Annotated in this window: 100 protein-coding genes (1 of these 100 running past the window's edge); 49 read left to right on the top strand and 51 right to left on the bottom strand. The window is 68.9% G+C overall.

The window, feature by feature from the left end; translation table 11 throughout:
* Positions 1-109: 109 nt before the first annotated feature.
* A complete protein-coding gene (locus JMJ56_RS16790) occupies positions 110-1,336 on the top strand; it encodes an aminotransferase class III-fold pyridoxal phosphate-dependent enzyme (protein WP_202832910.1) in 1,227 nt (408 codons plus the stop codon).
* Positions 1,337-1,429: 93 nt separating this feature from the next.
* On the opposite strand, the gene JMJ56_RS16785 is transcribed toward JMJ56_RS16790, so the two are convergent.
* Positions 1,430-1,897 carry a hypothetical protein gene (locus tag JMJ56_RS16785; protein WP_236037826.1) on the bottom strand — a complete coding sequence of 156 codons (468 nt, stop codon included), beginning with the start codon at positions 1,895-1,897 and terminating at the stop codon, positions 1,430-1,432.
* 1 nt (position 1,898) lies between these two features.
* Complete coding sequence (locus tag JMJ56_RS16780) at positions 1,899-2,096, bottom strand: TOBE domain-containing protein (protein WP_202832908.1); 198 nt, start codon at positions 2,094-2,096, stop codon at positions 1,899-1,901.
* Positions 2,097-2,215: 119 nt separating this feature from the next.
* On the opposite strand from JMJ56_RS16780, the gene JMJ56_RS16775 reads away from it, so the two are divergent.
* Positions 2,216-3,772, top strand: a complete 1,557-nt coding sequence (locus JMJ56_RS16775; protein WP_202832907.1) for an ABC transporter substrate-binding protein — start codon at positions 2,216-2,218, stop codon at positions 3,770-3,772.
* Between the two features lie 27 nt (positions 3,773-3,799).
* Here the strand turns inward: JMJ56_RS16775 and JMJ56_RS16770 are convergent, their stop codons facing one another.
* The 3 genes from JMJ56_RS16770 to JMJ56_RS16760 are packed head-to-tail and all read right to left on the bottom strand — an operon-like array spanning position 3,800 to position 8,403.
* A complete protein-coding gene (locus JMJ56_RS16770; RefSeq protein ID WP_202832906.1) occupies positions 3,800-5,422 on the bottom strand; it encodes a hydantoinase B/oxoprolinase family protein in 1,623 nt (540 codons plus the stop codon).
* A complete protein-coding gene (locus JMJ56_RS16765) occupies positions 5,419-7,446 on the bottom strand; it encodes a hydantoinase/oxoprolinase family protein (RefSeq protein WP_202832905.1) in 2,028 nt (675 codons plus the stop codon). The genes JMJ56_RS16770 and JMJ56_RS16765 overlap by 4 nt, the downstream gene beginning before the upstream one ends.
* 3 nt (positions 7,447-7,449) lie before the next feature.
* On the bottom strand, positions 7,450-8,403 hold the full coding sequence (locus JMJ56_RS16760; RefSeq protein ID WP_202832904.1) for a Bug family tripartite tricarboxylate transporter substrate binding protein: 954 nt from the start codon (positions 8,401-8,403) through the stop codon (positions 7,450-7,452).
* Positions 8,404-8,595: 192 nt separating this feature from the next.
* Here JMJ56_RS16760 and JMJ56_RS16755 point away from each other — a divergent pair, with 192 nt between their 5' ends.
* Together JMJ56_RS16755 and JMJ56_RS16750 are read left to right on the top strand one after the other, a co-directional pair.
* A complete protein-coding gene (locus tag JMJ56_RS16755) occupies positions 8,596-10,194 on the top strand; it encodes an ABC transporter substrate-binding protein (protein ID WP_202832903.1) in 1,599 nt (532 codons plus the stop codon).
* Between the two features lie 4 nt (positions 10,195-10,198).
* The gene (locus JMJ56_RS16750; RefSeq protein ID WP_202832902.1) at positions 10,199-11,884 is read left to right on the top strand and encodes a N,N-dimethylformamidase beta subunit family domain-containing protein; all 1,686 of its coding nucleotides are present in this window, start codon (positions 10,199-10,201) and stop codon (positions 11,882-11,884) included.
* A gap of 89 nt (positions 11,885-11,973) precedes the next feature.
* Here JMJ56_RS16750 and JMJ56_RS16745 read toward each other — a convergent pair whose 3' ends face one another.
* Positions 11,974-14,142: a TonB-dependent siderophore receptor gene (locus JMJ56_RS16745; protein ID WP_202832901.1), complete on the bottom strand. Its 2,169-nt coding sequence runs from the start codon at positions 14,140-14,142 to the stop codon at positions 11,974-11,976.
* Between the two features lie 209 nt (positions 14,143-14,351).
* Between JMJ56_RS16745 and JMJ56_RS16740 the strand changes: the two genes are divergently transcribed.
* The 6 genes from JMJ56_RS16740 (at position 14,352) to JMJ56_RS16715 (ending at position 18,783) form a co-directional block, all read left to right on the top strand.
* Positions 14,352-14,774, top strand: a complete 423-nt coding sequence (locus JMJ56_RS16740) for an RbsD/FucU family protein (protein WP_202832900.1) — start codon at positions 14,352-14,354, stop codon at positions 14,772-14,774.
* A complete protein-coding gene (locus JMJ56_RS16735) occupies positions 14,771-15,751 on the top strand; it encodes an aldo/keto reductase (RefSeq protein ID WP_202832899.1) in 981 nt (326 codons plus the stop codon). The genes JMJ56_RS16740 and JMJ56_RS16735 overlap by 4 nt, the downstream gene beginning before the upstream one ends.
* Positions 15,748-16,557 carry an amidohydrolase family protein gene (locus JMJ56_RS16730; RefSeq protein ID WP_202832898.1) on the top strand — a complete coding sequence of 270 codons (810 nt, stop codon included), beginning with the start codon at positions 15,748-15,750 and terminating at the stop codon, positions 16,555-16,557. Before JMJ56_RS16735 ends, JMJ56_RS16730 begins: the two co-directional genes overlap by 4 nt.
* Positions 16,558-16,627: 70 nt before the next feature.
* Positions 16,628-17,515, top strand: coding sequence for a TauD/TfdA dioxygenase family protein (locus JMJ56_RS16725; protein ID WP_202832897.1), 888 nt, complete (start codon positions 16,628-16,630; stop codon positions 17,513-17,515).
* Positions 17,512-18,348: an AraC family transcriptional regulator gene (locus tag JMJ56_RS16720; RefSeq protein ID WP_202832930.1), complete on the top strand. Its 837-nt coding sequence runs from the start codon at positions 17,512-17,514 to the stop codon at positions 18,346-18,348. Before JMJ56_RS16725 ends, JMJ56_RS16720 begins: the two co-directional genes overlap by 4 nt.
* Positions 18,349-18,372: 24 nt before the next feature.
* Entirely contained in the window at positions 18,373-18,783 is a 411-nt protein-coding gene (locus JMJ56_RS16715; RefSeq protein ID WP_202832896.1) for a DUF2000 family protein, read from the top strand.
* Between the two features lie 6 nt (positions 18,784-18,789).
* Here JMJ56_RS16715 and JMJ56_RS16710 read toward each other — a convergent pair whose 3' ends face one another.
* Complete coding sequence (locus JMJ56_RS16710; protein ID WP_202832895.1) at positions 18,790-19,308, bottom strand: hypothetical protein; 519 nt, start codon at positions 19,306-19,308, stop codon at positions 18,790-18,792.
* A 147-nt stretch (positions 19,309-19,455) separates the two neighbouring features.
* Positions 19,456-20,121, bottom strand: a complete 666-nt coding sequence (locus JMJ56_RS16705; RefSeq protein WP_202832894.1) for a cytochrome b/b6 domain-containing protein — start codon at positions 20,119-20,121, stop codon at positions 19,456-19,458.
* Positions 20,122-20,186: 65 nt separating this feature from the next.
* Between JMJ56_RS16705 and JMJ56_RS16700 the strand changes: the two genes are divergently transcribed.
* Positions 20,187-20,963, top strand: a complete 777-nt coding sequence (locus JMJ56_RS16700) for a hypothetical protein (RefSeq protein WP_202832893.1) — start codon at positions 20,187-20,189, stop codon at positions 20,961-20,963.
* 45 nt (positions 20,964-21,008) lie between these two features.
* Positions 21,009-22,040: a LysM peptidoglycan-binding domain-containing protein gene (locus tag JMJ56_RS16695; RefSeq protein WP_202832892.1), complete on the top strand. Its 1,032-nt coding sequence runs from the start codon at positions 21,009-21,011 to the stop codon at positions 22,038-22,040.
* On the opposite strand, the gene JMJ56_RS16690 is transcribed toward JMJ56_RS16695, so the two are convergent.
* Entirely contained in the window at positions 21,983-22,408 is a 426-nt protein-coding gene (locus JMJ56_RS16690; RefSeq protein WP_144404404.1) for a hypothetical protein, read from the bottom strand. The genes JMJ56_RS16695 and JMJ56_RS16690 overlap by 58 nt on opposite strands.
* 46 nt (positions 22,409-22,454) lie before the next feature.
* On the opposite strand from JMJ56_RS16690, the gene JMJ56_RS16685 reads away from it, so the two are divergent.
* From JMJ56_RS16685 to JMJ56_RS16660, 6 genes are all read left to right on the top strand, one after another.
* The gene (locus tag JMJ56_RS16685) at positions 22,455-23,144 is read left to right on the top strand and encodes a phosphatidylserine decarboxylase (protein ID WP_202832891.1); all 690 of its coding nucleotides are present in this window, start codon (positions 22,455-22,457) and stop codon (positions 23,142-23,144) included.
* Entirely contained in the window at positions 23,141-24,025 is an 885-nt protein-coding gene (locus JMJ56_RS16680; protein WP_328702406.1) for a CDP-alcohol phosphatidyltransferase family protein, read from the top strand. Before JMJ56_RS16685 ends, JMJ56_RS16680 begins: the two co-directional genes overlap by 4 nt.
* A 110-nt stretch (positions 24,026-24,135) precedes the next feature.
* The gene (locus tag JMJ56_RS16675; protein ID WP_202832890.1) at positions 24,136-25,401 is read left to right on the top strand and encodes an LLM class flavin-dependent oxidoreductase; all 1,266 of its coding nucleotides are present in this window, start codon (positions 24,136-24,138) and stop codon (positions 25,399-25,401) included.
* Between the two features lie 10 nt (positions 25,402-25,411).
* Positions 25,412-26,194: an alpha/beta fold hydrolase gene (locus tag JMJ56_RS16670; RefSeq protein ID WP_202832889.1), complete on the top strand. Its 783-nt coding sequence runs from the start codon at positions 25,412-25,414 to the stop codon at positions 26,192-26,194.
* A 5-nt stretch (positions 26,195-26,199) separates the two neighbouring features.
* Complete coding sequence (locus JMJ56_RS16665) at positions 26,200-27,156, top strand: alpha/beta hydrolase (protein ID WP_202832888.1); 957 nt, start codon at positions 26,200-26,202, stop codon at positions 27,154-27,156.
* Positions 27,153-27,929, top strand: coding sequence for an SDR family NAD(P)-dependent oxidoreductase (locus JMJ56_RS16660; protein WP_328702405.1), 777 nt, complete (start codon positions 27,153-27,155; stop codon positions 27,927-27,929). The genes JMJ56_RS16665 and JMJ56_RS16660 overlap by 4 nt, the downstream gene beginning before the upstream one ends.
* On the opposite strand, the gene JMJ56_RS16655 is transcribed toward JMJ56_RS16660, so the two are convergent.
* Both JMJ56_RS16655 and JMJ56_RS16650 read right to left on the bottom strand, forming a co-directional pair.
* Positions 27,914-28,429 carry a TVP38/TMEM64 family protein gene (locus tag JMJ56_RS16655; RefSeq protein WP_202832887.1) on the bottom strand — a complete coding sequence of 172 codons (516 nt, stop codon included), beginning with the start codon at positions 28,427-28,429 and terminating at the stop codon, positions 27,914-27,916. The two genes, JMJ56_RS16660 and JMJ56_RS16655, sit on opposite strands and share 16 nt — an antisense overlap.
* A gap of 192 nt (positions 28,430-28,621) precedes the next feature.
* A complete protein-coding gene (locus JMJ56_RS16650; protein WP_202832886.1) occupies positions 28,622-28,759 on the bottom strand; it encodes a hypothetical protein in 138 nt (45 codons plus the stop codon).
* A gap of 384 nt (positions 28,760-29,143) precedes the next feature.
* Here JMJ56_RS16650 and JMJ56_RS16645 point away from each other — a divergent pair, with 384 nt between their 5' ends.
* From JMJ56_RS16645 to JMJ56_RS16630, 4 genes are read left to right on the top strand one after another with little or no spacing between them, the layout of a single operon-like run.
* Positions 29,144-29,518 carry a hypothetical protein gene (locus tag JMJ56_RS16645; RefSeq protein ID WP_202832885.1) on the top strand — a complete coding sequence of 125 codons (375 nt, stop codon included), beginning with the start codon at positions 29,144-29,146 and terminating at the stop codon, positions 29,516-29,518.
* A gap of 15 nt (positions 29,519-29,533) precedes the next feature.
* Positions 29,534-30,361, top strand: coding sequence for a cellulose synthase operon protein YhjQ/BcsQ (locus JMJ56_RS16640; protein WP_202832884.1), 828 nt, complete (start codon positions 29,534-29,536; stop codon positions 30,359-30,361).
* Entirely contained in the window at positions 30,358-34,833 is a 4,476-nt protein-coding gene (gene bcsA, locus JMJ56_RS16635; RefSeq protein WP_202832883.1) for a UDP-forming cellulose synthase catalytic subunit, read from the top strand. Before JMJ56_RS16640 ends, bcsA begins: the two co-directional genes overlap by 4 nt.
* Position 34,834: 1 nt before the next feature.
* Entirely contained in the window at positions 34,835-38,581 is a 3,747-nt protein-coding gene (locus JMJ56_RS16630) for a cellulose biosynthesis protein BcsC (RefSeq protein WP_202832882.1), read from the top strand.
* Positions 38,582-38,619: 38 nt separating this feature from the next.
* Here the strand turns inward: JMJ56_RS16630 and JMJ56_RS16625 are convergent, their stop codons facing one another.
* Together JMJ56_RS16625 and JMJ56_RS16620 are read right to left on the bottom strand one after the other, a co-directional pair.
* Positions 38,620-39,093, bottom strand: a complete 474-nt coding sequence (locus JMJ56_RS16625) for an SRPBCC family protein (RefSeq protein ID WP_202832881.1) — start codon at positions 39,091-39,093, stop codon at positions 38,620-38,622.
* A gap of 42 nt (positions 39,094-39,135) precedes the next feature.
* Positions 39,136-40,005, bottom strand: coding sequence for an SDR family oxidoreductase (locus JMJ56_RS16620; protein WP_202832880.1), 870 nt, complete (start codon positions 40,003-40,005; stop codon positions 39,136-39,138).
* A gap of 106 nt (positions 40,006-40,111) precedes the next feature.
* Here JMJ56_RS16620 and JMJ56_RS16615 point away from each other — a divergent pair, with 106 nt between their 5' ends.
* On the top strand, positions 40,112-41,002 hold the full coding sequence (locus JMJ56_RS16615; protein ID WP_202832879.1) for a LysR family transcriptional regulator: 891 nt from the start codon (positions 40,112-40,114) through the stop codon (positions 41,000-41,002).
* A 36-nt stretch (positions 41,003-41,038) separates the two neighbouring features.
* Here JMJ56_RS16615 and JMJ56_RS16610 read toward each other — a convergent pair whose 3' ends face one another.
* Entirely contained in the window at positions 41,039-42,136 is a 1,098-nt protein-coding gene (locus tag JMJ56_RS16610; protein WP_202832878.1) for a TRAP transporter substrate-binding protein, read from the bottom strand.
* A 320-nt stretch (positions 42,137-42,456) separates the two neighbouring features.
* Here JMJ56_RS16610 and JMJ56_RS16605 point away from each other — a divergent pair, with 320 nt between their 5' ends.
* From JMJ56_RS16605 to JMJ56_RS16565, 9 genes are all read left to right on the top strand, one after another.
* Entirely contained in the window at positions 42,457-42,663 is a 207-nt protein-coding gene (locus JMJ56_RS16605; protein ID WP_202832877.1) for a hypothetical protein, read from the top strand.
* Positions 42,664-43,290: 627 nt separating this feature from the next.
* A complete protein-coding gene (locus JMJ56_RS16600) occupies positions 43,291-44,739 on the top strand; it encodes a CoA transferase (RefSeq protein ID WP_202832876.1) in 1,449 nt (482 codons plus the stop codon).
* A gap of 142 nt (positions 44,740-44,881) precedes the next feature.
* On the top strand, positions 44,882-45,349 hold the full coding sequence (locus JMJ56_RS16595; RefSeq protein ID WP_202832875.1) for a hypothetical protein: 468 nt from the start codon (positions 44,882-44,884) through the stop codon (positions 45,347-45,349).
* A gap of 281 nt (positions 45,350-45,630) precedes the next feature.
* Positions 45,631-46,326 (top strand): hypothetical protein, encoded by a 696-nt coding sequence (locus tag JMJ56_RS16590; RefSeq protein ID WP_202832874.1) that lies wholly within the window; start codon positions 45,631-45,633, stop codon positions 46,324-46,326.
* A 189-nt stretch (positions 46,327-46,515) separates the two neighbouring features.
* Positions 46,516-47,157, top strand: coding sequence for a transposase (locus JMJ56_RS16585; RefSeq protein ID WP_202832873.1), 642 nt, complete (start codon positions 46,516-46,518; stop codon positions 47,155-47,157).
* A 36-nt stretch (positions 47,158-47,193) separates the two neighbouring features.
* Positions 47,194-47,598, top strand: a complete 405-nt coding sequence (locus JMJ56_RS16580) for an HU family DNA-binding protein (protein ID WP_328702404.1) — start codon at positions 47,194-47,196, stop codon at positions 47,596-47,598.
* A 958-nt stretch (positions 47,599-48,556) separates the two neighbouring features.
* Positions 48,557-49,825, top strand: a complete 1,269-nt coding sequence (gene ald / locus JMJ56_RS16575; RefSeq protein WP_456318794.1) for an alanine dehydrogenase — start codon at positions 48,557-48,559, stop codon at positions 49,823-49,825.
* A 174-nt stretch (positions 49,826-49,999) separates the two neighbouring features.
* Complete coding sequence (locus JMJ56_RS16570; RefSeq protein ID WP_202832872.1) at positions 50,000-51,592, top strand: GMC family oxidoreductase; 1,593 nt, start codon at positions 50,000-50,002, stop codon at positions 51,590-51,592.
* A 309-nt stretch (positions 51,593-51,901) separates the two neighbouring features.
* A complete protein-coding gene (locus tag JMJ56_RS16565; RefSeq protein WP_202832871.1) occupies positions 51,902-52,711 on the top strand; it encodes a hypothetical protein in 810 nt (269 codons plus the stop codon).
* Positions 52,712-52,765: 54 nt separating this feature from the next.
* Here the strand turns inward: JMJ56_RS16565 and JMJ56_RS16560 are convergent, their stop codons facing one another.
* Complete coding sequence (locus JMJ56_RS16560; protein WP_328702403.1) at positions 52,766-53,326, bottom strand: DUF1810 domain-containing protein; 561 nt, start codon at positions 53,324-53,326, stop codon at positions 52,766-52,768.
* 81 nt (positions 53,327-53,407) lie between these two features.
* Here JMJ56_RS16560 and JMJ56_RS16555 point away from each other — a divergent pair, with 81 nt between their 5' ends.
* Positions 53,408-55,537, top strand: a complete 2,130-nt coding sequence (locus tag JMJ56_RS16555; RefSeq protein ID WP_202832870.1) for a molybdopterin-containing oxidoreductase family protein — start codon at positions 53,408-53,410, stop codon at positions 55,535-55,537.
* Between the two features lie 311 nt (positions 55,538-55,848).
* On the opposite strand, the gene JMJ56_RS16550 is transcribed toward JMJ56_RS16555, so the two are convergent.
* Complete coding sequence (locus JMJ56_RS16550; protein WP_202832869.1) at positions 55,849-57,339, bottom strand: family 43 glycosylhydrolase; 1,491 nt, start codon at positions 57,337-57,339, stop codon at positions 55,849-55,851.
* A 498-nt stretch (positions 57,340-57,837) separates the two neighbouring features.
* On the opposite strand from JMJ56_RS16550, the gene JMJ56_RS16545 reads away from it, so the two are divergent.
* From JMJ56_RS16545 to JMJ56_RS16535, 3 genes are read left to right on the top strand one after another with little or no spacing between them, the layout of a single operon-like run.
* On the top strand, positions 57,838-58,524 hold the full coding sequence (locus JMJ56_RS16545; RefSeq protein ID WP_202832868.1) for a MarR family winged helix-turn-helix transcriptional regulator: 687 nt from the start codon (positions 57,838-57,840) through the stop codon (positions 58,522-58,524).
* A gap of 14 nt (positions 58,525-58,538) precedes the next feature.
* The gene (locus tag JMJ56_RS16540; RefSeq protein ID WP_202832867.1) at positions 58,539-59,297 is read left to right on the top strand and encodes a hypothetical protein; all 759 of its coding nucleotides are present in this window, start codon (positions 58,539-58,541) and stop codon (positions 59,295-59,297) included.
* A 60-nt stretch (positions 59,298-59,357) separates the two neighbouring features.
* Positions 59,358-59,927, top strand: coding sequence for a peroxiredoxin family protein (locus JMJ56_RS16535; protein WP_202832866.1), 570 nt, complete (start codon positions 59,358-59,360; stop codon positions 59,925-59,927).
* A 102-nt stretch (positions 59,928-60,029) separates the two neighbouring features.
* Here the strand turns inward: JMJ56_RS16535 and JMJ56_RS16530 are convergent, their stop codons facing one another.
* From JMJ56_RS16530 to JMJ56_RS16465, 14 genes are read right to left on the bottom strand one after another with little or no spacing between them, the layout of a single operon-like run.
* Positions 60,030-60,740: an ABC transporter ATP-binding protein gene (locus tag JMJ56_RS16530; RefSeq protein WP_202832865.1), complete on the bottom strand. Its 711-nt coding sequence runs from the start codon at positions 60,738-60,740 to the stop codon at positions 60,030-60,032.
* The gene (locus tag JMJ56_RS16525; RefSeq protein ID WP_202832864.1) at positions 60,733-61,467 is read right to left on the bottom strand and encodes an ABC transporter ATP-binding protein; all 735 of its coding nucleotides are present in this window, start codon (positions 61,465-61,467) and stop codon (positions 60,733-60,735) included. Before JMJ56_RS16525 ends, JMJ56_RS16530 begins: the two co-directional genes overlap by 8 nt.
* Complete coding sequence (locus tag JMJ56_RS16520) at positions 61,467-62,501, bottom strand: branched-chain amino acid ABC transporter permease (protein WP_202832863.1); 1,035 nt, start codon at positions 62,499-62,501, stop codon at positions 61,467-61,469. Before JMJ56_RS16520 ends, JMJ56_RS16525 begins: the two co-directional genes overlap by 1 nt.
* A 4-nt stretch (positions 62,502-62,505) precedes the next feature.
* Positions 62,506-63,726 carry a substrate-binding protein gene (locus tag JMJ56_RS16515; RefSeq protein ID WP_202832862.1) on the bottom strand — a complete coding sequence of 407 codons (1,221 nt, stop codon included), beginning with the start codon at positions 63,724-63,726 and terminating at the stop codon, positions 62,506-62,508.
* 19 nt (positions 63,727-63,745) lie between these two features.
* Positions 63,746-64,603 (bottom strand): branched-chain amino acid ABC transporter permease, encoded by an 858-nt coding sequence (locus tag JMJ56_RS16510; RefSeq protein ID WP_202832861.1) that lies wholly within the window; start codon positions 64,601-64,603, stop codon positions 63,746-63,748.
* The gene (locus JMJ56_RS16505) at positions 64,603-66,135 is read right to left on the bottom strand and encodes an amidase (protein WP_202832860.1); all 1,533 of its coding nucleotides are present in this window, start codon (positions 66,133-66,135) and stop codon (positions 64,603-64,605) included. The genes JMJ56_RS16510 and JMJ56_RS16505 overlap by 1 nt, the downstream gene beginning before the upstream one ends.
* Before the next feature lie 23 nt (positions 66,136-66,158).
* A complete protein-coding gene (locus tag JMJ56_RS16500; protein WP_202832859.1) occupies positions 66,159-67,097 on the bottom strand; it encodes an acetamidase/formamidase family protein in 939 nt (312 codons plus the stop codon).
* Positions 67,098-67,125: 28 nt separating this feature from the next.
* Positions 67,126-67,836, bottom strand: a complete 711-nt coding sequence (locus JMJ56_RS16495; RefSeq protein ID WP_236037824.1) for an ABC transporter ATP-binding protein — start codon at positions 67,834-67,836, stop codon at positions 67,126-67,128.
* Entirely contained in the window at positions 67,826-68,548 is a 723-nt protein-coding gene (locus JMJ56_RS16490) for an ABC transporter ATP-binding protein (RefSeq protein WP_202832923.1), read from the bottom strand. The genes JMJ56_RS16495 and JMJ56_RS16490 overlap by 11 nt, the downstream gene beginning before the upstream one ends.
* A 1-nt stretch (position 68,549) precedes the next feature.
* Positions 68,550-69,614 carry an ABC transporter permease subunit gene (locus JMJ56_RS16485; RefSeq protein WP_202832858.1) on the bottom strand — a complete coding sequence of 355 codons (1,065 nt, stop codon included), beginning with the start codon at positions 69,612-69,614 and terminating at the stop codon, positions 68,550-68,552.
* A 12-nt stretch (positions 69,615-69,626) separates the two neighbouring features.
* Positions 69,627-70,493 (bottom strand): ABC transporter permease subunit, encoded by an 867-nt coding sequence (locus tag JMJ56_RS16480; protein ID WP_043360052.1) that lies wholly within the window; start codon positions 70,491-70,493, stop codon positions 69,627-69,629.
* A 21-nt stretch (positions 70,494-70,514) separates the two neighbouring features.
* Entirely contained in the window at positions 70,515-71,747 is a 1,233-nt protein-coding gene (locus JMJ56_RS16475) for an urea ABC transporter substrate-binding protein (protein ID WP_202832857.1), read from the bottom strand.
* Positions 71,748-71,781: 34 nt separating this feature from the next.
* Positions 71,782-73,185, bottom strand: coding sequence for an amidase (locus tag JMJ56_RS16470; RefSeq protein ID WP_202832856.1), 1,404 nt, complete (start codon positions 73,183-73,185; stop codon positions 71,782-71,784).
* An 11-nt stretch (positions 73,186-73,196) separates the two neighbouring features.
* Positions 73,197-74,714 carry an amidase gene (locus JMJ56_RS16465; protein WP_202832855.1) on the bottom strand — a complete coding sequence of 506 codons (1,518 nt, stop codon included), beginning with the start codon at positions 74,712-74,714 and terminating at the stop codon, positions 73,197-73,199.
* A gap of 298 nt (positions 74,715-75,012) precedes the next feature.
* Here JMJ56_RS16465 and JMJ56_RS16460 point away from each other — a divergent pair, with 298 nt between their 5' ends.
* From JMJ56_RS16460 to JMJ56_RS16450, 3 genes are all read left to right on the top strand, one after another.
* A complete protein-coding gene (locus JMJ56_RS16460; RefSeq protein ID WP_202832854.1) occupies positions 75,013-76,206 on the top strand; it encodes a transporter substrate-binding domain-containing protein in 1,194 nt (397 codons plus the stop codon).
* A complete protein-coding gene (locus tag JMJ56_RS35285) occupies positions 76,203-76,808 on the top strand; it encodes an ANTAR domain-containing response regulator (protein ID WP_202832853.1) in 606 nt (201 codons plus the stop codon). Before JMJ56_RS16460 ends, JMJ56_RS35285 begins: the two co-directional genes overlap by 4 nt.
* A gap of 251 nt (positions 76,809-77,059) precedes the next feature.
* Positions 77,060-77,479 carry a VOC family protein gene (locus tag JMJ56_RS16450; protein WP_202832852.1) on the top strand — a complete coding sequence of 140 codons (420 nt, stop codon included), beginning with the start codon at positions 77,060-77,062 and terminating at the stop codon, positions 77,477-77,479.
* 171 nt (positions 77,480-77,650) lie between these two features.
* Here JMJ56_RS16450 and JMJ56_RS16445 read toward each other — a convergent pair whose 3' ends face one another.
* From JMJ56_RS16445 to JMJ56_RS16435, 3 genes are all read right to left on the bottom strand, one after another.
* A complete protein-coding gene (locus tag JMJ56_RS16445; protein ID WP_202832851.1) occupies positions 77,651-78,586 on the bottom strand; it encodes a Bug family tripartite tricarboxylate transporter substrate binding protein in 936 nt (311 codons plus the stop codon).
* Positions 78,587-78,791: 205 nt separating this feature from the next.
* The gene (locus JMJ56_RS16440) at positions 78,792-79,880 is read right to left on the bottom strand and encodes a TRAP transporter substrate-binding protein (protein WP_202832850.1); all 1,089 of its coding nucleotides are present in this window, start codon (positions 79,878-79,880) and stop codon (positions 78,792-78,794) included.
* A 779-nt stretch (positions 79,881-80,659) separates the two neighbouring features.
* On the bottom strand, positions 80,660-81,676 hold the full coding sequence (locus JMJ56_RS16435) for a Bug family tripartite tricarboxylate transporter substrate binding protein (RefSeq protein WP_202832849.1): 1,017 nt from the start codon (positions 81,674-81,676) through the stop codon (positions 80,660-80,662).
* Between the two features lie 271 nt (positions 81,677-81,947).
* Here JMJ56_RS16435 and JMJ56_RS16430 point away from each other — a divergent pair, with 271 nt between their 5' ends.
* Entirely contained in the window at positions 81,948-83,282 is a 1,335-nt protein-coding gene (locus JMJ56_RS16430) for an NAD(P)/FAD-dependent oxidoreductase (protein ID WP_202832848.1), read from the top strand.
* Entirely contained in the window at positions 83,269-84,489 is a 1,221-nt protein-coding gene (wecB, locus tag JMJ56_RS16425) for a non-hydrolyzing UDP-N-acetylglucosamine 2-epimerase (protein ID WP_202832847.1), read from the top strand. Before JMJ56_RS16430 ends, wecB begins: the two co-directional genes overlap by 14 nt.
* Here wecB and JMJ56_RS16420 read toward each other — a convergent pair.
* Together JMJ56_RS16420 and JMJ56_RS16415 are read right to left on the bottom strand one after the other, a co-directional pair.
* Positions 84,435-85,562, bottom strand: coding sequence for a hypothetical protein (locus tag JMJ56_RS16420; protein WP_202832846.1), 1,128 nt, complete (start codon positions 85,560-85,562; stop codon positions 84,435-84,437). The two genes, wecB and JMJ56_RS16420, sit on opposite strands and share 55 nt — an antisense overlap.
* A 27-nt stretch (positions 85,563-85,589) precedes the next feature.
* Positions 85,590-86,774 carry a glycoside hydrolase family 5 protein gene (locus tag JMJ56_RS16415; protein WP_202832845.1) on the bottom strand — a complete coding sequence of 395 codons (1,185 nt, stop codon included), beginning with the start codon at positions 86,772-86,774 and terminating at the stop codon, positions 85,590-85,592.
* 212 nt (positions 86,775-86,986) lie between these two features.
* Here JMJ56_RS16415 and JMJ56_RS16410 point away from each other — a divergent pair, with 212 nt between their 5' ends.
* A complete protein-coding gene (locus JMJ56_RS16410) occupies positions 86,987-87,718 on the top strand; it encodes a WecB/TagA/CpsF family glycosyltransferase (RefSeq protein ID WP_202832844.1) in 732 nt (243 codons plus the stop codon).
* 11 nt (positions 87,719-87,729) lie between these two features.
* On the opposite strand, the gene JMJ56_RS16405 is transcribed toward JMJ56_RS16410, so the two are convergent.
* Positions 87,730-88,689 carry a cellulase family glycosylhydrolase gene (locus JMJ56_RS16405; RefSeq protein ID WP_202832843.1) on the bottom strand — a complete coding sequence of 320 codons (960 nt, stop codon included), beginning with the start codon at positions 88,687-88,689 and terminating at the stop codon, positions 87,730-87,732.
* Between the two features lie 291 nt (positions 88,690-88,980).
* Between JMJ56_RS16405 and JMJ56_RS16400 the strand changes: the two genes are divergently transcribed.
* On the top strand, positions 88,981-89,322 hold the full coding sequence (locus tag JMJ56_RS16400) for a hypothetical protein (RefSeq protein WP_202832842.1): 342 nt from the start codon (positions 88,981-88,983) through the stop codon (positions 89,320-89,322).
* On the opposite strand, the gene JMJ56_RS16395 is transcribed toward JMJ56_RS16400, so the two are convergent.
* The 3 genes from JMJ56_RS16395 to JMJ56_RS16390 form a co-directional block, all read right to left on the bottom strand.
* A complete protein-coding gene (locus JMJ56_RS16395; protein ID WP_202832841.1) occupies positions 89,319-90,071 on the bottom strand; it encodes an alpha/beta fold hydrolase in 753 nt (250 codons plus the stop codon). The genes JMJ56_RS16400 and JMJ56_RS16395 overlap by 4 nt on opposite strands.
* A gap of 395 nt (positions 90,072-90,466) precedes the next feature.
* Positions 90,467-90,592: a hypothetical protein gene (locus JMJ56_RS34870; RefSeq protein ID WP_268885018.1), complete on the bottom strand. Its 126-nt coding sequence runs from the start codon at positions 90,590-90,592 to the stop codon at positions 90,467-90,469.
* A 128-nt stretch (positions 90,593-90,720) separates the two neighbouring features.
* Positions 90,721-91,113 (bottom strand): carboxymuconolactone decarboxylase family protein, encoded by a 393-nt coding sequence (locus JMJ56_RS16390; protein ID WP_202832840.1) that lies wholly within the window; start codon positions 91,111-91,113, stop codon positions 90,721-90,723.
* A 516-nt stretch (positions 91,114-91,629) separates the two neighbouring features.
* On the opposite strand from JMJ56_RS16390, the gene ligD reads away from it, so the two are divergent.
* A complete protein-coding gene (ligD, locus tag JMJ56_RS16385; RefSeq protein ID WP_202832839.1) occupies positions 91,630-94,224 on the top strand; it encodes a DNA ligase D in 2,595 nt (864 codons plus the stop codon).
* The gene (gene ku, locus JMJ56_RS16380; protein ID WP_202832838.1) at positions 94,224-95,114 is read left to right on the top strand and encodes a non-homologous end joining protein Ku; all 891 of its coding nucleotides are present in this window, start codon (positions 94,224-94,226) and stop codon (positions 95,112-95,114) included. Before ligD ends, ku begins: the two co-directional genes overlap by 1 nt.
* 64 nt (positions 95,115-95,178) lie before the next feature.
* Here the strand turns inward: ku and dinB are convergent, their stop codons facing one another.
* Positions 95,179-96,249 (bottom strand): DNA polymerase IV, encoded by a 1,071-nt coding sequence (gene dinB / locus JMJ56_RS16375; protein WP_328702407.1) that lies wholly within the window; start codon positions 96,247-96,249, stop codon positions 95,179-95,181.
* 83 nt (positions 96,250-96,332) lie between these two features.
* Positions 96,333-96,467 (bottom strand): hypothetical protein, encoded by a 135-nt coding sequence (locus JMJ56_RS34865; RefSeq protein ID WP_268885017.1) that lies wholly within the window; start codon positions 96,465-96,467, stop codon positions 96,333-96,335.
* A gap of 267 nt (positions 96,468-96,734) precedes the next feature.
* Between JMJ56_RS34865 and JMJ56_RS16370 the strand changes: the two genes are divergently transcribed.
* Positions 96,735-98,201 (top strand): deoxyribodipyrimidine photo-lyase, encoded by a 1,467-nt coding sequence (locus JMJ56_RS16370; RefSeq protein ID WP_202832836.1) that lies wholly within the window; start codon positions 96,735-96,737, stop codon positions 98,199-98,201.
* 8 nt (positions 98,202-98,209) lie between these two features.
* Here the strand turns inward: JMJ56_RS16370 and JMJ56_RS16365 are convergent, their stop codons facing one another.
* The 4 genes from JMJ56_RS16365 to JMJ56_RS16350 form a co-directional block, all read right to left on the bottom strand.
* Positions 98,210-98,497, bottom strand: coding sequence for a hypothetical protein (locus JMJ56_RS16365; protein WP_328702402.1), 288 nt, complete (start codon positions 98,495-98,497; stop codon positions 98,210-98,212).
* A 141-nt stretch (positions 98,498-98,638) separates the two neighbouring features.
* Positions 98,639-98,974 (bottom strand): hypothetical protein, encoded by a 336-nt coding sequence (locus tag JMJ56_RS16360; protein WP_202832834.1) that lies wholly within the window; start codon positions 98,972-98,974, stop codon positions 98,639-98,641.
* Positions 98,975-99,247: 273 nt separating this feature from the next.
* Positions 99,248-100,939, bottom strand: coding sequence for a dihydroxyacetone kinase family protein (locus JMJ56_RS16355; protein WP_202832833.1), 1,692 nt, complete (start codon positions 100,937-100,939; stop codon positions 99,248-99,250).
* Between the two features lie 372 nt (positions 100,940-101,311).
* Complete coding sequence (locus JMJ56_RS16350) at positions 101,312-102,745, bottom strand: FAD-dependent oxidoreductase (RefSeq protein ID WP_202832832.1); 1,434 nt, start codon at positions 102,743-102,745, stop codon at positions 101,312-101,314.
* A gap of 46 nt (positions 102,746-102,791) precedes the next feature.
* On the opposite strand from JMJ56_RS16350, the gene JMJ56_RS16345 reads away from it, so the two are divergent.
* Positions 102,792-103,574: a DUF2272 domain-containing protein gene (locus tag JMJ56_RS16345; protein WP_202832831.1), complete on the top strand. Its 783-nt coding sequence runs from the start codon at positions 102,792-102,794 to the stop codon at positions 103,572-103,574.
* Positions 103,571-104,686 carry an NADH:flavin oxidoreductase/NADH oxidase gene (locus tag JMJ56_RS16340; protein WP_202832830.1) on the top strand — a complete coding sequence of 372 codons (1,116 nt, stop codon included), beginning with the start codon at positions 103,571-103,573 and terminating at the stop codon, positions 104,684-104,686. Before JMJ56_RS16345 ends, JMJ56_RS16340 begins: the two co-directional genes overlap by 4 nt.
* Positions 104,687-104,703: 17 nt before the next feature.
* Here JMJ56_RS16340 and JMJ56_RS16335 read toward each other — a convergent pair whose 3' ends face one another.
* On the bottom strand, positions 104,704-105,687 hold the full coding sequence (locus JMJ56_RS16335) for a Bug family tripartite tricarboxylate transporter substrate binding protein (protein ID WP_202832829.1): 984 nt from the start codon (positions 105,685-105,687) through the stop codon (positions 104,704-104,706).
* A 134-nt stretch (positions 105,688-105,821) separates the two neighbouring features.
* On the opposite strand from JMJ56_RS16335, the gene JMJ56_RS16330 reads away from it, so the two are divergent.
* Complete coding sequence (locus tag JMJ56_RS16330) at positions 105,822-106,712, top strand: LysR substrate-binding domain-containing protein (protein ID WP_407927922.1); 891 nt, start codon at positions 105,822-105,824, stop codon at positions 106,710-106,712.
* A 1-nt stretch (position 106,713) separates the two neighbouring features.
* Here the strand turns inward: JMJ56_RS16330 and JMJ56_RS16325 are convergent, their stop codons facing one another.
* The 5 genes from JMJ56_RS16325 to truB all read right to left on the bottom strand — a co-directional run.
* Entirely contained in the window at positions 106,714-107,811 is a 1,098-nt protein-coding gene (locus JMJ56_RS16325) for a YeiH family protein (protein WP_202832828.1), read from the bottom strand.
* 154 nt (positions 107,812-107,965) lie between these two features.
* Positions 107,966-109,366 (bottom strand): NAD(P)H-dependent flavin oxidoreductase, encoded by a 1,401-nt coding sequence (locus JMJ56_RS16320; protein ID WP_202832827.1) that lies wholly within the window; start codon positions 109,364-109,366, stop codon positions 107,966-107,968.
* 93 nt (positions 109,367-109,459) lie between these two features.
* The gene (gene pnp / locus JMJ56_RS16315; protein WP_202832826.1) at positions 109,460-111,664 is read right to left on the bottom strand and encodes a polyribonucleotide nucleotidyltransferase; all 2,205 of its coding nucleotides are present in this window, start codon (positions 111,662-111,664) and stop codon (positions 109,460-109,462) included.
* Between the two features lie 374 nt (positions 111,665-112,038).
* The gene (rpsO, locus tag JMJ56_RS16310; RefSeq protein ID WP_202832825.1) at positions 112,039-112,311 is read right to left on the bottom strand and encodes a 30S ribosomal protein S15; all 273 of its coding nucleotides are present in this window, start codon (positions 112,309-112,311) and stop codon (positions 112,039-112,041) included.
* 46 nt (positions 112,312-112,357) lie between these two features.
* Positions 112,358-113,052, bottom strand: the 3' portion of a protein-coding gene (gene truB, locus JMJ56_RS16305) for a tRNA pseudouridine(55) synthase TruB (protein WP_202832824.1). It continues 283 nt past the right edge of the window; 695 of the gene's 978 nt are visible here — the last part of the coding sequence; its start codon lies beyond the right edge, outside the window; it ends in the stop codon at positions 112,358-112,360.

The raw sequence follows: 113,052 nt of genomic DNA, 5'->3' as shown, positions 1-113,052 counted from the left end.
CTCACTGCGTCGGCCATGGCCGGGCTGGCGGGCAGCATCGGGGCAAGGATCTGGCGTCGCATGGCTCTTCCTCCCGGGGTTATCATGCGGGGAGTTGTGGAGGTGCGCCATGGACGACCGGCCGAATTCGATCGACACCGCATTGCGCCGGCGCGCCGCCCAGGTCATTCCCGGCGGCCTCTGGGGCCATCTCGACGCCGCCCGCCTGCCGGCCGGCTACCCGCAATTCTTCCGCAGCGGCGAGGGCTGCCGGCTGACCGATGTGGACGGCCATACGGTCATCGACTTCATGTGCAGCTGGGGCCCCATCGTGCTCGGCCATCGCCACCCGGCGGTGGAGGAGGCCGTCGCGCGGCAGGCGGCGCTCGGCGATGCGATGAACGGTCCCGGCGAGGTGCTGGTGGAACTGGCCGAGGCGCTGGTCGGGCTGATCCCGGCGGCGGACTGGTGCCTCCTCCAGAAAAACGGCACCGATGCCACCACCGCCTGCGTCACCATCGCCCGTGCCGGGACGGGACGCCGGAAGATCCTTGCCGCCCGCGGCAGCTACCATGGCGCCGCACCCTGGTGCTCGCCCTCCCTGGTCGGCGTCACCGCGGAGGACCGGGCGCACATCCTCCACTACGAGTACAATGACATCGCCTCGCTGGAGAATGCGGTGGACCGGGCGGAGGGCGACCTGGCCGGCATCCTGGTCGCCGCCTTCCGCCACGACCTCGGCCGCGACCAGGAAATGCCGACCCCGGCCTTCGCCCGACGTCTGCGCGAACTGGCCGATGCGGCCGGCGCCGCGCTCATCCTCGACGAGGTCCGCGCCGGCTTCCGCCTCGACCTCGGCGGCTCCTGGGAGGCGCTGGGCGTGCGGCCCGACCTCTCCGCCTGGAGCAAGGCCATCGCCAATGGCCATGCTCTGGCGGCGGTGACGGGGGCGGAGCGCTTCCGCGAAGCCGCCTCCGCCATCTTCACCACGGGCTCCTTCTGGTGTGCCGCGGTACCCATGGCGGCGGCGCTGGCGACGCTGGCGGTGTTGCAGCGATGCGATGGCCCTGCCCATATGCAAGCGATGGGCGGGCGGCTGCGCGCTGGCCTCGAAGCCGGCGCTGCCCGGCACGGCCTCGTCATCCGGCAGTCCGGCCCGCCGCAGATGCCGCTGGTGCTGTTAGAGGGCGATGCCGACTTCGCCCGCGGCAATGCTTTCTGCGCCGCGGCGCTGCGGGCGGGCGCCTATTTCCACCCGAAGCACAACATGTTCCTCAGCTGCGCCCATGGCCCGACCGAGATCGACGAGGCGCTGGAGGCGGCGGAGGCCGGCTTCGCCGCCGCCGCGCGGCTGTAGGAACTCCCCGCAAACCGCTACGCGGCTTTGCGGGGGGTCAGCCCCTATGGCCTCGCACGGCCTTCCGCGGCAAAGCCGCGAAGGACACCCGGCTCAGCGCAGGGTGGCGACGCTCAACCCCTCCAATTCCCGCACCGTGCGGCCGCCGCGCTTCTCTCCCGGCAGTACCAGCCGCCATTGCGTCGGCGCCAAGGCCATGCCGTCCTGGCGAAGGGCGATGATCGCCGGGCGGCCGGCGAATTCCGGCGAAACCTCGCCCATCGCCAGCACCACGACATAGCCGTCCCGCCCCGTCGCCAGCACGGCCTGCCGCACCTGGTCGTGCGGCCGGTCGGCGACGCCGGCAGCCTCCAGCACCGCCCAGAGCGATGGCCCCTCATAGGCTCGCTCGGCGCCGCCATGCTCGGCCGGGGCGCTGACGCGCTGGGCCGGCAGCGCCGCCAGCACGGCTTCCGGCAGCACCCGCGCCGCGCCCCCCTCCCGCCCGACCGCGAGGCCCGGCTCATCCGGCCCAGCGGCTGCCAGCAGCAGGGCGGCCGCGAACAACCCGCGCCGCCGCATCCTAGTTGGTCCCGACCATGACGTCGGATGCCTCGATGACGGCAACCGCGTCCCCGCCGAACTCGTCGATGGCTGCATGGGTCATGGAGGCGCTGATGACGATGCCTCCGTCGCCATCGATCCGCACATGGCCGGAGGTCTGGCCCTTCTCGATGCCGACCACCTTGCCCTTGATCTGGTTCCGCGCGCTCAGCCTCATCCTGGCCTCCTGGATCGAGGCGGCAGGATAGCGGTTATGCCGGCCCTGACGAATGAAGCGCGGGTGACGGCATCCGCATGCCATGCCTAAGCTGGCCGCAGGGAAACAGGGAGCGGTCCATGCAGCCTTCCACCAGGCGCAACCTCCTGCTAGCGGGCGGCGCCGCCACCTTGGTCCGCCCTCGCCCGGCGCGCGCCGCCACCACGCTCAACGTGGTGCTGGAATCCGAGGCGGTGATTCTCGATCCGCATTTCACCACCGCCGCCATCAGCCGCACTTTTGGCTACCACGTCTTCGACACGCTCTTCGCCATGGACGACAGCGGCGCGATCCGGCCGCAGATGGTGGACCGCCACGAGGCCTCGGCCGATGGCCTGACCTGGCGCTTCACCCTGCGCGACGGTCTCCGCTTCCATGACGGCGCACCGGTCACCGCGCGTGACTGCGCCCTCTCGCTCGGGCGCTGGGCGCCGCGCGATGCCATGGGCCGGCTGCTGCTCGCCGCCGGGGCGCAATTCGAGGCCGCCGACGCATCGACGCTGGTGCTGACGCTGCGCGAGCCCTTCCCTCTGGTGCTCGAGGTGCTGGGCAAACCGAACGCGCCGGTGCCCTTCATCCTGCCGGAGCGGCTGGCGCGCATCCCGGGCGATACCCGCATCACCGAGATCGTCGGCAGCGGCCCCTTCACCTTCCGGGCTGATCTCTGGCGGCCCGGCAGCAGCATGGTGCTGGAGCGCTTCGACGGCTACCGGCCGCGCCCGGAGCCCGCCGATTTCCTCGCCGGCGGCAAGGCGGTGAGGATCGACCAGTTGGCGCTGCTGGTCATGCCAGACCAGGCGACGGCGGCGACGGCGCTGATGGCCGGCGAGATCGACTACCAGCAATACCTGCCCTTCGACCTGCTGCCGCGGCTGGAGCGCGCCCGCGGCATCACGCTGATGGGCCTCGGTGGGCTGCACATGTTCCAGGGCAATTTCCGCCTGAATCACGCGGCACCGCCCTTCGACGACCCGGAGATCCGCCGCGTGCTCTGGAACCTGGTGGACCAGCCCGCGGTACTGCAGGCGATCGGAGTGCCGCAGCGCTTCGCCGTTCAGCGCTGCGGCAGCGTCTTCATGTGCGATAGCCCCTATGAGAGCCGCGCCGGGGCCGAAGCGCTCGACTTCTCGCTCGAGAAGGCGAAGGCCGCCCTGGCCCGCACCCGCTATGCCGGGCAGCCGGTGGTGATGCTGGAGGTGCAGTCGAGCATCAGCCAGACCGCCTCCATGGTGCTGGCGCAGAACCTGCGCGCCGCGGGCTTCACCGTGGAGCAGCAGGTGATGGACTGGGGCACGGTGCTGGCCCGGCGGGTGCGGAAGGAGGGATGGAACCTCTTCTCCGTCTATGCCAACGGCATCGACATGATCTCGCCGCTGACGCATTTCTACATCGCCAGCACCTGCGCCGACTATACGGGCTGGAGCTGCGACGCCCGCATCCCGCCCCTGCTGCAGGCCTTCGCCCGCGCCCCCGACCTCGCCGCCCGCCGCAAGCTGGCCGACGAGATCCAGTCCGTCGCCTATGCGCTGACCCCGGCAGTGAGCTGGGGCCAGTTCACCATCCCGGCCGGCTACCGCAACCGGCTGCGGAACCTGCCGCAATCGAGCTTCCCGATGTTCTGGAAGGTCGAGGTATAGGGAGGCGGCGAAGGGGCTTCCGCCCGGCTATCCGGCCGCCGGGGGCTTGGCGACAAGCCCCGCTTCGACGTCCCGCTCCGCCGCTGCCGAACTCCGCTCCTCCGGCGGCCCATAGCCGCCGCCGCCCGGCATCTCCACCACCAGCCGCCCGCCGGCCGGGATCACCTGGAAGCCCTTGCCCTTCAGCACGGTGCCATCGGCCAGCGACAGCCGCCCCGCCGCGCCCGGCTCCCCGCCCTCGCGCCCGCGTGCCGGGAAGTGCACCCGCTCGAATGTGGCGAAGATGCCGAAGGGCGCGCCATGCCGATGCTCCACCTCCATCACCTGGCCGAGCCCGCCGCGCTGCCGCCCGGCGCCGCCGCTGTCCGGCCGCAGCTCCTTGGTCCAGACCACCACCGGCGCGATGGTCTCGGTGATCTCCACCGGCACGTTGCGGACGCCGGAGGGGAAGGGCGTGGCCGAGAGCCCGTCCTGCCGCGGCCGCGCGCCCGCGCCGCCGGAATGGAAGGTCGTCACCATGAAGGGCTGCCCGGTCGGGCCGGTGATGCCATGCCCGGCGCCGAGCTTGAGGTTCCACAGGTTGCTCGTTCCCTCCGCCGGCACCCGGCCGGGGATGCACTGGTGCAGCGCGCCATAAACCACGTCGGGCAGCATGTGGCCGATGGTGGAGCGCGCATTCACCGCTGCCGGATGCAGCGCGTTGACGATTGTCCCCTCCGGCGCCGTTACCCGCACCGCGTCCAGCGTCCCGGCATTGTTGGGAATGGTGGGCGCGACGATGCACTTCACCCCGAAGGCGGTGTAGGCCTCGGTGTAGCAGATCGGGCAGTTGATGCCGTAGGCCGAGGCGCCGGAGGTGCCGGCATAGTCGACCGTCACATGGTCGCCCGCGATGGTGACGCGGGCGCGCAGGTCGATCGGCGCGTCATAGCCGTCGATGCGCATGTGCCCGTCCCAGCTGCCCTGCGGCAGGGCGCGGATCGCCGCCTCCATCCCAGCCCGCGACCGCTCGATGATATGCGCGCCCAGCTCGTCGAGATCGGCGATGCCGTGCTCGGCCATCATGGCGGAGAGTCGTCGCTCGCCGATCAGGTTGCAGGCGACGAGGGCATGGATGTCGCCCTCCACCTGCACCGCCTCGCGGACATTGGCGCGGACCATGCGCAAGAGGCTCTCGTCCCACACGCCCTGACGCACCAGCGGCAGCAGCGGGATGAACAGCCCCTCGTGATAGACCTGCCGCCCGTCCGGCGACTGCCCGAGCCCGCCGATATCGACCACATGCGTGGTGCAGGAGAAGAGCGCGACCAGCCTACCGTTATGGAAGGCGGGCGAGGTGATGACGATGTCGTAGAGGTGGCCGGTGCCCTTCCACGGGTCGTTGGTGATGAAATGGTCGCCCGGCCTCATCGTCTCGACGGGGAATTCGCGGAGGAAGTGGACGACGCTGCGGGCCATGGAGTTCACATGGCCGGGCGTGCCGGTGACGGCCTGGGCGAGCATCCGCCCCTCCAGGTCGAAGACGCCGGCCGAGATGTCGCCCGCCTCCCGCGCGCTGGTCGAGAAGGCGGTGCGCACCAGGGCACGGGCCTGCTCCTCGACGACCGAGAGCAGGCGGTTCCACATCACCTGGAGGCGGATGTCCTTCATGGCGCGATCTCCAGCACGAGCTGCCCGAGGGCGTTGACGCGGGCGGTGACGCCGCGCGGCACCACGGTGGTGGTGGCATCCTCGACGACCAGCGCCGGGCCGTCGATCGCCATGCCGGGCGAGAGCGCCGCCCGCTCATGCAGCGCCGCCTCCTCCCGCAGCCCCGTCGCCGGGTCGAGCACCATCCGCCAGGCGGCGGGCGCCGGGGCCGCGCGCGGCCCCGGGTCGGCGGCGGGCGAGGGCAGGGGGCGGCGGGTGGCCAGCGCCAGGGTCCAGGTCAGCGCCTCCACCTCCAGCCGGGGGATGGTGCGGCCGAAGAGCGCGGCGTATGCGGCATCGAACCCCGCCCGCAGCGCCGCGGCGTCGAGCGTGTCGATGGGCACCGCGATCTCGTGCCCCTGGCCGCGGTAGCGCATGAAGCCGGTGCGCGTCTCGACCAGCGCCTCCGCCGGCGCGCCGAGGCGCACCACCGCCTCCGCCTCGTCCCGCATGGCGGCGAACAGCGCCTCCAGCGCCGCGGCATCCAGCGCGTCGAGACGCATGTGCCGGGTGCGCACCACTTCATAGGCGATCGGCGCGCGGAGGAAGCCATGGGCCGAGCCGACGCCGGCGCCGACCGGCACCACGACCCGCGCCATGCCGAGCTTCCGCGCCAGCCGCGCCGCATGCAGCGGCGCCGCGCCGCCGAAGGCGATCAGCGTGCGCTCGGCGGTATCCTTGCCGTTCTCCACCGCATGGACGCGGGCGGCGCTCGCCATGGTCTCGTCGACGATCTCGGCGACGCCGGCGGCGGCATTCTCGCCGAGCCCGGCGAGCGTCGCCGCGGCGCGGTCGAGATGCAGCGGGATGCTGCCGCCGGCGAAGCGCGCCGGATCGAGGCGGCCGAGCGCCGCATCGGCATCCGTCACCGTCGGCTCCGTGCCGCCATTGCCGTAGCAGGCGGGGCCGGGGACGCTGCCGGCGCTGTCGGGCCCGACCTGGATGCGGCCCAGTGCATCGCGCCGCGCGATGGAGCCGCCGCCGGCGCCGATCTCCACCAACTCGATTACCGGGATGCGCACCGGGATGCCGCTGCCCTGCACGAAGCGATAGGCCCGCGCCACCTCGAACTGGCGGGAGCGCTGCAGCTCCAGCCCATCGAGCAGCGTCAGCTTCGCCGTGGTGCCTCCCATGTCGAAGGCGACTGCGCGGTCGAGCCCGCACTCTGCTGCGACGGCCTGAGCCAGGATGGCGCCGCCGGCCGGCCCGCTCTCGACCAGCCGCACGGGGTAGCGCCGCGCCGTCTCGACGGTGGTGACTCCGCCCGAGGACATCATCAGCAGCAGCGGCGCCGCGACGTCCGCCTCGCGCAACCCGCTCTCCAGCCGGCCGAGATAGCCGGCCATCAGCGGCTGCACATAGGCATTGGCGATGGTGGTGGAGGCGCGCTCGTATTCCCGGATCTCGGGCGCCACCTCGCAGGAAAGCGAAAGGGCGACGCCCGGCAGCGCTTCCGCCAGGATCCCGCCGGCGCGGCGCTCATGCGCCTCATGCGTGAAGCTGTGCAGGAAGCAGACGGCGACGGCCTCGATGCCGTCGCGGCGGAAATCGGCGGCGATGGCGCGCAGCGCCGCCTCGTCGAGCGGCTTCAGCACGGCGCCGTCGGCCGCGACGCGCTCCGGCACGCCGCGCCGCCAGGGCCGCGGCACCAGCGGCTCCGGCCGTTCCATGTGGATGTCGTACTGCTCGAAGCGGTGCTCCCAGGCGATTTCGATGGAATCGCGGAAGCCTTCGGTCGTCACCAGAGCCGTACGGGCGCCCTTGCGCTCGATCAGCGCATTGGTGGCGAGCGTCGTGCCGTGCACGACGAGGCCGAGCTGCGTCGGCTGCCGCCCGGCCAGCGCCAGGATGCGCCGCGTGCCCTCCAGCACCGCCTGCTCGGGCGCGGCGGGGGTGGTGAGCAGCTTGGCGGACCAGTTCCGCCCATCCTCCTCCAGCACCAGGTCGGTGAAGGTGCCGCCGATATCGACCGCCAGTCTGAGCATGGGCTAATCGCCATCCACGCGGATATTGCCGGCCTTGACGACGCGGCCCCAGGTTTCGGTGTCGCGCGCCAGGAAGGCGCGGTACTCGGCGATGGGAAGCGGCGCCGGATGCAGCCCTGCCGCGTCGAATTTGGCGGCGGTTGCCGGGTCGGCCAGCACCTTGCGGATCGCTGCCGAGAGCGTGTCGAGCACCGCCTGCGGCGTGCCGGGCGGCGCGGCCAGGCCGTACCAATTCTCCGCCTCGTAGCCCGGCACCGCCTCGGCCGCGGCCGGCGTCTCCGGCAGCAGCGGCCAGCGCTCGGGCGAGGTGACGGCCATCGCCCGTGCCTGGCCGCCCCTGACAAGCGTCAGCGTGGCCGGATCGCCGAAATAGGCATCGACGATCCCGGCGGCGAGGTCGTTCAGCGCCGGGCCGGTGCCGCGATAGGGGATGTGCACCATGGCGAGGCCGGACATCTGCTTGAACAGCTCCCCGGCCAGATGCTGGCTGGTGCCGATGCCGCCCGAGGCCCAGCGGATCTCGCCGCGGCGGCCGAGCGCCATGAACTCGGCGAGCGTCCTGGCCGGCAGGCTGTTGCGCACGGCGAGGATGAAGGGCATGCGCACCAGCCGCGTGACGTGTGCGAGGCCCATCGCGTCATAGGGCAGGGCGCGGAGGTGCGGCCCCGCCGTCGTCGTGCCCGCGCCGGTGAGGGAGAGGGTATAGCCATCGGCCGGCGCGCGCGACATCGCATCCACGCCGATGACGCCGCCGGCGCCGCCGCGGTTCTCGATGACGATCGTCTCGCCGAGCTCGCGCTGCAGCGGCTCCGCCAGCAGGCGCGCAGTGAGGTCGACGCCGCCGCCGGGCGGGAAGGGGACGATCAGGCGGATCGGCCGCGAGGGATAGCTCTCCGCCCGGGCGGGCCATGCAAGGCCTGCCGCGATGATGGCCCTGCGCCGAACCCCCTGCCGCATCGCGTGCTCCGTCGCTGCCAGACGAAGGCTAGCACAACCCGCGCCGGCGCAAAGCCCGGGGCGTCTGCCCAGGCGATGGGCAATGCGCGTGGACATTGCCGGGCGAATGGGCTGGTGCAATTCAATCACTGGGCCAGCTTGGCCAAGCCGCGATTTATGCCCCACACTCGCCGCGCAAGGCGGAGGTGCATCATGAAGCGTCGCGATCTCATGGCCCTGGCGGCCGGTGCGTCGTCCCTGGCATTGGCGCGGCCTGGCGTGCTGCGCGCGCAGGGGACGCCGGGGGCGACCTCCGTGGTGCGCTTCGTGCCGCAGTCGGACCTGACGCTGCTCGACCCGGTGTTCAACACGGCGCTGGTAACGCGCAACCACGGCATGATGGTCTATGACCAGCTCTACGGCCTCGACGCCAACTACGTCGCACAGCCGCAGCTGGTCGAGGGCCATGTCATCGAGGATGGCGGGCACACCTGGCGCATCACCCTGCGCGAGGGGCCGACCTTCCATGACGGCACGCCGATCCTGGCGCGCGACGCCGTCGCCAGCATCGACCGCTGGACGAAGGCGGACGTGCTCGGCCAGAACATCCGCGCCATCACCGACGAGATGGTGGTCGTCTCCGACCGCGTCTTCCTGGTGAAGCTGAAGAAGCCATTCCCGCTGCTGGCGACCGCGCTGGCCAAGCCCTCCTCCTACTGCCCGGTGATGCAGGAGCGCTTCGCCAAGAACCCGACCTCGACGCAGGTGACGGAGATCGTCGGCAGCGGCCCGTTCCGCTGGGTGGCGAATGAGCGCATGGCCGGCTCGCGCGCGGTCTACGAGCGGTTCGAGGGCTACAAGCCGCGCAACGAGCCGGTGAGCTTCCTCGCCGGCGGCAAGGTCGCCCGGGTCGATCGCGTGGAGTGGCAGACCATCCCCGACGCCGCAACCGCCGGCGCCGCCCTGCAGCGGGGCGAGGTCGACTGGTGGGAGCAGCCGACGGCCGACCTTCTGTCGCTGCTGAGGCGTGCCCGCGGCGTGACCGTCGCAGTGAAGGACAAGGCCGGGCTGATGGGGATGATCCGCCTCAACCACCTGCAGCCGCCCTTCGACAACCCGGCGATCCGCCGCGCTTTCCTGCCTGCCATCAACCAGACCGACTACATGACGGCGGTGATGGGCGACGACCGCTCGCTCTGGAACGACCGCTGCGGCTTTTTCCTGCCGGGGACGCAGCTGGCGACGGAGGCGGGGCTGGACGCGATGGCCGGCGCGCCCGACTACGAGAAGGTCAAGCGCAACCTCCAGGCCGCGGGCTACAAGGGTGAGAAGGTGGTGCTGGCGGTGCCGACCGACCTCGTCGCGCTGAACTCGATGAGCGAGATCGCCGGCGACATGTTCCGCCGCGTCGGCTTCAACCTCGACTACCAGGCCTCGGACTGGGGCTCGGTCGCCTCGCGGGTGATGAACAACCGCGACGGGCTCGACAAGGGCGGCTGGAGCGCCTGGTGCAACTACATCCCCGGCATCATCGCGCTGAACCCGGCGACGCAGTCCTATGTCCGCGGGCCGGGGCGTGCCGGCACCTCCGGCTGGCCCGACCTGCCGAAGATCGAGGCGTTGCGCGAGCAGTTCCTCGCAGCCGACAGCCTGGCCGACCAGAAGCGCCTCACCGAGCAGATCCAGCTCCAGGCCTTCGAGGACGTCCCCTATCTGCCGACCGGCGCCTACACGCCACCCACCGCCTTCCGCAGCAACGTCACCGGCCTGATCGAAGGCTTCCCGCTCTTCTACAACTTGCAGAAGTCCTGACCCGATGCCTCTCTACGACGACCCCACCGCCCGGCCCGACAGCACCGTCAATGTCGGGCCGAAGAAAATCTATCCCACCTCGGGCGACCACCACTGGCAGGAGATGCGGCCCTATGAGGCGCCGCGCAACGACCCGGACTGGCACGAGGTCTACGTCTACACCGACGCCATCTCCTACGCGCCGGGCGAGACCGTGCGGTTCCACGGCAGCACCAATGCCGTGGAGTGGCGGATCGAGGTGGTGCGCGACGGGCTGCACCCCGCCACCGTGCACCGCGAGGACGGGCTGCCGGGCCGGGCGACGCCGATGCCGGAGGGGGCCTATGAGAAGGGCTGCGACTGGCCGGTGCTGCACAGCTGGACGCTGCCCGCCGACCTGCCTTCGGGCTTCTACCTCGTCGAGTCCAGCGTCGCCCGGCATCAGGGCGGCCGCTTCGTGCAGCACCACTTCTTCGTCGTGCGGCCTGCGGTCGGCGCGCATCCGGGGCGGGTGCTGCATCTGCTGCCGACCTGCACCTACACCGCCTACAACGACTGGGGCGGTGCCAACCACTATGGCGGCAGCCACGGCCCGGAGCGCAACGCGATGTCGCCGCTGCTGAGCCTGCAGCGGCCCTGGACCCGCGGCATGGTGAAGCTGCCGGAGAACGCGCCGCGCATCTGCGCGACCACGCCCGAGCCGATGATGCCGCTGCGCTACGACTTCAAGGAATGGTCCTACGCCAACGGCTTCAGCTACTACTACGCGGCGACCGGCTGGGCGCAATACGACCGCCACTTCGCCGGCTGGGCCGAGCGCGAGGGCTATGCGCTCGACACCATCACCCAGACCGACCTGCACCTCCGCCCGGAGCTGCTGGACGGCTATGCCTGCGTCGTCGTCGTCGGCCATGACGAATACTGGACGCGAGAGATGCGCCTCGCGATCGAGAGCTATGTGGACAGGGGCGGCCATTTCGCCCGGTTCGGTGCGAATTTCACCTGGCAGGTCCGGCTGGAGGAGGGGCGGCGCCAGGTCTGCTACAAGAGCAATGCTCACAAGGCGGACCCCATTCGCGCCACCGGCGACGATGCGCGGCTCACCAGCGCCTGGGAGGACCGGCACGTCCGCTGGCCCGGCGCCACCACGGTGGGGGTGAATGGTCTGGGCGGCACCTATGCGAATTGGGGCCGCTTTACCCCACGCGGCAGCCGGGGCTTCACCGTCTACCGGCCGGAGCACTGGGCCTTCGCCGGGACCGATCTCAGCTATGGCGACATCTTCGGCGCCGAGGCGCGTATCTTTGGCTACGAGGTGGATGGGGTCGACTACACCTTCCGCGACGGCCTGCCCTATCCGACGGGGAAGGACGGCACGCCGGACAGCGTTGAGATCCTCGCCATGACACCCGCGGTGATGGGCGAGGCGCCGCTCGAGAGCTACACGCTCCGCGCCTATGTCGGCGCGCATGACTGGTACGAGAAGGCGGAGATGATCCACGGCGTCGCCAATGAGGAGACGCTGGCGAAATCCTATCACGGCTCCGGCATGATGGTGTCCATGCGGCGCGGCAGGGGCGAGGTGCTGACTGCTGCGAGCTGCGAGTGGGTCATGGGGCTCAAGCGGGGCTGCGCCTATACGCAGCAGGTCACCCGCAACGTCCTCGACCGGTTCAGGGCGGCGACGCTGCCGGGCGGGAAGGGAGCATAGACGGGGGCAGCGCATCGCCCCAGGCGGGGCAGGCCAGGCAGTGGCGCCGCGAGCAGGGCATCGACAGCGCCACAGGTGCCGCGGCGCGCTTACCAACGGTAGCTCAGCGTGGCGTAGACCGCGCGGCCCGCACCGTAGCTGCAGGAGTTGTAAGTATAGCAGGCACTGACGGGGTTCTCGTCGGTGAGGTTGACGGCGTTGACCGCCAGCCGCCATTGCCGCCAATCCGCTCGTGCCACCGCATCGAACAGGGTGAAGCTCGGGACGTGGAATTGCGGCGAGCTGGCCGCAGGGGCGCCGTTGCCGAGCGTGTTGCCGATGTAGCGCATGCCGCCGCCGAGGGTGATGCGCAGCTCCTCCGTGATGCCGAAGCTGTAATCCGCCCAGAGCGCGCCGGTATGGGCCGGGATCGCGGCCGGGCGCATGCCGAGATTGCCGGTGGTGGTCTTTGTCACTTCCGGGTCCTGCGCGGTCCAGGCGGCAAGGATGTTGAGCGCCGGGGTCAGGGCGAGGCGCGCCTCCAGCTCCAACCCCCGCACCCGCACCTCGCCTGTCTGGATCGAGAAAGTCGTGTTCGCCGGATCGGCGGTCAGCACGTTCTGCTGCGTCAGCTGGAACAGCGTGGCGGAGTAGAGGCTCGACCGGCCGGGCGGCTGGTATTTGATGCCGGCTTCGAACTGCTCGCCGGTGGTGGGCGCGAAGGTGCCGCTGCCACGGGCCGGCGAGAGCGTGCCGATATTGGGCAGGAAGGAGGTGGCATAGCTGAAATAGGGCGAGAGGCCGAAGTCGAAGGCGTAGAGCAGCGCGGCGCGGCCGGTGAAATGCGCATCCCGCTGGCTGGTATTGGTGCTGGTGCGGTTGTTGCGCGTGGCGGTGTCGGCGAAGTCCTGCCGCCCGGTCAGGGTCAGGTACCAGCGGTCCAGCCGTACCTGATCCTGGAGGTAAAGGCCGGTCTGCTGGATGGTCTGGTTGTTGGAGGCAGTGAGCGGCAGCACCCCCGGCCGGTAGCCGTAGCGCGGGGCGAAGACGTCGAGCGCGCCGGCCGCCGCCGAGTAGGTGCGCGCATGCAGCCCCTGCACGCGGTAGTCCAGGCCGAAGAGCAGCGTGTGTTCCAGCGGGCCGGTGACCACGCGGCCCTCGGCCTGGTTGTCGATGGCGAAGGTTCGGTAGGTCGGGTTCTGGTAGGAGGCGACGCGGGCGATGCTGCGCTGCTGGTTCGCCGGGCTGAAGCCGTTGCCGTAGATGGAGGCGTAATCCAGCTCGTGATAGGTGCCGCGAAGGTTGGAGCGCAGCGTCCAGTCCTGGTTCAGCCTGTGCTCGATCCGCGCCCCGAGGCCGTATTGCGAGCGGTGGTAGCGGTCCCAGCCGGGCTCGCCGGTGGCGCGGTCGCGCGGGATGGTGCCGTTGCGGTTGTACAGCGCGGTGCCGAAGGCGGGCAGCCATTGGCCGGTGATGCCGGCATCGTCCCGCATATAGCTGGCGAGGAGGGTGACGGTGGTGTCGCCCGTCGGCCGCCAGGTCAGGGACGGGGCGAGGTAGATGCGGTTGTCGCGGCCGCCCTCCACATAGGTGTCGGCATCGCGGACCAGGCCGTTGAAGCGCCAGAGCAGGGAGTTGCTCTCGCCGATGGCGCCGCCGACATCGAACATCCCCTGGATGCGGCCGAAGCTGCCGCCCTGGATGGCCATCTGGTTGACCTGGCCGAGATAGGGAGCCTTGCTGACGCTGTTGATGATGCCGCCGAGGTTGCCCTGCCCGTAGAGGCCCGAGTTGGCGCCCCGCAGCAACTCCACGCGCTCCATCCCCCAGGGCTCGATGCGGAAGCTGTGCGCCGTGACCGGCACCGGCACGCGGAGCCCGTCGAGGTAGATATCGGGCGTGAAGCCACGGACCGTGCCGTACTCACCGCGGAAGTCGGAGAGGATGCCCTGGCCGCTCGCGGTGTAGCCCAGCACGTCGCCCAGGTTGCGCGAGTTCTGCAGGTCGATCTGCTCGCGGGTGACGACGGTGACGTTCTGCGGCGTCAGAATCAGCGGCGTGTCGGTTTTGGTGGCGCTGGCACTGCGTTCGGCGGAGATGCCCTGGACGGGCCCCGTCGCGGTCTCCCTCGTGCCCTCGATGCGCAATTCGGGCATGGCCACCACGCCGTCCGGCGCCGGCTGGGGAGTCTGGGCCCGGGCCGCGGGAGCGGCGAGGGCGAGGCTGGTCGCCAGGAGGGAGACCAGCCTGGTGCGGTCAGGCAGGGGGGTAGCGGTCATGGCGGTTCCGACGAAGGCACTCCGAGCAACCCCCGGCGGGCGCCCTGTCTTCGCAATTGCAATTGATTCGCAATATCAGCAAGCCCCTCCATGCGCAGCGATCCGGCTGGCGGAAGCGGCACGCACGCGCGCGTGAGCCGTGGCGTCGGGCCTTGCCGTGACCCCGACCCAGCGGCAGGCTCGCCCACCACGACCAGGGCTGCGCCGCTATGTTGCTGGGCCTCGATCCCTTGCTCACCCCCGACCTGCTGCATGCGCTGGCGAGCGCCGGGCACGGCGACCGCATCGCCATCGTCGATGCCAATTTCCCGGCCGCCGCAAATGCCCGGCGGCTGATCCGCCTGCCTGGTGCCGATGCTGCGGCCGGGCTTCGCGCCATCCTCTCCGTCCTGCCGATCGATGATTTCGAGCCGGACCCGGCCCTGGTGATGGAGGTGGTCGGCGATCCCGCCGCCACGCCGGAGGCCGTCACCGACTTCAGTCGCCTGCTGCGCGGCGCAGGAGCCGTGCCGCCGAGGGCCGTGCCGCGGCACGATTTCTATGCCCTGGCCCGCGAGGCCTTTGCCGTGGTGGCGACGGGGGAGCGGCGGCTCTACGGCAACATCCTCCTCACCAAAGGGGTGGTGCGATGAGCCGCTGGCGGCCGCGGGGCCCGCTCGGCCTGGGCGGGGCGCCGCTCGGCAACCTCTTCGCGCCGATCGCGGAGGAAGTGGCGGAGGCGGCGATCGAGGCGGCCTGGGACGGGGGCATCCGTCTCTACGATACGGCGCCGCTCTATGGGCTGGGACTGTCCGAGCATCGCATGGGGCGGGTGCTGCGGCGGAAGGTGCGGGACGAGTTCACCCTCTGCACCAAGGTCGGGCGATTGCTGGAGGCAGATCCGGCGGCGCCCTACGAGCAGCACGGCTTCTTCGGCGGCCTGCCCTTCCGCGTGCGCTACGACTATTCGGCGGAGGCCACGCTGCGCTCCATCGAGCACAGCCTGGCGCGGCTCGGCCTCGCCCGCCTCGACATGGTGCTGATCCACGACGCGGCGGAGGATCCGCACGGCCCGGCCTGGCCGGAGCGCTTCGCCGAGGCCATGGCCGGCGCCGCGCCGGCGCTGACCCGGCTGCGCGAGCAGGGGGTGATCCGCGCTTGGGGCCTCGGCGTGAACAATGTCGAGCCCTGCCTGCTGGCGCTGGAACATGCCGACCCGGACCTCTTCCTCATCGCCGGCCGCTATACGCTGCTCGACCATGGCGCGCTGGAGCGGCTGATCCCGGCCTGTGCGGCGCGGGGGGCCAGCCTCGTCATCGGCGGTCCCTATAACTCCGGGCTGCTCGCAGGCGGGAATACCTTCAACTACGCCCCCGCCCCGGCGGAGCTGCTGGCGCGGCGGGACAGGCTCGCCGAATTCTGCACGAGGCAGGGCGTGCCGCTGAAGGCCGCCGCGCTGCAATTCTGCGCTGCGCCCAAGGTGGTGGCGGCCGTCATCCCCGGCGGCCGGACGCCTGCGGAGGTAGAGGAGAATGCGCGGCTGATGGCGCACCCGATCCCGCCCGGCTTCTGGGGGGCGCTGCGCGAGGCCGGGTTGATCCCGCCCGGGGCACCGGTACCCGGCGGATGAGGGTCGACGCCCATCACCATGTCTGGCGCGTTGCCCGCGGCGATTATGGCTGGCTGCGGCCGGAGAGCCCGATCTGCCGCGACTACAGCCTCGGCGACCTCCGCCCGCTGCTCGGCGACATCGATGCGACCGTTCTGGTCCAGGCGGCGCCGACCGAGGCGGAGACGCGCTTCATGCTCGACGCCGCACGGGGGTCGGCGGGGATGGTGCGCGGCGTGGTCGGCTGGGTGCCGCTTGAGGAGCCAGAGCGCGTCGCCGCTCTGGCGGCGGAGCCGTTGCTGCGTGGCCTCCGCCCCATGCTGCACGACCTGCCGGAGCCGGACTGGATCCTTCGCCCCGGACTCGGCCCGGCGCTGGAGGAGATGGCGGCGCGCGGCCTCGTCTTCGACGCGCTGGTTCGCCCGGTGCACCTGTCCTCGATCCGGGCGCTGGCGGCGCGGCACCCGCGCCTACGCATCGTGCTCGACCATGGCGGCAAGCCGGAGATCGCGGTGCGGCGGATGGAGCCCTGGGCCGGGGAGGTCGCCGCCCTGGCGCGCTGCCCCAACGTCACCTGCAAGCTATCCGGCTTGGTGACCGAGGCGGCGCCGGGCTGGCAGGCCGTGGACCTGCGCCCCTATGTGGCGCATTTGCTGCGTGCCTTCGGCGCCGGGCGGCTGATGTGGGGCAGCGACTGGCCGGTGGTGGACCTCGCCGGCGGGTATGCGGCTTGGCGCGAGGCGAGCCTCACCCTGCTGGAAGGGCTGACGGAGACGGACCGGGCGCGCATCCTCGGCGGCACGGCGGCGGAGGTCTACCGGCTGTAGCCCTGCGCGACGGGCGGTGTTCACAGCCTCGCCCGGATGGGCCTAACCTGCCGGGAGGGAGGATCAGCCAATGACCGTGCAGCTCACGCCGCTCCATCCGCTCTTCGCCGCCGAGGTCTCGGGCATCGACCTGCGGCAGACTCCGGGGCCCGCGCTCTGCGACGAAATCCACCGGGCGATGGACCGCTACGCCGTCCTCGTCTTCCGCGACCAGCAGCTCGATGACGACCAGCAGATGGCCTTCGGCGAGGCCCTCGGCCCGCTGGAGCAGACGCGGGGCGTGGTCGATGTCCACAAGCAGCGGCTCAAGCACCAGCAGATGGCCGACATCTCGAATATCGATCTCGACGGCAAGCTGCTCGCCGCCGATGACCGGCGGCGGATGTTCAACCTCGGCAACCAGCTCTGGCACAGCGACAGCAGCTTCAAGGCAACGCCGGCCAAGTATTCCATGCTGCACGCCCGCAGCGTCCCGCCCGAGGGCGGCGACACCGAATTCGCCGACATGCGCGCCGCCTGGGACGCACTTCCCGCGAAGATGCAGGCGAAGATCCGCGACATGGTGACGGAGCACAGCCTGATCTTCTCGCGCGGGCAGCTCGGCTTCACCGACTATACCGAGCAGGAGCGGCGCGACTTCGCCCCGGTGCCGCAGCGGCTGGTGCGCTGGCATCCGGGCTCTCAGCGGCACTCGATCTACCTCTCCTCGCATATCGGCCGGATCGTCGGCTGGCCTGTGCCGGAGGCGATGGCACTGATCCGCCAGCTCCTCGAGCATGCGACGCAGCGGCAGTTCGTCTACGCGCATCATTGGCGGCAATGGGACCTGGTGGTCTGGGACAACCGCAGCACCATGCACCGCGCGCGGCCCTACGAGGACCACACCTATCCGCGCGACATGCGCCGCGTCACGCTGACGGATGTCGCGCCGACGCTCGAGCAGCAGATGGCGGCTTGAGCGACCGCATCTCGCTGCGGCACGACGCGGCGACCGGGATCGAGGCGATCGAGGCCCGCTTCGCCGCCCATGCCTACGACCTGCACCGGCATGACGAATGGCTGGTCGGCGTCACCGAGCATGGGGTGCAGGACTTCCATTGCCGCGGGCGGCGGCAGCGGAGCACCTTCGGCCGCGTCATCCTGATCGAGCCGGAGGAGGCCCATGACGGACAGGCGGGGGCGGCGGGCGGCTTCGCCTACCGCATGCTCTACCTGCCCCGGCCCTGGCTGCGGGCGGCCCTCGGCGAACCGGCGGGCAGCGAGCCGGGCTTGGCGGCGACCTTGCAGGACGACCCGCTGCTGGGCGGCGCCATCCGGGCGGCCTGCATCGCCCTCTCCCGCCCGGGCGAGCGGTTGCTGCGGGACGCAGCGCTGGACTCGGTGGTGCGGCGGCTGCGGCCGCATCTCGGCCGGCCGGAGCGGGCGGCACCGGCACGGCGGGACGACCGCCTGGCCCGGCGCGCGCGGGACCGGCTGCGGGACGACCCGGCGGTCGATCCCGGCGCCGATGCCCTGGCGCGGGAGGCGGGGGCGGCGGACCGGTTCCAGCTCGCCCGCGCCTTCCGCGCCGCCTTCGGCACCTCGCCCCATGCCTATCTGATCCAGATCCGGCTGTTGCGGGCGCGGCGGCTGCTGGCCGCGGGGATGCCGCCGGCGCTGGCGGCGGCGGAATGCGGCTTCGCCGACCAGAGCCATCTCGGCCGCCGCTTCCGCCGGGCCTATGGGCTGACGCCCGCCGCCTACCGCACCCTCTGCACGGATGTTCCAGACGCGTGCCGCCGCCCCGGCTGAGATGCCGCCGCTGAGGAGAGCGGCATGGTGTTCGATACGAAGGTGGCCATCCTGGTGCTGGACGGGCTGGCGGTCTGGCAGAAGCTCAACGTCACGGCCTTCCTGGCGACCGGCATCGCCGGCGCGGCGCCCGAAGCGATGGGGGAGCCCTATGAGGATGCGGCGGGGCGCCGGCATGCCCGACTGCTCGGCCAGCCGATGCTAGTTTTCGCGGCCACGCCCGAGATGCTGCAAAGGGCCTGGCGGCAGGGCATCGAGCGGGGACTGACGCGGGCAGCCTATGTGCGGGCGATGTTCTCGACCGGGCATGACGCGGCGAACCGCGAGGCCTTCCGCGCCGAGCCGGCCGATGCCCCCGACCTGGTCGGCCTCGCGCTCCGTGGGCCGAAGCGGGATGTGGACAAGGCGACGAAGGGCGCGACGTTGCACCCCTGAGGCGTGTCAGCGTCGCCGTTCGAGCCGGTCGAATTCCGAGGCGACCATGCCGGCCGCCTCGGCAGTGCGGGGCAGGCGGGGCATGGTGGACAGACGCTGCAAGGTGCCGCCGGGCCTGGCGGTGAAGGCGGCGGTGGCCAGCGCGGCCTCGGCGCTGGCGCGGCTGCCCCCGCGCAGCGCCTCGCTGGCGCGGCGCAGGGCGGCGATGACCACGCCAGGATCGGCATTGGGTGCGATGCCGAGATAGCCGCGCATCTCCCCTCGCGCCGTCTGCAGGCTTTGCAGCACGGCGGGGTTGATCTCCGGCGCGTAGCGCGGGTTGGTGGCGAGCTCGTTGGTGAGGAATTCCAGCTGCTCCGCCGCCACCGCCGCCTCGGCCGGCCGGCCGGCCCAGCGGCCCGTATCGCCGAGGTTGCGCGGGGCATAAAGCGCCGCGCCGCGCACCGGGTCGCCGAAGCCGCCGAGATAATTGGCGCTCGGGTCCTCGGCGCAGCCGGCAAGCGCCAGCAGCAGCGTGAGCATCACGAGGCGCGGAGCCTGCGAAGCGCCACGGCGATGCAAGCGTTCCGGTACCGTTGAAACGCTACGGAGTGCAACCATGCGCGGCATCCTGCTTTGGCTTCTCGGAATTCCCATCCCCATCCTCATCCTGCTCTACCTCTTCAACATCCTCTAGCCGAAGCGGCTGATGCCGAAGACGAGGAGGGCCGCCGCGCCGAGGAGGGCGGCGGCCAGCAGCGGTGAGCCAAGGCGGGGCGGCACCGCATCCGCCGGCAAGGTCTTGTGCCCGGTGACCATCGGCCGCACCAGGTCGTGGCCCTTCAGCAGGGCATAGGCGCCGACCGCCAGCACATGCAGAGAGGCGGCGATGAGGATCAGGTTGAAGATTCGGTGGTGCAGCCCGGTCAGCCAGTCGCTCGTCTTCGAGGCAACGGATTTGGCGAGCGGCCCGTAATCGCCATAGCCGCTGTCGGCGAAGAGGCCTGTCACCGGCTGCGCCAGCAGCAGCGCCAGCAGCACCAGCACCATCCAGCCGCCGGCGGCGTTGTGGCCGATCTCCCGGTCCGGCTCCGGCTTCGGGAATTCGCGCAGGTGGTGGAAGGCGGCAAGGGGCGACTTCAGGAAGCGGAAGAACCGCGCCGTGTCCGAGCCGACGAACCCCCAGGCGAGGCGGAACAGTACCAGCGTCAGCACGGCATAGCCGGACCAGTAATGGGTCTTCATCCAGCCGTTCTGGATGCTGGCGTAGGACAGGCCGATCAGCAGGACGATCGACCAATGGACGAGCCTGATCCAGCCGTCCCAGACCTTGACCTGCCGCATCGGCACTCCGCTCATCCGGCCTCTCCGCCCTGACCGCGGCATCCTAGCAGCGGAAGCGGCGCTCGGGCAGGATGGGCCGGATGAGCATCGAACTTCTTCTCCCCTGGCGAGGCGTCGCGGCGGCGCTGGTGGTGGCCCTGGCCTGGGCCGGGCTGTTCCGGCTGCTGCGGCGGGGCGACCTGGCCGGGCTCGGGGCAGGGATTGGGCTGGCGGTGGGCTGGGCGGTGGCGCTCGGCCTCGTCACCGGCACGCCGCGGCAGTTGCCGGAGCGGTTGCCGGCCCTGGTCATCGGCGGGGCGCTGGTGGGGTTGGTGCTGGCGCTGGCCGGACGGCGTGGCGTGGCGACGGCGCTGCTGGCGGTGCTCGGCCTTGCCGGTGCCGCCTGGTGGCTGGCTGGCGGGCCGCTGACCATGCCCGATCTGCACCGGACGATGGTCGTGCTGCTGGCGCTGGCGGCGCTGGGCGCGGCGGGGCTGCTGGCGCTACGCGGCCCGGTGGGCGCGGCGGCGGCCATGGCGCTGTTGGCGGCCGGGCTCTGGCTCTTCGGCCCGCCGGGGCCCTGGGTGCTGCTGGCGCTGGCCGGCCTGGCGGCGGCACTCGGCGCCCTGCCGGTCGGCGGATGGGGCGTGGCGGCCGCCCTGCCGGTGGCGATCGGCCTTGCTGCCTTGGCGGCCGGGCCGGTGCTGGCGCGCGGCGGTACGGCCGACTGGCTGGTGGCGGCGGCGCCCTTCGCCGCGCTCTGGCTTGGCCCGGCGCTCGGCGGGCGGATCGGTGGCCGGGCGGGCGAGCCGATCGGGTGGGCGCTGGCCGGCCTGCTCCCGCTAATGTTCGTTTGGCTACTGCATCGCAGCCACTGACCCCGTGTGCCCATTGAGTTTATGGTAGTATCCGATGGGCGGATAATGACCGATGCGACCATGGCGCAGGGCATGAAGTGGCTGGGTCTGATCGGGCTGGCGCTGGCTGCGCTGGTGGGTGGCATCCTGTTGCTGCCCGAGGCGCCGCTGCCGGCCGCCCGGCCTGTTGCCCAGGCCCTGCCGGCTCCTGCTGCACTGGCCCCGACCGCGCCGGCACCGCCCGCCACACCGGCACCGGTCCGGCCGAGCTTCGACGTCGCCCGCATCGGCGCCCGCGGCATGCTGGTTTCCGCCGGGCGCGCCATGCCGGGGGCGGAGGTGGTGCTGTCCGATGCCGGGCGGGAGCTTGGCCGCGCCCGGGCCGATGGCCGTGGCGAATGGGTGATCCTGCCGGTCGAGGCGCTGCCGCCGGGCATGCGGGAGCTCTCCCTGACGGCCCGGCTGGCCGGAGGCGAGCCACTCACCTCGGAGGACTCGCTCCTGCTGCTGGTGCCCGAGCCGGCCCAGCCGCAGGCCGCCATGGCGGTGCTGCTGCCGCCGACCAGCGGCAGCGCCGCCTTGCCTCGCCTGTTGCAGGCCCCGGCCGAGGTGGCGCCGGAACGCCAGCGCCTCGGCCTCGATATCGTCGATTACGACGAGCAGGGCGGCATGCGCTTCGCCGGCAGCGCCCCGCCGGGGGCGAAGCTGCGGGTCTATGTCGGCCGCGACCACGCCGGGGATGCGGTGGCGGATGGGGCCGGACGCTGGAGCCTGACGCCGGACCAGCAGCCTGCGGTCGGCCGGCACATGCTGCGGGTGGACCAGCTGGCCGCCGCCGGCTCCGTCGCTGCCCGGATCGAGCTGCCCTTCCAGCGCGAGCTTATCCCAGATGACATGCTGCGTGACGGCAGGCTGATCGTCCAGCCCGGCTACAGCCTCTGGCGCATTGCCCGCCGGGTCTATGGCCGCGGGCCGCGCTACACGGTGATCTACGCCGCCAACCGCGACCAGATCCGCGACCCGCACCGGATCTACCCCGGTCAGTTGTTCGCAGTGCCGGAGAGCGGCACGAGCGCGGAATCCAGTCGGTCCAGATAGGGGTCGAGCTCAAGCGCGAAACGGACCATGGCGGCGACCAGCTCCGTTGCGGTCGGCGGCTCCGACAGTGGCGCCGAAGCTTCCAGCATCACCCGGTGATCCGGCAACAGCCGCGCCTTCCAGCCCGGCGGCAGGCTCCCGGGGAGGGAGGCGATGGCTTCGAAGGCACCGGGCCGGCCCGCCCGCGCCTCGGCGGTGGAGGGCACCCGGGCGGCAAAGGCGGCGAGGTGCACCTCCTCCCGTGTCAGGGCCGCCTCGCAGCGCCGGCCGCGCCAGGCGAAGCGCATGGCAGGGCGCAACCCGGGCGCCCGGGGTTGCAGCGTGCCGTCCCGTTCGACAGCGAAAGGACCGAGGGTGAGGTTTGGCATCCACACAGCTTGCCGGGCGAAGGTGAACGCACCATAAACCCGCACCATGGCGCTCGGACAAAGTTTGCGGCTCGTGCTGGCCCCGCCCCATAGGGCCGGCACCCCCTTCATCGCGATTGGCCTTGCCGTCGCTGTCGTCGGTGGGCTGCTGCTCGGCAGCTGGCTGTTCTGGCTGGGGCTGATCTTCACCCTTTTCTGCCTCTATTTCTTCCGCGACCCGCGCCGCGTGCCGCCGGACCGCGAGGGGCTGGCCATCGCCCCGGCGGACGGGCATGTGGTGAGCGTGATGCCGGCCGTGCCGCCGGCGGAACTCGGCCTCGGCCCGGCGCCGCGCTGGCGGGTGGCGATCTTCCTCTCGGTGATGGATGTGCATGTGAACCGCTCGCCGGTGGCGGGCCGCGTGACGCGCATCGCCTACCGCCCTGGCAAATTCGTCAGCGCCAACCTCGACAAGGCGAGCGAGGACAATGAGCGCAATGCCATCGCGCTGCGCCTGCCGGACGGGCGGGACGTCGCCGTGGTGCAGATCGCCGGGCTGGTGGCGCGGCGCATCCTTTGCGACGTCCGCGAGGGCGAAAGCCTCGACGCCGGCGAGCGCTTCGGCATCATCCGCTTCGGCAGCCGGACGGATCTCTACCTGCCGGAGGGCGTGCGGCCCTTGGTCTCGGTCGGCCAGACGATGATCGGCGGCGAGACGGTGATCGCCGACCTCGTCCCGACGAGGCTGCCGCTGTGAGCGGGACGCGCCTGCGAGGGCGGCTGCGGCGCTTCCGGCCCCGCACCAGGCCGCGCTACAAGGGCCCCTCCTTCAACCGGCTGATTCCGAACATCATGACGATGCTCGGCCTCTGCGCAGGGCTGACCGCCATCCGCTTCGCCTTCGACGCACAGTGGGAGAAGGCGGCGGCGCTGATCGTCGTCTGCGCCGCGATCGACGCGCTGGACGGGCGCCTCGCCCGGCTGCTGAAGGCGACGAGCCGGTTCGGCGCCGAGTTCGACAGCCTCTCCGACTTCCTTTGCTTCGGGGTGGCGCCGGCGCTGATCCTCTTCCTCTGGACGCTGCATGATGCGCGGGGGATCGGCTTCACCCCATGCCTGCTCTTCGCCGTCTGCTCGGCGCTCAGGCTGGCGCGGTTCAATGCCTCTATCGTCGAGGCGCCGGCACTGCCGCTGGCCGGGCCGCCGCCGAAGCCTGCCTATTCGCAGAATTTCTTCACCGGCGTGCCGGCGCCGGCCGGGGCGGGACTGGCGCTCTTCCCGCTCTTCGCCGCGCTGCTCTTCCAGGATTGGGGCTGGGCTGGGCTGGCGGCGGCGGTGCGGCACCCGGCCCTCTCCGGCCTGCTGCTGGTGGTGGTCGGCGGGCTGATGGTTTCGACCCTGCCGACCTGGAGCTTCAAGAATTTCAAGGTGCCGGCGGACTACGTGCTGCCGCTACTGCTCGGCATCGGTGCCTATGTGGCGGTACTGCTGACAGAGCCCTGGGCGGCGCTGGCCACCGGCGGACTGATCTATGGCGGCATGCTGCCCTTTTCCGCCCGCAGCTACCGCCGGCTGAAGCGCGAGGCGGAAGCGATGCTGGAGCCGGTGGTGGTGAGCGGAGGCGAGGAGCGGGCCTGACCGTTTCGCCCGTGTTGCAGCTTCCGGACTTCCCACCCTCTCCGGTAGCAGGCTAGGCTTTTCGGCGAAGAAGGCGGCTCGATCCGCCCGGCGCCTGGAGGAGGCCTGCCATGAAGCTCATGTGGTTCCACCTGATGCCCTATACCGAGCTGCCGGAGGATTTCCGGGAAGCGCACCCCTCGGTCTGGGTCGACATCCACTCCTCGCTCTTCGATCCGAAGCGCGCCCACCGCATGTACAACGACTTCATGGACGAATTGGAGTATGCCGCCGATTGCGGCTACGACGCGATCTGCGTCAACGAGCACCACTCGAACGGCTACGGGCTGATGCCGAGCCCCAACCTCATCGCCTCGGCGCTGGCGCGGCGCACCAGCCAGGTGCCGATCTGCGTGATGGGCAACAGCCTCGCCCTCTACAATCCGCCGACCCGCGTGGCCGAGGAATTCGCCATGCTGGACGTGATCTCGGGCGGGCGGCTGATCGCCGGCTTTCCCGTCGGCACGCCGATGGACACCTGCTTCGCCTATGGCCAGAACCCGTCCATGCTGCGGGAGCGCTACCTTGAGGCGCATGACCTGGTCATTAAGGCCTGGACGGAGCGCGACACCTTCGCCTTCAACGGCCGCTTCAACCAGCAGCGCTACGTGAACATCTGGCCGCGCCCGGTGCAGCAGCCGCATCCGCCGATCTGGATCCCGGGCGGCGGCTCGGTCGAGACTTGGCAGTGGTGCGCCGAGATGGACTACGTCTACTGCTACCTGTCCTACTACGGCTACAAGGCCGGCAAGGCGACGATGGACGGGTTCTGGGCGGAGATGGACCGCCTCGGCAAGGACCGGAACCCCTATCGCGCCGGCTTCGCCCAGGTTGTCGCCGTGGCCGAGAGCCGGCAGCAGGCGATCGACCTCTACACCGAGCCGGCCGAGTATTTCTTCAATCGCTGCCTCCATGTCGACCCGCGCTTCGCCTCGCCCGCCGGCTACAGCACGGAGGCAACGCAGCGCGCCGGGCTCGAGAGCATGGTGAAGAAGGCGGCGAATGCGCAGACGCTGATTACCGGCGACAAGACCAACCGCGGCATGACCATGGCCGACTTCGTCGACCGTGGCTATGTCGTCATCGGCTCGCCCGACGAGGTGGTGGAGCAGCTCAACGCGCTGGCCGATGACCTCAATGTCGGCCACCTGATGCTGCTGATGCAGTTCGGCAGCATGGGCAAGGAGCTGACGCAGTACAACACGAAGCTCTTCGCCGAGAAGGTCATGCCGCGGATGCGGCCGCGCTTCGCCGAATGGGAAGACCGCTGGTGGCCGAAGCCGATGGCCGAGGACGAGCGTGCGACCATCCCTGCCTTCCGCCAGGCGGCCGAGTAGGGGCGTGGGGATGAGCGGGCCCGAGCTCTCCACCGTCGACATCAACGGCTTCCCGACGCGCATCTGGCGGAAGGGAAGCGGCGCGCCGCTCGGCTTCCTCGCCGGCTTCGGCGGGCTGCCGCGCTGGGTTCCCTTCCTCGACCGGCTGGCCGAGCACCGCACCGTCATCGTCCCCTCGCTGCCCGGTTTTCCGGGCGGCGATCGCGGGCATAGCGTGCTCGACAGCCATCTCGACTGGGTGCTGGCGGTGCGGCAGACGCTGCTCGCCGCCGGGCTGGAGGGGGCGGACCTCGCCGGCAGCTCGGTCGGCGCCTCCTTCGCGGCGGAGATGGCGGCGATCTGGCCGGGCTCCGTCCGCCGGCTGGCGCTCTCCGCACCCTTCGGCTTGTTCGACGAGAGCGACCCGCCGACCGACGCCTGGGCGCAGCGCGCCGACCGAGTCGCCGGGTTGATGTGCGCCGACCCGGAAAAATGGACCGCGCTGAAGGCGATGCCGGAGGGCGCCAATTCGGTCGAGTGGCCGATCGAGCAGACCCGCGCCACGGAGGCCGCGGCACGCATCTTTTGGCCGCTCGGCAATACGCGGCTGGAGCGGCGCCTATCGCTGATCACGGCGCCGACGCTCATCCTTTGGGGCGAGCAGGACCGCATCATGCCGTCGCGCTATGCCGGGCGCATCGCGGCCCGGCTTGCAGACCCCAAGGAGATCCGCATGATCCCCGGCGCGGGACATCTCGCCGAACTCGACCAGCCGGACGAGGTCGCTTCCGCAATCCTTTCCTGGACAGGCTGAACCCCATGCCCATCGACCCCGGCGCACAGCGCGTCCTCGACCTGATCCGCGAGATGGGCCGACCGCCCATCCACACGCTGAACCCGGAGGAGGCCCGCGTCGCCTCGGCCAAGTCCCGCAGCGTGCTGCAGCCGGAGCCGGAGGCGGTGGCGGAGGTCGAGGACCTCAACTGCCCCGGCCCAGCCGGCCCGATCAAGCTGCGCCGCTACCGCGCGGCGGGGATCGCAGCCGAGGAGGTTCTTCCCTGCCTGCTCTTCCTCCACGGCGGCGGCTGGGTGATCGGCGACCTCGACAGCCATGACCAGCCCTGCCGCCTGCTGGCCAATGCGGCGCGCTGCTGCGTTATCGCCGTCGATTACCGGATGGGGCCGGAGCACCCCTACCCGGCGGCGGTGGAGGACAGCGCGGCGGCGCTGCGCTGGGTGGTGGAGAATGCCGCGACGCTCCGCATCGACTCGGCCCGGATGGCGGTCGGCGGCGACAGCGCCGGCGGCAACCTCGCCGCCGTGCTGGCGATCATGGGACGCGACGGCACGGTGCCGGCGGTCGGCTATCAGCTGCTGCTCTACCCGGCGACCGACATGGCGGCGCATCGTCCGGCTTATGAGCGCTTCACCGAGGGGTTGATCCTTACCAGCGAGACCATGCGCTGGTTCATCGGCCATTACGTGCCGGAGCCGGAGCGGCGTTTCGAGTGGCAGGCCTCGCCGCTGCGCGCCAACAGCCTGGCCGGCACGCCGCCCGCCTTCGTCATGACGGCCGGCTACGATCCGCTGGTCGATGAGGGCGCGGCCTATGCGCGGCGGCTGGAGGAGGATGGCGTGCGCGTCACCTACCTGCACGTCGCCGACCAGATTCATGCCTTCCTCACCATGGGCAAGTTCATCCCCGCCTCGGCGCTGGTGCTGCGGCAGGCTGCGCTGTCGCTGGCGCATCACTGGGCCGAGGAGACAGCGCTGTGAGCGGGACGAAGGGAATGCTCGACGGCAAGTCGGCGCTGGTGACGGGCGCCGGCTCCGGCATCGGCCGGGCGACGGCGCTGGCCTTCGCCCGTGAGGGTGCCTGGGTGGCCGCCGCCGACCAGACGCTGGAGGCGGCGCAGAAGACCGTCGCCGCCATCGAGGCGCAAGGCGGCCAGGCGGTTGCCATCGCCTGCGACGTGACCGACGAGGAGCAGGTGCAGGCGATGGTCGCCGCGGCCGTCGCCGCCTTCGGTGGACTCGACTGTGCCTTCAACAATGCCGGCATCGCGCCGCACCAGGTGAATGCGACCGGCGTGCTTGCCGCCGATCTGGCCGAGGCCTCCTGGCAGCGGCTGCTGGATGTAAACCTCACCGGCGTCTGGCGCTGCCTCCGCCATGAGGTGGCGCAGATGCGCAAGCAGGGCGGCGGCGCCATCGTCAACACCGCCTCCGTCGCCGGGCTGCGCGGCTTGCCGGGGGCGGCGGGCTATGTCGTCGGCAAGCATGGCGTGGTGGGGCTGACCAAGGCGGCGGCCGTCGACCATGCGGCGGAGAACATCCGCATCAACGCCGTCTGCCCCGGCTATATCGAGACGCCGATGACCGAGGAGTCGAAGCGCCGACGCGGCGATGCGATCATCGCACGCACCGCGCTCGGCCGCTTCGGCATGCCGGAGGAGATCGCCGAGGCGGTGGTCTGGCTCTGCTCGGAGCGGGCGAGCTTCGTCACCGGCTCCAACTGGACGGTGGACGGGGGCTACTCCGCCCTCTGAAACCGGTTCTTCAGCGGGATGGCGGCCAGCGACAGCGCCGCCAGCCCGCATAAGGCGCCGAGCACCTGCGGCGTCAGGATCGAGCGCAGCTCGAGCGGCCCGCCGCTATCCAGCACCGAGCCGAGCCCCGCACCCGACAGCGCGAAGACCGCCGTCGCCGGCAGAATGCCGAGGCAGGTTGTCACCGCGTAGACCGGCAGCCGCACCCCGACAAAGGCGGGCACCAGGTTGACGAGGAAGAAGGGGAAAAGCGGCACCAGCCGCAGCACCAGCAGGTAGGACCAGGCATTGCGGCGGATGCCCTCGGCCAGCCGCCGCCCCCGCTCGCCGAAGCGGTCGAGCGCCCCCTTGCCGAAGATCGCCCGGGCAAAGAGGAAGACCAGCACCGCCCCCGCTGTCGCCCCTGCGACCGCCAGGAGCGTTCCCGCCACGGCGCCGAAGAGGAAGCCGCCCGCCAGCGTCAGGATGACAGCGCCCGGGATGGAGAAGGCGACCGCCACGGTATACAGCCCGATATAGGCCAGCGCCGCGCCGAGTTGATGCCCGGCGACCCAGCCGGTGAGTTCCGCCCTGTGGCTGCGCAGCGTCTCGAGCGAGAGCAGCCCGCCAAGCCCGGAGAAGCGCAGCCCGAGAATGAGCGCGACCGCCGCCAGCGCCAGCCAGAGCCTGCGGTCGCGCAGCCAGCCGATGGCCTAGAGTTCCAGCCCGGCGAGGAGGAAGAGGCCGAACAGCACCGCGATCACCGTCAGGCTGCCGAGGGTATAGCGCAGCGCGCTGGTCTTGCTGGTCTCGCCGTAGCGGCTGGTGGTGTGGACAGGCTCGATGATCATCGGCGGAACCCTCGGTGAATGCGGAGGTGGGCCGGAACCGGCCAGCGGCCACCCTGGCTAGTGAACGCTGCCTCCTATATTACTCATGGCTGCAAAGAGCCATAAATTTTCCCGCATTCAGTTCAGCGTTCCGACCGGAAATTCAGCGCATCTTTGCTAAGAAGGTGTAAAGGCCGTTCGACGTAAGGTTGCGGTAGCAGATTCGGCCATACATCATGTCGGTGGTTCGCAGAGGGCAATTCGACCGTGGAGCGTGAAGTCGCCAAGGTAGCTGCTGCCTGCGATCTGAGGGCGTTCCGCTACATTCCTTTTCCGGCAGTCGAGTTCGATCCGATTCCGATCCTTCAGGAGGTGGAACCCGAGCCAGAGCCGGAGCCCGTAGTCGTGCAGGCCGAGCCGGTGCCGCCCGCCATCCCGGCGCCGGTGCCCGAGCCGGTCCTGGCCGCCACCGCACCACCCCTTCCGCCGCCGGTCGTGCGGATGCCCGAGCCCGTGGCCATCGCCCTGCGGCCGCCGCCGGCCGAGCGCGCGCCCGAGCCGCCTGCCGCCCCGGAAGGGCGGCGCTACCGCATGCTGGAGGAACTTGCCCCCGCACCGGAGCCCGAGCCCGTCCCGCCGACGCTCCATCCCGCCGGCCGGCTGACGCCGCGCCCCGCCATGCCGGCGCTGCCCGGCGGCGCGGCCGCGCGCCCACCCTCGCCTCCCCCGCATTCACCCAGGCCGCGCGGCACCACGCCGCGGCGCGCCTGGCCTGGCTGAAGGCTGCCTATCGCCATGCCGCTCATCGCATTCGCCTCGCCCAAGGGGGGAGTCGGGAAGACGACCCTCGCCGCCCATGTCGCGGCGTTGCTCGCTCAGCGCGGGCATCGCGTGCTGGCCCTCGACCTCGATCCGCAGAACGCGTTGCGCCTGCAATTCGGCCTGCCGATGCGGGACGAGGCGGGCTTCCTCGGCGAGATCGAGCATCGCCCGCTTTGGCGCCAGGCCGCGGTCGAGAGCGGCTACGGCGTCCGCGTCCTACCCTATGGCATGGTCGACCCGCTGACCGCGCTCGAGACCACCCAGGCGCTGCATGCCGAGCCGGAACTGCTGGCCGGCCCGGTGCGGGAGATGCTGGCCGACCCGGACCAAGTCATCATCGTGGATAGCCCGCCCGGCCCAACCCCGGCCATGGGCGCCATCCTGCCGCTCGTCGACCTGCTGGTCGTCGTGCTGCTGGCCGATGCGGCAAGCGCGGCGCAGATCCCGGTGGTCGCCTCCAACCGCTGGCTCGGCCGCGGCCGGCTGGCGGCGCGGGCCGGAGACAAGGCCGTGGTGGTGCTGAACCAGGTCGATCTCGACGCGCCGCTCGGCAGCGCGGTCTTCGACGGCGCGGCGGAGGCGCTCGGCACCCGGCTGGTCGGCGCCGTCTGCCGCGACGAAGCGGTGGCCGAGGCGCTGGCCGACAAGCGCATGCTGCTCGACCCGCGCGACGGGCCGGCGGCGGAGGATCTGCGCGCGGTCGCCGATGCAATCGCCGCCCGGTTGCGGCTGGCGCCGCCCGGAAGCCAGGCCAAGCGACGCGGAAGCTTCTCCGCCCTCAGCGACTGGGGCCTGCGATGAGCGCCGCCGCCTTCCCCGCCCCGCCGAAGCTGCAACACCGGGTGCTGCGCGCGGCGCTCGTCGCGCTCGGCTTGCTCGGCTGCTTCGTCTACATCACCCTGCCGATGGAGGCGGAGCAGCAGGCGGTGCTGACCACCGGCGGCATCATCGCCTTCCTTATCCTTAACCGCTTCTCCTCGCGCCGCATCGGCCTGGTGCTGGTGGTGATGTCGATCACCATCACCTTCCGCTACCTCTACTGGCGGGCGACGGACACGCTGGAATTCGAGACCTGGCCACAGATCGTCCTCGGCGTGCTGCTCTTCCTGGCGGAGCTCTATGCCGGGCTGCTGATGGCGCTCTCCTACCTGCAGACATCCTGGCCGCTCGACCGCAAGCCGGTGCCGCTGCCGGCCGACCCGGCCCTCTGGCCGAGCATCGATGTCTATGTCCCCTCCTACAACGAGTCGCTCGACCTCGTGCGGCCGACCGTGCTGGCGGCGATGAACATGGACTGGCCGCGGGACAAGCTGAACGTCTACATCCTGGATGACGGGCGACGGCCGGAGTTCCGCAAATTCGCCGAGGAGTGCGGCTGCGGCTACGTCATCCGCCCGGACAACAAGGGCGCCAAGGCCGGCAACATCAACCACGCGCTGCGCCACACCAAAGGCGAGTTCATCGCCATTTTCGACTGCGACCACGCGCCGACCCGCTCCTTCCTCCAGCTCACCGTGGGCTGGCTGGTGCGGGATGCGCGGATCGCCATGGTGCAGACGCCGCACTACTTCTACTCGCCCGATCCCTTCGAGCGGAACCTCGCCCGCAAGCGGCCGGTGCCGAACGAGGGGCTGCTCTTCTACGGCGCCATCCAGCCGGGCAACGACCTGTGGAATGCCGCCTTCTTCTGCGGCTCCTGCGCCGTCATCCGCCGCACCGCGCTCGAGGAGGTGGGCGGCGTGCCGCATATCACCGTCACCGAGGACTGCCACTGCTCCCTGTTGATGCAGAAGCGCGGCTGGCACACCGCCTATATCCGCCTGCCGCTCGCCTCAGGCCTGGCGACGGAGCGGCTGTCGCTGCATGTCGGGCAGCGGATGCGCTGGGCGCGCGGAATGATGCAGATCATGCGGCTCGAGAAGACCATCATCGCCGAGGGGCTCGGCTGGTGGCAGCGGCTCTGCTACTTCATGGGCGGCTTCGGCTTCCTCTTCGCCATCCCGCGCCTGATCTTCCTCACCTCGCCGCTCGCCTTCCTCTTCTTCGGCGAGAGCGTGATCGCGGCGAGCCCCCTCGGCATCATCGCCTATGCCGGGTCGCACATGTTCCACGCGGTTGCCACCACGGCGCGGCTGAACGGCAAGCACCGCCACTCCTTCTGGTCAGAGATCTACGAGGCTTCGCTCGCCTGGCAGCTCATCCCCGTGACCTTCAAGACACTGTGGGACCCGACCAAGGGCAAGTTCAACGTGACCGACAAGGGCGGCATGGTGGAGGAGGGCTATCTCGACCTGCCGACGGTGATGGCTATGGTGATCCTGACCGGGCTGCTGCTGGTCGGCCTCGTCATCGGCATCGTCGGCATCATCATCACCGACAGCTCGACCCTGCAGTTCCGCGCCTATCTGCTCAACACCATTTGGGCGGCGCTCTGCATCATCCCTGCCTCGGCGGCGGTGGCGGTCGGGCGCGAGCGCGAGCAGATGCGCGTCCGGGCTCGTACCGACGCCGTAGTGCCGGCCGTGCTCACCCTGCCAAACGGCGAGACCATCCGGGCCCAGACTTCCAACATCTCCCTCTCCGGCGCCCGCATCACCCTCGCCCGCCCGCTCGGCACCATGGATGGCGACCGCGCCAGCATCGCCTTCGAGACCTGCGGCGAGACCATCTCGGTCCAGGCTGAGGTGCTGCGCTGGGTGGAGGACGAGGTCTTCCTCCGCTTCATCGTGGAGACGCTCGCCGACGAGGCGGCCGTCGCCCGCGTCTTCTTTGGCCGGCCGGATGCCTGGCTGCATTGGGATGACTGGCCTGTGGACAAGCCGCTGCGTTCGCTCTCCAACGTCGTGCTGGCGACGGCCGATGCGGTGTTCCGCAAGTACCGGATCGCCTTCCCGAAGGTGGTGCAGAAGCCGGCTCCGACCGGAGCGGCGGCGCCGGCCGCGCCCGTCCGCGTCTCGGACGTGGTGGAGCCGCGGCGGCGCCAGCAGGTGGCGGCGGCCGTCACCGGCGCGCTGCTCGGCTTGCTGGCTCTCTCGTCCGGTGCTTCGGCGCAGCCGCTGCCGGCCCTCGCCCCGGCGCCCGCCGCCCCGGCGGCGCGCGTCGCCACCCCCGAGGCGGGGGAGGGTGTCCGTCAGGTCAACCCGACGCTGCGCGAGCTCGGCCTTGGCGGGCCGATGCAGCTCCGCGGCATCTCCGACCTTCAGGGCGTGCAGTTCGGCCTGCGCGCCGACGAGGTGGTGACGGAAGCGAAGCTCTCCGTCTCGGGCGGCGTCTCGCCCCAGCTCATTCCCTCGCTGTCGCAGATCGCCATCACGCTGAACGAGCAGTTCGTCGGCACCATCCCGGTCGATCCGGCGCGGCAGAATTTCGGCCCGCTGGAATTCCCGCTCGACCCGCTCTTCTTCAGCGACATCAACCGGCTGAATTTTCGCTTCTCCGGCCGCTATGCGGTGGAGTGCAACGACCCGCTCTCCGGCCTGCTCTGGGCCACCGTCTCCGACCTTTCGACCGTCTCCATGCGGATCGAGCGCCTGCCGCCGACGCGCGACCTGGCCCGCCTGCCGGAGCCGCTCTTCGACCGGCGCGTGCTGCGTGGGGCGCTGACCCTGCCGGTGGTGATCGCCGAGAATGCCGGGCCGAACACGCTGCGCGCCGCCGCTATCGCCACCTCCTGGTTCGCGGTGCAGGCCGATTACCGCGGCGCGACCTTCCCGGTGGGGCGCACCCCACCTCCCAAGGGTGATGCGGTGGTCTTCGCCCTTGGCACTGATGCCGTCCCGGGCCTTGCCCTGCCGCGCTTCGACGGCCCGACCATCGCCCTTGTCGCCAACCCTTCCGACAGCTTCGGCACGCTGCTCGTCATCGGCGGTCGGACGGAGGCGGAGGTGGCCGCCGCGGCCTCGGTGCTCGCTGTTGGCAAGGCGGCGCTCTCGGGCGAGATGGCGCGCGTCGCGCCGCCTTCCATCTCGCCGCGCCGGCCCTATGATTCGCCGCGCTGGGTGGCGACCGACCGGCCGGTCGCCCTCGGCAGCCTGGTCGAGAAGGCCGATCTCCAGGGTGCAGGCTACGCGCCGGCGCCGATCCGCGTGCCGCTGCGCACTGCGCCCGACATCCTGACCTGGCGCAACCGCGGCTTCCCGGTCGACCTGCGCTTCCGCGCGCCGCCCGGGCCGGTGATCGACATCTCCGCCTCGCGCCTCGATGTCTCGGTCTCGGAGACCTATCTGCGCTCGCTGCCGCTCAACCCGGGCGAGCTCTGGTGGCCGCTCGAATCCGCCTGGCGCCGGATTTTCGGCAGCCCGGAGATCCGCGAGGGCCGGGCCAGCGTGCCGCCCTACCTGCTGCTCGGGCGGGACGAATTGCAGCTCCGCTTCGACATGCGGCCGCTGGCGCGCGGCGAATGCGTGGCGACGCCCTCCGACCTGCGCGCCTCTGTGGAGCCGGAGAGCACCATCGACCTCAGCCGCATCCATCGCTACGCGCGGATGCCCAATCTCGGCTTCTTCGCCTCGGCCGGCTTTCCCTTCACCCGGATGGCCGACCTCTCCGGCACCGCGGTGGTGCTGCCGGAGCGGCCGACCGCGGTGGAGACGCAGGTCTTTCTCGAGCTGATCGGCCAGCTCTCGGTGATCGTGGGCCTGCCGGCGACGGGGGTGCAGGTGGTGCATGCCAATGGCCTCGCCGCCGTCGCCGGGCGCGACCTGCTGGCGATCGGGCCGCTCGGGCGCATGCCCGCCTTCGCCTCCCTGCTGAAGGAGACGCCGGTGCGGCTGGAGGGCGACCGTCTTGTGCTCGCCCTGCCGGATGTCCTGCAGGACGTGCGCGCCGTTTTCCTCGGTGAGGCAGGCCGGGGCGAGCGCAACCGCGCCGCCGCCGCCTTCGCCGATGCCGGGGAAGGGCTCGGCGCCATCATCGGCGCGGAGAGCCCCCTTCAGGCGGGCCAGTCCATCGTCGCCATCACCGGCGCAACGCAGGCTTCGGTCGCCGCGATGGCCGGCGCGCTGCGCGACCCAGTGCAGTCCCGCCGCATCCAGGGCGATGTGGTGGTGATGGCGGGCGGCCCGGTCGCCGCCTATCGCGCCATGCCGCGCTACGAGACCGGCGATCCGGGCTGGTGGCTCTGGCCGCAGATCTGGTTCGGCAACCACCCGGAGCGGGCTTTGCTGCTACTGGTGACAGCGGCGCTCGCCATGGGCGGCTGCTTCTACTGGATGCTGCGGCGCCGGGCAGCGATCCGCCTGCGCGCGCGCACCCCCGTCGAGAAGGCGCATTGAGATGCGGACCCGGCTTGTGCCTCTTGGGGCCCTGGCGCTGCTGGCGCCCTGCGCCGGCCTCGCCCAGCCGGCGGCGGAAGCCCCGGCCGCCGCGCAGGCAAGCCTCGCCCCCGCCCCTGGCAGCAGCCGCGCCGGCATCGATCTGCTGGTCCGCCAGGCGGAGCGCTGGCTGAGCCAGGACCGCGCAGACCTCGCCGCCTCCTCCATCGAGCGGGCGCTCCAGGCCGACCCGAACAACACCAGCGCCCTCGCCGTCGCGGCGCGGATCGAGGCGGCGCGGGACAACCGTGCGGCGGCGGCGGCCTATCTGGCCCGGCTGCGCGCGGCGGGCGGGACGGAGGAGCAGCGGGCGCAGGTCGACAACGTGGTGCGCGGCGCCACCATCGACCGCAACGCGTTGGAAACGGCGCGGCAATTGGCCCGCGACGGCAAGGCGGCCGAGGCGGTGGCGCGCTACCGGGCATTGTTCGGCCAGGCCGGGCCGCCGGAGCAGTTCGCCCTCGAATACTACCAGACGCTCGCCGGCGCTCCCGCCGGGGCGGAGGACGGGCGGCGCGGCCTTGCAGCGCTCGCCGAGCGGGCGAATGCCGAGCCGCGCGCGCGCCTCGCCTATGCCCAGACGCTGACCTATCAGCCCGGGACGCGGGCGCAGGGGATCGAGCGGCTGGCCGGGCTGGTCGATCAGCCGGGCATCGGCACGGAGGCGCGCCGCACTTGGCGGCAGGCGCTGATCTGGGGCATCGGCGACCCGGCCGCGGCGCCGCAGCAGGAGGCCTATCTCCGCCGCTTCCCCGACGACGAGGATTTGCGCCGCCGCATCGAGCAGGCACGGGCCGCGGCGCCACCGCCCGACCCCGGTGCGACGGCCCGGCAGGAAGGCTTCGCCCGGCTCGAGGGCGGCGGGCTGCGCGACGCAACCCGGCAGTTCGAGGCCGCCATCGCCACCAACCCGAACGACGCGGATGCGCTCGGCGGCCTCGGCATCGTCCGGCTGCGCGAGGGCAGGACGGCCGAGGCGCGTACCCTCCTGGAGCGCGCCGTCGCCGCCGACCCGGCCCGCGCGACGCAATGGCAGCGGGCGCTGGACGGCGCCAGCTACGGTGCAGAGCTAGCCGAGGGCCGCGCCCTGTTGCGCGCCGGCAAGCTGGACGAGGCGGATACGGTGCTGCGCCGCGCCGTCCGCCGCGAGGCCGAGGACAAGACCGATGCCGAAGTCGCCCTCGGCGACCTTGCGCTCAGGCGCAACGACGCGGCAGCGGCGGAGCAGCGCTTCCGCACCGCCCTGACCCGCCGGCCGGGCTTCGTGCCGGCGCAGCTCGGGCTGAACCAGGCGCTGCGGGCGCTCGGGCGGACCTCCGAGATGGTGGCGGTGGCGACGCCGCGGCCGGCGCTGTCGCCGAACGAGGTCCAGGCGGCGCAATACCGCGAGGAAGCGGCAAGGTCGGGCGACACGGCGGCGGCCTCCGCCCTGTTGCGCAACGCCCTGGCGCTGGTGCCGAACGACCCCTGGGTGCGGCTCGACCTCGCCCGCGCGCTGCGGCGCGAGGGGCGGGCCGGCGAGGGCCGGGCGCTGGTGGAGGAGCTGGCGGCGCGCGGCGCGGGCAACGAGGCCGTCATGGCTGCCGCCCTTTATGCCGATGAGGAGGGCCGCACCGCCGATGTGGAGGCGCTGGTCAACCGCATCCCGCCCGGCCGGCGCAGCGCCGACATGGCGCGGCTGGCGCAGCGGGCGCGGGCGACGGCCGAGGTGGACCGGGCGGCGCAGATGCTGCGCGCCGGCAATATCGAGGGGCGGCAGCGGCTGCTGATGCTGGCGGCGCGGCCCGACCCCTCCGGTGTGACGGCGGCGGCCGTCATTCGCACCTTTGCCTCGGCCAATGACCGCTTCGGCGCCGCCGAGGCGGGGCGGATCGGCCAGACGGCGAACCGGGCGGGTGGGGCGCGGGCGCAGCTTGCCATCGCCAGCGCATTGCTGGGCGCCGGGCTGGAGGCGGAGGCAGGGGCGCTGGCCGATGCCGCCGACGGGGCAAACCTGCCGGCGGAGCAGCGGCGCGACCTCGCCACGCTGCGCACCGGCATCGCCATCCGCGCCGCCGACCGGCTGAACGAGAGCGGCGACCAAGCGGGCGCCTTCGAGCGGCTGCGCCCCGCGCTCGCCGCCAATCCGGAGAGCCCGGAGCTGCGCCTTGCCCTTGCCCGGCTGTACCAGGGCGCGCGGCGGCCGGCGGAGGCGATGCGGCTGGCCGAGCAGGTGCTGGCGCGCGACCCGCGCGACCTCGATGCGCGGCGGAGCGCGGTGGATGCCGCTGTCGCCGCGGGCGACCGGGCGCGGGCCGAGGCGCTGGTCGCCGAAGGCCGGGCCCTGGCGCCGCAGGATGCGCGGGCGACGCTGATGGAGGCCCGCGTGGCACGCGCCTTCGGCCAGGACAGCCGGGCGCGGCGGGCGCTGGAATTGGCCGCGACGCAGCGCCAGCAGGAGGTGGCGCGGCCGGTGACCATGGCGCAAGCCGGGGGCGCGACGCCGGTTTCCTTCCCAGGTGCGGAAAATCCCTTCGCCCGAGGCGGCCTCGTTGCCACTCCGGGGCGGGCGCCGCTGGTGGCGCTGCCGAACGACCCGGTGGCGCAGGACATCGCCACCCAACTCGCGGCGCTCGAGGAGGAGACGGCTCCGCGCATGACGGGGACGGTCGGCGGCCGGGCGCGCTCCGGCTCGCGCGGGCTCGACCGGCTGAACGAGGTGTCGGGAGCGGTGACGGCCTCCGTCTCGCCGGGCTCGCTCGGCGGGCGGCTCAGCGCCACGATCAGCCCCGTCACCATCGACAGCGGCAAGCTCGGCGCCGACGAGAACACCCGCCGGCGCTTCGGCACCAACCTGATCAGCGGGAACCCCCCTGGCTCCGGCACCAGCACGGCGTCCGGCGTCGGCGTCTCGGTCGGCTATACGCGGTCGGACTGGCTGCGGGCGGATGTCGGGACGACGCCGCTCGGCTTCCACACGACGAGCCTGCTCGGCGGCATCGAGCTGGCGCCGGCCGTCGCCGACAACCTCCGCCTGCGCTTCACCGCGGAGCGACGGGCGATCACCGACAGCCTGCTGTCCTGGGCCGGCGTGCGGGACCCGATCCAGGGACGGTACTGGGGCGGGGTGACGCGCTCCGGCGGGCGCGGGCAGGTCGAGATCCCGGTCGGGCGCGGCTACATCTATGCCGGCGGCGGCTACGCCATCTACGAGGGCGACCAGGTCGCGCGGAACACCCGGACGGAGGCAGGGCTCGGCCTCGGCTACCCGATCATCCGCGAGGGGGATACGGAGCTGACGGCGGGCGTCGACCTCGTCTACTTCGCCTTCGACAAGAACCTGCGCCATTTCACCTATGGCCAGGGTGGCTACTACAGCCCGCAGAGCTACACGGCCATCAACTTCCCCGTCGACTACCGCAGCAAGATCGGCGACTTCAGCTACCGCGTCGGCGGCACGATGGGCTACGTCAATTGGCGGGAGAACGACAGCGACCTCTACCCGAACAACCCGGACATGCAGGCCCGCGCCGTGGCGCTGTCGCGGACGGACCAGACGGTCTCGGCACGCTATCCGGGCCAATCCACCAATGGGCTGATCGGCGGGCTGCGGGCGGATGTCGACTACGCGCTCACGCCGCGCCTCAGCCTCGGCGGTGCCTTCCGCTACGACAAGGCCGCCAATTTCGACGAGACGCGCATCCTGCTGCGGCTGAACAACAGGTTCTGATCCGGCGGGGAGGGCGGCAGCCCGCCCTCCCGCGCCGGTCAGGCATGGCCCTGCGCCAGCAATTCCCGGGTGCGCCTCAGCGTCGACAGCAGCGCGGCCCTGTAGCCTTCGTCGCTGTCGAACTGCGCCTGCTCGGCCCGCTCCTCGGGGCCGCCCGGCTCCTTCCCGCGCAGCCCGAGGTAGCAGTAGAAGCGGAGCTGGAGCGCACCGGCCTCGTCCTCGAACAGCTCGTTGACGATCGCGCCCTCGCGCGGGCCGGTCGCTTGGAAAAAGGTGACCTTGCTGCCCGGCTCGAGGGTGATGATCTCGCGGAGTTCGGTGCCGCCGATCGTGGCTTCCCGCACGAAATGGGTGGCGCTTTCCTCCACGACCTCGCAGCGGGTGCAGAGGCCGGGCGGCAGGAACAGGCGGGCGTCGCGGGCCTTCAGCACCAGGCCCTCCCAGGCCTGGACGCGGGTCAGGACGGGCTCGCCCTTCGGGTTCACGGGGACGGTGGCGGTCGAGTAGATCATGGTGGCGGTTCTTCCGGTTGAGTGCTGCATTGCGCCCGGCCATCAGGCCGCGGCCGCGGTCCCGGCGGCGAAGTCGCGGTAGGAGCGCAGCGGGCGGCCCAGCAGCGCAGTGAGGCGTTCGGCATCGCCGGCCTTGGGGATCATCCCCTCGGTGAGGAAGCGCTCGCACATCAGGCGCATGTCGTAGGCTATCCAACCCGGCATGAAGGCCCGGAGGTTCCGCTCGAACCCGGCGGTGTCGTCGCCGGGATATGCGACCGGGCGGCCGAGCACCTCCGCCCAGATGGCGGCGACGTCGGCGCCGGTCAGCGTCTCCGGACCGACGAGGTTGATCCGGTCGGCCGGCAGCGGCGCGGCGGCCCGCTCGCGGCGGAGCAGTTCGATGGCCGCGACCTCGCCGATATCGCGCGCATCGATCATGGCCAGGCCCTTGGCACCGATCGGCATCGGGTAGATGCCGTGGCCGGTCACCACCTCCCTGATCGCCAGGTCGTTCTGCATGAAGTAGGCGGGGCGCAGGATGGTGGCGTTGAGGCCCATCCCTTCGATCATCCGCTCCACGGCGAACTTGCCGGCGAAATGCGGCACGTTCACGTAGCGGTCGCTGTGGATGACGGAGAGGTAGACGACCCGCTCGATGCCAGCCTCCCGCGCCAGGTTCAGCGCGACCAGGGCCTGGGTGAATTCATCCGGCACTACGGCATTGAGCAGGAACAGGGTCGAGACGCCCGACAGCGCGCCGCGCAGGGAATCGACATCGAGCAGATTGCCTTGCACCGCGGCGACGCCCGCCGGAAGCGTCGCCTTCGACGGCTCGCGGACGAGGGCGCGCAGGTCAGCTCCGCGGCTAACGAGCTGTTTGACGACCTGGCGGCCGACCGTGCCGGTCGCGCCAGTAACGAGGATGGTCATGGGGGTCACTCCTGAAGGTGTGCCAACGAGGCGCTCCAGAGATGATCGGTCCATTTGCTGGCTAATAGGCGCTATTTGAGGACACGGTGTCTCTCAGGTGGAACACATGGATCTGCTCGCCCTCGCTGATTTCAACCTGGTCGCCCGGCATGAGGGGTTCGGTCGGGCCGCCCGCGCCTCCGGCCGCCCGAAGGCGACCCTGTCCCGTCGCGTCGCTGAACTGGAGGGCAGCCTCGACCTGCGTCTTTTCGAACGCGGCGCGCGCCGGCTCCGGCTGACGCAGGAAGGGCGGGCGCTCCACGAGCGAACGGGAGCCCTGCTGACCGAACTCGACGAGGCGGCGGCGGCGATCGCGTCCGGCGTGGACAGGCCGCGGGGCCGGTTGCGGATCAGCGCGCCGCTGTTCTTCTCCCAGACCGCGATGGGGAGGCTGGCCGCCGGCTTCGCATTGAAATTCCCGGAGGTCCGCCTCGAGGTCACGACGGAGGACCGCGCCGTCGACATGGTGGAGGAAGGCTATGACCTGGTGATCCGCGTCAATCCGGACCCGGACGAGGCCCTGGTCGGCCGGGTGTTCCTGCGCGACCGGCTGGTCGTCGTGGCCAGTCCGGACCTCCCTCGGCCGGATGGCTCGGCCGTGCCGGCGGTCGTGCGCGGGCCGGGCGATCGGATCGCGGCCTGGGAGGTAACGACGCCGGCCGGATCGTCACGCATCGGGGTCCATGCGGTCCTCGGCCTGTCGTCGCTCGTCATGGTCCGCGACGCGGTCCGGGCAGGCGTCGGCGCCGGACGGCTCCCGCTCTCGCTGGTGAGCCATGACCTCGCGGCCGGCAGGCTGGTGCATTGGGGCGACGTGGCCGGCCCGGAGATCGGCCTATGGGCCCTCTACCCGTCGCGCCGGCTGCTCAGCGCGCGTGTCTCCGCCTTCCTCGACCACCTGAAGGGCGCCTTCCCGCAAGGAAGCCCCGACGAGCTGGCAACCTATATCGAGGGATAGAAACGATGGTGTTGCGACGAAATCGCCAGCTCCGGGTTAATTCGCCGCTACGATGATGCCTCTCGCCACCGCCATATAGCGGTTCCAGACTGTGATGCAGTCCTCGCCGCACCGCTCGATCCATCTCGGCAAGACGACATCCCGGAGCAGCTGCCTGCGGCGGCGCTGGTCCAGCGGTGTGTCATTGAGCACGATCATGCGTCCTGCTTCGCCTCGAATGCATTGGGGCAAGCCAGCATTGCAAGCGAACCCCTCTTCGGTCTCCCGCTCGGCCGCTTGCCAGATTTCGCCTTCCAAGGCCGTCAGCCCTTGCTGAAGCTGAGATCGTACCTCCGATGGAAGAGCGGCCCAGGCACCGAGGTTGGCACCGAAAAACGAGACTCCCCAGCTAATTGCCTGCCGGGACATCGCGGAGGTCAAGCTCTGTAGGCCAAGTGCATTGCCTGACAGGCTTCCGGTAATGGCACACTCGACAGTATGATCCCGAAGGGCATTGGGGATTTGGGCAAAAGGGATGACAACCGGGACAGCATTGAGCGCCTCGATCATCTCACTCTGCCCAACAGATGAAACCCGAACCCGACGGCCGGCAAGATCAGCCAAGCCTTTGAATGGCTCGCGGCAAAACAGCACTTGGGCCGGATAGGTGTAGATTGCCAGCAACTTGATGCTGTAACGGTCGCGGAGAACGATTTCCAACCGAGGCCGCAGCAGATCCCGTGATTGACGCAGGGTTGCGATGTCCGGGTTGAGTGCCGGCAAATCCATCGCACCCAGTTCCGGTTCGTCGCCAGCAGCAACGCTGAGGCTGACGGTACCGAATGGCACCACGCCCAACCGCATCAGCCCCAGCATGTCCGATCCTCGGATTCCGCTGCGGTCAAACGGTGCAATCGCCGCCTGGACCCGGCCATTGGTCAGGCGAGGCACCTCCGTCGTCCAAAAGGGGGCCTCGTACTGCATATATTGGGTAACACCGCCAAGTCCGCCCGCTATCCGGAGATGGATTGGCGCAGTCTCCTCGCCCGCGGCTGGCACGACGCCGAGCAGAACCGCGCCGATGAACGGTAGAAGCATCGATCGCGTTCGGGCCATGATCGAGCGCGATTTCATGGCGATATCGAAAGCAAACATGGTCGTCCAGTGGACCTTCAGGAGCGGATTGATCTCGTCGACTGCAGTGCTACCAGATCGTTAACCAAAAGGCGCAAGCTCTTGACGGGTTCGCGCAAAAGTTGATTGCCAATCTATATGCAGAATGTGCTCGAGGTAGAACGGAAGCCGTGTCTGTGGATTAATTGACTTGCTTCGGCCACTTCGCTGATCGACTGGGAGGGTCGAGACTGGCGGCGCGAAGATGGACCTGGCCAGCCACCTTGGCCCTGTCGCTCACCATGTAACCGGAAGTGACAACCAACCCATGAGTTATGCGTATCGATAATCGGAGGTGGCGTATGATCGACCCCGATGATCGCGAAACTGGGTTTTACTGGATCCGGATCGCGGGCCAGGAGCCCGAGGTCGCCCAGTGGCAGACCGAATGGAACCAATGGTTGGTGACAGGGCAGGAACTTCCGCTCTCCGACCTTCGTGCCGAAGAAGTGCAGGTGCTGAGCGACATGCTGGCGCCTCCTGTCATGAGCGCTCCCGTCGGCCAGTAACGCTCGCCAGGACTGGCTTGGGCCGCAACGGTCCACACGGCGTGGTTGCCAGGCTAGCCTCCGGTGGTGCCGAAGGCGAGGTGGGGGGATGTACCAGCGGGAGCCCGTACCCAAGCCGGTAATGGCTTGCGCAAAGTGCGGCGCCCGCCATGCGGACCGGCGGAGAGGCGTCGCCCAGGCGCTGCAGGGCCCGCAATGCGGCGCCGTCGCGGGAGAAGGCCGCCTGGCATCCAGATATGCACATTCCGCCGCGGAACCGTGCCCTTCATCGGCGTGCGCCAAGACGGCTGGCTGAGGGTCGCCGCCGGTGTACGCCGGTAACGGCCGCAGCCGAGCCTTCCTGCAACAGCGTCGCCCGCTTCGCCAGCGCACGACCTTGAGGGCGAAATCGCGGTAGACGGCCTGTCTTACGAGGCTGCGGCCAGGGCCAGCGGTAGCGTCGACGCCGCTCGAACGCGGCCTGCCGCGCTCGGTCATCCCTGGTCCGCATCCCACCCATCTGGGCAGCGCCAGAACTCAATTTACCGGCTGGCCTGCACCGATCCTGGGTGTGTGGCATTGCTACCTGGCTCCCTCAAGGCATGGCATGGTTCCTGGCACGTCCCCCGATGCAGGAAGAGACCCTGAATGATACAGGCAGATCGGTCCGACGCCTTCTCCGAGTTGATGGTTGTTCGCGCCATGCCGGCACCGAAGGCTGGCGAGGTCACCGTCACCGGGTCCGACCCATTCTACCGGACGCCCTTCCGCGTCGGAGAAACGGCGGCCGCCGTCCTCGCCGCTACCGGCGTCGCCGCCAACGACCTTTGGGAGTTACGCACCAACCGCCGTCAGACTGTCAGCGTCGCGGTGCCTGAGGCGGCGGCGACGCTGCGCGTTGTCGACTACACCAGGAAGCGCGAAGCGGATGGGCAGTACCGGCGCCCGCCAGTGTCCGACAGCATGAAGCACATGGCGACGGTGACCCAGCCCTGGCCGACCGCGGATGGGCGCTGGTTCCTGCCGCATTTCAACCTGCCGCATCTGGAGCGCCGCGTGTTGGACGTGCTGGGTTGCGAAAGCACGCCGGCCTCCGTCAGTGCCGCCGTCGCCCGCTGGAACGCCGACGCGCTGGAGACCGCGATCGCCGAGGCGCGCGCCTGCGGCGGCATGGTCCGGACGCGGGAGGAGTGGCTGGCGCACCCGCAGGGTGCCTATCTCGCCAACCGCCCTGTGGTGGAGGTGACCAAGGTCGCCGAAGGTCTGCCGGAGCCGCTGCCACCTGGCAACCGGCCGCTGTCAGAGGTGCGCGTGCTCGATCTGACCCGCATCCTCGCCGGGCCGACCGCCGGGCGGACGCTGGCCGAGCATGGCGCCGATGTATTGATGGTCACCGCGCCTCATCTGCCGCAGGTGCCCGAATACGTGCGCGACTTGAGTCATGGCAAGCGAAGTTGCTTCCTCGACCTGCGGCAGGCAGACCAGGCAAGCCGCCTGGCCGTGCTGACGCGCGAGGCCGATGTCTTCGTCAACGGCTATCGCCCCGGACAGCTTGGCCAACACGGCTTCGGCGTGGAGGAGTTGAGCAGTCTCCGTCCCGGACTCATCACCGTCTCGGTCAGCTGCTTCGGATCGGGTGGCCCCTTCGCAACGCGGACCGGGTGGGAGCAGGTCGCGCAGTCGGTCTCGGGCATCGCCCACACCCATGGGCAGATGACCGGCGCCGGACGGCCGAAGCTCGCCCCGGCCCCGATCTGCGACTACCTGACGGGCTACCTCGCGGCCTTCGGCACGATGCTGGCCCTGGGCCGCCGTGCCCGCGAGGGTGGGAGCTATCACGTGCAGGCGTCGCTCTGCCAATCCGCCATGTTCTACCAGCGCCAGGGACTGGTCGACGGCTTCGAAGATGCGCCGGAGCAGCTGACCGGAACGGAACTAGAACCATTGTGCGTGCGCGAAGACTCCTCCTACGGGGACTTGTTGACGTTGGGCCCGGTGCTGCGCCTGTCGGAGACGCCGTGCCGATGGGCGTTGCCGACGCCGAAGCTCGGTGCAGACCAGCCCGAGTGGTTGGCCCGGGAGGCCGGACTTGGCTAAGGGCACGCCCTGACCTGGAAGCCCCTCTGAGTATATCGCCAGGGGGGCAGGGGGCCTCTAAGCCGAGCAGCCGCTTTTGGTCAGACCTGATCCTTTCAGGCAGCCTCTTGCTCGCTATGGCGCCCGCCCTCATGTAATCAAAATGAACCAGAACGACGCCATTACTGCGGCTCAATCACTGACTGCAGAAGCCGAACGGCTTCAGGCAGATGCGCAAGCCACGCGTGGGGAGGCGGATGCACTCCGCTCGGCCATTCAAGGCCCTTCAGAGGTGGTGCAGCAAGCCATTGCACGGCTTGAAGCTGATGCCCGCGCAAAAACGGAGCGTGCGCATTCTTTGGAGCGGGCCGCCGCAAGTCTGCTTTCCGGGAAGGTCGGTCAAGAAGGCGGTTCGGCAGAGGGGTTTGCCGCCTTTGACACTTTCGCCAGAGCCAGCCTTTCTCCCCTGGTTGCCCGGCTTGCGTCTGCGGTCAGGGGCCAGGACCACACCGCAGGTCAACCAGGCCCTAATGGCCCTCCTCCGATCAATCTGCAGGGTATCGGCAAGATCCTGGAGGATGGTCTGCATTGGCTGGCCAAGGAAAGCAGGCGGCAGGGCGGGCGGCCTTAGATCTCCTGGACAAGACGTCGCCTTCGCGCCGGTAAGCCACCATCGTGATCTTGGCCCTGGCCGGTCTGGTCGGACGAGCGATGCTGCGACGGCATCTTCCTGCGAGCCAGCGCCGGTACGCCGCGTCGGCGTAACCGGGCCTATTCCATTCCCAAGCCTTCCCTGGCGGAAGGCCGCAGCCCCACGGCCTTACTCCGAGGCCATGGGGCTTTTCGTGTTCCCTGACATGATCGACCGGGCAATCCCGGTGGCACCGGTTGCGCCTGTGCTATGGTCTGGGGATGGAGCACGCTGAACCACCTGCCACGCCGCCTTCGCGCCTGCCCTGGGATTTCCATCCCGCGCTGACCGAGGAGCGGCTGCGGATCTGCGCCCGCATGCTGGCCAATGCCCGGCGCGATGCCCTGGCCATGGCGAGCTACGAGCTGGGCGACGACCCCTGGTCGGTCGGCTGCCGGGCCTTTGCCTTCGGCCGGCATCGGCTGGAGCGGGCGGCAAGCTCTGGCGACTATCCCTGGCTCGAGGTGCTGGACGACAGCGCCCACTTCGTCTTCGTCATCGGCGGCAACGGCAACGGCGTGCCGGTGCGCTTCTACCGTGGCGCTGCCGAGGAGCCGACCGAGCGCACGCTCAAGCGGCAGGAGGTCGAGGTCCAGCAGCTCTCCCTGGCGCTGGGCGAGGCAGAGGCCGAGGACCGCGCCTTTCGCCTGGCGGTCGAGACGGACGGCGCTGGTCGCGTCGACCGGGTGGTGTTCCTGGCGCTGCGAGGCGAAGATCGGGTTGAGTGCTTCTGGCCGGTGCCGCTGGAGCTGCCCGCCGAAGCCGCTCCCGGCGCCGCTGTGCAACTGCGTCTGATCGCCGACGATGGCTATGCAGGGCCTGGCCAAGTTACGGACCGGACTGCTCCCTTGCCCCCCGCATTGCCACGACGGAAGGCAATGCCGGACAAGCAGTGGCCGCAGACATCGCTGTTTTAGCGAAGCATCCCTCTGCGGCGACGAGGCATAAGGCAGACCGAAGCGTTACCGACGGCAGGTCGGTGGCAAACTGCCACCAAGATTGATGAGCGCAGGCATTCAAATTTGAATTCGATGGTTTCAGTGGTATCTCCAGGTCTTACCAGTTCGGATTTTGTTCCATAGCTGTCGACCGGTGAGGGTTAGGAGATGCCGAGGATACCGCGCGAGGAGCATGCGACGATCGTCCGTCGGGTCGATGTCGAGGGACACAAGGTGGCCGAGGTCGCCGCGACCTACGGCTGCACGCCCGCCAACATCTACGCCATCCTGGCCAAACTGCGCCGACAGGCCGCCGAAGAGGTTACTCCTGCCGCGCCACCGCCGGGGCCGGTCACGGCCGAGGCTGATGCCGTGCCCATGATGGAGCAGGCCACCGCAACCGACCTCTTCGGTGGCCTGCCTGAGGTACCGCCGGAACCCATGCCTTCGCTCCCGCTGGCTTCCACTACGCCCGATCTGCCGCCGATCGAGCCGGAGAGGCCGCTGCCGACCTTGCCAGGCGAGCCTGTGCAGCCCGAGCCACAGCCAAGACCTGCCGCTTCCGGCCGCGCGACACGGGTCGCGGAGGCTAAGCCGGCCAGGCCAGCGCCACCACCAAGGGTAGCCAAGGCTGGATATGCCTTACTGATGCGGACCAGCGATGGCGAGGAAGCGGTGAACCCCTTCCGCTCGCTCGATGAGTTGCTATCCGCAGCGAAGCCTATCCTGAGGACGGCTGCGCGCAGCCCGGAGCCGATCTGGTTCTCGATCCAGCAGGTGGACCTCGATACCCTTGGCGATGACGTCTGATCGCACCTTCCAAGCGATTCGATCGAAATTGGCGAGGTGCGCGGCAGCGCTCCGTCCAATGCCTGCGACCAATCGGCTGGTTTGCAGGATGAGGTTCCCTTTGACGCTGAATCACCCAAGCCTGTATGGCACATGCAGGATGATAGGAGATCTGCTTTGACCAAAGACGACTTTGTCGCACTCGTCGCCGAGAAGGGTGCCATGGCAAAAGCTGACGCCGGCCGCGCCGTCGACGCCTTTTGCAGCGCCGTCACTGCTGCCATGCAGCAGGGCGACGACGTCAAGCTGCCTGGCTTCGGGAGCTTTGAGGTACAGGAGCGTGGCGAGCGGCAGGGACGCAATGTCCGGACCGGCGAAGCGCTCACGATTGCCGCTTCGAAGGCGGTGCGTTTCTCCGCTGGCAGCAAGCTGAAAGGCGCCGTCAACGGCAAGGAAAGCTAGCCAGGCAGCGCTGACGAAGCTGCAGACGGTTGGGTCCAGCGAAAGCCTGTGGTGAGTAGCACCAGGAAGAACGTTATGGAGTAAGCGAGCGTGTACCCCACGCAAGCCAGCTTCCATTCGATTCTGTCGGACCTGCACTCTATGCGATTGAAATGGCACCTGAATTCGTACCGCTACGGTCGGGCATGCCATTTCGATCGCATCGAGGCAGTCGAATCGCGCATTTGTACTCGTTTCGAGCAATCCCGATTTTTTTCCGGCCGAACGCAGATGGCCGCAATACGTCCCGCCACGAACCGATGCTCAGGTTGATGAGTGTTGAGTTCGTCGCTCATGGCGTGAGGCCTTCCCTCTTGGTGGCCACGGCGAATGGTCCGTGAAGCGTAGCCTAGCATTGGGCGCTCCTCCGACAATCGGCCCCAGACCCATGGCGCCCGGCATCCGAACCATGGATGCGGCCGAAAGCCATCCTCTCAACGCTCAGCGCCGTCTGGATCAGGCATGCATTCTGCGGCCCGAATGCCCATGACAAGCGTGTTCCTGATTGGTTCGAGTTCGTCCAGCAACGTCAGCGCATGGGGATACCGCGCCCGCCTCCGCACCGGCTTATGGGTTGCGCCTCCATGAACGCGGCAGGCTTCAGTATGTCACCGCATGAGAAAGGGCGGCCAAACTGCGGGCTGAGCAGGCCGTCGCTCAGCTCGAGCGGGCTCACTGCGTCATTCCTAAGCGCTCCCCAGCCGCCGCACAGCATCTCCTGGTCCATCACGGGTGCGGCGGCAGGTCCTGGACAGTTTGCTGGAGACGCGACGTGGCAACACAAATGGCCGCTTTCGCCAAACTGTGTGGCGGCCCGATTTCAACTCTCTCGACGGCGCCTTATCTCCTGGGAGGCTCATGGAGGTTGCCCAGGCGCCCGGCCCTGCCGGCCTCGATACATGCGACCAAGTGACCGGAATTGCTGAGTCGTCATGTTAGAGTAAGCCGATGTCGAGCAAGGCCACGGGGCGGGCTCGCCGATCATGCCGAAGCGCACGGCAATGACAACAATAACTGCGGGAGGCCTACAATGCAGGACGACGACAGCATGAATGGGCCAAGCCATGCCATGCAGGTTGGTGTCCCGAAGGAAATCAAGGTCCACGAATACCGTGTCGGCTTGGTTCCGGCCTCAGTGCGAGAGCTGGTGCAACGCGGGCATCATGTGCTGGTCGAGACAGGCGCTGGCGCGGGCATCGGCTTCCCTGACGCGGCCTATGCCGCCGTCGGCGCCAGGATCGCTCCAGACGCTGACGCAGTCTTCGCCGAGGCTGATCTCGTGATCAAGGTGAAGGAACCGCAGCAGGCCGAATGGCCGCGTCTCCGCCCCGGCCAGATGCTGTTCACCTACCTCCATCTCGCACCCGACCGTGCGCTGACGGAGGGATTGCTGGCCAGCGGCTGCACAGCCATTGCCTATGAGACCGTGACTGACCCAGCAGGTGGCCTGCCGCTGCTGGCGCCGATGAGCGAAGTCGCCGGCCGCATGGCCATCCAGGTCGGTGCCCGCTGTCTGGAAAAGGAAGCGGGTGGCGCCGGTATTTTGCTTTCGGGCGTGCCCGGCGTGCCGCCCGGGCGTGTGGTGGTGCTCGGCGGCGGCGTGGTCGGCTCGAACGCCGCAAGGATCGCCGCCGGGATGCGGGCCCAGGTTACGGTGCTGGACCGCAATCCGCGGGTGCTCGACGCACTGGACCGCGAATTCGCCGGCCGTGTCGCCACCGTCTTCGCTACGGCAGAGGCCGTGGAACGGGCAGTCACCGAGGCCGACTTGGTTATTGGCGCCGTGCTGATCCCTGGCGCCGCAGCACCTCGGCTGGTGAGCCGCGCCATGGTTGCCGCGATGCGGCCTGGGAGCGTGCTGGTCGATGTAGCGATCGACCAGGGTGGCTGTTTCGAGACCTCCCGCCCCACGACCCATGCGGAGCCGACCTATCTGGTCGATGGCGTGGTGCATTACTGCGTCACCAACATGCCGGGCGCGGTAGCCAGGACCAGTGCCGTCGCGCTGAACAACGCGACCCTGCCCTTTATCCTGCAGTTGGCTGACCAGGGCTTCCCCGCCGCTTTGGCGGAGAATACGTACCTGGCACAGGGGCTGAACATCCATGCGGGGCATGTGGTGCATCCCGCTGTGGCTAAGGCGCTCGGACTGACGGCGCTGCCGCTGCGAACGGCATTGGGCGGCTGACGCTGCTGCCGATTGCATCGGCCAGATGCGGCAGTTGGGTGTCCACGAAACGAAGATGGCGCCCCACCGCCGATGGGGCATTTGCTTCCGAGCGAGGAAGGGCGAAGCTCACCGTCGGCACCGCTGCGGGCACCGGCTGCAACGCGAGTTGACGAGAGTGACAAGGGTACGGCGATGGAAACGGACTATCTGGTGATCGGTGCCGGCTCTGCTGGCTGCGTGGTAGCCGCGCGTCTTGGTGAAAGTGGCGCTCGTGTGGCGCTGCTGGAAGCCGGCCCGAAGGACCGCCACCCTTGGATCCACATCCCCGCTGGCATGATCAAGCTGTTAAGAAACCAGAAATTGGTGAACTGGGGCTACCTGAGCGAGCCCGAGCCCGGCAGCAACAACCGCGCCATCAAATGGCCGCGCGGCAAGACACTGGGTGGCTCCTCATCAATCAACGGCATGCTTTATGTGCGCGGCAACCCCGCCGACTTCGACGGCTGGGCGCAAATGGGGGCGCGCGGTTGGAGCTATGATGAGGTGCTGCCCTACTTCCGCAACTCGGAAACCTACCGCAGTGGTGGCGATCCTGAATACCGCGGCACCGATGGCCCGTTGCAAGTGGAGGACTACCGCACCATCCTGCCGTTGACGCACCGCTTTGTCGAAGCCGCGCAGCAGGCCGGCCACGCCTTTCGCAAGGACCTGAACGGCAAGGAGCAGGAAGGCGTCGGCTACTCCCAGATGACGCGCATCGGCAAGTGGCGTGGCTCCACCGCCCGCACCTTCCTCGCCCGTGCTAAGGGCAAGGTGCGCGTGGAAACCGCTGCCCAGGCCACGCGCCTGCTGTTCGAAGGCCGCCGCTGCATCGGCGCCGAGTACATCCAGGGCGGCGAAACAAGGCGCATCCTTGTGACCAGGGAGGTGGTGCTCTCGGGCGGCGCGGTGAACTCGCCGCACCTGATGCAACTGTCCGGCCTCGGCCCGGCCGACCACCTGCAATCGCTCGGCATCACGGTGCTGGCAGACTTGCCGGGCGTCGGCGCCAACTTGCAGGACCACTACGTCACGCGCGTGCAGCATCGGGTGAAGCAAGCGATTTCTACCAACCAGCTGTCGCGTGGTTTGCGATTGGCCGGCGAGGTGGCGCGCTTTGTCCTGCGCGGCAACGGGGCGCTGACCTTCGGCGTTACCACGGCGCAGGTCTTTGCCCGTTCCCGCGAGGGCCTGGCCTCGCCGGACCTGCAATTGCTCTTCACGCCGGCGACCTATGAACTCGGCAGCGTCATCAGCAGCCTGGAGCAGGAGCCTGGCATGACCGTGGCGATCTGTCCGGTGCGGCCGGACAGCCGCGGCAGCGTGATGGCGACATCGGCCGACCCGCTGGCGCGGCCACTCATCCGCCCCAACTACCTGAGCGCCATCGGCGACCAGCAGGTGCTGGCGTCAGGGCTGAAGCTCGCACGCGACATCATGGCGCAGCCCGCCATCGCCCAGCACAGCGTACGCGAGCTGCTGCCAGGACCCGAGGTGCAAAGCGAGGAAGAGATGCTGGCCTTCGCGCGCCAATACGGCACCACCATCTATCACCCGGTCGGCACCTGCCGCATGGGGGAGGATCCGCGCGCGGTGGTGGACAGCAAGCTTCGGGTGCAGGGCATCCAGGGCCTTCGCATTGCCGATGCCAGCGTGATGCCGACACTGACCACGGGCAACACGAACGCACCGACCATCATGATTGGCGAGAAATGCGCAGCGATGATGCTGGAGGAAGCACGGTAAGCGGTGGCGCGGGGACACTGTCAGATGCATTCCCCGCTGGCGTTCACCCACATAACGTATCCATGCATCGCTGCGGATCGCCGTTCACTGGCGGCGGCGTGGTCAAGGCAAGATGATTGCTATGGACGATCTGATCATGTGACCGCAGAGGAAACGCAGCTTCCCGGGGCGGCTCTCGCCAGCGCCCTGTTGTTCCGAGCGGCCCGGCATGATTATACTTGGTGAATTATTGGCTTGGCCCCGGCCCCCGCATGGGCCGAACATCGAGACGGATTCGAGTTCAGGCCGGCTCATGACCAGGGGTTGTCGATGACCGTATCTGCTTTTGCGCCCTACAGCCTCAGCGCTTTCAATACTTCGCAGGCGTCGGAGAACAAGATCCACGACGACACCGTTGCGGCACGGCTGGGTTTCGCCGGTGGCCTCGTCCCTGGCGTGGAGGTGTATGCATACGCGACTCACTTTCCCTTGGCCCTCTGGGGCCGGCCTTGGCTCGAGCAGGGCACGATGGACTGCAAACTCCTGAAACCGGTCTATGACGGCCGGATCGTCACCGTCACGGCGAGCCGGTCTGCAAGCGGGCTCGATGTCACCGTGGAAAGCGAGAGGATCTCCTGCGCGTCCGGGTCGGCGAGCCTGCCTTCCGAACCGCCAGCTATGCCGGATCTGGCCTCGTTCCCGGTCGTTCCTGCTAGGCGCGAGAGGCCAAATGTGAACGACGCGGTGTTCCCCGTTGGGGAATGGCTGGGCGCCAATCCGTTCGAGGTGACGGAGGATTACGCTTCGAGCTATCTGCGCGACGTTCGCGAGACAAATCCCATCTATTCCACCGAGATGGTCGTCCATCCCGGCATCATTCTGCGGATGTGCAACTGGTCGCTCTCCCACAATGTGCAGATGGGGGCCTGGATCCACATCGCAAGCGCGGTCCGCAACCTGGGGCTGGCCCGGGTCGGCGACGTCCTCACCACCCGGGCAAAGGTGCTGGCCAACTACGATCGCAAGGGCCACAGGATTGTCGAACTCGACGTCCTGGTCATTGCGAATGACCTTGTGCCGGTTGCCCACGTCCATCATTCAGCGATCTACCGCCCACGTCAGCTTGCCGAGTTGGCATGATGGGACGGGCCAGCCGCTGAGGCCGCACAACGTCATGAGATATGGGTTGGCGTATTACTGCGTCGTGAGCAGTTTGGTCGTGAGCTGGTCCGCTTGGCCCTCGAAGTACTGACGAAGCACGTCGGCGAATACCGTCGCCTCGGGCCGCGCCGCCGCGAACAGCGTCATGGACGACCGAAGCTTGAGGTCGTCTGGGCTGCCGAATATCTCATGCGCGGACCGGTGCTGGATCGCACGGACCAACCCGGCACATTCCATGAGTTGCGGCCCGAGGAGGGGGTGCGCGAGGTAGGCCTGTGCCTCGGCCAGCGAGACGATCCCGTAGTGCTGGGCAGTTGAGCTTCGGCCGAGGGCGCGAAGCTGCGGGAAGACGAACCACATCCAATGCGTTCGCTTGCGTCCCGCCCTGAGTTCGCGGTGGACCTCCGCCATCACCGGCCTCTGGGCCTGCACGAAGCGCTCGAGATCGAAGGGGTCGCTCATACCCCAGGCTATGTCGATACTGGCCAGCTCCGGAAGGCCTAGCTTTGCCGGGCCCGCCTCGGAATCGCACATGACGCCGGCCTGGATGGCGGCATGCGCCGAGCGGTCGGCAACCGGAAAGCCCTGCCGCATGCAGGCGCCGGGGAGGCCGCGGCTGGCGGCCGGCAATCACGGACTGGACGCGCCGCCGTCCGGGATGACACCCTTCGTGGCATGACAGCCTCCACCATCCCGAGCACCTGCTGGGAATGCGGCACGCTCTGCGGCGCCTTGCTGACGCTGGATGAAACTGGCCGCGTCGCCAGGATCGCACCCAACCCTGCGCATCCGACATCGAAGGGGGCATTCTGCGTCAAGGGCATCCGCGGCCTGCAGGACTGGACCGACCATCCCGACCGCCTCCTGCATCCGCTCCGCCGGGTGGGCGAGCGCGGCAGCGGCCAGTGGCAGCGGGTATCCTGGGACGCGGCGCTGGATGAGCTGGCCGATGGCCTAGCCGCCGTGCGCTCCAGGCATGGCCCGCTGGCGCTGGTCGGGGCAGTCAGCGGGGCGTTTTTCAGCCGCGGCGTGGTGGTCGCGCTGCTGCTGCGGAGCCTCGGCTCGCCGAACTGGATGATCAACCAGGATCTTTGTGGTGGTTGCCGCGCCGTCAGCGACCGCCTCACCGGGCTGAATATCGGTCGCGGCGAGGATATCGAGGCGACCCGCTGCACCCTGCTGGTCGGGCGCAACCCCCATGCCGCCGACCCTATCCAGTGGGCGGAGCTCAAGCGGGCCAAGGCCTGTGGCGCACGGCTGGTGGTGCTCGATCCCTTCCGGACGCCGGCGGCGGAGATGGCCGATGTCTGGCTGCAGCCGCGGCCGGGTACCGATGGCGCCATTGGCCTCGCGTTGCTGCACGCGCTGATCCGCGACAGGGCCTACGACGCGGACTTCGTCGCACGGTGGTGTCATGGCTTCGAGGCGCTGGCGGAGCGTGTGGCGCCCTGTACGCCGGACTGGGCCGCGGCGATCGCCGGCGTTCCGGCCCAGGCCATCGAATGCGCCGCCAAACTCTACGCCGAGGGCCCATCCTGTTTCGTCGGCGGCCACGGCATCGATGCAGCCAGCAACGGAGTGCAGACCTACCGCGCCTTTCATGCGCTGGTGGCCATCAGCGGCAACCTGGACCGCCCGGGCGGCAACCGGCGGGTCAAGAAGCCAGCCGGCTTCCGCACCTATCTTGAGCTGCTGCACGAGCCGCGCTTCCGACTGCCGGAGAGTATTGAACGCCAGACCATCGGCGCGGACGCCTATCCGCTCTGGGCCGGGCCGGAGGGCTGGCAGACGGCCTGCCACAACCCGTCCGTCATCGAGGCCATGCTGACGGGCCGGCCCTACCCGGTTCGCGCCGCCTATGTCAGCGGGGTCAACATCGCTGTGACCTATCCGGACGCGCGCCGGACGCTGGCCGCGCTACGCTCGCTGGAGGTGCTGGCGGTCGCAGCACATACCATGACGCCGACGGCGGCCATCGCTGACCTCGTCCTGCCGAAGACGACGACGCTTGAGGAGGAGGAGGTCACCCTCGATCCGTCAGGGCCGAACATCGCCTATACCGCCGCCGTGCCCGCACGCGGCGAGGCGCGCAACGACCTGGAGATCGCGATCGGTCTGCTCGATCGGCTTCGCGCCCGCGGCGCCCTCTCCGCCGAACTGCTGCCATGGCGCAGCCAAGCGGAGTTCAACGCTTTCCTGTTGGGGGATTCTGGAATCTCGCTGGCCGGGCTTCGCCGCGATGGCTACGCGCATTTCCCCTACGAATTGGGCGACTTCGCCCGACGCGGCTTCGCTACGCCGAGCGGAAAGATCGAGCTCTACTCGGAAGCCGCCGCCCGGCATGGGCTGGACCCCTTGCCGGGCTTCCTGCCGCCGCCCTTCGCCGCGGCGCCGGACCATACGCTGCTGCTGCAAACCGGATTCCGCGAGAAGACCTACCATCACTCCCGCTTCCGTGACCAGGCTTGGGCGCGGAAGGTCTCGCCCGATCCCGAGGTCCGGCTGCATCCGGATACTGCGGCGGCCTGCGGCGTCACCGAGGGGGACTGGGTGGAGGTGGAACTGCCGGGCGGCCCGGGCGCCTGCCGACTTCGGGTGACGATCACCGACCGGACACAGCCCGGCGTTCTGACAACCGGCATGGGCTGGTGGCTGCCTGAGGCGCCGGGGCCGGAATTCGCCGCGCTGGACATCAACGTCAATGCCGCGCTGAGCTACCGCGGCACGGCGGACCCAATGAGCGGGTCGGTCGATATCGGAGCGCTGCCGTGCCGCCTGCGCGTCGTGCACCACGCCGGCGCATGAGAGGTTATCAACGAGACTTGCCAAGTGACGACCTCTTCTGCGAGAGCCCCACGCTGCCCGTCCGAAAGCGTGGGCGTTTCAGCGGTTGGCCAGACGCCAAGGTGCAGCCGCCCTCGTGCGACACGGCGGCAATCACATTTTGAATGCGGCATGACAGATGCAAGGCCGGGCTTCATGCCCCGCCTTTCTCATCGTTCTCCCGTGCCGCCAGTAGGTGATCCATACTCTTCGCGGTCAGCCGGCCCGATCCCGGCGTCCTGCTCAGCCAGCGCCTGGGCCAAATGCCCTGCCGGCGCAGATGCTTGCCGCGGTCATGCGGCAGGGTGAGGCCGCAGCAGGATGCCTTCCGTTCCAAAGGCGATCGTCAGCCCAAGGACTGCGCGAAACTCCTTATAGCCACTCCTGCCAGGAAAGAAGGCGTGCAGGAAAAGCCAAGGTTGCGCATCGGGGCCGACAGCCACCGACGGATGTCCCGGCCCGGACCAGTCCGCCGTGGAGCGCAGGAGCGGCTCCTCGGTTTTCCGGTACGGACCCAGCGGACTATCCGCGACGGCAACACCAATGCCGTACTCGGCCGTTGAGAAATCGTTCCCTGCATAGAGCATGTAGTATCTTCCCCCGTGCTCGCTCACCCATACGCCCTCGACAAGGTGGCCTTCCCACTCTTGGTCGTTCTGCAATACCTGCCTCCGCTCACCGAGAAGGGTGAGAGTGTCCAGGTTCAGCTCCTGGGCATAGACCGGCGTCCTGGTCAGTCGCAGTATCTCCGCAATCGCTTCCTGCCTCGCTTGAACAGTCTGCCGCTTGAGAATGCCTGACAGGCGCGCCGAGAACCCCTGGAAGTCGGAGACGACGGCCTCAACCAATGTCTGCAAGACAAAGAAGCGTTCCATGGGTCCGAGCGACTTTACCCAAGGCCATAGTGCCGAGGTGAAAGCAGCAGTGCGGCGGTCCTCCTCGTGCGGAAACAACTCTTCTATCAGCAGACCGTGCTCATGCAGGAACCGGCACAGCCGACTTGGCCAGACATCGTTGGTGTCCTCCTTCCAGAACAGGTACGCGCTGCCTTCATGGCCGAGGAGGATATGCGGGTCGATAACGTTGCCCCGCAGGATGGGTGCCTCAACGGCGATGAAGGGTCCGCCAGGATGGGAGGATTTGGCGAGCCCGATCGAAAAGCTGTTATCCGTCTCCCGTGCAGCGAAGCACACGAGGAACTCGCTTCCGACACGGTGCATTTCAGGCGCCCAGTATTCTCCCCCTTGCCCAATCTCCGCTGCCCATCTGGGCGCATGGCCTTGCGGGAACACGAAGCCCAGCGGCTGCCAGTCCGTGAGGTCTTGCGAGTAGAGGATGGGAAACACCTGCGGCGCATCGTTCGAGGTTGCGAGGAGGTAGTAGGACGCGGTCCCTGCCCCAGAGGAGTCTTCGAGGACGCGGGTCACGGCTGGGTCGCCGTAGCCATAGAGAATGTCCGGCGACAACGCTTCGGTGAGCAGGGGCATGAGCGGTGTCGTCGAGTTCGGCGCCTCTAGCGGTCGCCGGCTCCTTGGCAGGCGCATCCCATAATCACCGGCAAGCGCCTCGAAGAGATCGAGGTAGGAGTGGTGCCCGGTATCGGGCAAATTGTACTTGCGCATCATCTGCTCGTCGGAAGCCGGATTGGGCCCAGTGACGAGGACTGAGCGCGACGCGCTCCCTGGCTCGGCGGCTGTGATGGCGATCTCGAACCGGGCAAGCCCGCTCGATGCGGGGGTCAGCGCGACGTTGCGATACGCGGCGGCAGGCTGCTCGCTTTGCATATTTGTTCCTGAACTTTGAAGCGTCGTCAGGCAACGCCGCTGGTCTGGCCGCGGTCACAGGCGTCGGAGGATAGATTCAGCGCCGCAAAGGTGGCCCCCATCTTTCCCATGGTCGCGCCTGATGCAGCATTCAGTGCTGAAACGTCATGGGGTGGGTTTAGCTGCCGATTCAATTCCTTGTGCCGTCACCTGGCGCGTCGGGCACCTGTCTGGCTGTTACCACCTGTCAGGCCAGGCTTCACGGCAAGTGACATATGCTGGCCATGGGAAGATGGACGCTTTCGTCTGTTGCGCTGCCGGCCTTCGCCGGCGCTATCGCTCATGCGCAAGCTTGGTCGAGGCTTACCGCCTTCGACGATTTGGGCGTCGCCGACCGCTCTCGTTGCGGGGTCGGCACATCGGAGGGCCGTCGCAGGTTTCGTCGCGCAGGCAACGCCTTCGGACCTGTCACGAGCTTTCGTGGTTGACTAGTTAGGACTCCTACATATTATCTCCTTCATGACCGCCGTATTCGACACCCTGTCGGACCCGCTCCCCCGCCGCCTCGCCGCTGGTCTCTCTCGCCTGTCCGTGGCACTGCGTGCCGGTCAGTGGCGCCTCGCCGAGGCGCGCGGGCTGAGCCCCACACAGGCGCAGGCGCTTGCCGTCATCGCCGCCCGTAGCGGCCCTGGTCGCCCGGCTCCACGTTTGTCCGAGATTGCCGCGCAACTCGCCATAACCCGTGCGACCGCAAGCGACGCAGTCAGTACGCTCGAACGCAAGGGCTTGGTGATGCGCCAGCCAGACCCACGCGATGGTCGCGCGGCTGGCTTGGCGCTGACCGAGGAGGGCCGCACGGCGGCACAGGACGCAGGTGACTGGCCCGCGATGCTGCTGGATACCGCGGCTGACCTTTCGCCCGCTGAGCAGGAGGCTTTGCTGCGGCTCGTCGTCAAGATGATCCGCGGGCTTCAGGTTCGGGGCGCGATTGCACCTGCACGGCTTTGCGTGACCTGCCGGTACTTCCGCCCCTACGCCCACGAGGATGCGTCGGCGCCGCACCACTGCGCCTATGTCGATGCGCCTTTCGGCGACCGCCACCTCCGCCTCGACTGCCCGGAGCAGGACCCGCTTCCGGACGCCGAGGCCGGGGCCGTCTGGACCCGCTTTGCCACCGGAGCGTCAGGCGCGATGTCCACACTCTAGCTGGAGACACCACCATGAGACGGAACAGTCGCTGCGGCCTTCTCGTCGCAGCAACGGGGATGCTTGTCCTCGGTCTGGCGGCAGCCCTGCCCGCCGCTGCGCATGAAGGCCATTCGGGCGCCATCGAGGCGCCACGTGGCAACACCCGGATCGCGGACTTCGACATTGTTCGTGCCGCCATCGCCATCGAAGGCGACAGCGCCGTGTTCCAGATCCAGGTCGCCGGACGGGCCGGCGAGACGCGCCCGGTGGAGACGGGGCGTTTCGAAGGGTCGGCCGTGCATGCCTATGTCTGGCCCACCAGCCTCGACACGGCCGTTGTCGGCTTTGAGCCAGGCCAGGGCATCCTCGCGCTCGCCGTCACCTTTCACCCCGACTTCGATGACAACGCTCCCGGCCGCGAGCGCAACAGGCATGTCTGGCACAGCCATTGGGTGGTGCTCGGTCCCGACGACGCGTGCGGGCCCGGCGCGTTGAAGGTGCGCGACATTCCGGCCGGCGCGCAGCCGCGCCTGCCCGGGGACTGGCCGGGCGTGCCGCTGCTCCTTTCCAGCCCCGACCTGCCGCCGCGCCTGCTGGGCGGCACGGTCGAGGTGAGGGTGCCGGTGGCCGAGCTGCCCGGGCTGCGCGCCACCCGCTTCGACGGCGTGACGGCCGGGCTCCGCGTCAATGCCAACCTGCACGCGCCGTTGCTGTGCGTGGCCGAGGTGTTCGACGTCGCCTCCGGCGATCTCAGCCTGCCCGGACGGGCGATGCCCGCTGGAACGCGCTGATCCACGCTGAAGAGACAGGCGGGCGGCCTCCGCCGCCTGCCCCATGATGGAGATGCCTCCATGAGCGAATACAACAGGTCGCGGCTGCGGCCCGCGCCACCCTGGACCACCACCGGCCTTTGGCTGAACACATTCGAGGGGCAGCCCCTCGAGCTTGCGGCGCTGCGCGGTCGGGTCGTCGTCGCCCTTGCCTTCCAGATGCTCTGCCCAGGCTGCGTGCAGTACGCATTGCCGCAGCTTTCCCGCATTCGCCGTGCCTTTCACCCGAGCCGGGTCGCCGTCCTCGGGCTGCACACGGTGTTCGAGCACCATGCGGCGAACAGGCCGGAGACGCTTGCGGCATTCTCGCATGAGTACCGTCTGGACTTCCCCATCGGGATTGATGCGCCGGACCCGCACGGCGGGCCGATGCCGGTGACCATGGCGGCCTATGCCATGCAGGGAACCCCGACGTTGCTGATCATCGACGCCGTGGGACACCTGCGCCGTCAAGCCTTCGGCCATGTCGAGGACATCGTGCTCGGCGCGGATATCGCGCTACTCGCCGCCGAGGCGGGCGGAACCGTCCTCTCCGATCCTGCGACGGGCGGCGCGGCGTCGATGCGCGAGGAGGCCTGTCGCCTGCCGTAAAGACCACCATCGCCATCCGCTACGTCCATTTCGGAGACCTTGGCGCCTTCGCGCCCGCCCTCGAGACGACAGGCTACAGGAACGGCACTTGCTCTTGCACTGTTACGGTGCCAGAAGCCGCAGCAAGGCGGGGTCGTTCCTCACACGATCGGCCGGGCCGCTGAGCGCCACCGTGCCACGGTCGATGACATAGGCGGCCTGCGCAACCGTCAGAGCGAGCTCGACATGCTGCTCGACCAGGATCACGCTCATGCGCCGTGACAGATCGACAAGGCGCTCGGCGATCTCGTCGATGACCCCAATCCAGACGCCTTCGGTCGGCTCGTCCAGCATCAGCACGCGCGGCTTGCCGAGCAGGGCGCGGCCGATTGCCAGCATCTTGCGCTCGCCGCCCGACAGGGTCGCGGCAGTCTGACCGAGGCGGGCGCCGAGCTTGGGGAAGAACTCCAGAACCTCCTCGATCGCCTGCCGGTCGGCGCGCGGCCCGGCGCCGAGCATCAGGTTCTCCCGCACCGACATCCGGGCGAAGATCGCATGCTCCTGCGGCACATGGCCGATGCCGAGGCGTGCGCGCCGCTCCGCCGGTGCCGCCGTCACGTCCTCGCCGGCAAGGCGTAGGGTCCCAGAGCTGGGCCGGATCTCCCCCGCCAGGGTCTTCAGCAGCGTGGTCTTGCCCGCGCCGTTGCGGCCGAGGATGGCCACCGCGCCGGTCGGCGGCACGCGGAGGGACAGGCCGAACAGCACCTGGCTTCGGCCATAGCCGGCCTCGAGGTCCGCTACCTCCAGCAGCGGCGAGGTCATGGGGTCAGACACGGCGGGTATAGATCTCCTGCACGCGTGCATCCCCCTCGATCTCGGCCACGCTGCCGGTCCCGAGGACGCGGCCCTGGTCGAGCATGGTGAGGCGGTCGCAGATGTTCTTGATGAAGTCGAGGTCGTGCTCGACGATCACCAGCGCGCAATGGCGCCGGATCGGCGCCAGCAGCTCGCCGGTGACGCGGCGCTCCTCCGGGCTCATGCCGCCGGTCGGCTCGTCCAACAGCAGCAGCTTCGGGCGAGGGGCGAGCGCCATGGCGATCTCGAGCCATTGCTGCTCGCCATGGCTCAGCTCACCGGCGAGGTCGTCGGCGCGGCCGGCGAGGCGGAACCGCTCCAGCGCCGCCATCACTTCGCCGTCCAGCCGGGCGCGCGAGCGGCTGCGGAACAGCGCGCCGTAGCCCTCCGTCGCCTGCAGCGCGAGCAGGACGTTGTCGTAGACCGACAGCTCGGTCAGCACCGAGGTGATCTGGAATTTCAGGCTGAGCCCGCGGCGCGCGCGTTGATAGGGCGGCATGGTGGTAATATCGCCGCCGTCGAACAGGATGCGTCCCGTGGTCGGGAAATGGGCGCCGGCGATCGCCTTCAGCAGGGTGCTCTTGCCCGACCCGTTCGGGCCGATGAGGCCGTGGAAGCTGCCGGCCTCGACCTCCAGGTCGACGCCGTCCAGCGCCTTCAGCGGACCATAGGTCTTGGTGACGCCCGACACCTGCAGCAGAGCCATCAGCGCGCCGCTTTCCGCGCGCCGTAGGTGCCGATGCGCTCCCGCGCCGAGACGGCGAGGCCGAGCAGCCCGGTCGGCTGGAAAGTCACCACCACCAGCAGCACCACGCCGAGCAGCACCGGCCAGAACTGGCGGATCGCGTCGATGTCGGCCAGCACATAGCTCAGCACCTCGATCGCCACGGTGCCGAGCACCGGGCCGATGAGCGTGCCGCTACCGCCGAAGAGGCAGTAGATCACGGCGGTGGTGGACAGGCCGGGCCCCAGGTTGCTCGGCCCGGTGAAGCCCTGGTGATAGCCGTAGAGGGCGCCGGACAGCCCCGCCACCATGCCGGCGAGGCTGAAGACCACCGCTTTGAACACCTGCACGCGGTAGCCGAAGAAGGCCAGCCGCTCCTCGTTCTGCCGGATCCCGGCCAGCACTAGGCCGAGCTGTGAGCGCACCAGGGTGCGGCTGGCGGCGTAGACCAGCACCAGCGCCGTCAAGGCGACCGCGTAGAAGTCGAGGCCCTCGACGAACTCGTACTCGCCGAAGGCCATCAGCTTGATGGCCGACAGGCCGTTGCCGGCGCCGACATACTGCCAACCCGCCACCAGCCGCTCCGCCGCATAGGCGCCGGTGAGGGTGCCGAAGGCGACGAAGATGGAGGTCGGTGCCTTGCGGCCGAGCAGCAGGAAGGCCGCCAGGAGGGCCGCGAGGGCGCCGCCGGCCAGCATCGCCAGCGGCAGCGTCGCCCAGAGCTGGCTGAACTCCAGATCCCGCCCGACCAGCGCCACCCCGTAGCCGGCGACGCCGAAGAACAGCGCCTGGCCAAAGGACATGATGCCGGAGAAGCCCCAGCAGAGGTCGAAGCTGAGGGCCAGCAGCGACAGGATGACCACGTTGGTGAGCAGCGTGATCAGCTCCGGTCTGTCGGCCAGGAGGAAGGGCACCACGAGCAGCAGGGCGAGAACCGCCAGCTCGATCGCCGGCAGAATGCGGAAGGCACCGCGCCGCGCGGCGACGGGAGGGGCGGCCCCGGTGGTCGCGGTCATCGCCTCAGCACTCCCGGGGATCGACCATGTCGGCCTTGTCGACCACCTCGTAGCGCGTCCGGCCGGCGTCGTTGCGGCAGATGGCGATGTACATGTTCATCCGCGCATGCATCTTGCCCGGGACCATTTGCGCGCCACCGCCCGGCCCTTCCGTCAGCACCGCGTTGTCCATCGCCGCCGCGACCTCCTCGCGCCCCAGCTTGCCGCCGGTCGCCTTCACCGCCGCCTCGTAGAGCTTGATGCCGCGGTACATCCCCGTGGAGGCCGAGCCGGCGGTGAACAGGTATTTCGTGCCCGTGAAGCGCTTGGCATAGGCCTCCTGCAGCGACTTGCTGAACGGGTCCTCCACCGCCTGGAAGTAGTCGAGGCAGGAGACCAACCCCTCCATCTCCTGCGCCGGATGGTAGTTCAGCAGGTTCTCGTCGTAGTAGACGCAGCTGACCACACCGCCGCCCTTCTGGAAGCCGCTCTCGTAGAGCTGCTTCATGAAGGGCTGCAGGCCCGGGGCGATGATGGTGCTGAAAACACAGTCCACCCGCCCGTCGCGGATCTTGCTGATGGTCGCCGAGTACTCCGCCTGGTCGAGCGGGTAGTACTCCTCGAAGACCACCTCGCCGCCATTGGCCTCGATGACCTTGCGGGCGTACTTGTTGAGGAGCTGCGGCCAGACATAGTTGGCCGAGGGCATGGCGAAGCGCCTCTTGCCCATGGTCTTGATCAGGTAGGGGATCAGCCGGTCGCATTGCTGCGCCGGTGTCGGTCCGGTGTTGAACAGGAAGCGCGTGCATTCCTGTCCCTCGTAGAGCTGCGGGTAGATGTAGAGCGTCCGCCCGCGGTTCACGATGGGGTCCTTGATCGCCTGCCGCATGGCGCTGGTGATGCCGCCGAGCACGACGTTCACCCGCCGCTCCTGGATCAGCTTGCGGACGTTGCCCACTGCGATCTTTGGGTCGGAGGCGGTGTCCTCCAGATGGAGCTCGATCGGCTGGCCCTGGATACCGCCCGCCTTGTTGATCTCCTCGACGACGAACTGCGCCACCTGCCAATTGGCGTTGCCGGAGGGCGCGATGGGGCCGGTGATGTCGGTGGCGATGCCCATCTTGATCGGGCCCGCCGCATGCGCCCAGCCCGGGCGCAGCACGAAGCCGCCCGTGAGCGAGCCGAGCCATCCGGCCGCGGTGAGGGCGCTGGCCCCGCCGAGGACGCGACGCCTGGTCATGGTCATGGCCGTTTCTCCTTTGGGTTCACAAGCGCCCGACCGCGATGAAGCCCTGCGGCCGCACCCGGACGATGGCAAGCGCGATGAGGAAGACGAGCGGGTCCGCGAGCACCGGCGTCACCACCCAGGGCAGCCAGGCCGCGAGCCCGCCGACGGCCGCCGCCCCCAGCACCGGCCCCTCGAAGCTGCCCACGCCCCCGAGCATCACCGAGAGGAAGGCCTGCACGAGGAAGCGGATGCCGATATCGGCCGAGAGCTGGTAGAGCGGCACGATGAGCGCGCCCGCCAGCCCCGCCAGCGCTGCGCCGAAGGTGAAGGTCAGCGCATAGAGGCGGCTGGTGGAGATGCCGCAGGCCCGCGCCAGCATCGGGTTCTCCAGCGCGCCGCGAACCCTGAGGCCAATCGAGCTGCGGGCCAGCAGCAGGTAGGTGCCGCCGATGACGACGAGGGTCGTGGCGATGATGATGCTGCGCCAGACCGAGAACTCGACACCGCCGAGGCTGAAGGCGCCGCCAACCGGCTCCGGGATCGACTTGTAGTGGCCGCCCAGCAGGCCGCGCACGATCTCGCGGATGATGAGGCCGATCGCATAGGTGCCGAGCATGGCGATGATGGGCGTCCGGTAGAAGCGCCGGATGATGGTGCGTTCCAGCCCGAAGCCCACCAGCCCCACCACCACCGGGGCAGCGATCAGCCCGGGCCAGGTGCCGAGCCCGGCCTTGTCGCTGAGATAGACCGTGTAGGCGCCGAGCAGCACGAGCTCCCCATGGGCGAAGTTGAAGATGCCCATCATGCTGGCGATGACGCCGAGGCCGAGCACGATCAGCACCATCACCGAGATGAAGGCGAGCATGTCGAAGCCGAATTTGACGGCGAACTCCATCACGCCGCCAGCCCGGGCGCGCGCCGGTGTCGCGTCGCCGCCTCGTAGTCATGGGCCAGCGCCAGCAGCAGCGCCTCGCTCCACATCCGGCCGACGAAGATGAGGCAGAAGGGCGCGCCCGAGGCATGGAAGCCCGCCGGTACCGTGACGCCCGGCAGCCCGGCGATGTTGATCTCGCTGACCGTTGTCTCCTGGATCAACTCATCGCTGTGCAGCAGCGGCGGCGGCTCGCGCATCTGCGGGAAGATCAACGCATCCAACCCCTCCCGCTTCATCACCCCGTCGAAGATGCGGCGATAGGCGGCACGCACGGCGATGAATTCCGGCATGGGCGGCGGGACGAGTGGATCGGCCAGGGCCGCGTCGAAGCCAGGGAGGCGGTGCAGGTAGTGCAGCATGCCACCCACCGCGAAGGCATCCCCCGCCGCGGTCGCCCGGGCGAAGTCGGCGAAGCCGCGGATCGCGGCCGCGGGTCCCATGCGCTCGAGATAGCGGTGCATGTCGTAGGGCGCCGATTCCAGGCCGCGCGCGTCGAAGGGATACTCCTCCGACACCGGCCGGCGCAGCTCGGCGAAGCCGCTGCCCACGAAGGGATCGGCGACCAGCGTCGCGCCCCGCGCGCGGAGCTCGTCCTGCGCGCGGGCATAGAGCGCCTCGGTCTCGGCCGAGAGCGGCTGGTTCCGCCAGCCCGGTCCGTAAAGTCCGATGCGCCGGCCGGCAAGCGCCGTCTCCGACAGCAGCGAGGCATAGCCCCCTTCGGGGATGTTGCCGACGCCGGCCACCGTCTTCGGGTCCTCCATGGTGAAACCCGCCAGCACGTCGAGCGTGAGCGCGGCATCGCGCACGCAGCGCGCGATCGGCCCCACCACGTCGCGCTGGCTGGCCAGCGGCATGACGCCGGCATTCGGCACCAGGCCGAAGCTCGGCTTGATGCCGACCAGCCCCTGCGCCGCAGCCGGGTTCTGGATGGAGCCGCCGGTCTCCTCCGCCAGGCCAAGCACGGCCATGGAAGCGGCGACGGCGGTGGCAGTCCCGGCGGAGCTGCCGCCGGGCACGAGGTCGGGCGCCGCCGCGTTCAGCGTCGGCCCGGCCCAGCTGTTGTTCGCATGCGTGCCGCTGGCGCTGAGGATGGGCACGTTGGTCTTGCCGAGGATGATGGCCCCCGCCGCCCGCATCCGCGCGACGACGGGCGAGTCGGTACCTGGCATCAGGTCGGTGCCACCATGCCCGGAATGGAGCAGCGACCACCCCCCCGTGCTCGGGAAGCCCACCATGTCCATGGTGTCCTTCACCACCACGGGGATGCCGGCCAGCGGCCCCAGCGCCTCGCCGGCGGCGCGCCGCGCATCCATCGTCCGCGCCTCATCGAGCGCCTTCTCGTTGAGGAAGACGATGGCATTCAGCCGCGAATTGTCCCGCGCGATGCGGGCGAGGAAGGCCGATGTCAGCGCCTCGGCCGTGAAGGCGCCGCGCGTGAACCCGTCCTGCACCTCTGCGATGGTCAGCTCGGTGACGTCGATATCCTGGGTCATCGTCCCTGCCTCGCCTGCCGTGGTCAGAGGTATTGCTTGGCGAGCATCATGTGCACGCCCTTGTTGCCGTCGACCGTCTGCGTGATGCGCAGGTCGCCGATCAGCGAGCACAGCATGTAAGCCTGGTTGCGGCTGAGATTGGTCCGGGCACAGATCTCCCGCACCATCTCGCGCACCGCCTGCTTCGCCGCATCGTCGAGGTCCTCGTCGAGCCCGATCGACATCAGATGCGTCGCCGTCTCGGCGAAGGGCATCTTCAGGCTGAGGTCCTTCCGCACCGTCAGCCGGAAGCTGCCCTTCAGCCCCGTCTCCAGCGCGGTGATGCAGACCTCGCCGTCGCCCTGCACGCCATGCCCGTCGCCGGCGTAGAACAACGCGCCCTCGTTGAAGACGGGGAGGTACAGCGTCGTCCCCGGCTTCAGCTCCTTGTTGTCCATGTTGCCGCCGAAGGCGCGCGGGACATTGGTGGTGCAGGCGCCCCATTCCGGCGGCGGCGCCACGCCGATGACGCCGAAGAAGGGGTCGAGCGGCAGCTCCATCCCCCAGGGCAGGCGGCAGGTGCCGCGCTCGCGGTCGATGCGCGGGTGGATGGTCTCGTATTCGGTGAACTCGTCCGGCAGCGTGCCGAGCAACGGCATGACGGAGACGAAGCCCCAATCCATCCACGGCTCGGCCGAGAGGATGTCGACCTGCAGCACGTCGCCGCGCTCGGCGCCGCGCACGAAGACGGGGCGGTTGACGAAATGCGCCCCCGGCCCCTGCGGCACGCCCTCGACGGCGGCGCGGTACTCGGCCGGCACCAGCGCCGCATCGGGCGGGAAGGAGGCCGCGCTGCCGGCCGGCATGGCGACGATGCTGACGACATCGCCCGACTCCACCGTCAGCGCCGGCGGCGTCGCCGCGGCGAGCGTGCCCCAGACCAGCATGTCGGGGGTCGCGGGGATTGCGTGCTCGGATGGCATGGATCGCTCCTCGGTGGCTGGGACGGCGTTACAGCAGCAGATGGCGGCGGACATTCTCCGAGGTCACGGCGCCGGGCGGGATGGCATCGACCACCTTGCCCTTCTCCATGACGCAGCAGCGGTCGGCGAGCGTCAGGATCGTCTCCAGGTTCTGCTCCACGAAGACGATGGTGGTGCCGAGATCGTCGCGGATGCTCCTGAGCACTCGCACGATGGCCTGCACCACATTCGGCTGCACGCCCTCCGACGGCTCGTCGAGCAGGATCAGCTCCGGCCCGCCGATAAGTGCCCGGCCGATGGCGAGCTGCTGCTGCTGGCCGCCGGACAGCGTGCCGGCCATCTGCCGCCGCCGCTCCGCCAGAATCGGAAAGTACTGGTAGACGAGGTCGGCACGGCGCTGGCGGCGCGAGGCGCCGATCAGCTCGCCGACCGCGAGGTTCTCCTGCACCGTCATGCGCGGGAAGACGTCGCGGCCCTGCGGGATGTAGCCGATGCCCCGCCGCGCCCGCGCATCGGCGGCCGTCCGGCTCATCTCCTCGCCGGCGAAGCGGATGCTGCCGGCGGTCGCGCGCACCAGCCCGATCAGGCAGCGCATCGTCGTGGTCTTGCCGACGCCGTTGCGGCCGACCAGCGCCACGATCTCGCCGCGCCCGACCGAAAGGTCCACGCCCTGCAGCACCTGGGTGCCACCGTAGCCGGCGCGCAGCCCGGCGACCTCGAGGATCGGGTCAGGCGGCATGGGGAACGCCCAGGTAGATCTCGGCCACGCGCGGGTCGGAGACGATCTCCTCCACCGAGCCGCGGGCGAAGACCTGGCCGAGATGCAGCACGGTGACGCGCGTGGCGATCTGCTTGACGAAGCTCATGTCGTGCTCGACGGCAAGCACCGTCATCCCGCCGGCCGCGAGCCGCTGCACCAGCTCGCCGGTGCGGAAGGTCTCCTCCGGCGAGAGGCCCGCGGTGGGCTCGTCGAGTAGCAGCAGGGTGGGCTTCAGCGCGACGGCCATGCCGATCTCCAGCCATTGCTGCTGGCCATGCGAAAGCTCCCCTGCCGGCCGCGCCCCCTCGGAGGCGAGGCCCAGCAGCTCCAGCAGCCGCTCCTCCTCCCGCGCCAGCTCGGCGGGCGGGACGTGGTGCTGCATGGCGATGTGCAGGTTCTGCCGGACGGGCAGCGCGCGGAAGACGCTCGGCGCCTGCATCTTGATGCTCATCCCGCGCTGCACGCGGGAATGCGGCGCGTCGCGCGTCACGTCATGGCCGCGGAAATGGATGCGGCCCGCGCTCGGCTCGTAGCGGCCGACCACCAGCTTGAACAGCGTGCTCTTGCCCGCCCCGTTCGGACCGATCAGGCAGTGGATCTCCCCGGCCTCGACGGCGAGGTCCACCTCGCGCACCGCGAGGAACCCACCGAAGCGCCGGCTCACGCCCTGCAATTCTAGGAGGGTCGTCATCCTACACCTCCGCGGCGGCGGCGGGGCGAGGCTCCCGCCGCCGCCGCATCGCCAGGCGGGCCAGCAGGTCGCCGATGCCGAGGACGAAGCCGCGCGGGACGAACAGCACGGTCGCCATCAGCAGCGCGCCCATCAGCACCAGCGCCGTCTCCTGGCTGTAGATCGTCAGGCTCTGGAAGCCGAGCAGCAGCAGGAAGGTGCCGACCAAGGTTGCAGTCAGGTCCGTCCGCCCGGAGAAGGCGACCCAGATGATCGGCATGGAGGCCGCCGGCAGGCCGATGCTGGACGGCGTGATGAACTGCCCCCAGGAGGTGTAGAGCACGCCACTCAGCCCGGCGAGCGTGCTGCCCAGCACGAAGACGGCGAGCTGGTAGCGCCGCACGTCATAGCCCAGCAGCTCAGCCCGCTCCGCATCCTCGCGGATCGCCACCAGCACGTTGCCGAAGCGCGAGTTGGCCAGCATCCGCAGCAGCAGGTAGGCCACGGCGAGGCCGAGGATGAGGACGTAGTAGAACAGCGTCTCCTCCAGCACGATGCCGCCATCGGGCCCGGGGAAGGTCAGCGGATCCATGCCCTGCATGCCGTTGAAGCCGTTCAGCCGCGCCTTGCCGATCGCCCATTCGGGCCCCGCGGTCTGGCCGAGGAAATAGGCCAGCGCGAGCGTGACCGAGAGCGTGACGATGCCGAAGAAGACGCCGTTGATGCGGCCGTAGATCATGAAGTAGCCGAGCACCGCCGCGGCGACTGCGGCGAGCACCAGCCCCCCCACCAGCCCCGCCATGGTGCCGAGCGGCCCGTTGCCGAGGTCGATGGCGATGACGCCGTAGCCATAGCCGGCGAGGCCGAAGAAGAAGGTCTGGCCGAAGGACAGCATCCCGCAGAGGCCCCACATCATGCAGAGGCCGAGCGCCATGAAGATCCAGACGAAGAAGTAGCCGAAATTGCCGACATCGTAGGGGTCGGCGAACATCGGATAGGCCAGCGCCGCGAGCAGGACGACACCCGCCGCACCCCAGAAGGCGGGGCCCCGGCCCATGGTCTGCGGCCCTTCGAGAAGCTTGAGCATGCGGGTCCCCCGTCAGGCCGTGCGCCGCGTCAGCCAGCCGGTGAACCCGTCCGGCAGCACGCGGATGATGAGGATCACGGCCACCAGCAGGCCGATCTGGCCGATGATCTGGCCGTACCAGGCGTTCAGCCCGGTGCGGATAACCGCGAGCGCGACCGCCGCCGGCGCCGTGCCCAGCAGCACGCTGGAGCCGCCGACCACCACCGTGACGAAGGACTCGACGATAAAGCTCGACCCCATGGTGGGAATGAGTGACATGGTCGGCGCGTAGAGCGCGCCGCAGAAGCCCGCAAGCCCCGCGCCGACGCCGAAGCTGAGGGCATAGACGCGGTTCCGCCGCACGCCGAGCGCCTGCGCCATGCCCGGGTTCTGCATCACCGCGCGTGCCTGGATGCCGAAGCGCGTGCGGAGGAACAGGAACCAGACGAAGCCGAGCACGCCGATGGCGGCGGCGAACAGCACCATCCGATATGCGGAGAAGGTGTAGTCGCCCACGCGGAAGCCACCCAGCGGCGTGCCGATGCCGGGGAAGGTCGAGCCCACCAGCACCAGCGTGCCCTGAGTGACCACGAGGCTGAGCCCCCAGGTCACCAGCAGCGAGTCGAGCGGTCGGGTATAGAGGGGGCGGATCACCACCGCCTCGAGCACCATGCCGATCAGGAAGGCCACCGCCGTGCCGCAGGCCTGGGCCAGCGGCAGCGGCAGGCCGGCATGATAGCTGGCCGCCGTGACGTAGACGCCGCACATCACGAACTCGCCATGCGCCATGTTGATGACGCCCATCATGCCGAAGATGATGGCGAGGCCCGCCGCGGACAGCACCAGGAACGCGAAGACATCGGCGAACTGGTAGAAGCCCGCGAAGAGGTTGCCCAGCATGGTCGCACTCCCCTCGCCAGATCAGCGGCGCGGCAGGTTGTCCGGCGTGTACTGCTCGCGCGGGTTGGACTGCAGCAGGTTGCAGCCGACCTGGCTGAGCCAGAAAGGCTGGATGTCGCCGAAGTCCTTCTCGATCTTGATCTTGTTCTCGCCATCCACCGAGATCAGCCGCATGCGGTGCGAGCAATGCTGGCTCTTCGGGTCGATGACGATGCGGCCCTCGGGCGCGTCGACGCCGAGGGTGCCGTCCGCCATGGCGCCGCGTAGGTCGGCGAGCTTGGTGGACTTCGCCTTCTCCGCCAGCTGCTTGTAAAGCATGATGGCGACCCAGGCGTTGTAGCCCATGTCGTTGATGTAGACCTCGTCCGGGTACTTGGCCCGCCAGCGGGCGACGAAGGCCTTCGCCTCCGGCGTGTCGAGCTCCTCGAACCAGTTGGCGGCGGCGTACATGTCCTTCATCACGCCGGCCGGAAAGCGCTTATGCTCGAAGCCGAGCATGATCTTCACTGGGCTCGCCATGGGCAGGCGCACGCCGGCGGCGTTCTTCTGCTCGTAGAATGAGGATTGGGCTGCGCCGACATCCAGCATGTACAGCCAGTCCGGCTTGGCGCGCTGGATGTTCTGGATGGTCTGGGCGAATTGCGAGACGCCGAGCGGAATGAACTCCTCGCCGACGAACTCCACCCCCAGTGGCTTCATGATCGACTTGCCCCAGGCGGAGGACAGGTGCCCGAAATTGTAGTCCGCCGCGACGGTGTAGACGCGCTTGCCGAAGCGCTCGACCATCCAAGGCAGCAGGGTGGAGAGCTGCTGCTCCGGCACGGCGCCGACGCTCAGCATGTTGGCGTCGCAGACGCCGCCCTCGTACTGGTTGGTGTAGATGTAGAAAGCGTTCTGCCGGCCTACTATGGGCCGCACCGCCTCGCGCGAGGCTGAGGTAATGCCGCCGATCAGCACGTCCACCTTGTCCCGCTGCAGCAGCCGGCGGGTGAATTCCTGGTACCGCGCGTTGTCGCCCTGCGGGTCGAGATGGATAAGCTCCAGCTTACGGCCGAGGATGCCGCCCGTGGCGTTCACCTCGTCCACGGCCATCTGCGTGCCGTGCAGCTTGGGCAGGCCGATCGATGCCAGGTCGCCCGAGATATCCTCGAGCAGGCCGATCTTGATCGGCGGGTCAGCCGCCTGGCCCGTCCGGGGCAGCGCGGCCGCCAGCGACGCCCCGGCCGTGCCCAAAAGCAGATCCCTGCGGTTCATGCTGTCCCTCCTTGCAATGCTGTGTGGGCCGCGCTCAGCCGAGCGCGGGATGCTGGCGGTGAGATTCCGTCGCGCCCTGGAAGGCGTGGCCCGCCCGACAAAGCAGCGCCTCGGACAGATGCGGGCCAACGAGCTGGAAGGCGATCGGCGTCCCCGCATCGGTGAAGCCGCCCGGCAGGGTGATGGTCGGGCTGCCGGTCATGTCGAAGGGGCAGGTGTAGCTGAGCAGCGCCTGCATCAGCGCCGCGTCCTCGCCGGCCGTCGCCATCTTCGCCAGCGTGGGCGAAGCGAAGCCCTGCGCGGGCGCCAGCAGCAGGTCGATCCCCTCGAACATCGCGGCGACGCGACCGCGGAAGTCGATGCGGCGTAGCACGATCTCCTGGTAACCCATGCCCGTGAGCCCGTGCCCGAGCTCGATCAGCGCTGAAAGCGAGGGGCCATACTCTCCCTTGCGGGCGGGATAGGTCGCCTTATGCGCCACCGCCACTTCGGCGCCGCAAAGCGGGAACCAGTCCTCGATCACCGCCGCGGTGTCGGGGAAGCGTACCGGCACCACCTCGACGCCGAGCTTTTTCAGCGCGGCGAGCGCCGCCTGCAGCACGCCCTGCGTCGCGGCATCGGTCGCCGCGCCCATCCAGGCCTCGTCGAGGCCGAGGCGCAGCCCGGCGATGCCGCCTTCCAGCTCCGCCATGTAGTCCGGCACCGGCGCCTGCAACGCCGTCGGATCGTCCGGGTCGGCGCCCGCGATGGCAGCCAGCATCGCCGCAGCATCGGCCGCGCTGCGGGTCATCGGGCCGATATGGTCGAGCGTCGCCGCCAGTTCGAAGACGCCGTAGCGGCTGACGCGCCCCCAGGTCGGCTTCACCCCGGTAAGCCCCTGCGCCGCGCAGGGAAAGCGGATCGAGCCACCGGTATCGGAGCCGAGCGAGCCATAGCAGAGACCGGCCGCCGTGGCGACGCCGGAGCCTGAGGAGGAGGCGCCGGACCAATGGTCGGCGCTCCACGGGTTCACCGGCGGCGGGATCTGCGGATGATGGTCGACATAGGCGCCCTCGGTGAGCTGGAGCTTGCCGAGGATGATGGCGCCAGCCGCCTGCAGCCGCTTCACCACGGTTGCCGTATCCTGCGGGCGGAAGTCGCGGTGGATGGTCATGCCGGCGGCGGTCGGGACGCCGGTCATCCAGCACAGGTCCTTCACCGCGATCGGCGCGCCGTGCAGCGGCCCTTTGATCTCGTCGCGCGCGATCTCGGCCTCGGCCTGCCGCGCCGCAGCGCGCGCCTCCTCGGCCATCACCAGCGCATAGCTCTTCAGCTGGCCATCGAGGGCCGCGATGCGCGACAGCATCGCCTCGGTCGCCTCCACCGGCGAGATCTGCTTCGCCTGGATGCGCCGCGTCAGCTCGGTCAGCTCTAGATAGGGAAGCTCGATCTGCGTCATGGCGGTTCCTCTCAACTGTTGCGCCAGTCGCGGCTGGTGGTGAAGGCCGATGCCAGGCGGATCAGCGTGGCCTCCTCGTAGCGCCGCCCAACCAGCATCAGCCCGACCGGCAGCCCGTCCACGGTGCCGCAGGGGATGGTGAAGGCCGGGTGGCCCGAGACGTCGAAGGGGCAGGTATTGGCCTGCATGTTCAGCGCGCGGTCCACCGCCAGCGCCCGCGGCGCGTCGCGCGGCGGGATCTCGGTCGCGGTGAAAGGATTGGTCGGCATGACCAGCACATCCACCCCTTGCAGCGCCGCGTCATAAGCCTGGGTCAGCGGCACGCGCAGGTTCTGCGCCTTCGAATGGTAGCGGTTGTGGTAGTGCGTGTTCAGGTACTCGCCGAGCAGCAGTACCAGCTTCACCGTGTCCGACACGTCGTCGATCCGGGTGTCGAAGCCGCGTGCGAAGGCCTCCTGCATGCCGACGGGGTAGTAGCCCGGCACGTTGTGGCCGACGCCATGCCCCTTCAGCATCATCTCGGCGGCACCTTCGAGGATGATGCCGCTCCAGATCGCCGGCGCCACGCGGTGCATGGGCACGGACACGCCCTCGACCTGCGCGCCGAGCCTTTCCAGCGCGCCGATCGCGTCGCGCACGCTGGCATCCACCCGCGGGTCGCTCTCCGGATGGCCGAAGCCCTCCTGCAGCACGCCGACGCGCAGCCCCGCAGCGCCGGCGCCCAGCGCGCCCATATAGTCACCGACCTGGGCCGGAATGGTCCGATGATCCCAGCCGTCATGCCCGGCGATGACCGACAGCAGCAGCGCCACATCCTCGACGCTGGCGCAGATCGGTCCGCAATGATCGACGGAGTAGCTGATCGGCATGGAGCCGGTGACCGGCACCAGCCCCCAGCTCGGCTTCAGCCCATAGACGCCGCACCAGCTCGACGGCGTGCGAATGGAGCCGCCTTGGTCGCCTCCGAGCGCCATCTCGACTGCGCCCTCGGCGACCAGCGCCGCGCTGCCGCCGGAGGAGCCGCCGGCGCTGTGCGTGGGCTTGTGCGGGTTGCGGATGGGGCCGGTGACGCAAGTATGGCTGGCGCCGGAGAAGCAGAGATCCTCGCAGGCCGCCTTGCCTGCGATCGTGCCGCCGGCTTGCAGGATGCGGGTGACGACGGTGGCGTCGACATCCGGCACGTACCCCTCCAGCAGCGCCGAGCCGTTCATCATCGGTACGCCGGCAACACAGATGTTGTCCTTCACCGCGACCCGCTTGCCGTGCAACGGGCCGGGACCACCAGTGGCGATCTCCGTACGCCAGTACCAACCGTTATGCGGGTTTTCAGCCGGGGAAGGGCGCCAGCCGGGCGTGCGAGGCGCGACCACCGGCAGCTTGGGCTCGGGCAACTCGTCGAGGAGCCGGTAGGCATCCAGCGTGCCGGCCATGATGCCCCGGAACTCGGCAGCATCCTCGGCGGACAGATGCAGCCCCTGCCGACCGGCCATCTGCAAGATCTGCTCGAGACTGGGCGTCCTGACAGGCATGGCGCCTCCAATACGTGCGTCGTCCTGCTCCCATCCGCGAGCGAGCGCGGAGACGGGAGGCTAGATACCGAAAGTCATGCATAATGAGCGCTCAAGGTGCCGGGCCGCGCATGTGAGACAGCCTTGTCTCGCGGGCTCGAGCGAAGCGCTCGTCCGCGATCTTCGAGCAGTCCCTTCGGTCCTGTCAACATGGTTGCAGGCGTGCCGTGCCCAGCTTTTCAGCTTCCGGAACGCCGCGATGGGATTATGCATAAGAGCGTGAAGCAGTTGCCCGCCTGATGGGCAGCCGTCGTGTCCCATGGAGACCAGCAACGTGCCTGCGTCGCGTGAACGAATCCCGGTTGGCCTGCTCTATTCCGGCACCGGGTTATACGGCGCGGTGGGGCAGGAGATGCTGCGCGGGGCCATGCTCGGCCTGGAGGAGGTCAATGCATGGGCGAATACGGACTTCGTTCTGGACCCGGTCATTGCGGACCCGGGCGGTAGGTTGCGCGGCTATTACGAAGCCTGCGAGGTGATGCTGCGCCAGCATCGTGTGATCCATCTCGTTGGTTGCTACACCTCGGCCGCCCGCCGCCAGGTGCTGCCCCTGGTGGAAGCTGCGGACGCGCTCCTGTGGCACCCGGCGCGTTACGAAGGCTTCGAGAGCAGCGAGAGCGTCATCTATGTCGGCGCCGCTCCCAACCAGCATGTGGTGCCGCTAGTTTGCTACATGTTGGAGCACATCGCCAGCAGCGTGTACTGCATCGGCTCGCACTACATCTGGACCTGGGAGACAGCCCGCGTCCTGCGCGAGATGCTGGGCGCGACCGGAGGGCACATGGCGGCGGAGCGCACGTTGCCGCTCGGAGAGACCAGCGTGGAGCATGTTGTGGAGGAAATCGTGCGGCTCCAGCCGGGCGCGGTCTTTAACACGCTCGTCGGCCAGTCAAGCTATGCTTTCTTCCGCGCTTACCATGCGGCCCGGTTGCGCGATCCGCATGCTTCGCTACCCCCGATTCTCAGCTGCAGCTTGTGCGAGCCCGAATTGCAGATCATCGGCGCCGAGGCGGGCGCCGGGCATATCGCCTGCTCACCCTGGTTCCAGAGTCTCGACACGCCGGAGAACCGGGGCTTTCTAAACCGCTACCGCGAGCGCTTCGGTCCCGGCAGTTCGCCCTCAGTGGATGCGCAAGCGAGCTATACCTGTATGCTGTTACTGGGTCGCGCCATCAAGGCTGCCGGCAGCGCTGATGTGGCAGCGGTACGGCGGGCGCTGTACCGCGACAGCTTCCGTGCGCCGCAGGGGCCGATATGTGTCGACCCGGACAACAACCATACCTATGCCATCCCGCGCATAGCGCGCTCCAATCTTGTCGGGCAGTTCGATCTGCTATGGGAATCGCCAACGCTGGTCCGGCCGGACCCCTATCTCGTATGGTTGGACCAGGCGCTTCCGGAGCAGTCCGAGGCATCGACCCCACCACGACGGCATCTGAGGATCGTGTCGTGACAGGACCCCGCATCCCGTCTTTCCGGAACCGGCATGCCCTCGTCGTACATCCCGACGACAATGACCGCCGGCTGCTCGACAGCCGATTGCGGCGCCTCGGCCTGGTTGTCCACTGCCACGAGAACACGCCGCCGGTGTTGGTTGCCTCACATGCCGACGTCGTCTTTTTCGATGTCGATACGGGCATCGATAGCCCGTTCGAGGGGCTGGCGCCAAGCGTCAGGCTGATCGCCCTCGTCGGAGCGGAAACGCCAGGCAGGCTGGAATGGATGCTGTCACAGAAGCCCGGAGCTTGGCTAATGAAGCCCATCCGGTCGAGCGGCGTCTACACGGCCCTCGCCATGGCATTCCACCGCCTTGAGCAGCAGCACGACACCGAGCGATACGTGGAGCGGCTGCGCCTTCGTGCCCGTCACCGCGATCCGGTCGAGGCAGCCATCGTGCAGATCATGCATCAGAACAACTGTTCGGAGCAGGAAGCCTTCAGTTCGTTGCGGAAGGTTGCAATGGACACGAGGTCGAGCCTGATCACCCTCAGCAAGTCGATCCTGGCCGACGACTTGCCTGCGCCCCAACAGGATCTGCTACGAAGGGAGGGCTGAGGACGATACCGTGGGCGTTGCCCTAGGGGACCGTTTTCCCTCAATGAGCGGGAGGCGGAAGTGCAGCCAGACCGCATGGCCCGACGATCCCGACCGGAAATCGGTTGCCATCGAAGCCCGCGCGACCGGATGCAGTTCCGCCCCGCTACGTGATCCGGACGCGACCGGCAGGCCGTTCGATAGGTGTGGTCGCCGCCAATAGCCGGTGGCTAAGCTCACAGCGATAAGTGCCGGGTGGGAGTGACAACGTTATGAAAATCAAGCTGCACCATGTGAATTTCTGTTCAACCGATGTTTCGGCAATGAACGAGTTCTACTGCACCGTGCTCGATCTGGAGCCAGAGCCTTCGCTGCCGGCGGCCCGCGTGACAGCTGGCGGCTATGCCGGGAAGGTGGCCTTCGTAACCGATGGGGCAACCCAGCTGCATTTGGCGGAGCGGGACCTTGGGGTTGGCTTCCGTACCAGTAATGCGATCAATCCTCTTGAGCGCGGCCATATCGCATTTCGGACGGACGATCTCGAGGCATTCAAGCGGCGTCTGACGGAGAAGGGCATACCCTTCTCAGACTATGGCGCGTGGGCGATGAACGGCTGGGAGCAGATCTTCTTCCACGACCCCGACGGCAATGTCGTTGAAGTGCATCAGGATCGCACGTCGAAGGCTGTTTGAATTGTCCGGTCTCGACTACGGCAGGTGCGGTCCATCAAAGCCTGCTTCTGACCTCGCTTGGGTCAGCATGATGCTGCGTGCTGGACAGGCAGGCCGGAGAGGCTCGCCACCATCTTTCAGTGGAGCGACAGCGCCGGTGTAGCCGAAGGTCTGCGCTGTCGCTCTTCCAGCTTAGTTAACCCGAAGATTGAAATCCTGCACCAGTTTGCCGAAGCGGGCGTATTCCGCAGCGTGGTAGGCGGCGAAATCGGTCCTGGAGCGGTACTGGATCGGCATGTCCATCCGGCGCAACCCTTCCACGACGGCGGGTGCGGACATCATACGTCGGCAAGCTGCCTCGATTCGATCAAGGACCACGGTGGGTGTGCCGGCCGGAGCGTAAAGGCCAGACCAAATGGTGAAAACGAGATCATGGCCCAGTTCGCGCATCGTGGGCGTATCCGGGAATTCCGGAGCCCGTACATCGCTGAAGACTGCAATGGGATGGAGGTTGTATTGCCGGACGAGGTTTCCTTGATCGGTAAAAAGCGGGACCTGCTTCGACGCCATGGCTTGCATCACCTCGCCCGAGCCTCGAAAGGGGATATGGTTCATCTCGATTCCGGTAAGGCGTTCCAACGCGATCATGCTGATATGTGGCGTTCCGCCCGGACCGGTGCTCGCGTAGGGCAGGGTGCCCCGCGTTTCGCGGGCACGTGCGATGACGTCCTGCAAGGTGCGGAAGCCTGAGTCCTGTGGGGTCATCATGACGACAAGAGCAGCCGTGACCTGACAGACTGGCAGAAAATCGGCCTGCTGAAATGGGGCTCCTCTCGTATGAGGCGTCAGCACGAGTGAGCCGCCTGGCGCAAGCAAGATGGTCGTCCCGTCAGGCCGGGAGCGTGCGAGCTCGAGTGCCCCAACCGTGCCGTTGGCCCCAGCGGTATTCTTGACCACAACCTGGCTGTTGAGCGCGATTGCCAGCTCCGGCTGCATGATGCGGGCCATGAGGTCCGTGGCACCACCTGGCGGGTAGCCTACGATCATGGTGACCGCATTCTGCGCACGAGCAGATGAAATCGACAGGGCCGCGTACAGCAGGCCCATTGCGTATAGAAGTCGGAGCATGGCGTTCCTTCCCGCGGAGGTTTTGTTATCCCGGATTATGCCGAGCGTGGAGCAGGGTGTCTGCATGTCCCGGACTTACTTCTGGCAGCCACGTTCGGCTAAGGCTGCGCCAGTCCTGGCAGAGCGGCCACACCGGCCTCCGGTTGCAAGGACTAGGCTCCAGGCCCGGCCCACCCATGGCATCGAGGCCGACTTGCGTCGTCCCTCAGCGCTGCGCTGCAGCTGCGAAGGCGAAGTTCTCATAGGCGTTCTCTGCCACTCGAAACCATTGGAACTGCTCATCGCGGAAGGCCTTGTAGTTCGTCCACATCTTGCGGAAGCGCGGGTTCTGGGTTGCCGTATCCTCGTACAGCTCGTGCGTCGCGCGCCAGGCGGCTTGCAGGACCTCTCGCGGCCAGGCTTTCAGCTGTGCCCCGCCTGCCAGCAATCGACGCAGCGCCTTCGGGTTCGCTTCGTCGTAGCGGGCGATCATCTCCAACGTCGCCTCACCGCAAGCGACTTCCAGGATGTGCTTGTAGCGGTCGGGCAGGCCTTCCCAGGCACGATTGTTCATCATGAACACCCCGCGGGAAGAGGCATCCCAGAAGCCCGGCGTGTAGTAGTACTTGGCCACGCGCTGGAAGCCGAGCTTCTCGTCGTCGTAGGGCCCAATCCATTCCGCCGCGTCGATGGTGCCACGCTCAAGCGAGGGATAAATGTCCGAGGCAGCAATCTGCGTCGGTGCTGCGCCCAGCTTCGCAAAAACCTGGCCGGCGATGCCCGAGATGCGGAATTTGACCCCCTTCAGGTCATCCACGCCGCGGATCTCTTTGCGGAACCAGCCACCCATTTGGGTGCCGGTCTCGCCGAAGGGGATACCGACGACGTTGTAGTCACGATAAAGCTCGGCGGCGATCTCGTTGCCGCCCCCATAGCGCATCCAGGCGGTCATCTGCCGCATGTTCATGCCCCAGGGAATGGCGGCGAAAGCAGCCAGCGTCGGATCCTTTCCGATGTAGTAGAGGCTGGAGGTCTGGCCGCACTCGATGGTGCCAGTCTGCAGCGCGTCGAGCACCTGCAGGGCGGGTACGATCTCGCCGGCCGCGAAGCAGCGGATCTGGAAGCGGTTCTCCGTCATCTGCGCAACACGACGCGCGAGGTACTCCGCTCCGCCGAAAAGAATGTCGAGGTTCTTGGGAAAGCTGCTGGCCAAGCGCCAGCGGATTTCGGGATTCTGGGTCTGCGCGAGGGCAGGCGCTGCCAGCGCCACCGGCACAACCGCCGCCGCTGCGCCCAGGATAAGACGACGATCCATGATGATGTTTCCTCGTTGTTCTTCGTTGTATGTTATTCGCAGAATGGAAGCATGCACGGCTGAAACAGCGATGCAACGGGAGTTCGTTGAGAGTGTGAAGTATGCCGGGCCGTGCAGGCGAGGTTGCCAGACTGGCGTAAGCGAAGGCGGTGATGCCGGCCATGCTCCTGGTGGCAGGCGGGCCAGAGCCACGCAGTGTCCGGGCAACTCCTATCTCGGTGACAGGCAAGGCGTGCTGCAGCTTGCGGCTTTGGCTTAGCCCTGGGCGAAGTCGCGCGGCGCCTATCGGCGCTGGCCTCGGGTGGGAGAGAACTCCTTGGGCTCCGTCTGTCTTACCAGCTTTACCTATGCGGCCCGCTTGTCGGCTTGGTCGCTACCGGGTTCGACGCCGCGATTCGCCTTGATGAATCGTGGAGCCCGACATGGTGGCTGCTAGCGTCGGCTTTGACCTACGCATGATAGTGATTGTCTGCGCCTTTTTCGGCGCTTCACGCTAGGGCTACGGCCCCTCTGCATAGGATCAAGCGTGAAGAGCAGGTTGCGTGTCTTCCCAGGTGCAGCACGGACCGATAGGAAACCTGCCGTCGCTGGCCAGCCCGTGCCACGGCGTGCAATCCGCTTCGGCCTATACCTTATGTCGGCTGACGAAGTAGCCATTCGTCCGCAGCGGCGATCAGGCGTCGTCGGCCCACCTGATTTATGACTGCCGCAAAGGGGGTTCATCGCCGGGGAGCTTGGCCATTCGCCCGCTGGAGCCCAAGGCGGCGGCCCCAGGCGACTCAGGGCTGAATCTGGATGCCGGTCCTCGCCACCATATCCCGCATCTGCTCGAATTGTTGCTGCATGAACCGGTTCGCATCACTCAGGTTATTCTTCTCCTGGATCGGGTCGTGCCCGGCGAAAACCATCTTTTCGCGGATGATTGGGTCGCGCAACGCTTCGTTCAGGCCGCGGTTGAGGGCCTCGGCCACTGGTGCCGGCATGCCCGCCGGTCCGATCAGGATGAAGAAGCCGCCATTCTCGAAGCCAGCCACGCCCAGTTCTTCGAGTGTCGGGATATCGGGGAAGGTTGGGAAGCGCCGGTTGCCCACCATGGCGACGCCCCGCACCTTCCCCTCCCGCATCAGGGAGGTGGCGCTGGCCAGTGCGGCAACGCCGAATTGCGTCTCGCCATTCATGATCGACTGCACCATCTGCGCACCGCTGCGGTAGGGCACATGGACGAACCGTGTCCCGAGGCTCTGCGCCAGCATCTCCGCCCGCAGATGCAGTACGCCGCCGAAGCCGGATGAGGCGTAGGAGATGCTGTCCCGCGGCGCCTCCCGCATCGCGGCCAGGATGCTCCGGGCATCGGTGCCACCGAAACCCGGTGTCACCACCAACACGCCCGGCGGCGTGCTGATGACACCAAGCTGGGTGAAATCGGCGATGGGGTCGTACCGCGTGCCGCCGACCGTGGCTGCGGGCGCGGCCGCCGCGGCCCCGGTCTCCGTCAGCATGATCGTGTAGCCGTCGGGCGCCTGGCGTTTCAGCCATTCGGTGGCGACGGTGCCCGCGGCGCCGGGCCGGTTGTCGACCAGGATGCGGGCACCAGGGGCCAAGGCCGCCGCCATCCGATCGGCAAGCAGGCGGGCCGCGATGTCGGTGCTGCCGCCTGGGCCATAACCCGTCGCCATGGTGATGGGCCGGTCGGGCGCCCAACTGCGGCCCTGGCTGATTTGCGAGGCAGCGACGCGCGGCAGGACGGGCGACGCGAGCGCTGCCGTCAGTAGGCTGAAGGTATGGCGGCGCTGCATGAGCAATCTCCCGGACGATATTCTTGTGTCACCACCAAAGCATCGCCAGCGGTGCGACCGGAAGCCCATTTGCCGAGCTGCCAGGACGACAGCGCCGAAATGGCTCTACAATCAACGGCCTGTGTTTTCTACTAAAGATAGATAAAACCAAAAGCAACTAAATCTATAATACTTAAACACCTATGTTACTTGTAGGAACGACACATCTCGTAACAGAATAAACCATCCTGTACGTGCCTTTGATCATAGTCTGGCCGAGCGAAGGCAGAAAATGAATATGGTAGATTATTATGGATCGCTGTTTATCGGCGGCGGCCCGGCTGGAATTGCGCCTCTGGTGTGGGCCGCCCGTACTGGGCGTCTCAAGCCGTTAGCCAATAAAGGACTTGTCGTCGTCGAAGCCGGCAACTGCCTGGGTGCCGGCTCCATTGGCAGCCATGCGATCGGTTCCGACACCTTGGCCGACACGTTCTTGGAGTGTCTCGAGAGCAGCCAGGATGAGCGCCTGTCAGCACTGCGTACCCATCCGAGTGCCGAAGCAGTCCGGCAGTACAGCAAGGGCGCCGCTCCGCTCCCCGTCGTCGCTGCGTTCCTCGAAACGCTTGGCAGGACAGTTCAGGACGTCATCGAGGCGGCCGGTGGGCAGGTCCTGCTCAGGCACCGAGCCTCCGGCTTGCGCCAGCAACGGACCGGGCAATGGGTTGCGACCTTGCAGGCGGCAACTGGCGAAACGGTGACTGTCATGGCCACGAAGGCGGTCCTGGCAACCGGCGCCACCCAGCGCCTTGACGATCTCGCCTCCATCCCCGTCGCCGGCTTGCCGCTCATGCCCGAATTCTCAAGCAAGCTCCTGCTGTCGGGGGCGGTGCTAGGTCACGGCGGCGTCGACGCGATCCGCCGGCATCTGCGAGGCATAACGGCACCCAGGATCGCCATCGTCGGCGGGTCCCATAGCGCGGTCGCATCAGCCAACCGCATTCTCTACGGCGTGCCGGAACTCAGCCTGAACTCCGGCTCGGTCACCATCCTGCACCGAAGGCCACTGCGGATCTTCTACCCGACGCCCGAGGCCGCTCTGGCCGAAGGCTACACCGATTTTGGGCCGCAGGACGTCTGTGCGGTCAGCGGTCGGCTGTACCGTCTGGCCGGCTTCCGCCTCGATGCCCGCGATCTCGTCATGCGCGCCCTGGGTGTTGGTGGCCGGCCGGCCGAGCCTCGGCTGGCACTGCATCGCATCGGCACGCCCGAGGCGGACGAGCAGGGCCGATCCCTCCTGCAGTCAGCCGACCTGATCGTGGCCGCGCTCGGCTACCGCCCCACGACGGTTCCGGTTGAACACGCCGACGGCACCCCATGGCGCCTGGCCGCCGGGTCGGGCACGGCACCACTGGTCAACTCAGCATGTGAGGTTCTGGACAACACGCAACACGCCATCCCTGGCCTCTACGGCATCGGGCTTGCGGCCGGCTTCGTCCCGCAAGGTGCCGCCGGCGGTGAGCCGAGCTTCATTGGGCAGACCAACGGCCTGTGGCTCTGGCAGAACCCGATCGGCGCAATGATCGTCGACGCGCTGCTGCAAGGAGAGGCCGGCCGTGTCGCCGCTTGATGCCGGCGACGGCCAAACGCTGCTGCCCCTGCGGGTCAGCCTCATCGTCGGAACCCGGCCTGAGGCCATCAAGCTGGCACCCGTGGCGATCGCGCTCCTGGCGATGCCTGAGGTGGAGCCGATGATCTGGTGTACCGGCCAACATGCGCATTGGGCGCCAGAGATGCTTGCCCATTTCAATCTCGAGCCCAGCCGTCTGATGCCGCCACCGCCCTCCGGCCAGGGGCTGACGCAGATGGCCAGCCACATCCTGACCCAGATGCAGACCAGCATCCAGGATGACCGCCCCCAGGTCATGATCGTGCAAGGCGACACGCTCAGCGCCTTCACGGGCGCCGTGGCGGCCGCCTATGCCGGGTTGCCGCTGGTGCATGTCGAGGCCGGGCTGCGCAGCGGATGCCGCAAGGATCCGTTCCCGGAAGAGGTGCATCGCAGGGCCATCGCCGCATTCGCCGATTTGCATTGCGCACCGACCGAGGCCGCATGGCAGACCTTGATCGACGAGAAGCTTTCCGCATCGGACGTCCTGCTCAGCGGCAACACGGTCATCGACGCCTTGCACCTCATCCGGGACTTGGTGCCGGCCAATGACCTCACCCCGGCGTCGATGGACCCGGCCCGGCCCCTCATCGTCGTCACCTGCCATCGCCGGGAGAATTGGGGCGCCCGCTATGAAGCCGTCTGCAAGGCCATGCGCCAGCTGGCGAGGCGGGGCGATTGCGAGGTGGCGTTCGTCACCCATCCCAACCCGGCCCTGTCGGACATCGCCCGGGTGCTGCTCGATGGCCAGCCACGGCTGCATCGGCTGCCGCCCTTGGCCTATCCCTCCTTCATGAACCTCTTGGAGCGAGCTGCCCTGGTCCTGACCGATTCAGGAGGCATCCAGGAGGAGGCGGCGGCGCTCGGCGTTCCGACCCTGATCCTCCGGGACACCACGGAGCGATCGGAAGGCGTTGCGGCAGGCATCGCCAGGCTGGTCGGCACCGTCGAGGCGGATATCGTGTCGGCAGCCGGCGGATTGCTGGATGACCTGCCCGCCCTAAGGGCCAGCCGTGTGCCATGCGACGCCTATGGCGACGGCCGGGCAGCTCACCGCATCGCTTCCGCGATCAGGGAACGGTGGAGCGACCGGCGGACGCCCGTGGTCCATCCTCAGATCAGCGATCCTGCCGCGGCCTTGGCATCCAGGCTTCGTGCCCGCGCCTGATCCCAGACGGTGAAGGCCTGCCAAGCGAACATGCTGGCCCAGCTGTTCCGGTCGCGTCGCACCGTGTCGAATTCGACGCCACCTTGTGGCGACAGGCGGCCGGCAAGATTCCGGTGAAGCCGCGGCGCCATCGCGCGCCAGGTTTCAAGGGTCGCGGCGTCCAGCGCTCCCGCCGCCTCAAGGATCACGCCGGCACGCAGCGCCTGGGCCAGGACGTCGGCGCGCACGGCCGCCTCCCGAGCGCCCGCGCTCGGCGGCAAGTCTGCCGTGTCCCGGTCGAACTCCGCGCAGAGATAGGCAAAGGAAGTTGCGGCGCGTTGCAGGTACTGTGCGTCGTCCGTCTGGGCCCAAAAGGTCAGCCATCCCTCGATCAAGTAAAGGAAAGGGTGCAGCTCGCGCATCCGCCGCTGCCGCTGCTGATCGAGCAGGACGCCCTCGTCCCGGGCTGTCTCCTGGGCGAGCGCATCGAGGTTCGGCTGGCCGAGGCCGGCCAGCGCTGCGGCGGACTTCACGTGATGGACATCCCGTGTCGTCGACCACTTCACCGGGATGGGCACGTCCCGCCGGCCATCTCGCAATTCATGCGACGCCAGGCGGCCACGCTCCACGATCCGTGCGACGGAGTTGACATAGCGTGCCATCATCTCCGCCGGCAGGATGCCCGGCCAGCGAGCCTCCGCCATGCCAAGGCCGCGGAGGATGATGGCCAGGTCGAAGGAGAAGAGGCAGCGGTTGCGCCAATCCACCGCGCCGAGATCCCCGACGCGGCGATACAATGTCAGAGGCGCGCCCTCACCGCCCTCGGCATCCAGCCAGCGGATCACCCGCGCCGCGATCTCCCGGTACAAGGTGCCTGGCGCCCCCACCGAGGCATGCGCCAGGAACTGCACGTAGTAGCCGCAGATCTCGGGATAGACGCCGTCCCACAGCCCATCGGCTTCCCGATAGTTGATGACGCCTCCAGCCACATGCGGAGGCTCCGTCAGGACCACGTCATCGGAGACGAGCCACTGCTCGATCCTCGCCGCGAGCTGGGTGCCGTCGGCTTCGGACGTATCCTGGGAAGTTTGCATGTCGCTGACCTTCGGTTGTCGCGCCGTTCAGCGGCGGCTGGCCGGGGGCAACCCGAGCGCCCGCAGGACCGCGGGCGACAGGGTGGTCGATGCCGAGTAGCGGCCGGGCTGGATGGCGAAGCCCATGCTGTCCTCCAGCGCCCACAAGCCCCAGCCGATCCTCGCCTGGTCCGCGGCCTGCCGGACCGCTTCGAGATAGGCGTTCCGCGAGTCCTCGTTGAGCGCGCGCACCGCACCGAACTCTGTCAAGGCGACGGAAACCCCGTTGTCGCGTCCCCACTTGACCGCCCGGTTGAGGTTCGCGGCAATGGTCGTCGCATCATGGCGCTCCGAGCACCAGTAATTGGCGATGTCGCGGGTCCGCTGGTGCTGGATTCCGGCGACGGCCGCCCGGCAACGCGCCTGATCGGTGACAGGGAACGGCAGCTTGCCCATCGACGCGGTGTCGACTCCCTGCTCCCATGAGGCCAGCAAGGTCAGAACCTGCGGCTCGTAGGTGTGGAAGGTGTAGACCACGTTCCTGTCAGCCACCGGCTTCACCCGCAGCAACCCGTTGATGCTGCTCCAGTCCGCGCCCGCCAGCACGATGGTGTTCCGCGGCAGCGCGGCGCGGATGATGGCGACCAGGTCTCCCTGCATCCGGTCCCATTGAGCCGGGTCGGCGAACATCGGCTCGTTGACCACTTCCGGGAAGGTGAGGGCCGGCGGCAGATGCGCCAGGGCCGGCGCCAGGTCACGCCAGAACCCCAGCAGCCTCCGCCGCGCATCGGCGGAGGTCTGCAGGTTCCAGTTGCCGAGATTCTGCGGATGCGGCTCGACCATGACCGCCAAGCCCGCTTTTTGGAAACGCTCGATGGCGGAGATGATCGCATCGAGCTTGTCGCTCGCGATACCGTCGCCGCGCATGACCACTTCAGGGCCGACCGCCAGCCGGACATAGGTGAATCCAAGCCGCTTGAGCGACGCGATCGCCGCATCGTCCATGTAATTCCGCAGGGCCCGGGTACTGCCATCCGGCGGAAAGCGGAACCAGTGCGCGACATTGATGCCACGTGCCAGCATGGCCATCCGGTCGGGCGGCGCTTCGGCACGCGATGGCGCGGCGCTTGCCAGCAACGAGATCAATATGCCACCGATCACGCCGAGGAGGCGCAACCCCGAGCGCGTGGCAAGCCCGCAAGGCGTTTGCTGCAAGCCATCCGAAACTGCCATCGATGTCACCACCTCAGAACAAAGTGTCTCCTTGTACGCCAGGATGGCAGGCTGCCGACTCAATAGGTCGTGCAGACCTTCCGGTAGCGGCAAGCCTGGCCATTCCGTTGCCGGCCTCCTTGATGCACCCTCGACCAGCCACATGGATTCCGCGTCAGATGCTTTCTGTTCTCCCGACGCCGGACAAGGACGTGGATGCCATTCCTGGCACGATGCTGCTCGGCCTCGAATTCGCCGACACCACCATCGCAGAGACCGCAGCCCACATCGCCGCGAGGCCGCCGGACGCACCCTTCGGCTTCGTCGTGACGCCGAATGCCGAACATCTCGTGCGGCTCGCCAAGGATCCGGCCCTGGCGGCGGTGTACCGGCGGGCCCTGCTCCGGGTGATGGACTCACGGGTAGTCCTCGGAGCGGCAACCCTGCTCGGCCTGCCGAAACCCGGCCTGGTCCCGGGCAGCGACCTGACCGCCGAGCTGTTGACAAAGCATCTGCAGCCCGACGACAGGATCACCGTCATCGGCCTGTGGCCCAAGGATCTTCCTCTTCTCCGTCGGCGATTCCCTGCCAACCCCATCGCCCATCATTTCCCGCCGCTCGGCTTCGAGCGGGATGAAGAGGCCTTCCAGAGGACCATCGCCTTCGTCGAAGCCAACCCGGCGCGTTACTACATCTTCGCCTGCGGCATGCCCCGGCAGGAGCTGCTGGGAGACCGGCTATCGGCGCGGGGCAAGCTTCGCGGCACGGCCCTGTGCGTCGGCTCCGCGCTGGAGTTCCTGATCGGCGCTCAGCAGCGCGCGCCGGTCAGGATGCAAAAAGTCGGGCTGGAGTGGCTGTTCCGCCTGTACCGCGAGCCCCGGCGCCTGGCGAAGCGCTACCTGGTCCAGTCGCCGCCGATCTTCGCTTTGCTGGTCCGGGAGAGGCTGCGCCGGCGAGGCCGCTGACGCGGCACCGCTCAGCCGTTCTGGTCCTTGTACCATCGCTGGCCGGCGATGTGGCTGGATGCCTCGGAGATGGCCGCCGCGATTTCCGGGCGCAGCCTGGCCGAGCCGGCCTCGTTCAGCCGCCACCAGCGCCCCTCGGTAACTGTCCATTGCGTCGGGCGCTGCTGCCCCATGCCCTGGGCCGCCTGCCGGATATGGTCGGGAAACAACCGGTAGTCGGACGCGGCCCCGTTGCTGTTGTCGGGCGGGCCGATTCCCCATTCGCCACAATAGGTGACGGTGCGGTTGGCATCAGCCCAGTGCTGGAGACGCTCCTGCCAATGCCGGATGGCATCCAGGTTTCCGGCATCGAGTTCGTACATGTGCCACTGGTGCAGCCGCGGCTTGTCCGGGTCGACGCGCAGCGTCCCGTCCATCATGGTTGCCGGGGCACCATAATCGGCGCCGTTGGTGACGATCACATGGTTCGGCAAAGCCTGGTGGAGGATGTCGGTGCATTCCTCCCGCCGGGCCTCGAAGCCTCGATTGGTGCCATTGGCATACTCGTTCGCGGTGCCGACGGCGATCCGGTCCGGGTTGAAGCCCTGCGCCGCGATGGCACGCGCACAGCGGCGGATATAATCGGGAACCTCATCCCGCGCCATGAAGCGCTCGTCCACGACGTCGAGGCAATCGATGAACACGGTCATGCCGGCCTCGATGATGCCTCGGCTGGCCCGCAGCCACAGCGCGAACTGCTCCTGCGACACCAGCGGGAACCGCCCGCCCGAGGGCGGATAGATGCGGATATGGGTAACGCCCTGCGACGCGTACTCGCGCAGCACGGCATCGGTGAGCCAGTCCTTCATGAGCACATCGCTGCGCTCGATATTGATGCCAAACCGCAGCGGCGCCAGAAAGCGCCGGACGCGCGTGGTCACAGCACTCTCTGCGGCTTGTGCGGCAAGCGCCACCGGCATGGCGGCCGCCACGTGAAGGAAAGTTCGCTTGTGCATCATCTCGTCCTCGCCAGCCGGTGCCGCACCGCTTCCTGACAGGCTACCATCCCGGCACGGCATGCACGCAGTCACGAAGGACGGACGGCGGGCTCCCCGTTGATGTCACTTCGGTCCCGGCATCCGTGTTCCCCTTCGATCCAAGGTCGGGCTAGCGTCGCCACGCGCCTCACGGAGGATCCCATGGAATACGTGTGCGACGGGACAAGAGGAAGCACCTGGTTCCGCATCCAAACGGAAGCCGAGGCGGTGCAGGAGTCGGAGCGCATGCGGCATGCGGTTGAGAAGCATTTCCGCCGCGCTTCCGAAGCCGCCTCGGAAGCCTTCGATCCGACCGGGATACCCTATATCGAGCAGGACATCCGCCGCGCCACCCATATCCGGCGCACGATGCCCGTGTTCCTCACCTTGCGGGACGACGAGGGAGGCTCGCTGGTGACGGCCATGTTGCCGCAGCCAGGACGATCCCAGCCGGAGATGCGCCCCGTCATCGTCGGCCCGGGCAACAGCGACCCATACCCTGCCCATGGCGAGGCGATCGCCGTGCTTGGAACCCGCTTCGGCATAACGCTGGACCGGGCCCGGTGCTACCCCTACAGCCGGTCCTAGGCGCCCGGCGTATGGCGTCGGAGGAAGGCGACAACGCGCGCCTCCTGCGCAGCCAAATGCTCCGGGCCGCGCCAGTCTTCGAGCACCTCCACCCCCGGCAGCAGGCTGGCCAGTTCCGCACTGGTCGCGGCGGGGTGCGGCGTGTCGCTTCCGGGCAGCAGCATCGTCGGCACCGGGCAGGACCTGGCAAAGGCGCGATCGACCGAGAAGACGAAGTCGCCGCCCCACATGGTGCGCCCGAAGGCCTTGATCGCCGCACCGTCGAGTTCGGACCGCGCCTCGCGCTGCTCCCGGCTCCAGGCGGCATGGCTGTCGGGGAAATACTCCGGATGCTCCGGATGCAGGCCGATCGGGTTCTGCAGCACTGCCGCGGTGACGCGCTGCGGCGCCATCTCCGCCGCCTTCAGACAGAAGCTGCCACCGATGCAGCCGCCCAGCACGTGGAACCGCTCGAAGCCCAAATGGTCCATCAATGCCAGATGGTCAGCGGCATAGGTGTGCCATCCGTGATCGGCCTCGATCGCGGTCTGGGACCTGCCGGCATTCCGCTGGTCCATGGCGACCGCGGTGAAGCCGGCCGCCGGCAGCGCCTGCGTCCAGTCGACCCAGGGCCGGGGCGGGCTGCCGAAGGGCGAAGACCACATATCCATGCGGGAACGCAGGCCGCCCGGCGCGAACAACAGGACAGGAAAGCCGGATCCCTGAACCTGATAGGCGATCCGACCGTCAGGCCGGTTCAAGATGGGCATGGCGTCCTCCCGTTCGTCTGATCCTGCCACCGCCCTGCTATCCCATGTCAAACCGGCATGAGGTTATGACGGGCTGGCGCGGCGACGCGCCGCTGCTGCTCGCAGCCCATCGGCGGGCCGCATCGAAGGCCCGCTGCCTCACACTGGATCGGCCACGAGTATCCCAAGGCGACCTGGTCCGGACAGCTGCACGGCAGGGCACCGAGTATCGGGCCCGGCCGTGCCACCGGAATGTTGAGCTCGGTCCCCCAAACCCATTCAATGACAAACCCAGCTACCTACCCGGCGCCAACGTCAGGCCGGTGCATGAGGCGGTACGGCGGATCCAGGGCGCCGTTGATACGGACCGGATCGCCCAGGCGGTATGGCCGTTCCGCGTGTGTGGGGAAGCGCCTTTACGCATCAGAACGATCCCCACCCATCGGCACCGGCACCGCTGCGGCGGTGGAGCAGGGCGGCGATGCCGAGAGGCGGGGGTACAGCACCGGGAAGAGCAGCAACACGATGTTGGGCGGGATCATGGCCCGGCAGCTCCCGAATGTGCCGGGCCCTCCACGACCGTCATCGTGCGGGTGCCCGATGCGCACTAACGGCCTCGTGCCCCCTCACAGTCGGCCCGCCAGGACGCAACGCACTTGCCGGCAGACAGCTACGCCTCGGCATTGATCTCGGCGAAGGTTTCCCGGGCGACCAGCAACGCTTCCCGCACGGCGGGGGCGCCGATGTAGCCCGCGGTGTGCAGCAGCGCCTCGCCCAGCTCATCCTCCGTCCAGCCCTGGCGGCGGGCCATGCGGAGGTGGATGCGCAATTCCGGCCAGGCGGATGTCGCGGTATCGGTGATGACGGTGATCAGCGCCCGGGTCTTGAGGTCGAGCCCCGGCCGCGTCCACAACAAGCCAAAGACCGCTTCCCGCGTCCAGTCCGCGAATTTCTCCATCAGCGGGTCGTTGTAGACGGTGCTGGCCATCTGTTCGGCCATGGCGTCGCCCATCAGCTCGCGCCGTGTCTCGGTACCTTTGGAATACATCTCGCTTCTGGCCATCGGCTTGGTTCCTCCCTTGCGCATGACAGCCTAGCGTATCGGGCGAGGAGGAGAAGGTGGCCCCTCGTCCAGCGGCCTCTGTGGTGAAGCCCGGAACCAGGGGCGGGCTCGTGGAGCGCGCAGACGATGCCGGTGGCACCCGCACGGCCCGCGGGCAGACCTTCGCGACTATCCTCGCGCTCGGCTGCATTTCCTGAGCAACCTGATGCAGTCGCTGCTGCCGGCAATCCGTGCCATCCTGAAATTGCCCCTGCCGCCCAATGCACGGCGCCGCTGTTGCAGCCGCGCGTCGGCATGGTGACCAACAAGCGGCCCATGGGGCCTGCGGCCCGGAACGGGTTATCGCCGCCGTGGGCTTCACCGGATGCGACGCACCGAAACCGGCAGATACCGGAGCGGACCTCCTAGGTGGCGTGGATGTGGTTCGGCGCCACCTCCGAGGTGAGGTATCGGGATCATTAGGGCGGGCAAACCGAGCGGGAAACTGAGGCACGCACGCAACGTTAAGTTTGCATCATGGCTCGTGCTCCCATTGCCCGCGACACTTCCATTGCAACCTACCGCGCAAAGCGCGACTTCGCCGTGACACCGGAGCCAGCCCCAGCGCGGGATGCCACTGGCACGACGCGTCGCTTTGTCGTCCAGAAACATGACGCCCGCCGTTTGCACTGGGATTTCCGGCTGGAGCATGAGGGCGTGCTGGTCAGCTGGGCCGTGCCCAAGGGCCCCTCGCTCGACCCTGCCGACAAGCGCCTGGCCGTCCGGGTCGAGGATCACCCGCTCGATTACGCAAGCTTCGAGGGCACCATTCCGACGGGCAACTACGGGGCAGGCAAGGTTGAAATTTGGGATGAGGGCAGCTGGGAACCGCTCGGCGATCCCGCCGCTGATCTTGCCGCTGGTGAGCTGAAGTTCCGGCTTTCAGGACAGCGCCTGAAGGGCGGTTTCGTTCTGGTCCGCATGAAGCGCCGAGGCGGGGAGCGTGCGGAGAATTGGTTGCTGATCAAGGAGCATGACGACGCGGAGCAGCCCGGTGCCGATGCTGCGGCGCTTGAAGCGCGGCCGGCACCGAAGTCCCGTGGCGTATCGCGCAGCGTCAAGCCGGCGATCAAAGGGCAAGCCTCGCCCGCCGCCGCTCCAGAGGGGCGGCCCGGCACCGTCGTCGCCATGAAGCCGCCAGCCCACTCGCCCCAACCAACCGGCGATGCGCCGATTGCCGGCGCCGTGCCGGCGTCCTTGCCGGCCGACCAGAAGCCCGAACTTGCCACGCTCGTCGAGGAGCCGCCCGAGGGCACCGGCTGGCTGAGCGAGGTGAAATTCGATGGCTATCGCCTGCTCATCCGCAAGCACGGCCGGGATGTCCGCCTGATCACTCGCAACGGTCTCGACTGGAGCGCGAAGCTGCCTGAGATGGTCCGCGCCATTGCCCGGCTCAAGGTCGACAGCGCGCTGCTGGATGGCGAGCTCGTCGCGCTGCGGGAGGATGGCCTGTCCTCCTTCGCCAATCTCCAGGCGGCCCTGGCCAATGGCGGTGACCGAGGTGGCCTGTTCCTCTACCTGTTCGACCTACTCCATCTCGACGGCTGGGACCTGCGCGGCTGCCGGCTGGCCGACCGCAAGGCGGCCCTGCAACCGCTGAGCGACTGGCACGGCGTGCTGCGGTTCAGCGATCATCTGGACGGCGGGACCCTGCGGGTCCGCCAGCAGGCCTGCGCCCTCGGCCTCGAGGGCATCATCTGCAAGCGGGCCGACGCGCCTTACCGCGGCGCCCGCACCCGCGACTGGGTCAAGGTGAAGTGCCAAGGCCGCGACGAGTTCATCATCCTCGGCTGGACGCCGCCCGCGGGTAGTCGCCAGGGGTTGGGCGCGCTGCATCTCGGCTTTCATGACAATAGTGGGCGGCTGCACTACGTGGGCGGCGTCGGCACCGGCTTCAGCGAGAAGGAGCTTGCATCGCTCAGCCGCCGCCTTGCCCGGATGGTCAGCACGCCGCCGGAGGGGCTGCTGCTCGCCGGCGAGCCGCCCGACCCTGCCATCAACTGGGTGCGGCCAGAGCTGGTGGCGGAGGTGCAGTATATCGGCTGGACCGGCTTCGGCCGCCTGCGCCATGCGGTCTATCTCGGATTGCGGGAGGATAAGGGACCGGAGGATGTAGTGCGGGACATTCCGCACTCGGAGGTGGACCGCATTGCCTTCCAGCCAAGGCGGCGCGGCAACCCTACCATCGTCCACGCCGCGAAGCCGGTGACCGGGGCGCAGCGCGTCGGCGGCACGCAGATCACCCATGCTGACCGCGAGCTCTGGCCTGGGATCACCAAGCAGGATCTTGCCGAGTATTGGCGGCAGGTCGCAGCCCGTGCCTTGCCGGACATCGCTGGCCGCCCGCTGGCGCTGCTGCGCTGCCCTGACGGGATCGAGGGCCAGCGCTTCTTCCAAAAGCACGGCAACCGCGGCATGCCGCCCGCCATCCACGAAGGCACCGCGGGCGACCAGCCCTTCCTGTCGATCGAGGACGAAGCCGGCCTGCTGGCCTGCGCCCAGATGGCAGCCATCGAGTTGCATGGCTGGGGAGCAAGCGCTGCCGACCCGCTGAATCCCGATCGGATCGTCTTCGACCTCGACCCGGGCGAGGGCGTGGCCTTCGCGGAGGTAGTGCGGGCCGCACTGGATCTCCGCAAGCAGTTGCAGGATGGGGGGCTGGAATCCTTCTGCCGGACCACCGGCGGTAAGGGCCTCCATCTCGTGGTGCCGCTGCGGCCGGAGGCCGGGTGGGAGCTGGTGCGGGACTTCGCGCGTGGCTTTGCCAGGGCGCTGGAGGCGGAGGCGCCGGACCGCTTCATCGCCACCGTCTCGAAGGCCCAGCGCCGCGGCCGCATCCTGGTGGATTGGCTGCGCAACGGCATCGGCGCCACCGCCGTCTGCTCCTACTCGCCCCGCGCCCGGCCCGGTGCCACCGTGGCGACGCCGCTGGCCTGGCGGGAGGTAACGCCCAGGCTCGACCCGCAGCGCTTCACCATCGCTACCGTTCCGGCGCGCCTCCGGCAGCAGCGGCGCGATCCATGGGCGGGCATGGCTACCATCGACCAGCGCCTGCCGAAGGAGTTCCGATAATGGCTGAGCATCAGCACCCCATCTGGCGCGGCCACCTCCGGCTCGCGCTGGTATCCTGCCCGATCGCCCTCTACAGCGCACGGCAGGCCTCGGCCGAGCTGCATTTCCACTTCATCAACCCCAAGACCGGCAATCGGGTGCGCATGGTCACGCTCGATGGCGGCACGGAGGAGGAGGTGCGGCGGTCGGACCTGGTGAAGGGCTACGAGTTCAAGAAGGACACCTATGTCCTGCTGGATGATGCCGACTTCGAGCGGGCGAAGATCGATAGCTCCACGGTCCTGACCCTCGACAAATTCGTCCCCGCCGACGCCATCGACCCGATCTACTACGATGCGAGTTACTTCATGGTCCCCGACGGGGAGGCAGGCCAGGATGTCTATTCCGTGCTGCGGGAGGCGATCGGCAAGACGGGCCGGGTAGGTCTGGCGCGGCTGGTCATCGCCCGGCGCGAGCGTTCGGTCGCCATCATGCCGCTCGGCCGAGGCCTGGTGCTGCATACCTTGAACGACCCCAAGGAGCTGCACGATCCGGAGGAGCTCTTTGTCAACCTGCATGCCGGGAAGCCCGACGCCGCCATGGTCCGGCTGGCCACGCAGCTGGTGGACCGGCAGACCCAGCGCTTCGTGCCGGCAGACATGGAGGACCGCTACGAAGCGCGGCTCCGCGAGGTCATCGAGGCGAAGCTCCGCGGCGAGGAGCAGCCGGAGGTCGAGGAAGAGCCGCAGCGCGACAACGTCATCGACCTGATGACGGCGCTGAAGCGCAGCCTGGGCGATGCGGCGGACGGCAAGCCGGCCAGAGCCACGACGCGCAAGGCCAAAGCCGGGGCGCCGGCGACCACCAAGCCCAAGGCGCCGGCGGCGAAGCGCCGTGCCGCGGCTCGGTGACGCAGGCGGAGCGGCCAAAGCTGATCGGCGGTGTCGAAACCGCTGCCTGCCGCAGGCGCCGGTGCTATATTGAGAGACGCAGCTGCGCTTCGGTTGCTGTCCGTTCATCGGTCAAGGTGGACACCGTGACGCCCAGCAGCCGGACGCCCTTTGGCACAGGAAAGAGCGACTCCAGCAGCAGGATGCTCGCCCGCTCAAGGTCATCCCGGCTCGCAACGGGTACGGCTGTCGTCCGGCTTCGTGTCGCCTGGCTGAAGTCGGCATACTTGACCTTGAGTGTTACGGTACGGCCGCGCACTCCGGTGCCTTCGCAATAGTGCCAGACCTTGTCGATGACCGGTTGCAACGCCGCACGGGCCGCGCTCAAGGTGGATAAGTCGGCGGCGAAGGTGTTCTCGGCACCAACTGACTTGCGGATCCTGTCCGGCCGGACCGGCCGGTCGTCGACACCACGCGCGATCCAGTAGTAGTAGGCGCCGGCCTTGCCGAAATGCTGCTGCAGGAACCCCAGGGTCTGTGCCCGCAATTCGAGCCCGCAGTGGATCCCGAGCTGCTGCATCCTGGCCGAGGTTGCCGGCCCGACGCCGTGGAACCGGCCCACCGGCAGGGTCTCGACGAAGGCTGGGCCCATGCGGGGAGTGATGACGAACAGGCCGTCAGGCTTCCGGTGGTCCGAAGCCAACTTGGCCAGGAATTTGTTGTAGGAGACACCGGCCGATGCGGTCAGCCTCGTCTCCTCCTTGATCCGGGCCCGGATGCGCTGCGCGATCTCGGTGGCGCTTGCGGCGCCCTGCAAGTTCTCGGTGACATCGAGATAGGCCTCGTCCAACGAGAGCGGCTCGATCAGCGGCGTGAACTCCGCGAAGATGCCGCGGATCTGCAGCGACACCGCCTTGTAAACCTCGAAGCGCGGCGGCACGAAGACCAGCTCGGGGCATTTGCGCCGGGCGGTCACTGACGGCATGGCTGAGCGCACACCGAACCGGCGGGCTTCGTAGCTCGCAGCGGCAACCACGCCGCGCTCACGCGAGCCACCGACGGCAACAGGGAGACCACGCAGCTCCGGATGGTCCCGCTGCTCGACCGATGCGTAGAAGGCGTCCATGTCGATATGGATGATCCTGCGGGGATGCACAGCCTCCGCTGCCGCGCTTGCGCGTGCCTCGGCTTGGTCGGTTGGTCCCTGGCCTGTATTGGCGTGAGGCAAGTTCACCTTCATCAGGAGGCGGCTGGCGCCCCATCCTCCTTGACCTCGCGGATCGGGCTCCAGCGCGTCCAGATGCCCGCGGGGGCCGCAGGCGACCGGTCCTCGCCGAGGGCGAAGAGCGGCATGTGGCCGGATTGGCCGGTCATTGCACGGATCCGCTTGCGGGTTGCCTGCTGGCTCTTGATGACGCTGCAAAGCCTGCGCATTCGATGGTCCTCCGGGGGCTGTCGCCGGCGGTTGACGGTTGGCGCCCGTCAAGCCCCAGACGCGGCTGATGGGTACGCTCCGTATGGCGCATCCCTGCGGGCCATGACCGAGGATGATCTCTTCCGTCCCGCGAGCGTTGCCGTTGGCAGTTTCCCTGACCTGATTCAGCGTGACCCGCTGGAGGAGCCATGATGAGTTCCTTGCCCATGTCTTTGGCGACCTGGAAGGACGCCCCGCGTGTGCGCCCGCTCAACGAGGCGCCGCTGCGGGATGGTCCGTACATTCTTTGCTGGCTGCAACAGGCGCTGCGTGCCTTTGACAACCCGGTCATCGACGCGGCCGTACGGCTCGGCAACGAGCGTGGCCTTCCGGTGCTCATTTACCACGGCCTCCGGGAGGATTATCCCTTCGCATCCGACAGATTGCACCGCTTTGCCTTGGGTGCCAGCCGTGATGTGGCGCGCGGCTGCGCCGAGCGCGGCCTCGCCTGCGTGCAGTATGTTGATCGGGCGGCCAAGCGTGAGAAGGGCCTGGTCTATCGGCTCGCCGCGCCGGCCGCCGCGCTCGTGCTGGAGGACCAGCCTGCCTTCGTCGCGCAGTGGCAGGCCGAACGGGTTGCCGCGAGGACCGGCACGGCCGTCTTCGCGGTGAACGCCGCCTGCCTCGTGCCACCCGCTGCACTGGAACAGGGCGTCGGCACTACATCCGCCTTTCGTCGTCGCCACGAGAAGCTGCGCGATGCGTGGCGAGACTGGACCGACGAAGAGCCGTCGGTCGCGCCCTACGCGGGGCCACTGCCCTACGAGCCTGACCATCTTGGCTCGATGGACGACGCAGCCAGCAACGCCCTGGTCGCATCCTGCGCGGTCGACCATGCGCTCGCGCCCAGCGCGATGTTTCCGCCGACGCGCGCCGAGGTTCTGCTCCGCCTCACCCGGCTGCGCGACGAGGTGCTGCCGGCCTATGCCGGCGCACGGAACGACGCGCGGCGCCCCGAAGGGGCGTCGACGCTCTCGCCCTACCTTCACTTCGGCATGGTGGGTCCGCGCGAGATCATGGGCGCGATTGCGGAGGCGGATGTACCGGATGAGAGCCGCGCCAAGTTCGCCGACGAGCTGCTCAGCTGGCGCGAGTGGTTCCACTACAAGGCCCGCAGCCTGCCTGTTCCGGAGAACTATGCCCGCGTGCCGAAATGGGCCCGGGCTACGCTTCAGGCCCATGCGTCGGAACCACGTCCGCATCTCGAAACGCTCGATGCGCTGGTTCACGGCGAAACAGCCGACGAGACCTGGAACGCGTGCCAGAAGCAGTACCTGCTTGACGGCTGGATGCACAACAACCTGCGTATGTATTGGGCGAAGAAGCTGATTGCGATGACCCCGGATCCCGACACGGGCTGGGCCACCGCCTGCTACCTGAACGACCGTTTGAGCCTCGACGGCCGCGACCCGTCAACTTATGGCAATCTCGCCTGGGCGTTCGGCGATGCCGCCCCTGGCTATGGTGACCGGCCGATTTATGGGTTGGTCTCGACCCGCACCGATCGCTCGATCCGCGAGCGGCCAAACGGCCCGGAATGGATTGCCGCTGCTGCATCCCGCCCGACGTTCCGCCTGACGGTGCCCGACAAGCCTCCAGTCGACCCATATCTTACCACGAAGCTGCCAATCTGATCGGCTGGTCAACCGGCGTCCTTGGCGGAGACGGTTTCGTACCAGTCGGCGTAGGGCGTGTTTCCAACCAGACGCCGGTTGTAGTCCGGGGCGCCATCCGTCCACCATGGTAGGCCGCGCTCTCCAAGCGCCCGCTTTGCTGCGTCGACGCTCGACCGCGCGGCACGAAGCGCGTCGGGATCACCTTTCGCCATCCGGACAGCACGGCGGGCCGTCATCAGTTGCTGCACCAGCCGCTCGCGCTCGGCCGGGTCAAGCGCCGGGTTGCTCAGCCGCCACAACCGGCCACGCACCACGAAGTAGCGTCCGTCGGGTGTGCGGGGCTGCCCAAGACCGGTGGGCCTGCGGTCTGCGCTGTGAGATCCAGCGTCATGCGCCATTGCACTGCTGCCTGATTGCTTTTGCGACGCTATAGAGGTTGCGCGTGCTGTGGTTCATCAAGAGCTGGTGCCCAAGCTAGGCATGCGTTCGGCCACCTCGCGCAGCATGGTCTTAAGCTTGGTGGTGCCCTGCTTGATTGCGGTCCTGGCGCCCGTGCTTCTGCGGCTGCCAGGGTTGTCCATTACGACGATATCGCCAGGACGAAGCTCGGGCGCCAGCATCTGCTCCGCGTTGTTCTGTGGAAAAGGTCCATTGGTCGACCCTTCCAGGACCATGCCGGCGTTGCGCAAGCCGGCAACAGAGGAGGTGGTCAGCCAATGGCCGTGTGGGACGGCGGCCTGCAGCCGCTCACCTGGCGGGGCGAGCCATACTGGTCGATGCCCGGCCTTCATCGATGAACACCAAGCGGTCTCGGTCGAGGTCAGGCCAAGCCTCGAACCGGGCCCAGCGCCGTCCCCAGATGTCCGGGCGGTCCTGTCCGCGGCACGGGCGGACTTTTTTTCCATGTCATCCGCCACCGCCAGAAGAAGCGTCGCAGCGTGCCGGCTCCAGCGCGGCGAGGGCCGGGGAGGAGGGGCAGGGATCTCGTCACGAATCGCCTGCTGCCGGAGCTTGTCCGGTCTTGGTTGACGCAGGATGCCGTAGTCCGCTTCCTCCTTTCTGTGTCAGCGCGCACGATGCGGCGCCAGGACTTCCAGCCAGACCACGGCCGCGGCCGCGCCGGCATCCGGCGTGCCGAGGGCGCGGTCGCCAAGGTAACTGGCGCGGCCCAGGCGAGGGCGCATGGAGGCGGTGGCCTCCGCGCCAGCCCGCGCGGTCTGCACCGCTTCCTCCCAGGCCGAGGCGGGCGGCTGCCCTGCGGCCAGCGCACGGGCAAAGGCCTCCGCGGCAGGATGCAGCGCGTCCAGCATGGTGCGGTCGCCAGGCTTCGCGCCACCCAGATCCGCAATCGCGTCCACACCGGCAGCCAGGGCGGCGGACCAATCGGCGGGCGACGGCGCGGCCGGCAGGGCGCGGGCCGCGCGCAGCAGCGCCGTGGCGTAGAAGGGGCCGGAGCTGCCTGCAATGGCACGCCGCACCGCCTCTCCCATGCGCACCAGGGCGGCCGGCGCCTCGGCCCAGGCGGCGTCCGGCAGGGCGCGCAGAGCCGCAGCGCCGCGCGACATGCTGATGCCGAGGTCGCCGTCGCCGGCGGCGCTGTCGAGCGCGGTCAGCCGCGCCTCGGCTCCCTCCAGCGCCGCGGCGGCGGCGAGGGCGGCACGGCGCACCGTCTCGCCTGCGGGCGTCGCCGGGCGTGCCGCCTCGGCAACCGGCGCGGCGGTGGTGCCGACCAGCTGCCGGGCGGGCGCGATCCGCCCGCTGCCGGGCCAAGCGGGGGCCTCGGTCGGCGCGTCCAGCCGCGCCAGCATCCCGTCGTCCACCCGCATCACGGTCAGCGAGGCGCCGGGCATCTCCAGCGCAGTGAGCAGGTTGCCGCACCAGGCACGCTCCACGGCCAGCCCGCGCGCCCGCAACAGGGCAAGGGCGCTGCGGGCCACCACCGCCAGCTCCATCGGCGGGGTGCCGCCGAGGCCGTTCACCAGCAGCGCCACCCGCTCGCCCCCGCGCAAGGCGGCATCGGCCAGGATGGTGTCGAGCATCTCCTGCACCAGCGCATCGGCCGGTCGCAGCGGGACGCGGCGCACGCCCTGCTCGCCATGGATGCCGAGGCCCAGTTCCACCTCCTCCTCGCCGAGGGAGAAGCCGGGGCGGCCCGCGGCTGGGACGGTGCAGGCGCCGAGCGCGACGCCCATGCTTCCGGTCGCCGCTGCAGCGGCACGGGCCTCAGCTGCAACTGCCTCCAGTGGCAGGCCGGCCGCGGCGGCGGCGCCGGCCACCTTGTGCACCAGCACCGTGCCCGCGATGCCGCGCCGGCGCGCGGGCTCCACCGTGTCGCTCAGCGCCACGTCGTCGGCGACCACCACCACCTCGGCCGGGATGCCCTGGGCGCGTGCCAGCTCGGCGGCGAGGCCGAAGTTCAGCCGGTCGCCGGTGTAGTTCTTCACCACCAGCACCGCGCCGGCGGGCCCGGCCGCAGCACGGATGGCGGCCAGCACCGCGTCGACGCCGGGCGAGGTGAAGACGTCGCCCGCGACGGCCGCATGCAGCATTCCCGCTCCGACATAGCCCGCATGGGCTGGCTCATGCCCGCTGCCGCCCCCCGAGAGCACGGCCACGCCGCGCGCAGCGGGTTCGGGCAGGCCTGAGCGCACCACGACATCCTCGTCCCGTAACAGGGCCTGGCCGGGGTTCAGGTCCACCTCGCCCTCGAGCATCTCGCGCACCACGCGGCGGGGGTCGTTGAGAAGCTTCTTCATCCTGCCCGTCCTCTCCTGCGCGTTCGAAGGCCGTCTGAAAGGGGCCCGGCGCCGTGACCGAGGAGGCACCTTTTGAACGGCCTTCGCTCGCGCGCAGCCTATCCTTGGCAGCTCGCACGCGGTAGGCGGCCTGCCGACAGCTTGGCAGGGGCCACGGGTCATTCTCGGAAGGCTGGAAAAAAAGCGAGCCGGTGATGGCGGGCGTGACACCCGCGATCAACCGGCCCGAAGTGGCGACCAAGTGCCCAACCCCAGGTTGCGGCACAGATCACTGGGAGGAGACGTCCAAGGCCACTGCCTGAACGAGGAACAGTATACGCAATCACAATAACGTGAATATGGAGATTTCATTAACTAAAATTCATACATAGTTTATGCAGCCAGTGCGGTCACCTCCGGCGACAGGTACACGCCATGGGCGAGCAGTGCTCGTTGCACGTCTCGTGTCGGTAGCGATCGCGGCGTGATGCTGCGGTCAGCGGACAAGGCCGCGGCGATGCCGGCAGCTTGGCCGGTGAGCCAGCACTGCGGAATTTCCCGCAGGAAGGAGTGACTGGTGGCGTCGCAGGACAGGTGGCGGCCAGGGGCGAGCAGGCCGTCGAGCTGCGCAGGGACGAGAGCGCCGTAGGGTATCGAGATATTAAGGAAGCGGGGCGAGAGCGGCGGGGAAACGCCGATCTCGTCCGGGGAGACGCGGCCATCCCACATTGCCCGTGCCACGGCGCCCGCGCCGACCAGGCGACGGGCATGACGAACGCCGAGCTGTGGGGCGCTCAGCAGCGGCCAGGCGCCAGCGAAGCCGGGGGCATGGGCACGATAGAATTCCAGATGGGCTCGCATCAGGCGGTGGCTACGGATCTCCACCTCCGTCAGGTCGTCTACGGCGACCGCCGAGAAGCCGGTCATGCGCGGGCCCATGAACAAAGCGACATCATTCCGCCACGAGACGAAGGCCTTATCGAACTGGCCATGCGCTTCCCGCCCCCGCTGAAGGAATTCGGCGAACTGCTCCGGCTCCCCGGCGCGCCAGCGCAGCCAAGCCTCCATGTCCACGCCGCCGAACATCCAGCTGGTGTTCATGGCGTGGTGGATGTCGGCCTCCTCGATATCGGCGGTGGTCGCGGCGCCGGCGCGGTGGAAGAGGTCGCCGTCGCCGGTCGCGTCCACCACGACCTTGGCGAGGATGGCGCGGCGGCCCTGCTTGCTCTCGAAGATGGCGCCGCGGAATGCACCGCCCTCCATCACCGGCTGTGCGCCCCAGGCGTGGAAGAGGGGCTCGGCGCCGGCCTCGATCACCATCTCCAGCGCCGTCGCCTTCATCCATTCGGGATCGGCGGTGGGGGAGTGGGTGACGGTGCCGTGGAAGGCGGCGGTGCGGAGGGCCCACCAGGCGGCCGTCGCGGCATCGCGGCTGCCCCAGGCCTCACGCGGCGGGCCGGCGATGGCGTCCCGCGGCAGGCGGGCGAGGTATTCCTCGGCGAAGCCACGGATCACGAGCTGGCCGGACCAGTCGGTCATGCGGTCGATCCAGATGACGAGGCCGCCGGTGGAGAGGCCGCCGAGGTGGTTGTGGCGCTCAAGCAGCATCGTCCGGGCGCCGAGGCGGGCGGCGGCGACGGCGGCGGCGGTGCCGGCCGGGCCGCCGCCGACGACCAGCACGTCGCATTCGGCGTGGATCGGCACCTCGCGCGCCGGCTCGGTCAGGTGGCGGGCGGTGACGCGGGGGTGGCGGATGCGGGCGCTCGACGCCTCCACGCGGAAGGTCTCGCTCTGGAAGAAGAGGCGGCCGGTCGGGGTGTCGCTCATCCGGCGAACCTATGGGAAGGTAGGCTCGTTGCGCTACAGGGGGGGCATGCGATCGATCCTGCTTCTGCTGTTGCTCGGGGCCTGTGCGGTGGCGCCGCCGCTCGCCGCGCCGCTGCCCTATCCGCCCGCGGCGCGGGAGCGGATCGTCCGGATTGCACTCGGCGAATGGGCGGAATGGGGCGGCGTGGTGGTGGAGGCAGGGACGCCCGGCAACTCCACCGGGGCGGAGAGCGACCCGGCGAATTTCCCCCGCGTGCTGGCCTATTGGCGGGCAGTTCCGAAGGACGAGGGGGCGGTCGAGCGGAACCGGACGCTCTATGCCCAGGCGATCGGCGGGGCGGGAGGCCAGGGGTTGTGGCAGGAGCCCTATTGGTCGGCGGCCTTCATCTCCTTCGTCCTGGGAGCGGCGGGCGTGGACCGGCGGGAGTTCCTGCCCTCCGCCGCGCATTCCGACTATGTCGATGCGCTGATCCGGGATGCGCTGGCCTTCCCGGCCTCGGCACCCTTCCTGCCGCGCGGCCCCTTCGAGGCAGCGCCGCGGCCGGGTGACCTGCTCTGCGCCGATAGGGGACCGGTGCCGATTACGGATTGGCGGCAGCGGGCGGTGGATGCGGGGCGGTTCCGGCCCATGCATTGCGACATCGTCGTACGGGCCGGGCCGGGCGTGGTCGAGGTGGTCGGGGGGAATGTGCGGGACAGTGTGACGATGACCCGTTTCCCTACGGACGCGGCGGGCTATCTTCTGCCGAGGCCAGCGGGGGAACCCGCTTGGTTCGCCCTGTTCCAGAACCGGCTGGGCCGGTTGCCGCCGTGGAGCCCCCTGTCATGACCGACCTGTTCGAGCCGCTCACCCTCCGTGGCGTCACGCTCAAGAACCGCATCGGCGTCTCGCCCATGTGCCAGTACTCCTGCGCGGAGGATGGCAAGCCGACCGACTGGCACCTGCAGCACCTACTCTCGCGCGCCGTGGGCGGGGCGGGGCTGACCATCACCGAGGCGGCGGCGGTTTCGCCCGAGGGGCGCATCTCGCCGGCCGATCTCGGCATCTGGGAGGATGGGCAGGTCCCCGGCCACCGCCGGCTGGCGGAGGGGATCGCGGCCATGGGCTCCATCCCCGGCATCCAGATCGCGCATGCGGGGCGGAAGGCGAGCCGGAAGCAGGCCTGGCTGCATGGGGCGGCGGAGCCGGGCTGGGTGCCGGTTGGGCCGAGCGCCGCCGCCTTCCAGGGCTATGCGACGCCGCGGGCGCTGGAGGATGCGGAGATCGAGCAGGTGGTCGCCGATACCGCTGCCGCGGCGCGGCGGAGCATCGCAGCGGGGTATCGCTTCATCGAGCTGCATGCGGCGCATGGCTACCTGCTGCATCAGTTCCTCTCGCCCCTGGCCAACCAGCGGAACGATGGCTGGGGCGGGGATTTCGACGGGCGGGTGCGGCTGACCGAGGAATGCGCACAGGCGGTGCGCGAGGCCATTCCCGACGAGGTGCCGCTCTGTGTGCGCCTCTCCCATACCGATTGGGTGGAGGGGGGCTGGACGACGGCGGAGACGGTGGCGCTGTCAGCGCGGCTGAAGGCGCTGGGGGTGGACATGATCGACGTGACCTCCGGCGGTCTGGATGCGCGGCAGGCGATTCCCGTCGGGCCGGGCTACCAGGTGCCGGGGGCGGCGGCGGTGCGCGAGGGGGCCGGGGTGGCCGTCGCGGCGGTCGGGATGATCACCGAGCCGGCGCAGGCGCAGGCGATCCTCAGCGAGGGGAAGGCGGACCTGATCCTGCTGGCGCGGGCGCTGTTGCGGGACCCCTATTGGCCGATCCATGCCGCGGCGGCGCTGGGGCGGACGGAGGCGCTGCGCGTGGCGCCTCAGTATGAGCGGGGGCTGGGAGTGCTGGGGAAGATGGAGCGGGACGATGCGGTGGGGGTGCCCCTGCCGGGGCTCGGCTGAACCGCCCCGCCGCGCCTTCAGTCGACGCTGGCGCCGGAGATGCGGACCAGCTCCGCGACCCTCGGCAACTCGGCCCTGAAGAAGGTGGCGAATTCCTCTGGCGTGCTGCCGACGGGCTCGTAGCCCAGCTGTTCCATCCGGTCGCGCGTCTGGGGAGTGCGAAGAGCGGTTGCGACCTCTCGGGCGATGCGCTCGACGGCCCGAGCGGGCGTGCCGGCCGGGGCGAAGAGGCCGAGCCAGCTGTTGAAGGCATAGCCGGGCAGCGCCTCGGCGATCGCCGGGATATCGGACAGTTGTGCCGAGCGGTCGCGCCGCGTGGTGCCGAGCGCGCGCACCTGCCCCGAGCGCACCTGCTGGATCGTCTCGACGACCGGGGTGAACATCAGGTCGAGGCGGCCGGAGACGAGATCGGCCATGGCCGGCGCGCCGCCGCGATAGGATGGCTGGGTGAAGCGGACGCCCGCCCGGTGCTCGAACAACGCGGCGGCGAAATGCTGCGAGCTGCCGGGGCCGGCGATCCCGCAATTGAGCCCGCCCGGATTGCCCTTCGCGCGGGCGACCAGCTCCTCGACGTTGCGCACCGGCAGCGAGGGATGCACCACCAGCAGGCAGGCGCTGAGGGCAATGAGCGAGACCGGCGTGAAGTCGCGCACCACATCGAAAGGGAGGTTGCGGTAAAGCGCCGCATTCGTCGCCTGGGACCCCATCGAGGCGACGACCAGCGTATACCCATCGGGCGCGCTGCGAGCGACATGCTCGGTAGCGATGTTGCCTGCTGCGCCGGTGCGGTTCTCCACCATCACGGGCTGGCCGAGCCCCGCCGTGATCCCCTGCGCCACCACGCGCGCGGTGGTGTCCGTGCTGCCCCCGGGGGCAAAGCCGACGACGAAGCGGATGGGCCGGTCGGGACTCCATGCGTCCGCCGGCGTCGGTTGCGTGCGGCCAGGCACCGGGGCGAAGGGTACGGCGGCCAGGAGCGGGAGAAGGTGGCGGCGCTGCATTCGCTTTCCTCCAGGCGAGGCGTTGGCCGCCCCTGCGGTGAGCGACGATGCCGGATCGGGGAGGCCGGAGCAACGAGAGCGGGGCCCGGCGATGGTGGCGGGACCTTCCCGTTGCTGGCCGGGCGGCGGCTGGCATGGCGATGACCCTCGACCAACTCCGCGTCTTCGTGGCTGTCGCGGAGCGGCAGCATATGACGCGGGCGGCGGAGGCGCTGAACATCGTCCAGTCCGCTGCCAGCGCGGCCGTCGCGGCGCTCGAGGCGGGGCATGGCGTCCGGCTGTTCCACCGCGTCGGCCGCGGCATCGTGCTGACCGAGGCAGGGCGGCTCTTTCTGGTCGAGGCGCGGGCGGTGCTGGCGCGCGCCTCGGCAGCGGAAGTGGCGCTTGCGGAACTGGGCGGGCTGGTACGCGGCGTGCTTTCGGTGCAGGCAAGCCAGACCATCGCCAGCTACTGGCTGCCCCGCCACCTCGTCGCCTTCCGCCGGGCCTATCCCGGCATCGAGATCCGGCTGGGGATCGGCAACACCGCCCAGGTGGCGGCCGCAGTGCACGAAGGGCTGGCGGAACTCGGCTTCGTCGAGGGGGTGGTCGAGGATGGGCACCTTCTCAGCCAAGTGGTGGCGGCCGACCGGCTCGTCCTTGTCGTGGCGCCAGATCACCCCTGGGCGATGAGCCCCGGCCTTGGGCTACACGAGATGGCGGAAGGGGGCGAATGGGTGCTGCGGGAGCGCGGCTCCGGCACCCGCTCCGCCTTCGAGGGGGCACTGGCAGCGGCGGGGGTCGCCCCTGGCACGCTGCGGGTCGCCCTTGAGCTGCCTTCCAACGAGGCGGTGCGGGCGGCAGTGGAGGCGGGGCTCGGGGCGACAGTGATCTCCGCCTCCGTCGCCGTGTCGGGCCTGGAGGCGGGGCTGCTGCACCGGGTGCCGGTCAATCTGCCGGAGCGGGATTTCCATGTGCTCCGCCACCGGGAGCGGCCGCCGAGCCGGGCAGCCGAGGCACTTCTGGCGCTCATCGGCCGGCGGTAGCTCAGGCAATGCCGAGCAGGCGGATCAGTCCCAGGGCGGCGAGGCCGAGGGCCAGCAGGGAGAGCGAGACGGCGGCCGTCACGCGGCCGCCGGCACGGGCCACCATGCGGACATCAACCCCAAGCCCGAGCGCAGCCATGGACACCACCGTCAGCACTCCCGCCAAGCTGGCAAGTGCCGGCTGGATGATGGCCGGTACAAGGCCGAAGGAGCGAAGCGTGGCAAGGCCGAGGAAGCCGAGGATGAACCAGGGCACCAGCCGGTGCCTCGGCGGGCAGCCGGGGGCAGCGCGGTCGCCCACGGCGGATTGCCGGAAGGGTGCGTCCGCATCCTCCCGCAGGCGCGGAGCCAGCAGGGAAAGAACCAGCACCACCGGGCCGAGCATCAGCACCCGCACCAGCTTGATCAACGTGCCGAGCTGGATGGCAAGTGTCCCGGCCGGGGCCGCGGCGGCCAGCACCTGCGGCACGGCATAGACCGTCAGCCCCGCCAGCGCGCCAGTCTGCAAGGCGGAAAGGCCGAGGGCCACCGCCAGCAGCGGCAGGCCGAGCACGACCAGCACGCCGAGTACGGCGGTAAAGGCGATGGAGGAGGCGACCTCCTCGGCATCGGCGCCGATCACGGGGGCGACGGCGGCGATGGCGGAGTTGCCGCAGACGGCATTTCCGCAGGCGACCAGGATGGCCATCCGCCGCGGCAGGCCGAGCCCGCGCCCGATGGCATAGCCGCCCAGAACCGCGAGGGCGACAAGGCAGAAGATGGCGAGGAGCAAGGCCGGGCCTACCGCGAGCAGGGCGGCGGCGCTGACCGATGCGCCGAGCAGCACCACCGCCACCTCCAGCAACGTCCTGGCGCCAAAGGCGATACCGGGCTGCCAGCGCTTGCCCGGAGCCCAGGCTGTGCGCAGCACGGCGCCGAAGATGATGGCGAGCACAAGCACCTCAAGCCAAGCGCGGCCGAACAGGGCGGCCTCGACCCGTTCCAGCGCCAGCGCGGCGAGGGTAACGGCAAGGCAGAGTGCGAGGCCGGGAAGGAGGCGGGTCGGGCCAGTGGTGGTGACGACCCGGCTTGCTGCGGGGATGAAGGTGAGGCTGGGCATGGCGGCTTCTCCGATGCGGAGGATTTGGAGCCGACACACCGATCAAAATAACGGCGATTTCGGATGGATCTAATCGAAAATGAAGATTGGTCTGCACAAGCAAAAAGGGCAGCTTGCGCCGCCCTTTCGGTTTGCCACGTTGGCCTGGAGGCGGTCAGCGCCCCGTCAGGATGCGCTCCACGAGCTGCTTGGCGGTCGGGATGAAGCCGTTCGAGTAGAACGGGTCCGAGCCGAAGCGGTAGGCGTTGTGGCCGGCGAACATCAGGTTGTGCTCGAGCGCGCCGTCGTGGGCCACGTCCTGCAGCGTCTTCTGGATGCAGAAGCTGCGCGGGTCTGCCTTCTTGCCGTTGTCGAAGGTGGCACTGTGCTGGTCCCAGTTCGAGAAGCGGCAGGAGGAGAGGCAACCCATGCAGTCGATCTGGTCCTTGACGATCTCGGCCTGCTTCTCGGGAGTCACGAAGATCAGCGTGTTGTCTGGGGTGCGCATCGCCTCGGTGAAGCCGCTCCGCTCGAAGCCGGCGACGCGGGCGCGGTCATGCGGCGTCAGCCAGACACGGCGGCGGCGGGGGCCGACGGCATATTCCGCGACGTGGTCGCCGACGGGCTCCTGGGTGTAAGCGACCTGGCGCTCGTTGCGGGCCTCGAGCTCGGACAGGAACTCGTTGCGGACGGCGCTGCTGTAGAAGCCGGTCGGGGAAAAGCGCTGGAGCAGGACGTCGCCCTCCTTCAGCGTCAGCAAGCGCTGCTTCCAGGCCTCCGAAATCGGGCTCTCCTGAGTGAGGAGGGGGCGGGTGCCGAACTGGAAGGCGATGGGACCGAGCTCGGGGTTGTCGATCCAGTCCTCCCACTCCTCCAGCCACCAGACGCCACCGGCCATGATGATGGGTACTTCGCCCAGGCCGAATTCGCGCATCTGCTGGCGGAGCTTGAGGACGCGGGGATAAGGGTCCTCGGGGCGGGCCGGGTCCTCGGAGTTGGAGAGGCCGTTATGGCCGCCGGCGAGCCAGGGGTCCTCGTAGACCACGCCGCCCAGCCATTCGCGCGTCTTGTTGTAACTACGCTTCCAGAGGGCGGCGAAGGCGCGGCCAGAGGAGACGATCGGGTAGTAATGGACGCTGAACTCGCGGGCGATCTCGGACAGGCGGTAGGGCATGCCGGCGCCGCAGGTGATGCCGTTGATGAGGCCGCGGGCGCCTTCCAGGATGCCGCGGACGACGCGCTCGGCGCCGCCCATCTCCCAAAGGATGTTGGTGTGGATGCGGCCCTGGCCGTTGCTGCGCTCATAGGCCTCGCGGGCCTGGGTGATGCCGCCGCGGATGCCGTAGGCGACTAGCTCCTCATGCCGCTCGCGCCGGGTCTTACCGTGGTAGACCTGACGGATGACCTCGCCATTCTCGTCGTAGCTGTCGGCATTGACGGCCGAAAAGGTCCCGACGCCGCCGCCGGAGGCCCAGGCGCCGCAGGAAGCGCCGTTGGAGACGGCAACGCCCTTGCCACCTTCCACGAGCGGCAACACCTCGACGCCGCCCATGCGGATCGCGTTGATAGCCTTCACGCCAGACGTCCTTACCCCGAACCGTAACAAATCAGATTGACATATGGGACGGCCGTCCCCCACGAGGAAGTCCCGCGGGGGACGGCCGGGTGGTTATTCCGCCGCGTCGCTGCGCTCGCGGCGCGGACGGTCGCGGCGGGGACGGTCGCTGCCGCCCTCGCCTTCCTCGCGGGGGCGGCGGGCACCGACCTGCTCGGTGATGTCAGCGCCGGTGGCCTGATCAACGACGCGCATGGAGAGCTTCACCTTGCCGCGATCGTCGAAGCCGATGACCTTCACCTTCACCGCGTCACCGACATTGACGACATCGGTGGTGCGGTTGACGCGCTCGTTCTGCAGCTCGGAGATGTGGACGAGGCCGTCCTTGGCGCCGAGGAAGTTCACGAAGGCGCCGAAATCGGCGGTCTTCACAACCTTCCCGTTGTAGATGGCGCCGATCTCGGCCTCGGCCGTCAGGCCGCGGATCCAGTCGATGGCGCGCTGCGCCTGCTCGGTGCTGGTCGCCGCCACCTTGATGGTGCCGTCATCCTCAATGTCGATCTTGCAGCCGGTCTGCTCGGTGATCTCGCGGATCGTCTTGCCGCCGGAGCCGATGACCTCGCGGATCTTCTCCTTCGGCACGTTGATGACGGTGATGCGGGGGGCATTGGCTGCCACGTCGCCGCGGGCGCCGGTCAGGCCCTTGGCCATCTCGCCGAGGATGTGGATCCGGCCGTCACGCGCCTGATCGAGCGCCTGGCGCATGATGTCGAAGGTGATCGAGGTGATCTTGATGTCCATCTGAAGCGCGGTGATGCCCTGCTCCGAGCCGGCCACCTTGAAGTCCATGTCGCCGAGATGGTCCTCGTCGCCCAGGATGTCGGAGAGCACGGCGAAGCCGCGGTCCTCCTTGATAAGGCCCATGGCGATGCCGGCGCAGGGGCGCTTCAGCGGCGTGCCTGCATCCATCAGCGCCAGCGAGCTGCCGCAGACGGTGGCCATGGAGGAGGAGCCGTTGCTCTCAGTGATCTCGGAGACCACGCGGAGGGTGTAGGGGAACTTGTCCTTCTCCGGCAGCAGCGGACGGAGGGCGCGCCAGGCGAGCTTGCCATGGCCGATCTCGCGGCGCCCCGGGCTGCCCATGCGGCCGGTCTCACCCACCGAGTAGGGAGGGAAGTTGTAGTGGAGCATGAAGTGCTCCCTATACTCGCCCGGCAGCGCGTCGATGATCTGCTCGTCCTGGCCGGTGCCGAGGGTCGCCACGCAGAGCGCCTGGGTCTCGCCACGGGTGAAGAGCGCGGAGCCATGACTGCGCGGCAGCACCCCGACCTCGGCCACGATCGGCCGCACGGTCCTGGTGTCGCGGCCATCGATGCGGAGGCCGGTCTCCAGGATGGCGTTGCGGACGACGTCCGCCTCCAGCTCCTTCAGCAGGCCCTTCGCCTTGTCGGCCTCAAGGCCCTCGGCGGCGAGCTGCTCGACCACGGCCTTCTTCGCGGCGGAAACCTTCTCCTGCCGGAGCAGCTTCTGCGTCTCCTTGTAGGCGAGGGCGATGGCGTCACGGCCGAGCTCGGCGATGCGGGTTTTCAGCGTGGTCTCGGCCTCGGAGGGCTCGACCAGCGGCCAGGGCTCCTTCGCGGCGCGCTCGGCCAGCTCGATGATGCCCTGGATGACGGGCTGGAAGCCCTTGTGGCCGAACTCGACGGCGCCGAGCATGACCTCCTCGGAGAGCTCCTGCGCCTCCGACTCGACCATCAGCACGCCCTCGGCGGTGCCGGCGACGACGAGCTCGAGCTTCGACTGCTGGCGCTGCGCCGCGGTCGGGTTCAGCACGTACTGGCCGTCGATGTAGCCGACGCGGGCGCTGGCCACCGGGCCGAAGAAGGGAATGCCGGAGAGGGTGAGGGCGGCGGAGCAGCCGACCATCGCCACCATGTCCGGGTCGTTTTCGAGGTCATGCGACAGGACGGTCGCGATCACCTGAACCTCGTTGCGGAACCCATCCGGGAAGAGCGGGCGGATCGGCCGGTCGATCAGGCGGGAGACCAGCGTCTCGTGCTCGGAGGGACGGCCCTCGCGCTTGAAGAAGCCGCCTGGGATCTTGCCGGCAGCGAAGGCCTTCTCCTGATAGTTCACCGTCAGCGGGAAGAAGTCCTGACCCGGCTTCACCGAGCGGGAGCCGACCACGGTGCAGAGCACGATGGTGTCGCCGAGGCGGGCCATGACGGCGCCATCGGCCTGGCGGGCGACCTTGCCCGTCTCGAGCGTCAGGAGCTGGCCGCCCCAGGCGATATCCTTGCGGTAGTAGTTTTCGAACATGCGTCGTTCCTTGACCGGGCGCGAGCGCCGGCATGGTGGATGACCGGAGGCGCCATCGGGGCGGTCCGGGGTGCGACGCGGTGGGTGGCAGTCTGGCCGTTCGTTCTCGGCGCTTCGGGCTGCATGGAACGCGAGACTTCCGCCGGGGAGGGGGGAGGAAGGCCGCCCCCGTTGCCGGGGATCCATGTGGCCGGAAACGCCGTGGCCGCCCCAATCGTCTCGGGGGGTGGCGGCTGTCCTGTCAGCCCGCCGCGTGCGGCGGTCGGCCGACATGCCTGCCACAAAGAGCAGGATTCGGCCTCACGAGGGTGATATGGCTTGGCCGGACACAGATTGCCATGGGAATCTGCGCCCGGGCGGTAAACCGAGTGGTTTTAGCGGCGGAGGCCGAGGCTGCCGATCAGGCGCTCGTAACGGCCCTGGTCCTTCTTCTTCAGGTAGTCCAGCAGGCCGCGCCGCTGGCCGACCAGCACAAGCAGGCCGCGCCGGCTGTGGAAGTCCTTGGCGTGAATCTTGAGATGCTCGGTGAGGCCGCTGATCCGCTCCGAGAGCAGGGCGACCTGCACTTCCGGACTGCCGGTGTCGCCGGGCTTGGTCGCATACTGGGTGATGAGCGCCTGGCGGCGCTCCGCAGGAATAGCCGACATCGGGTTGTTCTCCGTATTGGCCGCCCCGGTTAGGGGGTTCGGCGGTTCAAGCGACCGGCTGCAGACCTTCCTGCGAGACCAGGCGCTCCGCCTTCATCAGGCCGGAGTCCAGGCGGCAGAGCCCCACGAACCGCTCCCCCGCCATGGCGCGGACCAGCCCTCCATCAGGGTTGGCAGCGTCCGGAATGCGGCCCATGAGATCGACCAGGCTGAAGGCCTGGCCTTGCATGAGCCGCATGGCCTCCGCCTCGGTGAGGGCCAGCGCCGGGATGTCGGCCAGCGCGGTCGCCACGGGAAGGAGGAGGTCCGGGGAAGGAGGCGGCGTATCGCTGGAACCGCCGAGCTTGTCCAGGGGAATTGCGATGGATTCGAGGAAGGGGCCGACCCGCATGCGCCGGAGCGCCGCGATATGGCCGACCGTGCCGACGGCGCGCGCCAAGTCGCGTGCGAGGGAGCGCATGTAGACGCCCTTGCCGCTCTCGACGAGGAAGATGGCGGTATCGGCGTCGGGGCGGGATTCCAGCTCGAAGCGGTCAACCCGGGCGGGGCGGGGCTGGAGTTCCACGATCTGACCCTCGCGGGCGAGGTCATAGGCGCGCTCGCCGCCGAGCTTGATCGCCGAGTAGATCGGCGGAATCTGCATGATGTCGCCGATGAAGGCGGGCAGGGCGGCACGGATGGCCTCGTCCGTCGGGCGGGCTTCGGAGGTCTCGATGGTCTTGCCGTCCGCATCGTCCGTAT

Origin of the sequence: Belnapia arida (genome assembly GCF_016773205.1) — a bacterium.
Classification (GTDB): Bacteria; Pseudomonadota; Alphaproteobacteria; order Acetobacterales; family Acetobacteraceae; genus Belnapia; species Belnapia arida.
Note: the sequence above shows the minus strand (reverse complement) of the source record. Positions and strands in the feature narration are given on the sequence as shown.

Excerpts from the sequence above, each read along its gene's own strand:
- JMJ56_RS16790 (WP_202832910.1), top strand. The coding sequence starts at position 110 with ATGGACGACCGGCCGAATTCGATCGACACCGCATTGCGCCGGCGCGCC.
- JMJ56_RS16785 (WP_236037826.1), bottom strand. The coding sequence starts at position 1,897 with ATGCGGCGGCGCGGGTTGTTCGCGGCCGCCCTGCTGCTGGCAGCCGCT.
- JMJ56_RS16780 (WP_202832908.1), bottom strand. The coding sequence starts at position 2,096 with ATGAGGCTGAGCGCGCGGAACCAGATCAAGGGCAAGGTGGTCGGCATC.
- JMJ56_RS16775 (WP_202832907.1), top strand. The coding sequence starts at position 2,216 with ATGCAGCCTTCCACCAGGCGCAACCTCCTGCTAGCGGGCGGCGCCGCC.
- JMJ56_RS16770 (WP_202832906.1), bottom strand. The coding sequence starts at position 5,422 with ATGAAGGACATCCGCCTCCAGGTGATGTGGAACCGCCTGCTCTCGGTC.
- JMJ56_RS16765 (WP_202832905.1), bottom strand. The coding sequence starts at position 7,446 with ATGCTCAGACTGGCGGTCGATATCGGCGGCACCTTCACCGACCTGGTG.
- JMJ56_RS16760 (WP_202832904.1), bottom strand. The coding sequence starts at position 8,403 with ATGCGGCAGGGGGTTCGGCGCAGGGCCATCATCGCGGCAGGCCTTGCA.
- JMJ56_RS16755 (WP_202832903.1), top strand. The coding sequence starts at position 8,596 with ATGAAGCGTCGCGATCTCATGGCCCTGGCGGCCGGTGCGTCGTCCCTG.
- JMJ56_RS16750 (WP_202832902.1), top strand. The coding sequence starts at position 10,199 with ATGCCTCTCTACGACGACCCCACCGCCCGGCCCGACAGCACCGTCAAT.
- JMJ56_RS16745 (WP_202832901.1), bottom strand. The coding sequence starts at position 14,142 with ATGACCGCTACCCCCCTGCCTGACCGCACCAGGCTGGTCTCCCTCCTG.
- JMJ56_RS16740 (WP_202832900.1), top strand. The coding sequence starts at position 14,352 with ATGTTGCTGGGCCTCGATCCCTTGCTCACCCCCGACCTGCTGCATGCG.
- JMJ56_RS16735 (WP_202832899.1), top strand. The coding sequence starts at position 14,771 with ATGAGCCGCTGGCGGCCGCGGGGCCCGCTCGGCCTGGGCGGGGCGCCG.
- JMJ56_RS16730 (WP_202832898.1), top strand. The coding sequence starts at position 15,748 with ATGAGGGTCGACGCCCATCACCATGTCTGGCGCGTTGCCCGCGGCGAT.
- JMJ56_RS16725 (WP_202832897.1), top strand. The coding sequence starts at position 16,628 with ATGACCGTGCAGCTCACGCCGCTCCATCCGCTCTTCGCCGCCGAGGTC.
- JMJ56_RS16715 (WP_202832896.1), top strand. The coding sequence starts at position 18,373 with ATGGTGTTCGATACGAAGGTGGCCATCCTGGTGCTGGACGGGCTGGCG.
- JMJ56_RS16705 (WP_202832894.1), bottom strand. The coding sequence starts at position 20,121 with ATGAGCGGAGTGCCGATGCGGCAGGTCAAGGTCTGGGACGGCTGGATC.
- JMJ56_RS16700 (WP_202832893.1), top strand. The coding sequence starts at position 20,187 with ATGAGCATCGAACTTCTTCTCCCCTGGCGAGGCGTCGCGGCGGCGCTG.
- JMJ56_RS16695 (WP_202832892.1), top strand. The coding sequence starts at position 21,009 with ATGACCGATGCGACCATGGCGCAGGGCATGAAGTGGCTGGGTCTGATC.
- JMJ56_RS16690 (WP_144404404.1), bottom strand. The coding sequence starts at position 22,408 with ATGCCAAACCTCACCCTCGGTCCTTTCGCTGTCGAACGGGACGGCACG.
- JMJ56_RS16685 (WP_202832891.1), top strand. The coding sequence starts at position 22,455 with ATGGCGCTCGGACAAAGTTTGCGGCTCGTGCTGGCCCCGCCCCATAGG.
- JMJ56_RS16675 (WP_202832890.1), top strand. The coding sequence starts at position 24,136 with ATGAAGCTCATGTGGTTCCACCTGATGCCCTATACCGAGCTGCCGGAG.
- JMJ56_RS16670 (WP_202832889.1), top strand. The coding sequence starts at position 25,412 with ATGAGCGGGCCCGAGCTCTCCACCGTCGACATCAACGGCTTCCCGACG.
- JMJ56_RS16665 (WP_202832888.1), top strand. The coding sequence starts at position 26,200 with ATGCCCATCGACCCCGGCGCACAGCGCGTCCTCGACCTGATCCGCGAG.
- JMJ56_RS16650 (WP_202832886.1), bottom strand. The coding sequence starts at position 28,759 with ATGATCATCGAGCCTGTCCACACCACCAGCCGCTACGGCGAGACCAGC.
- JMJ56_RS16640 (WP_202832884.1), top strand. The coding sequence starts at position 29,534 with ATGCCGCTCATCGCATTCGCCTCGCCCAAGGGGGGAGTCGGGAAGACG.
- bcsA (WP_202832883.1), top strand. The coding sequence starts at position 30,358 with ATGAGCGCCGCCGCCTTCCCCGCCCCGCCGAAGCTGCAACACCGGGTG.
- JMJ56_RS16630 (WP_202832882.1), top strand. The coding sequence starts at position 34,835 with ATGCGGACCCGGCTTGTGCCTCTTGGGGCCCTGGCGCTGCTGGCGCCC.
- JMJ56_RS16625 (WP_202832881.1), bottom strand. The coding sequence starts at position 39,093 with ATGATCTACTCGACCGCCACCGTCCCCGTGAACCCGAAGGGCGAGCCC.
- JMJ56_RS16620 (WP_202832880.1), bottom strand. The coding sequence starts at position 40,005 with ATGACCATCCTCGTTACTGGCGCGACCGGCACGGTCGGCCGCCAGGTC.
- JMJ56_RS16615 (WP_202832879.1), top strand. The coding sequence starts at position 40,112 with ATGGATCTGCTCGCCCTCGCTGATTTCAACCTGGTCGCCCGGCATGAG.
- JMJ56_RS16610 (WP_202832878.1), bottom strand. The coding sequence starts at position 42,136 with ATGTTTGCTTTCGATATCGCCATGAAATCGCGCTCGATCATGGCCCGA.
- JMJ56_RS16605 (WP_202832877.1), top strand. The coding sequence starts at position 42,457 with ATGATCGACCCCGATGATCGCGAAACTGGGTTTTACTGGATCCGGATC.
- JMJ56_RS16600 (WP_202832876.1), top strand. The coding sequence starts at position 43,291 with ATGATACAGGCAGATCGGTCCGACGCCTTCTCCGAGTTGATGGTTGTT.
- JMJ56_RS16595 (WP_202832875.1), top strand. The coding sequence starts at position 44,882 with ATGAACCAGAACGACGCCATTACTGCGGCTCAATCACTGACTGCAGAA.
- JMJ56_RS16590 (WP_202832874.1), top strand. The coding sequence starts at position 45,631 with ATGGAGCACGCTGAACCACCTGCCACGCCGCCTTCGCGCCTGCCCTGG.
- JMJ56_RS16585 (WP_202832873.1), top strand. The coding sequence starts at position 46,516 with ATGCCGAGGATACCGCGCGAGGAGCATGCGACGATCGTCCGTCGGGTC.
- JMJ56_RS16570 (WP_202832872.1), top strand. The coding sequence starts at position 50,000 with ATGGAAACGGACTATCTGGTGATCGGTGCCGGCTCTGCTGGCTGCGTG.
- JMJ56_RS16565 (WP_202832871.1), top strand. The coding sequence starts at position 51,902 with ATGACCGTATCTGCTTTTGCGCCCTACAGCCTCAGCGCTTTCAATACT.
- JMJ56_RS16560 (WP_328702403.1), bottom strand. The coding sequence starts at position 53,326 with ATGCGGCAGGGCTTTCCGGTTGCCGACCGCTCGGCGCATGCCGCCATC.
- JMJ56_RS16555 (WP_202832870.1), top strand. The coding sequence starts at position 53,408 with ATGACAGCCTCCACCATCCCGAGCACCTGCTGGGAATGCGGCACGCTC.
- JMJ56_RS16550 (WP_202832869.1), bottom strand. The coding sequence starts at position 57,339 with ATGCAAAGCGAGCAGCCTGCCGCCGCGTATCGCAACGTCGCGCTGACC.
- JMJ56_RS16545 (WP_202832868.1), top strand. The coding sequence starts at position 57,838 with ATGACCGCCGTATTCGACACCCTGTCGGACCCGCTCCCCCGCCGCCTC.
- JMJ56_RS16540 (WP_202832867.1), top strand. The coding sequence starts at position 58,539 with ATGAGACGGAACAGTCGCTGCGGCCTTCTCGTCGCAGCAACGGGGATG.
- JMJ56_RS16535 (WP_202832866.1), top strand. The coding sequence starts at position 59,358 with ATGAGCGAATACAACAGGTCGCGGCTGCGGCCCGCGCCACCCTGGACC.
- JMJ56_RS16525 (WP_202832864.1), bottom strand. The coding sequence starts at position 61,467 with ATGGCTCTGCTGCAGGTGTCGGGCGTCACCAAGACCTATGGTCCGCTG.
- JMJ56_RS16520 (WP_202832863.1), bottom strand. The coding sequence starts at position 62,501 with ATGACCGCGACCACCGGGGCCGCCCCTCCCGTCGCCGCGCGGCGCGGT.
- JMJ56_RS16515 (WP_202832862.1), bottom strand. The coding sequence starts at position 63,726 with ATGACCATGACCAGGCGTCGCGTCCTCGGCGGGGCCAGCGCCCTCACC.
- JMJ56_RS16510 (WP_202832861.1), bottom strand. The coding sequence starts at position 64,603 with ATGGAGTTCGCCGTCAAATTCGGCTTCGACATGCTCGCCTTCATCTCG.
- JMJ56_RS16505 (WP_202832860.1), bottom strand. The coding sequence starts at position 66,135 with ATGACCCAGGATATCGACGTCACCGAGCTGACCATCGCAGAGGTGCAG.
- JMJ56_RS16500 (WP_202832859.1), bottom strand. The coding sequence starts at position 67,097 with ATGCCATCCGAGCACGCAATCCCCGCGACCCCCGACATGCTGGTCTGG.
- JMJ56_RS16495 (WP_236037824.1), bottom strand. The coding sequence starts at position 67,836 with ATGCCGCCTGACCCGATCCTCGAGGTCGCCGGGCTGCGCGCCGGCTAC.
- JMJ56_RS16490 (WP_202832923.1), bottom strand. The coding sequence starts at position 68,548 with ATGACGACCCTCCTAGAATTGCAGGGCGTGAGCCGGCGCTTCGGTGGG.
- JMJ56_RS16485 (WP_202832858.1), bottom strand. The coding sequence starts at position 69,614 with ATGCTCAAGCTTCTCGAAGGGCCGCAGACCATGGGCCGGGGCCCCGCC.
- JMJ56_RS16480 (WP_043360052.1), bottom strand. The coding sequence starts at position 70,493 with ATGCTGGGCAACCTCTTCGCGGGCTTCTACCAGTTCGCCGATGTCTTC.
- JMJ56_RS16475 (WP_202832857.1), bottom strand. The coding sequence starts at position 71,747 with ATGAACCGCAGGGATCTGCTTTTGGGCACGGCCGGGGCGTCGCTGGCG.
- JMJ56_RS16470 (WP_202832856.1), bottom strand. The coding sequence starts at position 73,185 with ATGACGCAGATCGAGCTTCCCTATCTAGAGCTGACCGAGCTGACGCGG.
- JMJ56_RS16465 (WP_202832855.1), bottom strand. The coding sequence starts at position 74,714 with ATGCCTGTCAGGACGCCCAGTCTCGAGCAGATCTTGCAGATGGCCGGT.
- JMJ56_RS16460 (WP_202832854.1), top strand. The coding sequence starts at position 75,013 with ATGGAGACCAGCAACGTGCCTGCGTCGCGTGAACGAATCCCGGTTGGC.
- JMJ56_RS16450 (WP_202832852.1), top strand. The coding sequence starts at position 77,060 with ATGAAAATCAAGCTGCACCATGTGAATTTCTGTTCAACCGATGTTTCG.
- JMJ56_RS16445 (WP_202832851.1), bottom strand. The coding sequence starts at position 78,586 with ATGCTCCGACTTCTATACGCAATGGGCCTGCTGTACGCGGCCCTGTCG.
- JMJ56_RS16440 (WP_202832850.1), bottom strand. The coding sequence starts at position 79,880 with ATGGATCGTCGTCTTATCCTGGGCGCAGCGGCGGCGGTTGTGCCGGTG.
- JMJ56_RS16435 (WP_202832849.1), bottom strand. The coding sequence starts at position 81,676 with ATGCAGCGCCGCCATACCTTCAGCCTACTGACGGCAGCGCTCGCGTCG.
- JMJ56_RS16430 (WP_202832848.1), top strand. The coding sequence starts at position 81,948 with ATGAATATGGTAGATTATTATGGATCGCTGTTTATCGGCGGCGGCCCG.
- JMJ56_RS16420 (WP_202832846.1), bottom strand. The coding sequence starts at position 85,562 with ATGCAAACTTCCCAGGATACGTCCGAAGCCGACGGCACCCAGCTCGCG.
- JMJ56_RS16415 (WP_202832845.1), bottom strand. The coding sequence starts at position 86,774 with ATGGCAGTTTCGGATGGCTTGCAGCAAACGCCTTGCGGGCTTGCCACG.
- JMJ56_RS16410 (WP_202832844.1), top strand. The coding sequence starts at position 86,987 with ATGCTGCTCGGCCTCGAATTCGCCGACACCACCATCGCAGAGACCGCA.
- JMJ56_RS16400 (WP_202832842.1), top strand. The coding sequence starts at position 88,981 with ATGCGGCATGCGGTTGAGAAGCATTTCCGCCGCGCTTCCGAAGCCGCC.
- JMJ56_RS16395 (WP_202832841.1), bottom strand. The coding sequence starts at position 90,071 with ATGCCCATCTTGAACCGGCCTGACGGTCGGATCGCCTATCAGGTTCAG.
- JMJ56_RS34870 (WP_268885018.1), bottom strand. The coding sequence starts at position 90,592 with ATGATCCCGCCCAACATCGTGTTGCTGCTCTTCCCGGTGCTGTACCCC.
- JMJ56_RS16390 (WP_202832840.1), bottom strand. The coding sequence starts at position 91,113 with ATGGCCAGAAGCGAGATGTATTCCAAAGGTACCGAGACACGGCGCGAG.
- ligD (WP_202832839.1), top strand. The coding sequence starts at position 91,630 with ATGGCTCGTGCTCCCATTGCCCGCGACACTTCCATTGCAACCTACCGC.
- ku (WP_202832838.1), top strand. The coding sequence starts at position 94,224 with ATGGCTGAGCATCAGCACCCCATCTGGCGCGGCCACCTCCGGCTCGCG.
- JMJ56_RS34865 (WP_268885017.1), bottom strand. The coding sequence starts at position 96,467 with ATGACCGGCCAATCCGGCCACATGCCGCTCTTCGCCCTCGGCGAGGAC.
- JMJ56_RS16370 (WP_202832836.1), top strand. The coding sequence starts at position 96,735 with ATGTCTTTGGCGACCTGGAAGGACGCCCCGCGTGTGCGCCCGCTCAAC.
- JMJ56_RS16360 (WP_202832834.1), bottom strand. The coding sequence starts at position 98,974 with ATGAAGGCCGGGCATCGACCAGTATGGCTCGCCCCGCCAGGTGAGCGG.
- JMJ56_RS16355 (WP_202832833.1), bottom strand. The coding sequence starts at position 100,939 with ATGAAGAAGCTTCTCAACGACCCCCGCCGCGTGGTGCGCGAGATGCTC.
- JMJ56_RS16350 (WP_202832832.1), bottom strand. The coding sequence starts at position 102,745 with ATGAGCGACACCCCGACCGGCCGCCTCTTCTTCCAGAGCGAGACCTTC.
- JMJ56_RS16345 (WP_202832831.1), top strand. The coding sequence starts at position 102,792 with ATGCGATCGATCCTGCTTCTGCTGTTGCTCGGGGCCTGTGCGGTGGCG.
- JMJ56_RS16340 (WP_202832830.1), top strand. The coding sequence starts at position 103,571 with ATGACCGACCTGTTCGAGCCGCTCACCCTCCGTGGCGTCACGCTCAAG.
- JMJ56_RS16335 (WP_202832829.1), bottom strand. The coding sequence starts at position 105,687 with ATGCAGCGCCGCCACCTTCTCCCGCTCCTGGCCGCCGTACCCTTCGCC.
- JMJ56_RS16330 (WP_407927922.1), top strand. The coding sequence starts at position 105,822 with ATGGCGATGACCCTCGACCAACTCCGCGTCTTCGTGGCTGTCGCGGAG.
- JMJ56_RS16325 (WP_202832828.1), bottom strand. The coding sequence starts at position 107,811 with ATGCCCAGCCTCACCTTCATCCCCGCAGCAAGCCGGGTCGTCACCACC.
- pnp (WP_202832826.1), bottom strand. The coding sequence starts at position 111,664 with ATGTTCGAAAACTACTACCGCAAGGATATCGCCTGGGGCGGCCAGCTC.
- rpsO (WP_202832825.1), bottom strand. The coding sequence starts at position 112,311 with ATGTCGGCTATTCCTGCGGAGCGCCGCCAGGCGCTCATCACCCAGTAT.